100 protein-coding genes and 5 pseudogenes (1 of these 105 running past the window's edge) are annotated in these 115,343 nt (G+C 64.2%); 63 read left to right on the forward strand and 42 right to left on the reverse strand.

The window, feature by feature from the left end; all coding sequences use genetic code 11:
* Positions 1 to 417: 417 nt before the first annotated feature.
* The 4 genes and pseudogenes from D4754_RS16895 to D4754_RS16905 all read right to left on the reverse strand — a co-directional run bounded on the left by D4754_RS16895 (position 418) and on the right by D4754_RS16905 (position 3,609).
* Positions 418 to 936, reverse strand: a complete 519-nt coding sequence (locus D4754_RS16895) for a DUF6790 family protein (RefSeq protein WP_121065965.1) — start codon at positions 934 to 936, stop codon at positions 418 to 420.
* A gap of 510 nt (positions 937 to 1,446) precedes the next feature.
* Positions 1,447 to 2,478: pseudogene (locus tag D4754_RS16900) on the reverse strand (transposase); the annotation flags it as partial.
* A 55-nt stretch (positions 2,479 to 2,533) separates the two neighbouring features.
* Positions 2,534 to 2,710, reverse strand: a complete 177-nt coding sequence (locus D4754_RS24065) for a hypothetical protein (protein ID WP_163025951.1) — start codon at positions 2,708 to 2,710, stop codon at positions 2,534 to 2,536.
* A gap of 44 nt (positions 2,711 to 2,754) precedes the next feature.
* Positions 2,755 to 3,609: an alpha/beta fold hydrolase gene (locus D4754_RS16905; protein ID WP_121065968.1), complete on the reverse strand. Its 855-nt coding sequence runs from the start codon at positions 3,607 to 3,609 to the stop codon at positions 2,755 to 2,757.
* 125 nt (positions 3,610 to 3,734) lie between these two features.
* Between D4754_RS16905 and D4754_RS16910 the strand changes: the two genes are divergently transcribed.
* Positions 3,735 to 4,643: a LysR family transcriptional regulator gene (locus D4754_RS16910; RefSeq protein ID WP_121065971.1), complete on the forward strand. Its 909-nt coding sequence runs from the start codon at positions 3,735 to 3,737 to the stop codon at positions 4,641 to 4,643.
* 47 nt (positions 4,644 to 4,690) lie between these two features.
* Here D4754_RS16910 and D4754_RS16915 read toward each other — a convergent pair whose 3' ends face one another.
* From D4754_RS16915 to D4754_RS16935, 4 genes are all read right to left on the reverse strand, one after another.
* Positions 4,691 to 5,113, reverse strand: coding sequence for a LysR substrate-binding domain-containing protein (locus D4754_RS16915; protein ID WP_121065974.1), 423 nt, complete (start codon positions 5,111 to 5,113; stop codon positions 4,691 to 4,693).
* Positions 5,114 to 5,258: 145 nt separating this feature from the next.
* Positions 5,259 to 6,440 (reverse strand): TIGR03862 family flavoprotein, encoded by a 1,182-nt coding sequence (locus D4754_RS16920; protein ID WP_121065976.1) that lies wholly within the window; start codon positions 6,438 to 6,440, stop codon positions 5,259 to 5,261.
* Positions 6,441 to 7,043: 603 nt separating this feature from the next.
* Positions 7,044 to 9,347 carry a TRAP transporter permease gene (locus tag D4754_RS16930; RefSeq protein ID WP_240453922.1) on the reverse strand — a complete coding sequence of 768 codons (2,304 nt, stop codon included), beginning with the start codon at positions 9,345 to 9,347 and terminating at the stop codon, positions 7,044 to 7,046.
* Between the two features lie 68 nt (positions 9,348 to 9,415).
* Positions 9,416 to 10,471: a TAXI family TRAP transporter solute-binding subunit gene (locus D4754_RS16935; RefSeq protein ID WP_163025952.1), complete on the reverse strand. Its 1,056-nt coding sequence runs from the start codon at positions 10,469 to 10,471 to the stop codon at positions 9,416 to 9,418.
* Between the two features lie 142 nt (positions 10,472 to 10,613).
* Here D4754_RS16935 and D4754_RS16940 point away from each other — a divergent pair, with 142 nt between their 5' ends.
* From D4754_RS16940 to D4754_RS16985, 10 genes are all read left to right on the forward strand, one after another.
* Positions 10,614 to 11,138 (forward strand): MarR family winged helix-turn-helix transcriptional regulator, encoded by a 525-nt coding sequence (locus tag D4754_RS16940; protein ID WP_163025953.1) that lies wholly within the window; start codon positions 10,614 to 10,616, stop codon positions 11,136 to 11,138.
* Positions 11,135 to 12,781 carry a sulfatase-like hydrolase/transferase gene (locus D4754_RS16945; RefSeq protein WP_121065982.1) on the forward strand — a complete coding sequence of 549 codons (1,647 nt, stop codon included), beginning with the start codon at positions 11,135 to 11,137 and terminating at the stop codon, positions 12,779 to 12,781. Before D4754_RS16940 ends, D4754_RS16945 begins: the two co-directional genes overlap by 4 nt.
* Before the next feature lie 439 nt (positions 12,782 to 13,220).
* The gene (locus tag D4754_RS16950) at positions 13,221 to 13,610 is read left to right on the forward strand and encodes an MbcA/ParS/Xre antitoxin family protein (protein WP_121065985.1); all 390 of its coding nucleotides are present in this window, start codon (positions 13,221 to 13,223) and stop codon (positions 13,608 to 13,610) included.
* The gene (locus tag D4754_RS16955; protein WP_121065989.1) at positions 13,607 to 14,308 is read left to right on the forward strand and encodes an RES family NAD+ phosphorylase; all 702 of its coding nucleotides are present in this window, start codon (positions 13,607 to 13,609) and stop codon (positions 14,306 to 14,308) included. The genes D4754_RS16950 and D4754_RS16955 overlap by 4 nt, the downstream gene beginning before the upstream one ends.
* 592 nt (positions 14,309 to 14,900) lie before the next feature.
* Positions 14,901 to 16,586 (forward strand): glycine/sarcosine N-methyltransferase, encoded by a 1,686-nt coding sequence (locus D4754_RS16960; RefSeq protein WP_121065992.1) that lies wholly within the window; start codon positions 14,901 to 14,903, stop codon positions 16,584 to 16,586.
* Positions 16,587 to 17,163: 577 nt separating this feature from the next.
* On the forward strand, positions 17,164 to 18,741 hold the full coding sequence (locus D4754_RS16965) for an ABC transporter substrate-binding protein (RefSeq protein ID WP_121065995.1): 1,578 nt from the start codon (positions 17,164 to 17,166) through the stop codon (positions 18,739 to 18,741).
* 119 nt (positions 18,742 to 18,860) lie between these two features.
* On the forward strand, positions 18,861 to 19,847 hold the full coding sequence (locus D4754_RS16970; protein WP_121065997.1) for an ABC transporter permease: 987 nt from the start codon (positions 18,861 to 18,863) through the stop codon (positions 19,845 to 19,847).
* On the forward strand, positions 19,847 to 20,788 hold the full coding sequence (locus tag D4754_RS16975) for an ABC transporter permease (protein ID WP_121066000.1): 942 nt from the start codon (positions 19,847 to 19,849) through the stop codon (positions 20,786 to 20,788). Before D4754_RS16970 ends, D4754_RS16975 begins: the two co-directional genes overlap by 1 nt.
* 13 nt (positions 20,789 to 20,801) lie before the next feature.
* Positions 20,802 to 21,788: an ABC transporter ATP-binding protein gene (locus tag D4754_RS16980; protein WP_121066003.1), complete on the forward strand. Its 987-nt coding sequence runs from the start codon at positions 20,802 to 20,804 to the stop codon at positions 21,786 to 21,788.
* Positions 21,785 to 22,750: an ABC transporter ATP-binding protein gene (locus D4754_RS16985; protein WP_121066006.1), complete on the forward strand. Its 966-nt coding sequence runs from the start codon at positions 21,785 to 21,787 to the stop codon at positions 22,748 to 22,750. Before D4754_RS16980 ends, D4754_RS16985 begins: the two co-directional genes overlap by 4 nt.
* Positions 22,751 to 22,923: 173 nt before the next feature.
* Here D4754_RS16985 and D4754_RS16990 read toward each other — a convergent pair whose 3' ends face one another.
* Positions 22,924 to 24,348, reverse strand: coding sequence for an alkaline phosphatase D family protein (locus D4754_RS16990; RefSeq protein WP_121066009.1), 1,425 nt, complete (start codon positions 24,346 to 24,348; stop codon positions 22,924 to 22,926).
* 271 nt (positions 24,349 to 24,619) lie between these two features.
* Positions 24,620 to 25,627 (reverse strand): LacI family DNA-binding transcriptional regulator, encoded by a 1,008-nt coding sequence (locus tag D4754_RS16995; protein WP_121066012.1) that lies wholly within the window; start codon positions 25,625 to 25,627, stop codon positions 24,620 to 24,622.
* Between the two features lie 234 nt (positions 25,628 to 25,861).
* Here D4754_RS16995 and D4754_RS17000 point away from each other — a divergent pair, with 234 nt between their 5' ends.
* The 13 genes from D4754_RS17000 (at position 25,862) to D4754_RS17060 (ending at position 39,728) form a co-directional block, all read left to right on the forward strand.
* Complete coding sequence (locus D4754_RS17000; RefSeq protein WP_121066015.1) at positions 25,862 to 27,466, forward strand: extracellular solute-binding protein; 1,605 nt, start codon at positions 25,862 to 25,864, stop codon at positions 27,464 to 27,466.
* Positions 27,467 to 27,526: 60 nt separating this feature from the next.
* The gene (locus D4754_RS17005) at positions 27,527 to 28,387 is read left to right on the forward strand and encodes a carbohydrate ABC transporter permease (RefSeq protein WP_121066018.1); all 861 of its coding nucleotides are present in this window, start codon (positions 27,527 to 27,529) and stop codon (positions 28,385 to 28,387) included.
* A complete protein-coding gene (locus D4754_RS17010; RefSeq protein WP_121066021.1) occupies positions 28,384 to 29,319 on the forward strand; it encodes a carbohydrate ABC transporter permease in 936 nt (311 codons plus the stop codon). The genes D4754_RS17005 and D4754_RS17010 overlap by 4 nt, the downstream gene beginning before the upstream one ends.
* Positions 29,316 to 30,377 carry an ABC transporter ATP-binding protein gene (locus D4754_RS17015; RefSeq protein WP_121066024.1) on the forward strand — a complete coding sequence of 354 codons (1,062 nt, stop codon included), beginning with the start codon at positions 29,316 to 29,318 and terminating at the stop codon, positions 30,375 to 30,377. Before D4754_RS17010 ends, D4754_RS17015 begins: the two co-directional genes overlap by 4 nt.
* Complete coding sequence (locus tag D4754_RS17020) at positions 30,377 to 31,414, forward strand: ABC transporter ATP-binding protein (RefSeq protein ID WP_121066027.1); 1,038 nt, start codon at positions 30,377 to 30,379, stop codon at positions 31,412 to 31,414. Before D4754_RS17015 ends, D4754_RS17020 begins: the two co-directional genes overlap by 1 nt.
* The gene (locus tag D4754_RS17025) at positions 31,411 to 32,496 is read left to right on the forward strand and encodes a Gfo/Idh/MocA family protein (RefSeq protein ID WP_121066030.1); all 1,086 of its coding nucleotides are present in this window, start codon (positions 31,411 to 31,413) and stop codon (positions 32,494 to 32,496) included. The genes D4754_RS17020 and D4754_RS17025 overlap by 4 nt, the downstream gene beginning before the upstream one ends.
* Before the next feature lie 16 nt (positions 32,497 to 32,512).
* The gene (locus D4754_RS17030; RefSeq protein ID WP_121066033.1) at positions 32,513 to 33,427 is read left to right on the forward strand and encodes a sugar phosphate isomerase/epimerase family protein; all 915 of its coding nucleotides are present in this window, start codon (positions 32,513 to 32,515) and stop codon (positions 33,425 to 33,427) included.
* A 101-nt stretch (positions 33,428 to 33,528) separates the two neighbouring features.
* The gene (locus D4754_RS17035; protein WP_121066036.1) at positions 33,529 to 34,707 is read left to right on the forward strand and encodes an aldose 1-epimerase family protein; all 1,179 of its coding nucleotides are present in this window, start codon (positions 33,529 to 33,531) and stop codon (positions 34,705 to 34,707) included.
* Positions 34,704 to 35,489 carry an SDR family NAD(P)-dependent oxidoreductase gene (locus tag D4754_RS17040; RefSeq protein WP_121066039.1) on the forward strand — a complete coding sequence of 262 codons (786 nt, stop codon included), beginning with the start codon at positions 34,704 to 34,706 and terminating at the stop codon, positions 35,487 to 35,489. The genes D4754_RS17035 and D4754_RS17040 overlap by 4 nt, the downstream gene beginning before the upstream one ends.
* Positions 35,490 to 35,503: 14 nt before the next feature.
* Entirely contained in the window at positions 35,504 to 36,694 is a 1,191-nt protein-coding gene (locus D4754_RS17045) for a CaiB/BaiF CoA transferase family protein (protein WP_121066042.1), read from the forward strand.
* A complete protein-coding gene (locus D4754_RS17050) occupies positions 36,694 to 37,806 on the forward strand; it encodes an extracellular solute-binding protein (RefSeq protein ID WP_121066045.1) in 1,113 nt (370 codons plus the stop codon). Before D4754_RS17045 ends, D4754_RS17050 begins: the two co-directional genes overlap by 1 nt.
* The gene (locus D4754_RS17055) at positions 37,803 to 38,570 is read left to right on the forward strand and encodes an enoyl-CoA hydratase/isomerase family protein (protein ID WP_121066048.1); all 768 of its coding nucleotides are present in this window, start codon (positions 37,803 to 37,805) and stop codon (positions 38,568 to 38,570) included. Before D4754_RS17050 ends, D4754_RS17055 begins: the two co-directional genes overlap by 4 nt.
* Positions 38,571 to 38,591: 21 nt before the next feature.
* The gene (locus D4754_RS17060) at positions 38,592 to 39,728 is read left to right on the forward strand and encodes a fumarylacetoacetate hydrolase family protein (protein WP_121066051.1); all 1,137 of its coding nucleotides are present in this window, start codon (positions 38,592 to 38,594) and stop codon (positions 39,726 to 39,728) included.
* A gap of 137 nt (positions 39,729 to 39,865) precedes the next feature.
* Here D4754_RS17060 and D4754_RS17065 read toward each other — a convergent pair whose 3' ends face one another.
* From D4754_RS17065 to D4754_RS17075, 3 genes are all read right to left on the reverse strand, one after another.
* Positions 39,866 to 41,161: an O-antigen ligase domain-containing protein gene (locus D4754_RS17065; RefSeq protein WP_121066054.1), complete on the reverse strand. Its 1,296-nt coding sequence runs from the start codon at positions 41,159 to 41,161 to the stop codon at positions 39,866 to 39,868.
* A complete protein-coding gene (locus tag D4754_RS17070) occupies positions 41,158 to 42,630 on the reverse strand; it encodes a GumC domain-containing protein (protein ID WP_240453923.1) in 1,473 nt (490 codons plus the stop codon). The genes D4754_RS17065 and D4754_RS17070 overlap by 4 nt, the downstream gene beginning before the upstream one ends.
* A 110-nt stretch (positions 42,631 to 42,740) precedes the next feature.
* On the reverse strand, positions 42,741 to 43,352 hold the full coding sequence (locus D4754_RS17075; protein WP_121066060.1) for a response regulator transcription factor: 612 nt from the start codon (positions 43,350 to 43,352) through the stop codon (positions 42,741 to 42,743).
* A gap of 383 nt (positions 43,353 to 43,735) precedes the next feature.
* On the opposite strand from D4754_RS17075, the gene D4754_RS17080 reads away from it, so the two are divergent.
* The 3 genes from D4754_RS17080 (at position 43,736) to D4754_RS17090 (ending at position 48,371) form a co-directional block, all read left to right on the forward strand.
* On the forward strand, positions 43,736 to 45,151 hold the full coding sequence (locus D4754_RS17080) for a sugar transferase (protein ID WP_121066063.1): 1,416 nt from the start codon (positions 43,736 to 43,738) through the stop codon (positions 45,149 to 45,151).
* A gap of 121 nt (positions 45,152 to 45,272) precedes the next feature.
* A complete protein-coding gene (locus D4754_RS17085; RefSeq protein WP_121066066.1) occupies positions 45,273 to 45,776 on the forward strand; it encodes a putative pterin-binding protein in 504 nt (167 codons plus the stop codon).
* 36 nt (positions 45,777 to 45,812) lie between these two features.
* Complete coding sequence (locus tag D4754_RS17090) at positions 45,813 to 48,371, forward strand: hybrid sensor histidine kinase/response regulator (RefSeq protein ID WP_121066069.1); 2,559 nt, start codon at positions 45,813 to 45,815, stop codon at positions 48,369 to 48,371.
* A 24-nt stretch (positions 48,372 to 48,395) separates the two neighbouring features.
* Here D4754_RS17090 and D4754_RS17095 read toward each other — a convergent pair whose 3' ends face one another.
* Positions 48,396 to 49,616, reverse strand: coding sequence for a polysaccharide biosynthesis/export family protein (locus D4754_RS17095; protein WP_121066072.1), 1,221 nt, complete (start codon positions 49,614 to 49,616; stop codon positions 48,396 to 48,398).
* A 212-nt stretch (positions 49,617 to 49,828) separates the two neighbouring features.
* Between D4754_RS17095 and D4754_RS17100 the strand changes: the two genes are divergently transcribed.
* The 4 genes from D4754_RS17100 to D4754_RS17115 are packed head-to-tail and all read left to right on the forward strand — an operon-like array spanning position 49,829 to position 53,993.
* Positions 49,829 to 51,067 (forward strand): oligosaccharide flippase family protein, encoded by a 1,239-nt coding sequence (locus D4754_RS17100; RefSeq protein ID WP_121066075.1) that lies wholly within the window; start codon positions 49,829 to 49,831, stop codon positions 51,065 to 51,067.
* A 1-nt stretch (position 51,068) separates the two neighbouring features.
* Entirely contained in the window at positions 51,069 to 51,986 is a 918-nt protein-coding gene (locus tag D4754_RS17105; RefSeq protein WP_121066078.1) for a glycosyltransferase family 2 protein, read from the forward strand.
* 12 nt (positions 51,987 to 51,998) lie between these two features.
* Positions 51,999 to 52,976, forward strand: coding sequence for a glycosyltransferase family 2 protein (locus tag D4754_RS17110; RefSeq protein WP_121066081.1), 978 nt, complete (start codon positions 51,999 to 52,001; stop codon positions 52,974 to 52,976).
* Positions 52,977 to 52,997: 21 nt separating this feature from the next.
* Positions 52,998 to 53,993 carry a glycosyltransferase gene (locus D4754_RS17115; RefSeq protein ID WP_121066084.1) on the forward strand — a complete coding sequence of 332 codons (996 nt, stop codon included), beginning with the start codon at positions 52,998 to 53,000 and terminating at the stop codon, positions 53,991 to 53,993.
* Between the two features lie 352 nt (positions 53,994 to 54,345).
* On the opposite strand, the gene D4754_RS17120 is transcribed toward D4754_RS17115, so the two are convergent.
* From D4754_RS17120 to D4754_RS17145, 6 genes are read right to left on the reverse strand one after another with little or no spacing between them, the layout of a single operon-like run.
* Positions 54,346 to 56,145, reverse strand: coding sequence for an AMP-dependent synthetase/ligase (locus D4754_RS17120; protein WP_121066087.1), 1,800 nt, complete (start codon positions 56,143 to 56,145; stop codon positions 54,346 to 54,348).
* Positions 56,145 to 56,951: an ABC transporter ATP-binding protein gene (locus D4754_RS17125; protein ID WP_121066090.1), complete on the reverse strand. Its 807-nt coding sequence runs from the start codon at positions 56,949 to 56,951 to the stop codon at positions 56,145 to 56,147. Before D4754_RS17125 ends, D4754_RS17120 begins: the two co-directional genes overlap by 1 nt.
* Positions 56,952 to 56,957: 6 nt before the next feature.
* Positions 56,958 to 58,130, reverse strand: a complete 1,173-nt coding sequence (locus tag D4754_RS17130; RefSeq protein ID WP_121066093.1) for an ABC transporter substrate-binding protein — start codon at positions 58,128 to 58,130, stop codon at positions 56,958 to 56,960.
* A gap of 29 nt (positions 58,131 to 58,159) precedes the next feature.
* Positions 58,160 to 59,203, reverse strand: coding sequence for a branched-chain amino acid ABC transporter permease (locus D4754_RS17135; RefSeq protein WP_121066096.1), 1,044 nt, complete (start codon positions 59,201 to 59,203; stop codon positions 58,160 to 58,162).
* Positions 59,204 to 60,088, reverse strand: a complete 885-nt coding sequence (locus D4754_RS17140) for a branched-chain amino acid ABC transporter permease (RefSeq protein WP_121066099.1) — start codon at positions 60,086 to 60,088, stop codon at positions 59,204 to 59,206.
* Positions 60,085 to 60,927, reverse strand: a complete 843-nt coding sequence (locus D4754_RS17145) for an ABC transporter ATP-binding protein (protein ID WP_205589654.1) — start codon at positions 60,925 to 60,927, stop codon at positions 60,085 to 60,087. Before D4754_RS17145 ends, D4754_RS17140 begins: the two co-directional genes overlap by 4 nt.
* Positions 60,928 to 61,178: 251 nt before the next feature.
* Here D4754_RS17145 and D4754_RS17150 point away from each other — a divergent pair, with 251 nt between their 5' ends.
* Positions 61,179 to 61,802 (forward strand): TetR/AcrR family transcriptional regulator, encoded by a 624-nt coding sequence (locus D4754_RS17150; RefSeq protein WP_121066105.1) that lies wholly within the window; start codon positions 61,179 to 61,181, stop codon positions 61,800 to 61,802.
* Positions 61,803 to 62,281: 479 nt separating this feature from the next.
* Here the strand turns inward: D4754_RS17150 and D4754_RS17155 are convergent, their stop codons facing one another.
* The 4 genes from D4754_RS17155 to mtnK are packed head-to-tail and all read right to left on the reverse strand — an operon-like array spanning position 62,282 to position 66,288.
* Positions 62,282 to 62,938, reverse strand: coding sequence for a class II aldolase/adducin family protein (locus D4754_RS17155; protein WP_121066108.1), 657 nt, complete (start codon positions 62,936 to 62,938; stop codon positions 62,282 to 62,284).
* The gene (locus tag D4754_RS17160) at positions 62,935 to 63,924 is read right to left on the reverse strand and encodes a sugar-binding transcriptional regulator (protein WP_121066111.1); all 990 of its coding nucleotides are present in this window, start codon (positions 63,922 to 63,924) and stop codon (positions 62,935 to 62,937) included. Before D4754_RS17160 ends, D4754_RS17155 begins: the two co-directional genes overlap by 4 nt.
* Positions 63,925 to 63,928: 4 nt before the next feature.
* Complete coding sequence (mtnA, locus tag D4754_RS17165; RefSeq protein WP_121066114.1) at positions 63,929 to 65,032, reverse strand: S-methyl-5-thioribose-1-phosphate isomerase; 1,104 nt, start codon at positions 65,030 to 65,032, stop codon at positions 63,929 to 63,931.
* On the reverse strand, positions 65,029 to 66,288 hold the full coding sequence (gene mtnK / locus D4754_RS17170) for an S-methyl-5-thioribose kinase (protein WP_121066117.1): 1,260 nt from the start codon (positions 66,286 to 66,288) through the stop codon (positions 65,029 to 65,031). The genes mtnA and mtnK overlap by 4 nt, the downstream gene beginning before the upstream one ends.
* Positions 66,289 to 66,418: 130 nt before the next feature.
* Between mtnK and D4754_RS17175 the strand changes: the two genes are divergently transcribed.
* The 9 genes and pseudogenes from D4754_RS17175 to D4754_RS24415 form a co-directional block, all read left to right on the forward strand.
* Entirely contained in the window at positions 66,419 to 67,972 is a 1,554-nt protein-coding gene (locus D4754_RS17175; RefSeq protein ID WP_121066120.1) for a sugar ABC transporter ATP-binding protein, read from the forward strand.
* Complete coding sequence (locus tag D4754_RS17180) at positions 67,965 to 68,978, forward strand: ABC transporter permease (protein WP_121066123.1); 1,014 nt, start codon at positions 67,965 to 67,967, stop codon at positions 68,976 to 68,978. The genes D4754_RS17175 and D4754_RS17180 overlap by 8 nt, the downstream gene beginning before the upstream one ends.
* A gap of 30 nt (positions 68,979 to 69,008) precedes the next feature.
* A complete protein-coding gene (locus D4754_RS17185; protein WP_121066126.1) occupies positions 69,009 to 70,049 on the forward strand; it encodes a substrate-binding domain-containing protein in 1,041 nt (346 codons plus the stop codon).
* 263 nt (positions 70,050 to 70,312) lie between these two features.
* Positions 70,313 to 71,239: a transketolase gene (locus tag D4754_RS17190; protein ID WP_121066129.1), complete on the forward strand. Its 927-nt coding sequence runs from the start codon at positions 70,313 to 70,315 to the stop codon at positions 71,237 to 71,239.
* A 12-nt stretch (positions 71,240 to 71,251) separates the two neighbouring features.
* Entirely contained in the window at positions 71,252 to 72,256 is a 1,005-nt protein-coding gene (locus tag D4754_RS17195; RefSeq protein WP_121066132.1) for a transketolase family protein, read from the forward strand.
* On the forward strand, positions 72,256 to 73,383 hold the full coding sequence (locus tag D4754_RS17200) for a RuBisCO large subunit C-terminal-like domain-containing protein (RefSeq protein WP_121066135.1): 1,128 nt from the start codon (positions 72,256 to 72,258) through the stop codon (positions 73,381 to 73,383). Before D4754_RS17195 ends, D4754_RS17200 begins: the two co-directional genes overlap by 1 nt.
* 222 nt (positions 73,384 to 73,605) lie before the next feature.
* Positions 73,606 to 74,016: pseudogene (locus tag D4754_RS17205) on the forward strand (transposase family protein); the annotation flags it as partial.
* Between the two features lie 263 nt (positions 74,017 to 74,279).
* Entirely contained in the window at positions 74,280 to 74,726 is a 447-nt protein-coding gene (locus tag D4754_RS24070; RefSeq protein ID WP_163025950.1) for a hypothetical protein, read from the forward strand.
* A 79-nt stretch (positions 74,727 to 74,805) separates the two neighbouring features.
* Positions 74,806 to 74,960 (forward strand): annotated as a pseudogene (locus D4754_RS24415) (IS256 family transposase); the annotation flags it as partial.
* Positions 74,961 to 75,038: 78 nt separating this feature from the next.
* On the opposite strand, the gene D4754_RS17215 reads toward D4754_RS24415, so the two are convergent.
* Positions 75,039 to 75,446, reverse strand: coding sequence for a helix-turn-helix domain-containing protein (locus D4754_RS17215; RefSeq protein WP_121066137.1), 408 nt, complete (start codon positions 75,444 to 75,446; stop codon positions 75,039 to 75,041).
* A gap of 68 nt (positions 75,447 to 75,514) precedes the next feature.
* On the opposite strand from D4754_RS17215, the gene D4754_RS17220 reads away from it, so the two are divergent.
* On the forward strand, positions 75,515 to 76,933 hold the full coding sequence (locus D4754_RS17220; protein ID WP_240453924.1) for an MFS transporter: 1,419 nt from the start codon (positions 75,515 to 75,517) through the stop codon (positions 76,931 to 76,933).
* A gap of 18 nt (positions 76,934 to 76,951) precedes the next feature.
* Here the strand turns inward: D4754_RS17220 and D4754_RS17225 are convergent, their stop codons facing one another.
* On the reverse strand, positions 76,952 to 77,992 hold the full coding sequence (locus D4754_RS17225; protein ID WP_240453925.1) for a GlxA family transcriptional regulator: 1,041 nt from the start codon (positions 77,990 to 77,992) through the stop codon (positions 76,952 to 76,954).
* Between D4754_RS17225 and D4754_RS17230 the strand changes: the two genes are divergently transcribed.
* Both D4754_RS17230 and D4754_RS17235 read left to right on the forward strand, forming a co-directional pair.
* A complete protein-coding gene (locus D4754_RS17230; RefSeq protein ID WP_121066143.1) occupies positions 77,991 to 78,656 on the forward strand; it encodes a DJ-1/PfpI family protein in 666 nt (221 codons plus the stop codon). The two genes, D4754_RS17225 and D4754_RS17230, sit on opposite strands and share 2 nt — an antisense overlap.
* Positions 78,657 to 78,710: 54 nt before the next feature.
* Positions 78,711 to 79,085 (forward strand): RidA family protein, encoded by a 375-nt coding sequence (locus D4754_RS17235; RefSeq protein WP_121066146.1) that lies wholly within the window; start codon positions 78,711 to 78,713, stop codon positions 79,083 to 79,085.
* Between the two features lie 326 nt (positions 79,086 to 79,411).
* On the opposite strand, the gene D4754_RS17240 is transcribed toward D4754_RS17235, so the two are convergent.
* Positions 79,412 to 80,598, reverse strand: a protein-coding gene (locus D4754_RS17240) for an IS3 family transposase (RefSeq protein WP_420837219.1) whose coding sequence is annotated in 2 segments (ribosomal slippage) — positions 79,412 to 80,340 and positions 80,340 to 80,598 — 1,188 coding nt in all. Because the reading frame shifts where the segments join, the coding sequence is not laid out codon by codon here.
* Between the two features lie 329 nt (positions 80,599 to 80,927).
* Between D4754_RS17240 and D4754_RS24420 the strand changes: the two genes are divergently transcribed.
* From D4754_RS24420 to D4754_RS17280, 8 genes are all read left to right on the forward strand, one after another.
* Positions 80,928 to 81,113, forward strand: coding sequence for a TRAP transporter large permease subunit (locus D4754_RS24420; RefSeq protein WP_240453926.1), 186 nt, complete (start codon positions 80,928 to 80,930; stop codon positions 81,111 to 81,113).
* 263 nt (positions 81,114 to 81,376) lie between these two features.
* Positions 81,377 to 82,027, forward strand: coding sequence for a TetR/AcrR family transcriptional regulator (locus tag D4754_RS17250; protein WP_121066152.1), 651 nt, complete (start codon positions 81,377 to 81,379; stop codon positions 82,025 to 82,027).
* Between the two features lie 257 nt (positions 82,028 to 82,284).
* Positions 82,285 to 83,346: a BMP family ABC transporter substrate-binding protein gene (locus tag D4754_RS17255; protein ID WP_163025954.1), complete on the forward strand. Its 1,062-nt coding sequence runs from the start codon at positions 82,285 to 82,287 to the stop codon at positions 83,344 to 83,346.
* On the forward strand, positions 83,346 to 84,143 hold the full coding sequence (locus D4754_RS17260; protein WP_205589656.1) for a cysteine hydrolase family protein: 798 nt from the start codon (positions 83,346 to 83,348) through the stop codon (positions 84,141 to 84,143). The genes D4754_RS17255 and D4754_RS17260 overlap by 1 nt, the downstream gene beginning before the upstream one ends.
* Positions 84,140 to 84,619 (forward strand): RidA family protein, encoded by a 480-nt coding sequence (locus tag D4754_RS17265; RefSeq protein ID WP_240453927.1) that lies wholly within the window; start codon positions 84,140 to 84,142, stop codon positions 84,617 to 84,619. The genes D4754_RS17260 and D4754_RS17265 overlap by 4 nt, the downstream gene beginning before the upstream one ends.
* A 1-nt stretch (position 84,620) precedes the next feature.
* Positions 84,621 to 86,144: an ABC transporter ATP-binding protein gene (locus D4754_RS17270; RefSeq protein ID WP_163025955.1), complete on the forward strand. Its 1,524-nt coding sequence runs from the start codon at positions 84,621 to 84,623 to the stop codon at positions 86,142 to 86,144.
* A complete protein-coding gene (locus D4754_RS17275) occupies positions 86,141 to 87,175 on the forward strand; it encodes an ABC transporter permease (RefSeq protein WP_121066161.1) in 1,035 nt (344 codons plus the stop codon). The genes D4754_RS17270 and D4754_RS17275 overlap by 4 nt, the downstream gene beginning before the upstream one ends.
* A complete protein-coding gene (locus tag D4754_RS17280; protein WP_121066164.1) occupies positions 87,172 to 88,092 on the forward strand; it encodes an ABC transporter permease in 921 nt (306 codons plus the stop codon). Before D4754_RS17275 ends, D4754_RS17280 begins: the two co-directional genes overlap by 4 nt.
* Before the next feature lie 444 nt (positions 88,093 to 88,536).
* On the opposite strand, the pseudogene tnpC reads toward D4754_RS17280, so the two are convergent.
* The 14 genes and pseudogenes from tnpC to D4754_RS17355 all read right to left on the reverse strand — a co-directional run.
* Positions 88,537 to 89,205: pseudogene (tnpC, locus tag D4754_RS17290) on the reverse strand (IS66 family transposase); the annotation flags it as partial.
* Between the two features lie 81 nt (positions 89,206 to 89,286).
* Positions 89,287 to 89,443 (reverse strand): annotated as a pseudogene (locus tag D4754_RS17295) (IS6-like element ISPmar1 family transposase); the annotation flags it as partial.
* Positions 89,444 to 89,515: 72 nt separating this feature from the next.
* Positions 89,516 to 89,824 (reverse strand): non-heme iron oxygenase ferredoxin subunit, encoded by a 309-nt coding sequence (locus tag D4754_RS17300; protein ID WP_205589657.1) that lies wholly within the window; start codon positions 89,822 to 89,824, stop codon positions 89,516 to 89,518.
* Position 89,825: 1 nt separating this feature from the next.
* Complete coding sequence (locus tag D4754_RS17305) at positions 89,826 to 91,277, reverse strand: gamma-glutamyltransferase family protein (RefSeq protein WP_476727332.1); 1,452 nt, start codon at positions 91,275 to 91,277, stop codon at positions 89,826 to 89,828.
* Between the two features lie 128 nt (positions 91,278 to 91,405).
* Entirely contained in the window at positions 91,406 to 91,771 is a 366-nt protein-coding gene (locus D4754_RS17310; RefSeq protein WP_121066173.1) for an antibiotic biosynthesis monooxygenase family protein, read from the reverse strand.
* Positions 91,772 to 91,800: 29 nt separating this feature from the next.
* Complete coding sequence (locus D4754_RS17315; protein ID WP_121066175.1) at positions 91,801 to 92,646, reverse strand: ABC transporter permease; 846 nt, start codon at positions 92,644 to 92,646, stop codon at positions 91,801 to 91,803.
* Between the two features lie 4 nt (positions 92,647 to 92,650).
* Positions 92,651 to 93,442, reverse strand: coding sequence for an ABC transporter ATP-binding protein (locus tag D4754_RS17320; protein WP_121066178.1), 792 nt, complete (start codon positions 93,440 to 93,442; stop codon positions 92,651 to 92,653).
* A 12-nt stretch (positions 93,443 to 93,454) separates the two neighbouring features.
* Entirely contained in the window at positions 93,455 to 94,489 is a 1,035-nt protein-coding gene (locus D4754_RS17325) for an ABC transporter substrate-binding protein (RefSeq protein WP_121066181.1), read from the reverse strand.
* 84 nt (positions 94,490 to 94,573) lie between these two features.
* Positions 94,574 to 95,101 carry an aromatic-ring-hydroxylating dioxygenase subunit beta gene (locus D4754_RS17330; RefSeq protein ID WP_163025956.1) on the reverse strand — a complete coding sequence of 176 codons (528 nt, stop codon included), beginning with the start codon at positions 95,099 to 95,101 and terminating at the stop codon, positions 94,574 to 94,576.
* On the reverse strand, positions 95,098 to 96,375 hold the full coding sequence (locus D4754_RS17335; RefSeq protein ID WP_121066185.1) for an aromatic ring-hydroxylating oxygenase subunit alpha: 1,278 nt from the start codon (positions 96,373 to 96,375) through the stop codon (positions 95,098 to 95,100). Before D4754_RS17335 ends, D4754_RS17330 begins: the two co-directional genes overlap by 4 nt.
* Positions 96,376 to 96,752: 377 nt before the next feature.
* Complete coding sequence (locus D4754_RS17340) at positions 96,753 to 97,760, reverse strand: NADPH:quinone oxidoreductase family protein (protein WP_121066188.1); 1,008 nt, start codon at positions 97,758 to 97,760, stop codon at positions 96,753 to 96,755.
* Entirely contained in the window at positions 97,757 to 98,164 is a 408-nt protein-coding gene (locus D4754_RS17345; RefSeq protein WP_121066191.1) for a PaaI family thioesterase, read from the reverse strand. Before D4754_RS17345 ends, D4754_RS17340 begins: the two co-directional genes overlap by 4 nt.
* Entirely contained in the window at positions 98,164 to 99,813 is a 1,650-nt protein-coding gene (locus D4754_RS17350) for a class I adenylate-forming enzyme family protein (protein WP_121066420.1), read from the reverse strand. Before D4754_RS17350 ends, D4754_RS17345 begins: the two co-directional genes overlap by 1 nt.
* A 188-nt stretch (positions 99,814 to 100,001) precedes the next feature.
* Positions 100,002 to 101,255, reverse strand: a complete 1,254-nt coding sequence (locus D4754_RS17355) for an amidase (RefSeq protein ID WP_121066194.1) — start codon at positions 101,253 to 101,255, stop codon at positions 100,002 to 100,004.
* A gap of 150 nt (positions 101,256 to 101,405) precedes the next feature.
* Here D4754_RS17355 and D4754_RS17360 point away from each other — a divergent pair, with 150 nt between their 5' ends.
* The 11 genes from D4754_RS17360 (at position 101,406) to D4754_RS17410 (ending at position 114,673) form a co-directional block, all read left to right on the forward strand.
* Positions 101,406 to 102,311, forward strand: coding sequence for a helix-turn-helix domain-containing protein (locus D4754_RS17360; RefSeq protein ID WP_121066197.1), 906 nt, complete (start codon positions 101,406 to 101,408; stop codon positions 102,309 to 102,311).
* Between the two features lie 261 nt (positions 102,312 to 102,572).
* Positions 102,573 to 103,562 (forward strand): TAXI family TRAP transporter solute-binding subunit, encoded by a 990-nt coding sequence (locus D4754_RS17365; protein WP_163025957.1) that lies wholly within the window; start codon positions 102,573 to 102,575, stop codon positions 103,560 to 103,562.
* A gap of 76 nt (positions 103,563 to 103,638) precedes the next feature.
* The gene (locus tag D4754_RS17370; RefSeq protein WP_121066204.1) at positions 103,639 to 105,579 is read left to right on the forward strand and encodes a TRAP transporter permease; all 1,941 of its coding nucleotides are present in this window, start codon (positions 103,639 to 103,641) and stop codon (positions 105,577 to 105,579) included.
* A 2-nt stretch (positions 105,580 to 105,581) separates the two neighbouring features.
* On the forward strand, positions 105,582 to 107,918 hold the full coding sequence (locus D4754_RS17375) for a xanthine dehydrogenase family protein molybdopterin-binding subunit (protein ID WP_121066206.1): 2,337 nt from the start codon (positions 105,582 to 105,584) through the stop codon (positions 107,916 to 107,918).
* A complete protein-coding gene (locus D4754_RS17380) occupies positions 107,915 to 110,251 on the forward strand; it encodes a xanthine dehydrogenase family protein molybdopterin-binding subunit (RefSeq protein ID WP_121066209.1) in 2,337 nt (778 codons plus the stop codon). The genes D4754_RS17375 and D4754_RS17380 overlap by 4 nt, the downstream gene beginning before the upstream one ends.
* Entirely contained in the window at positions 110,248 to 110,976 is a 729-nt protein-coding gene (locus D4754_RS17385) for a class II aldolase/adducin family protein (protein WP_121066212.1), read from the forward strand. Before D4754_RS17380 ends, D4754_RS17385 begins: the two co-directional genes overlap by 4 nt.
* Positions 110,973 to 111,851: an FAD binding domain-containing protein gene (locus D4754_RS17390; RefSeq protein WP_121066215.1), complete on the forward strand. Its 879-nt coding sequence runs from the start codon at positions 110,973 to 110,975 to the stop codon at positions 111,849 to 111,851. Before D4754_RS17385 ends, D4754_RS17390 begins: the two co-directional genes overlap by 4 nt.
* Before the next feature lie 8 nt (positions 111,852 to 111,859).
* A complete protein-coding gene (locus D4754_RS17395; protein WP_121066218.1) occupies positions 111,860 to 112,357 on the forward strand; it encodes a (2Fe-2S)-binding protein in 498 nt (165 codons plus the stop codon).
* Positions 112,354 to 113,250 carry a polysaccharide deacetylase family protein gene (locus D4754_RS17400; RefSeq protein ID WP_121066221.1) on the forward strand — a complete coding sequence of 299 codons (897 nt, stop codon included), beginning with the start codon at positions 112,354 to 112,356 and terminating at the stop codon, positions 113,248 to 113,250. The genes D4754_RS17395 and D4754_RS17400 overlap by 4 nt, the downstream gene beginning before the upstream one ends.
* A complete protein-coding gene (locus tag D4754_RS17405; protein ID WP_121066224.1) occupies positions 113,247 to 113,936 on the forward strand; it encodes an isochorismatase family protein in 690 nt (229 codons plus the stop codon). Before D4754_RS17400 ends, D4754_RS17405 begins: the two co-directional genes overlap by 4 nt.
* Positions 113,933 to 114,673 (forward strand): isochorismatase family protein, encoded by a 741-nt coding sequence (locus D4754_RS17410; RefSeq protein ID WP_121066226.1) that lies wholly within the window; start codon positions 113,933 to 113,935, stop codon positions 114,671 to 114,673. Before D4754_RS17405 ends, D4754_RS17410 begins: the two co-directional genes overlap by 4 nt.
* Positions 114,674 to 114,707: 34 nt before the next feature.
* Here the strand turns inward: D4754_RS17410 and tcuB are convergent, their stop codons facing one another.
* Positions 114,708 to 115,343 carry the 3' portion of a tricarballylate utilization 4Fe-4S protein TcuB gene (gene tcuB, locus D4754_RS17415; RefSeq protein ID WP_121066229.1) on the reverse strand. Its footprint extends 474 nt past the window's final position, so 636 of the gene's 1,110 nt are visible here — the last part of the coding sequence; its start codon lies off the right edge, out of view; the stop codon is at positions 114,708 to 114,710.

The following is a 115,343-nucleotide window of genomic DNA, read 5'->3' on the forward strand; positions in this document are numbered from 1 at the left end:
CAGGACCGCAGCGACACATCCAAGCCAACATAATGTTCCATTCGAAGTCTCCCTTGCTCACAGATTTCCTGTGATCCTATCGGGAGCTCGACCTCAGTGCAGGGTCAGCCCAATTACGCATGCTAAGGGCGAAGATTAGGGCGCGAAGCGCGGTCGCGTTGATCGCTATGAATCGGTTGCCCTGTTTGCCGTAGCACCTCATGAGAACATTGGCTGGTTTTAGGGGCTAATTGAGAACCCCGCCCCCGTTCATCAACCGACGTTGCTTGCGTTGCAGCGTTGGGCCGTCGCTTCGATAAGCCGTCAAAACCGGCATGTACCGAAAATCGTATCAATTACCTGAGAAAAATCTGAAGACACTTCGAAAATGCAAATCTTTTCAAAGCTGAATGGTCCAAAGGGCTCTGCGTGTTTACGTCAGGTGGTCGAATTCGGGCGCTTCTGATCTCTGGTCAGCCAGAGCAGCGCAAAGCCTACTACCGGCAACAATATGTCTGACCAGAAAATCGTTCCGGCGTTGCCGGGGGCAAAGTTATGCGACTTGACCATGTCGATGGCGTGCCCGACAGCCGCACCCCACAGGAAGAACGACGGCCCGAGGACTGCGGCGAGGCGCACCGTCCAGCCGCTGCGGAAGGCCAGAAACCCCACGGCCGCAAACCCGAGGCTGGCATAGCCTACCTCGGCCTGGAAAGGGCTGTCGGCCCATCCGATGAACGACGCCGTGAATTTGCCGAAGAAGACATGCATGACGAAGTTGTAGATGTACGAAACGCCGATCGAGAAGAACAGGAACCACGCCAGAAGCGCATCGTACACGTCTTGTTTCGATCTTGGTGTGCCGCGCAACCCAAGGGAAATCCAAGCGGCGACAAGGCCCACAACGAACAGGACCGCTGTGAAGTTGGAAAGTACAAAGCCGATTGCCGCGCCCAAAGCCGGACCTCCAGTAAGAATCTATCGCCCATGAAAGCACGTGCGCTGGGTTTGTGGCAACGCGAAGGTAGAGCAATTCTCTGACGGTGTGTCTGTGCGGTTTCAGGCAAATAGCGACTTAGATCATTCGAGCGCGAACCTGCTTACCCTAGACGTCCAGTGCCGTTGTTCCTAGTCAAGTCGACTTTGCGATTGGCAGTCTTGCTATCCCGTTCGGCTTAAATCCAATCATGTATCGACCGCCACTATCACGTCCAAACGGCAGGCACGGCGTGCCTCAAGGTCAGCTATACTGCTCGCCTCGAACCTTCGCACATAGCGCAGCGAACGACAGCTTCCTGCGCACAGCGGTCATCTGTGTGGAGTGCAGCGAAGGTCGGCTTTCCGCCGATGTTGTTGAAAAAGTCGTCCGAAATCGTCGCTTTTGAGGCTCGCCGCCGCGGAGCAATGCAATTGCGTTCGGGCGATTGCCCGTCGACCCGCCTCTAGGCGGTAATCTTGCCATTCAGCTCATGCTGCGGCCTCCTGTTTGATACTTCGCGGGCGTAGCTTCGCGAGTTTTCGTAGGTTCTGGGCGATGGCGGCGAGCAGGAATTCGTCCTTGGCGCCGTTTGGTCCACGGAGCCGCAGCCGTGTCAGACCAAGGATGCGCTTGAGGTGCGCGAAGAGCATCTCGACCTTCTTCCGCTTGTCGCGCGACACCTTGTAGGCCTTGGTCTTGCGGCACTCTCTGGCGAACTCGCGCGCCTCTTCATGGGGTTCACGCGTGACATATCGGGCATCGGCTTTAGGGCAGCAGATCTCCTTGGATGGGCAGGCTTGGCAGATAGCCTTCAAGCAGCGGTATTTCTTTCGCCCACCAGTATCCTGACCCCGGTTCGGATCGGAATAGTTGCGTCTGAACTGTTTGAGGGCATGGCCTTCAGGGCAGATATACTGACCATTCTTATCATCCCATTCGAAGTCCGAGCGGGAGAATGTGCCATCTGTCCGCACAGATTTGTCGATCACCGGAATGAAGGGAATGATGCTGCGCTTCTCGACCAGCCAGCCCAGGTTCTCGGCATTGCCGTAGGCTGTGTCGGCGGCGAGCCAATCCGGCTTGATGCCAAAGCGTTTTTCGGTTCTGTCCAACATCGTGCGTGCAGCTCCGACTTCGGCCTGGCGGATGGCCCGCGTCGCCTCAACGTCCATGATCACGGAACTCTTGGTGTCGATCAGGTAGTTGGTGGCATAGGCAAAATAGGGTCGGCTTTCCTCGGCTCGGGTCCATTGTGCGGCCGGATCAGACTTGGCGACGAACTTGGGCTGCACAGGCGACGCCGCGCCAAAAGCGGCGTCATCCAATGTCTCCAGGTATTCCCGCGCCGCTCTATTCCCAGCTTCTCGCGCGGCCTCGGGGCTCCAATCTTCCGCTGCGATAGACCGGATCTTGTTGGCATCAGCCGAGATCAGGCTCGCATCTACCGCGAAGCCTTCGCCCGACACCAGATCCTCTTTAAGGCAACGTTCAACGGTTGTCTCAAACACCTGCCGCAGAAGACCAGGCAGCCGACCTTCGCTGCAAGTGCACCAATTTCAGGTCTGGTGAACCGTTCTATAAACGGTGGTTATTGATCTGTCGCTGTTCGGAAAGAGCTAGGCCAGCGACCGCCGTCGAAGAGATCCTTCGTCCGAAGGAAGTAAATTCGGGTTGCCAAGGCCCCGAACGTAACTTCTGTAAAATGCCTCTTTGACTTTCTGCCTTTTCGATAATGCGCACGACATTGGTCATGCCATCTTGCATATAGCGTTTCCAGAATGCCCTGATAATGACGCCTAGAATGGGCCGGGCCAATGCGCCGGTTGGTCTGAACCCATAAGCCCCTCGATGAAGGCGATGATCCGCGGGGCGACCAGATCGGCCATCTCGGTATGCGGGTAGTGCCCCGCGCCGTCTACGATCATGGTTTCTGCATGGAGCTTGCCGGCCAGCATGCGCGTCTCTTCGACGGCATTCTTGAAGTCCGGATCCTTGGTGCCCATCACGATCAGTGCAGGCACAACGGTTTTGTCCAGAATGGCTGCCGTATCGGCCTTGGACAGCGCAAGCATTGCCCGCAGCGCATCCATGCGACCTGGCTCGCGCAGGTTCCGGGTGATTGCGGCTTTAACCTCGGCGTGATCCGCGGGTTTCCTGCTGGGGAACAGGCTGTCCCAATACATGGTCCAGAAGCCGACGCGCCAGGGACCGGCGAAACCGATCTTGAGGGAGAGCTTCTGCACGAGGGACGCGTGCAGATCGCGCACGATCGGCCCGAGCAGCACCACGCCTCGAACGTGCTCCGGCGCGTCCTGCGCCGCCCAGACAGCCGAACCGGCAGCGAAGGAATTGCCGAGGATCGTCGCAGGACCAGCGCCGAGTTGCTTGAGCACGGCAACGGCATCCCGTCCGACGGCGCGGGCGGAGAAGTCGCTCCACCGCGCCGAGGTCTCGCCGAACCCGCGAGCGTCCATGGTGATGACGCGGTAGCCGGCCTGCTGCAGAGCTGGGCGGATGAACCGGTATTCAGACCTCAGGTCGCCCATGCCGGGGATGGCAAGGATGGCGGGACCGTTGCCGCCTGTGTCCTCGAAAGCAATACGGCCGCCGTCGGCTGAAATGAACTGGGTCTGGGTGCTGGGAATACGCATGGGACTGGCTTTCTCTCTTGCTTGCTTCCGGCGGCCTTGCCGCTGTCTGCGTTGTTGACCCTCTCAAGGTAGCTGACGTATTTTCGAATAATAATTGGCCAAATGAGGATAGCCTCGTTCCAAAAATGAATACCCTCGACTGGACGTTGCTGCGGTCATTCCTCGCCGTCGTGGAAGGCGGCTCGCTTTCGGCAGCTGCCAAGAGCATGGGAGCGACCCAGCCGACATTGAGCCGCCACATCCGCGAGCTCGAAACCGCACTTGGCGTCATTCTGTTCACCCGTTCCGCTCAGGGGCTGGACCCGACAGCGGCAGCGCTGGGACTGGTCCACGACGCACGCACCATGGGCGCTGCAGCGGAGGCGCTGAACCTCAAGGCGCGGGGGCGACAGCAGCACCTTTTTGGCACCGTCAGGATTACCGCTTCCGTTATCGTCGCCAACCTCATGCTACCTCCCATTCTCGCTGCTCTGCGCCAGGCAGAGCCGAGCATCCAGATCGAGATCGTTGCCTCGGATGCCAACCAGAACCTGCTGCGCCGCGACGCGGATATTGCGATCCGGATGGCTGATCCGACACAGAACGCCCTCATTGCCCGCAAGCTCGGAGACTCACCAATGGGTCTTTTTGCGACCCGTGCCTACTTTGATCGGCGTGGTCGTATCGCCGCGAAAGACGATTTGAAGAACCACGATCTCATAGGTTTCGATCGCAGCGACTTGCTGATCAGAGGCTTCGCGACTTACGATATAGCCCTTGCGCGCGAGGAGTTTTCCATGCGGACCGACGATGCCATGCTTACCTGGAACCTCCTCCTGTCAGGCGCTGGTATCGGAATTGCGCAGGTCATACTGGCGGAACGCCAGAGCGATCTCGAGCAGGTCGACGCGGGAATCGACTTCGGCGCCCTGCCAGTTTGGCTGGTCATGAGCGAAGAGGTGCGTAGCAACGCCCGCATCCGCCGTGTTGCCGACTTCCTGTCGTCGGCTCTGAATGACCTTTTGAAAGCCGCCACTGCTCGGCCCATCCGATAACATCGTTGCCACCATAGTTCATCCGCCGGATCATATTGATGTGGAGTTCATCGAATAGACATCACCCATTTTTTGAAAATTTTTAGCTCCTTGCAGTTCTGATCACCTTCGCGGCAAACAAAATACATGCCGCTGTCCAGCGGGTTCAGGACGTCGTCAAGGCGGACCAGCCTGCCCGCCTCGATGTCTTTGGCGACCAACAATTGGCGTGCCAGGGCGACGCCCTGCCGATCAACTGCGGCTTTCTGTAAGGTCGCGCTTTCCGAAAACTTGATCTTTTTCCGGTGCGTGATCTCCTCGGTCGGCAGACCAGCCATCTTTGCCCATTTGTCCCAACCCTGATGATAGTCATGGTGAAGCAGGGGCAGACGGGCGATATCCTGGGCGCCAGGCGTGAGCGACAGCAACTGGGAGACCGGCATGCGCGTCTCGCCCCGGACGACCTGTACGGACGTGAAAACGCTCAGCATCGGATTGACGCTCTGACCGCCAGCTCGAGAAGGCGCTTGGCGTGGTGACGGAGACGGGCCTGAGCCCGCAACCGGCCGGCCTGAGCCCGCAACCGGCCGGTGTGAGGCCCAGCCGCGGGGCTTGGCGGCGGAGAAGGCCGCCCCCCTATGCCGGTTGAACCCGGGTGGCCGCGGCGCGCCCTGCCCAGCGGCCGGTGGCGAGGCAGGCCGTCAGCAGGTAGCCGCCCGTGGGGGCCTCCCAGTCGATCATCTCTCCGGCCAGATAGGTGCCGGGGCGGTCGCGCAGCATGAGGTCCGGCGTCAGGCGGTCGAAGGGCATCCCTCCGGCGGTGGAGATCGCCCGGGCCATGTCCATCGGTCCCGCCAGGGGCAGCGGGAGGGCCTTGACCCGTGCGGCCAGGCTTTCGGGATCCGTGGGCAGCGGGCGGGCCAGTTCGTTCAGCAGCGCGCGCTTCACCGGGTCCAGCTTCAGCGCCTTGCGCAGCCGGTTGGACAGGCTTTCCCCCCTGCGCCCCGCGGCCAGCCGGGCGGCGATGTCGGGCGCCTCAAGGTCGGGCGCAAGATCCAGGCTCAGCGCCGCGCCCCCGCGCAGGGCGCGGGAAAGGGTGTAGACCGCCCCGCCCTCGATCCCGTCACGGGTGAGGACGAACTCGCCGCGGGTTTCTTGTTGGGTTTCTCGGTGGGCGGCGCGCAGGGCCACGGCCTTCACCGGTGCGCCGAAATGCGGTTCCATGTGGGCGGACCATGCATGCCGGAAGCCGCAATTGGAGGGCGCGAAGGGCGTCACCGGCGCCAGCGCCTCGGCCCAGGCCCCGTCGGAGCCCAGCCGTGGCCAGCTGGCCCCGCCAAGGGCCAGCACGGTGACATCCGGCGTGATCTCCCGCCGGCCGTCCGGCGTGGCAAAGCGGGATCCGGTCGTGGTAAACCCGTCCCACCGCCAGCGGGTATGCAGCACGGCACCCTGCCCGGAGAGCCGGCCCAGCCACGCGCGCAGCAGCGGAGAGGCCTTCATCCCCACCGGAAAGACCCGGCCCGTGGATCCGGTGAAGAGCGTCTCGCCCAACCCGCGCGCCCAGTCCTGCACCGCCTCCGGCCCGAACGCCTCAAGCGCGGGGCGCAGCTGCAGGGCTGCGTCCTCATAGGCCTGCAGGAAGGTCTCGAACGCCTCTGCCTTCGTCAGGTTCAGCCCTGATTTCCCGGCCATCAGGAGCTTGCGCCCCATGGTCGGCATCTGGTCCGCCACGGTGACCGACAACCCTGCCTCGCAGAGGACCTCTGCCGCCATCAGCCCTGCCGGGCCGCCGCCTATGACCAATGCCGTTGCCATCGCCGTTCCGCTGTCCTGTCGTCACCCCATGGAAGAGGATCCCGCCTGTCCGCTTTGCCCGGGTCCGATCCCGCCGGACGTGCCGGCGGTGCTGTTCCACCGGATCTGCCATAAGGAAGTCCACGCCATTTTGACAGAGGTGGAACAGGCCCTGCCCGCCCTTCCCCGGGCTGGCAAGGTTCTTCCCCGGGTGGCAAGGTGCCAGACACCCGTGCGGGTTCGGTTTCCATCTCGGAAAAAACGTGGTCCACTTGATCTTTTCGGGCCGGATTGTTTGCTGATCCGACATGGATGACCCAGGCGGAACGACACTGTTGCAGGGTACCCCGTACCACCGATGCCCGCCCCAGCCCATCAAGCTCAACTGCGGGAGATCTGACGCAGTGTCCGGTTGCCAAACCTCGTTCACGTTTTCAATGATCGCGCCGTCGTCGGTTTCGAATGCATCGCGGGTATCGGGCTCAGGCCTGTTGTCCCCGGAAATCGGTCGGCCAGTCGGCGAAAGGGTTCAGGATCGTGCCGTTGACCTTCGAACCGATGACCGGCCCACCGGGGCCCATTTCGCGTATCGGGCCAGGCTCCACTTCAAGGCGGAAGGCGCATTCAGACCGTGGCGGGTTCGTCCTGTCTCCGGGACAGGACGACGTGCAGACCGATCAGCGACAGCCCGGCGACGATGCCGACCCACATGACGGGATCGGTCTTCCACATGATGAGAACCGCAAGGATCAGCCTGCAGACGATTTCCCAGGCGCGCATCGGGCCCCGATCATACCGCGCCAGGGCCGAGGCCACGAGGTACAGCGCAAGGATCAGCCGTAGTGACAGAAGCCCAAGGGCTGTCAGTTCAACCTCGCCGCTGTAACCTTCGATCAGCGCCTTCGCGCCCGAGTCGTCGGTGATGGTCACTGCCTCGGGGATCAGCAGAAGCTCGGGGTACCAGGCGAAGATGAAGGGGATCGTGAACATGACGATGCCCACCCGCACGGCGGCGATGCCGGTGCGCATCGGTTCGGCGCCGGTGATCGACGCGGCGGCGAAGGCGGCCACCGCGACCGGCGGCGTGATCGCCGAGGCAACCGCGAAGTAGAAGACGAACATATGCGCGGTAAAGAAGCTGACGCCAAGGTTCGCCAGCAGCGGCCCCAGCAGTAGTGCCACGTTCACATAGGCCGGGACCGTCGGCATCCCCATGCCCAGCAGGATCGCGCAGAGCATGGCGCAGGTGAGCGCCAGCATCAGGTAGACCCCGCCGACGATCTGCACCTGATAGCCGAAGATCCGCAGCACCTGCGCCCTTTCCAGCCACGAGGTCACGGCGCGCGTCAGTTCCCCGGTCAGCCCGCTTTCGTTCAGGAAGGCCGAGATGATCGACACCGCGAACAGCAGCAGGAAAAGCCGCGAGATCAGCAGACCGCCATCGGCCAGAGAGACGAGGATCTTCGACGGCTTCGCCCGGGTTTCGGGATCCAACAACAACAGCGGGATCAGCACCGCGACCGCCCACCACCCGGCCGACACCGCGTCGCCGGTCGAATTTGTGATCGTGCGGACCACCCCGTCGGGCAGGACAAATGCGATCAGCCCGCCGTCGATGCCGTCCTTGTTGCCCAGAAGCAGGAACAGGATCGTCAGGATCGGCACGATGATGATGATCAGGTTGTACCAGTCCTGCCGAACCATGATCAGGTCTTCGGGGACCTCGCGCATGGCCTCGACCTTCTCGCGCCGGGCCTGGAACATCACGGCCAGGAAGATCGAGAAGAAGAAGAACATGGCGGGCAGGAAGGCCGCCGTGATGACCTTGGTGTAGGGCACCGCCGTCAGCGCGACGAGAACGAAGGCCGCGACCCCCATGACCGGCGGCATGATCTGGCCCCCCGACGAGGCCGCTGCCTCGACCCCGCCCGCGAACTGGGGCGAAAACCCGTTGCGCCGCATCATCGGGATCGTCAGCCGCCCGGTGGACAGCACGTTGGTCACCGGCCCGCCGGTGATGGTGCCGAACATGGCAGAGGACACGATGGCCGCATGCGCAGGCCCGCCGCGCAGGTTGCGCGTGGCCCGCACCGCCAGCTTGATCAGCGATGTGCCGCCCGCCGAAGTGCCGAAGAGCGCGCCAAGCACCACGTAGGGAAAGACCTGGTTCACGACGATGTCCATGAACCGGCCCATGAAGCCATCGGGCGTCACGAAGACATTCGTCGCCTTCTGGATCGCCGCGGCGGTCGGATCGCCGCCCTCGGCGCCCAGCTTTGTCAGCAGGAAGTTGTTGTCGGACAGATCGAACACCCAGATCAGCGCCGTGCCGACGGTGTAAGTCACGACTATGCTGGCCACCGCCACAAGCGGCAGGCCCCAGATGCGGATGTTGTACAGGAAGAACAGCGTGATGATCGTGAACAAAAGCGGCAGGATCCAGATCCCGAAGCGCGCCTGGCAGGCGGGGACCTCGGCCTCGAACGAGATGCCTGGGATGACACCCGCCGAACGCTCGGCCGCGTCCTGCATCAGGCGCGCACGCTCGCCGGTGATCTGGTCGATCAGGCAGATGGAATCGATCTCGACCAGAAAGCCGAAGGCGGCAAGAAAGGCCGCCAGAACCAGGCCGACATCCAGTACAAGTCCGAACCAGGCCAGGTGCGGCTTGTCCAGCTTCCACGCCCGGTAGACGCTGGCATCCAGTGCCACGATCACCATCATCAGCAGAAAGACAGGGGGATAGAAGTACTCGGGCGGGAAATTCGACACCCGGAAGAAGGGCTGCCCGGTGACATTCCGGGCCCAGTCCTGCAGGCCGGGGATTTCCGGCATGGTGTTGGCCATTCCGACGAAGACCAGCACCAGCGCCAGAAGCATCGCGATGCGCCGGCCAAGCGGCAAGATGACGGGTGTCCCAGATGTCATTGCGCACATGTCTCCAAGGGAGAGGCCGCTCAACCGGCCCCTCCTGGTTGTTCAGGCTGGTTCGGGCGTTACGGACGCAGGCAATCGGCGACCGTATGGCCGGCCTCTTCGAAGGCGCGGATCGCGCCGGCGTGCATCTTGATCTCCACCGCCCCGCAGGCGCCTTGGGTAACGCCGTCAATATCCCCGAAACTGAGCCGCGAGAACGGACCGCGCGGCGACCCCTCGATGAACCGGCTTTCCCCGTCCAGGTAGGCCTTGGTGATCCGGTAGGCCAGATCCTCGTCCATCGACGCATTGACGATCTGCCCGAAGGCCGTCGCGAAGGAGTCGAAGGTCTCGTCGTCGGTCACGACGGTGATGTCGTTGCCGGCATAAGCATTGCGGAAATCCTCGACCGGTAGCGAATAGGGCGCGTGGCCGGGGGCCGCGACGATCTGCTGGCCCAGCGTGCTGACCAGAAGATCGGATGGCACATCGTGCATCGTGATCCCGCCCGCTGCCGCGATGGCGATCTGGCGCCCCGATGGCAGACCCTCGGGCGCGGTCCAGGCATCGGCGCCGCCGCCTGTGATGGTCGATACGGTATCGGGCCAGGGGGTCTGGATTCCTTCATAGCCCTCGCCGTCCTTGAGCCCCGACAAAAGCTGCACCATGGACCGGCCCGAGGTCAGCGCGGCGCCGCGCGGCGGGCCGTTCCAGATCCGCAGACCGTCCAGTGCGCGGATGTCCTCGACAGGATTGTTGTTGTAGTACGCGAAGATCTGCGCGGCCCCTGAATTCCAGAAGATCACCCGCAGGTTTTCAGCCAGTCTCGCGCCTTCCTCGGCGCCGACGCCGCTGTAGGGGCCAATGCCCCGCGACAACAGGAACGGCAGGATCAGCGGTGCGGGCGCCATGTCGAGCTGGCCCTCGGCGACGGCCTGAACCGAATTGGTCAGCGTCGCGCCTTCGGTGATCTGAAGCGTCGCAACACCCGCGCTGTCAAGGATCGCGGCCAGAGTGGTGTCGATGTAATGCGGGGTCGAACCCGGCGTGGTGGTTTCCGCCGTCAGGGTCACTTGGGCAGTCGCCGCCAGGGGCGCGATTGCAAGCGCTGCCCCGGCTATCACGGTCTTGATCATGGTGTCCTCCCTTGAAACTGCGCCCTCCTCCAAAGGCACGCAGGCCCGGTTTCCCTGGGCCCGAGACGAAAGCTTGCAGAATATATATGACTTGTCACGCAAAAACTTTTTCTCCATGTTCCGGGAAACGGGAGGACAGGCCATGACCGAACAGGTGACCATCGACGCCGATCAGGTGCGCGCCCGAATGGAGCGCGAGGGCCTGAACATCTTTGCACGCCTGCCCGCCGTCTATGCCGCGTCGCGGACCCAGAGCCGCAAGTTCCTCGATCTTGCCGGGGGTCTTTCGGTCGTCGAATGGCGGACTCTGTGGGATCTTGTCGAAGCGGGGCCGATGACCATCCGCGATCTTGCGGCGATCCAGCGGGCGGATCATTCCCTGCTCAGCCGCGCCTTGCCGGACATGCGCGAAAAGGGCTTCGTCGCAATGCAGCGCAGCAGCCGTGACGCGCGGCAGACCATCGTCCAGATCACGCCAAAGGGGCGTGCCGCCTACGACCGGGCCGCCCCTGTCATGGCACACCGCCGCGCCGCCCTGAGGGACGTCTTCACGGAAGAGGAAATCCGCGACTTCGCCGGGTATCTCGACCGGTTGGAACAATTCCTGCGTATTCCGGTCGAGCAACTTGTTACGGACGATATTGCCGGGAAGGACGCCGCGAAATGACCAAACGCCCCAACGTTTTATGGATCATGGCCGACCAGCTTCGGTTCGATTACCTCAGCTGCTACGGTCACCCGCACCTGCACACGCCCCATATCGACGCGCTGGCCGCCCGTGGTGTCAGGTTCACCAACGCCTATGTCCAGTCGCCCGTCTGCGGTCCGTCGCGGATGTCGGCCTATACCGGGCGCTACGTGCGCAGCCACGGCTCGACCTGGAACGGCATGCCCCTACGCGTGGGGGAGCCGACGCTGGGCGACCACCTGCGCGAGGTCGGCGCGCGCGCCGTGCTGGTGGGCAAGACCCACATGACCGCTGACGCCGAGGGCATGGCCTGGCTAGGCATCGATCCGCAAAGCGAGATCGGCGTGCGCGTGTCGGAATGCGGCTTCGAGCCATTTGATCGAGACGATGGCCTGCACCCCGACAGCCACCGCCAGAACTGGTCCGCCTATGACGACTATCTCGTCTCGCATGGCTATGCTTCGGACAACCCATGGGAAGATTTCGCCAATTCCGGTGTCGGCGACGATGGCGAATTGCTGTCGGCGTGGTTGCTGAAAAATTCCCGCCTGCCCGCGAACGTGCCCGAGGAACATTCGGAAACCGCCTACATGACCGACCGGGCGATCGCCTTCATGCAGGACGCCCAGGCGGATGGCCGGCCCTGGATGTGCCACCTGAGCTACATCAAGCCGCACTGGCCCTATATCGTCCCGGCCCCCTATCACGACATGTATGACGAACGGCACATCGTGGCCCCGATCCGGTCCAAGACGGAACACGAGACCGACCACCCGTTGATGCAGGCCTACCTGAAGGCCCGCGTCTGCCAGAGCTTCGCGCGCGACGAAGTCCGCGAGCACGTGATCCCGGCCTATATGGGCCTCATCAAGCAACTCGACGACAATCTCGGCCGCCTTTTCGCCTGGATGGAGGACAGCGGGCTCAGCGACAACACCATCATCGCGTTCACGTCCGACCACGGCGATTACATGGGCGATCACTGGATGGGCGACAAGGATTTCTACCACGAGATGGCGGTCAAGGTCCCGCTCATCATCGCTGATCCGCGTCCCGAGGCCGGGGCGACGCGCGGGCTTGTCTCGGACGCGCTGGTCGAAATGATCGACCTTGCGCCGACCTTCATGAACGCGCTTGGCTGCACCGCCAAGCCGCATGTCATTGAAGGCCGCGACCTTACGCCGATCCTGCACGGCACGGACGGGTTTTCGCGCCGCTACGTCATCAGCCAGCATGACTATCACTGGTCCGACATGGCGCGCCTGCTGGACCAGCCACAGGAAGACGCACATACCACGATGATCTTCGACGGCCGGTGGAAATACATCCGGTGCGAAGGATTCCGGCCGGTTCTTTTCGATCTGGAAGCCGATCCCCATGAACTGACCGATCTGGGCGCATCGGAGGACGAAGATCACCGTCGCGTCCGTGCGCGGATGGAAAGCGCCCTGCTCGACTGGGCGACCCGCCATCATACACGCATCACGGCAACCCCGATGGTGCTGGCACGACAGAAGAAGGCCGCAGAAGGCGGGATCCTGATCGGCTTCTGGGATGAGGATGAGTATCGGGACGCAACCGGCGTTGCTTTTGACAGTCTGACGCCAGTTGGGCGGGGTTAGTCGATCCGTCGACGCGGATCGGACGCCACGTGGTTGCCCAGGCCGGTTGCCGTCTTGCCAACCCTTCCACACCGCTCGTCCGTTTGAATTTCGTGGGTCCGGCGAATGGTCTTTCCGACGGATCGATCGCGCGTGTTGGAGCCAATCGAAGGAATGCCACCTCCGTCCCGGACTGCGGATCTCGGGATGCCGCACTATGCTGCACGGTGTCATCAAAGCTTGGCTTGCGAAACGGCGCGAGCCAGGCACGACCACGTGGATGTCCGGATGGTGGCCATCGCGGAACCTCAGCTGTGCAATACGCTCGTCATGCCCATTTTCGCACCCTTGCCCGTAGCGCCGGCATTTTCATCTGTCAATTCAGCCCTCCGCGCGGATCGTCCATATGGCCTTTACTTTTGAGCCATATGGACTACCTTAGGCACTAAGGAGACCCTCAATGCAAGTCGCTGCCAAGACCCGCGAACCCGCGCATGTCAACGCCGTTGCGCTCAAAGCCTATGGGCGCATTGCCGAATCCTGGGCGCTCAGCCTGAAGGAAGCGGCTGGCCTTGCCGACATGTCCGAAAGCACATGGAAGCGTGCCAGAAAGCCGGGTTTCGCAGGAGAACTGACCAAGGATCAACTCCTGCGTCTGAGTGCGGTGATCGGCATCTACAAGTCGCTGGAACTCTATTTCTCCGATCCTCTTGCAAGAACGTGGTTCACCCGGCCAAACGCGGGGCCCTTGTTCGGAGGTCACCGTCCTGTCGAAACGGCGATCGAGGGTGGCTTGCCCCAGATCCTCGCCATTCGGACCTATCTTGACGCCCTGCGTGGCGGGGCATGAAGCAGACCGAGATTTCCGATCGCGGCCTTGTTCGCCTCCTGCCCGCCACCTACCACAAACCGCCTGCGCTGCGCGGCCTCGTGGACAATGATGAAGAGTCGGAGATCCTTGCGGAGGTCGAAGGCCTGACAAGCGGCCGCCTTGTGGCCGAGCGCGGCCGCAACCCGCATCTGGATCCACGGGAGCTTGCGTGGCAGCGCCGCAACCGCGATCTGCGCATTTACGGCGACAGTCACGTCAATGCTGCCTTCACCTATACCCGAACGGGGGGAAACCGCTTCAATACCGAGGAACGGGGCGCCTGGTACTGCGCATGGGACGTCATGATTTCCGTGAGCGAGGTGGCCTGGCACCGAACCCGGGAGCTCGGCTTCACGGGCTGTTTCGAGGACCGCGCCCGTTACGTGGAATTGCTGGCCGATTTCATCGGGGTTTTCGACGACATCACGGATGAACCGGGCCATCCCGCGCTGCATGCAGATCCGGATGTCGGATATCCCGAAGGTCAGAGCTTCGCCCAGCATCTTCGCCGGACGGGATCGAGAGGTTTGATCTACCCCTCGGTTCGGGCCCCGGCACCCGGGGGAAGTTGTCTGGTGTGTTTCGAGCCGCGCGCCATCCAGAACGTCCGCCCGGGGGCGTCGTGGGATCTCGTTTGGGACGGGACACCACATTATTCGGTATTTGCTATCGCCTGAGCCGAAATACGAACCATCCGGATAGCCCTGTCTGCGCTCACCCGCACGGGGATCCGGCCAATCCGCACGCGGTAGATGGTGCGCCCCCAACGTCGGCATCCATGGGCGCCAAGGTTGAGTGCGCAACCATTTCCGGGATCGCCGCAAGCCGCCATTCGTCGACCGCATGGACGGGCCGCGGCGGAAATCGACCGTTTTCCGGTGTGCGGCAGGCAGGTTTCTTCTTGTTCGAACACGCGGGGGCTTAAGCCTTGCTGGCAAGGCGTTCGTTGCACCGCAGCGGGCCTGCGATGGTCGTCGCTATGTGAAGCTCTGGTGAAAAGGTCGGTCAAGGGACTTGAAGTGTCGCATTCGCCTCCTGTACCAATGCGCCAATATCAAAGAGGGCGAGGCCGACGCGCCGCGCGAGGTTGGCGAACGCCCCTAAAGCTATCGGGCTCAGGTGGTGTTTCCGCGTGCCCACGACGTCTGCCCGACAAGCTGCACAAATCGAAAACTGCGATGAGGTCACGGGACAGCTGTCCACCGTGATGGCAACGACACGCATTCACGCGATCGTTCGGCCTTGTCAAACACAAACGGGAGAACGCTCATGAGCGACAACAGTGCGCAGAATGCCGAACTGACGATGACCGATCAGGTCTACAGTGAGGACCCGCTGGCCGACCGTCGGACGGACCATTACCGCAATGAATACGTCAAGACCTTCGTCGACAAGTGGGACGAGCTGATCGACTGGCGCGGCAGGGCCGACGGCGAAGGCCAGTTCTTCATCGACATCCTGCGCGCCCGGGGCAAGGAACGCGTGCTCGACGTGGCCTGCGGCACCGGGTTCCATTCCGTCCGCCTGACGGAAGAAGGCTTCGACGTCACCGCGTGCGACGGCTCGGCCACGATGGTTGCGAAGGCCTTCGAGAACGGCCGCAAGCGCGGGCTGATCCTGAAGACCGCGCAGGCCGACTGGCGCTGGCTCAACCGCGACATCGCCGGCAAGTACGACGCCATCGTCTGCCTCGGGAACTCCTTTACCCACCTCTACGAGGAAACCGACCGCCGCCGCGCGCTTGCAGAGTTCTATGCAGCTCTGAAACATGACGGTTTGCTGATCCTCGACCAGCGGAACTACGACGCGATGCTGGATCACGGCTTCACGTCGAAGCACAAGTACTACTATTGCGGCGACCAGGTCAGTGCCGAGCCCGACCATATCGACGACGGGCTGGTGCGGATGAAGTACAGCTTTGCCGACGGCTCGGACTACACGCTGAACCTCTGCCCGATCCGGAAGAACTACATGCGGCGCCTGCTGAGCGAGGCCGGGTTCGAACGCGTGCGCACCTATGGCGACTTCCAGGACACCTATGCCGAGGACGATCCCGACTTCTTCATCCACGTCGCCGAGAAATCGTCGCTGCATCTCGTTCGCTGGGGCAATGTCGGCGAGGACGGCCGCCAGGATATCCGCGACATCACGGAGGATTACTACGACAGCGACGACGCCGACACGTTCTATTCCACCATCTGGGGCGGCGAGGATCTGCATATCGGCCGCTATGGAGACACATCCGACATCCGCACGGCATCGGACCTGTCCATCGACCGGATGATCGAGCGCCTGCCCCGCCTGACGGCGGAGTCGCGTGTGATCGACCTTGGCGCAGGCTATGGTGGCGCGATGCGCACGCTCGTCCGCAAGACCGGCGCGCGGGCCGTGTGCCTGAACCTGTCCGAGACGCAGAACGAATACAATCTGGGCAAGATCCGCGGCGCCCGGTTGACGGGTCAGATCGATGTGCGCCACGGCGTGTTCGAGGACGTCCCCGAAGCGGAGGGAAGCGCCGACGTGGTCTGGAGCCAGGATGCGTTCCTTCATTCCGACGAACGCGACAAGGTGCTGGCCGAGGCATGGCGCCTGCTGAAGCCGGGCGGTCACCTGATCTTCACGGATCCGATGCAGGCCGACGATGTCGAAAGCGGCATGCTGCAACCCGTCTATGACCGGCTGCAACTCAACAGCCTGGGCAGCCCGGGCTTCTACCGCCGCACTGCCGAGGCGCTGGGGTTCGAGACGCTGGAGCAGGAAGACGCGGTGGCCGACCTGCGCACGCATTACGACCGCGTGCGCGAGGAGCTGCTGGCCAATTACGACCGGCTGCGCGATGCGGGTGTTTCGGCCGCCTATCTCGACAAGATGGCGACCGGGCTTGAAAACTGGGTGAAGGCCGCCGATGCCGGGCACCTGGCCTATGGAATCCAGCATTTCCGCAAACCGGCCTGAGGTTACGCGCGCCGCGGTACCGGCTGCCCGGTCCGCGGCGCTTCCCGGCCGGTCGGGAGCCGATCCGACGCGGTCAGGACATGATCTGCAGGCGCGCCGGCCGGGGTTGACCCGGTCGGCGCGCCTGTTCTTGCGTGTCCGCGCCCTCCCCGAACCGCTACCAGCCGCCAGTTTCCGCGGTGTTCTGAATGGCACCGCACAGGTCCTGACATCTTGCCAGTCCCGGTTCGGAGCATTGCCTGTTTCAACCGTTTCAGCGGGACATTGCCCCGGGCAGCTGAGATCACCGGGCATCGCCAACTTGGTTGCACCCACCTTCGCGGCCATGGTGAGCAACCTCAGGCGTTTCTAAGTATCTGACACTTATAGGTATTGTCACCAGATCGGCGGAGCGAAGCGCAGGTCTGACATGTTCTTGCCAGGCCACCAGGCGGCACCGGGTAACGCCGGATGTCGCCACGGCACCTAATCCCTGTGGTCCGGTCATGCGGGCGTTCCCTTGAAGCGGAAGCCGCCATCGCTAATATCTACCCTATAAACGGGCGATGAACGTCCGACTTCAACCAGGGAGATTCTCATGAAAATCACAGGTTTTCTTGCCGCCGCGCTATTGTCGAGCACCGCTCTCGGCGCTTCGGCCGAAACCATCCGCTGGGCGCGTGCGGGGGATTCGCTGACCCTCGACCCCCATGCACAGAACGAAGGACCGACCCACGCGCTGTCGCACCAGATCTATGAACCGCTGATCATCCGCGACACGACCGGCGCGTTCGAGCCGGCGCTGGCCACCGACTGGGCCCCCAGCGAAGAGGATCCCAACGTCTGGGTCTTCAACCTGCGCGACGGCGTGACCTTCCATGACGGTGCCGAATTCACCGCAGAAGACGTCGTGTTCTCGTTCGAGCGGGCAATGTCCGAGGAATCGGACATGAAGGAGCTTCTGAACTCGATCACCGAGATCCGCGCGGTGGACGATCACACGGTCGAGTTCGTCACCGACGGCCCGAACCCAATCCTGCCGTCGAACATGACCAACCTGTTCATCATGGACAAGGGCTGGGCCGAAGCGAACGACGCGGTCGGCGTGCAGGACTATGAAGGTGGCGAACAGACCTTCGCCTCGACCAATGCCAACGGCACCGGCCCCTTCGTGCTGCAAAGCCGCGAGCCGGACGTGCGCACCGTCCTGACCCGGAACGACGATTACTGGGGCACCTCGGACTTCCCGATGGACGTGTCTGAAATCGTCTATACCCCGATCCAGAACGCCGCGACCCGCGTTGCGGCCCTGTTGTCGGGTGAAGTCGACTTCATCCAGGACGTGCCGGTACAGGATCTGGGCCGCGTGGGCGAGACGGACGGCCTTGCCGTCAAAAGCACACCGCAGAACCGTACCATCTTCTTCGGCCTGAACCTTGGCGCGGACGATCTGGCGAATGACGATGTCGAAGGCGAGAACCCGCTGGCCAACAAGAAGGTCCGTCAGGCGATGAACATGGCGATCAACCGCGACGCCATCAAGAAAGTCGTCATGCGCGACCAGAGCGAGCCGGCCGGCATGATCGCACCGCCCTTCGTCAACGGCTGGACCGAGGAAATGGACAATTCGGTCTCCACCGATGTTGAACAGGCGAAGGCGCTGATGGAAGAGGCGGGCTATGGCGACGGCTTCTCGATCCAGCTTGATTGCCCGAACGACCGCTACATCAACGACGAGGCGATCTGCCAGGCCGCCGTGGGCATGCTCGCCCAGATCGGCATCACGGTGAACCTCGACGCGAAGCCCAAGGCGCAGCACTTCCCGCTGATCTCGAACGAAGAGACGGACTTCTTCATGCTGGGCTGGGGTGTTCCGACCTACGATTCGGAATACGTGTTCAACTTCCTCGTCCACACCAAGGGCGACGACCGCGGCAGCTGGAACGCGCTTGGATATTCGAACCCGGAGCTTGACGAGAAGATCCAGAGCCTCGCCTCCGAGACCGACCTTGAGGTGCGCGACCAGACCATCGCGGATATCTGGAGCGTCGTGCAGGACGATGTGCTCTATATCCCGGTCCACCACCAGGTTCTGAACTGGGGCATGACGGATGCGGTCGGCACCGAGGTCGATCCGGAAGATTCGCCGAAGTTCAAGTACTTCGAGATGAACTGACCGGCGGCCCCCGGCCGCTGTGCCGGGGGCGTTTCGAACCTTACGCAGCCCGCCGCCCGATCCCGCGCGGCGGGCAACGCACATAGGGCCAAGGCCCCAGGTTTGCCCATCGAGGTCAGATGCTCGCATATATCATCCGGCGCGTCGCACAGTCGCTCCTTGTCCTGCTGGTCACGGGCTTCGTCGCCTTTTCGATGTTCAGCTTCGTCGGTGACCCGATCGACAACATGCTGGGACAGGAACGGACCCAGGCCGATATCGACCGGCTGCGCGGCCAGCTCGGGCTCGATCAGCCCTTTGTCGTGCAGTACTACCGGTTCCTTGAACAGGCAGTGCAGGGCAATTTCGGGCTAAGCTACCGCCAGGGCCGCCCGGTGTCCGATATCCTGATGGAACGTCTGCCCGCGACACTGGAACTGGCCTTCGTGTCGGGCTTCCTGGCGCTGGCCGGCGGCATCGGGCTGGGCATCTTCACCGCGATCCGAAAACGGGGGGTCAGCGCCAACGCGATCATGACCGTATCGTTGATCGGGGTGTCCCTGCCGACCTTCCTCATCGGCATCGTTCTGATTTACGTCTTCTCGGTCGAGATGGGCCTCCTCCCTTCGTTCGGGCGGGGGGAGGTCGTGCGGATCGGCGGCTGGACCACCGGGTTCCTGACGGAATCCGGGTTGAAGGCCCTGATCCTGCCGGCGATCACGCTGGGGCTTTACCAGATGACCCTGATCATGCGGCTGGTGCGGACGGAAATGCTGGAAGTGCTGCGGATGGATTACATCCGCTTCGCCCGCGCCCGCGGCATCCGCGAACGGTCGGTCAACTTCCGCCATGCGCTGAAGAACACGCTTGTTCCGGTCATCACGATCACCGGGTTGCAGCTGGGGTCGATCATCGCCTTCGCGATTATTACCGAAACCGTTTTCCAGTGGCCGGGCGTGGGCCTTTTGTTCATCAATGCGATCCAGTTCGTCGACATCCCGGTCATGGCCGCCTACCTGATGATGATTTCGGTCATGTTCGTGGGCATCAACCTGATCGTCGACCTGCTCTACTTTGCCATCGATCCGCGGTTGCGCGTCGATCGCACAGCCGCCGGAGGACATTGATGGCGCAGAACGAGATTCCGCGCGCCCCGTCACGCTTCGCCCGCGCGCGCAACAGCGACCTGTACTATTCCTTCACACGGACGCCGGTGGCCATTGTCTCGGCCGCCGTGGTGATCGTGCTGGTGCTCGCCGCGCTTCTTGCGCCCTTGATCGCGCCGCACAATCCGTTCGATCCCGGGACGCTGAACCTGATGAACGGCTTCACCCCGCCGGGTGAGGCAAACGCCTTCACCGGCGATTACTTCCTCTTGGGCACCGACGATCAGGGGCGCGATGTCTTTTCCACGATGCTGTACGGCATGCGGATCTCGCTTTTCGTGGGCTTCTCTGCCGTGATGCTGGCGATGGTGGTCGGCGTGGTGCTGGGCCTTCTTGCCGGCTATCTGGGCGGCTGGGTGGAAAGCACGATCATGCGGATCGCGGATATCCAGCTGACCTTCCCCGCGATCCTTGTCGCCATGCTCATCTTCGGCATCGCCAAGGGCATCACGCCGCCTGCCTACCGCGACCAGATGGCGATCTGGGTGCTGATCCTTGCCATCGGCCTGTCCGACTGGGTGCAGTTCGCCCGCGTGGTGCGCGGCGCCACGCTGGTGGAAAAGAACCGCGAATACGTGCAGGCGGCGCGGCTGGTCGGGCGGGCGAAGTTCTCGATCATGATCCGGCACATCCTGCCCAACGTGCTGAACCCGGTGCTGGTGATCGCCACGATCAGCCTCGCGCTGGCGATCATTGCCGAGGCGACGCTCAGCTTCCTGGGCGTGGGCGCGCCGCCCACCCGGCCGTCCCTTGGGACGCTGATCCGCATCGGGCAGGAATTCATGTTCTCGGGCGAATGGTGGATCCTTCTGTTCCCGGCGGGAACGCTGCTGGCGCTTGCCCTGTCGATCAACCTGCTGGGCGACTGGCTGCGCGACGCGCTGAACCCGAAGCTGCGCTGATGGAGCGTTCCCGATGAGCACGCCCGTTCTTTCCCTTCGCGATCTCGTAGTCGAGATCCCAACCCGCACCGGCGTCCTGCGGCCCGTCAACGGCGTCAGCTTCGACATCGCCGCGGGCGAGATCCTGGGCGTCGTGGGCGAAAGCGGCGCGGGCAAGTCGATGACCGGAAACGCCGTCATCGGCCTGCTGGACCGCCCCGCGCGCATCGTTTCGGGCGAGGTCCGGCTGCTGGACCAGCCGATCCAGAGCCTGCGCGGAGAGGCGCTGCGGCGCCTGCGGGGCAAGCGGATGGGGATGATCTTCCAGGACCCGCTGACCTCGCTCAACCCGCTTCTGACGATCGGTGATCAACTGACTGAAACGATCCGCGAACACTTGGACGTGGGCCAATCCGAGGCCCGCGAACGCGCCATTGCGGCCCTGGACGAGGTCGGCATTCCCGCCGCTCGCCAGCGCATCGGCAGCTACCCGCACGAATTTTCGGGCGGGATGCGGCAGCGTGTGGTGATCGCCCTCGCGCTTTGCGCCGAGCCGGAGCTGGTGATCGCGGACGAACCGACCACCGCGCTGGATGTCAGCGTTCAGGCGCAGATCATCGCGCTTCTGAAACGGCTCTGCCGTGACCGCGGCGTGGCGGTGATGCTGGTCACCCACGACATGGGCGTGATCGCCGAGGCCGCCGACCGCATCGCGGTGATGTATGCCGGAGGCGTCGTCGAACTGGGCCCGGTGCGCGAGGTCATCACCCGCCCGTTCCATCCCTATACCGGCGGGCTCATGGCCTCGACCCCCGGGGCCAGCAAGGGGATGCGTCGGCTCCGGCAGATCCCCGGCTCCATGCCGCGGCTGGATGCGCTGCCCGATGGCTGCCCTTTCCACCCGCGCTGCGAACGCGCCGAAGCCGCCTGCCGCGAGAACCCCGGCCCCTCGCTTGCCGCCTGCGACGGCCGCGCCGCGTGCTGGTTTCCGCTGACCGAACCGAAAGAGGCCGTGTCATGAGCGCCCTGATCCGTGTCGAGGACCTGACTCGCGTCTTCGACGTGTCGAAACCCTGGCTGAACCGCGTGTTGGAACGCGAACCCCGCGCGCTGCTGACGGCGGTGTCCGAGGTCAGCTTCGGGATCGAGGAGAACTCGGTCTACGCGCTGGTCGGCGAAAGCGGATCGGGCAAGTCGACCATCGGCAAGATCATCGCGGGCCTCCTGTCGCCCAGCCGCGGCCGGGTGGTGGTGGACGGTGTCGATCTGGATCGCGAGACCGACAAGGCAAAGATCGCCGCGGTCCGGTCGGACATCCAGATGATCTTTCAGGATCCCTATGCCTCGCTGAACCCGCGCTGGAAGGTGCGCACCATCATCGCGGAACCGGTCACGGTGCGCGGCGGGGATGCAACCGGCCTGCCCGAACGCCTGCTGGAGCAGGTGGGCCTTGCGGCCCGCGACGCCGACAAGTACCCGCACGAATTTTCGGGCGGGCAGCGCCAGCGGATCGGCATCGCGCGCGCCCTTGCCTCGGGCCCGCGGATCATCGTCTGCGACGAACCGACCTCGGCGCTCGACGTATCGGTCCAAAGCCAGGTGCTGAACCTGATGAGCGACCTGCGCGAGGAGCTGGGGCTGACCTATCTGTTCATCAGCCACGACCTGACCGTTGTGCAGCACATGGCCGACAAGATCGGTGTGCTGTACCTTGGCACGCTGGTGGAAGAAGCGCCGCGCGACCGCCTGTTCGAAGATCCCAAACACCCCTACACGCAGATGATCTTCGAGGCCGCGCCGCGGATGGATGCCTTCGGCCGCGAAGCCGAACCGCCCAAGGGCGAGATCCCCGATGCCATCAACCCGCCGCCCGGCTGCCCCTTCCATCCCCGCTGTCCCATCGCTGTGGACCGGTGCAGCCAGGAACGCCCCCGCCTGCGCGAGATCGGCACAACCCGCGTGGCCTGCCATCTTGCAGAGTGACGCGACAGCGCCCAAATGCCTTGCCCTGTGACCTTTGCCCGGCCGGTCCGGACGAGTGCACATGACCTGACCGATCCTCGCGCACGGGGCCGGAACCCATTTGGGTAGCCAAGAGGCACGTTCACCACGAAATCAGGGCGTCAGGTGAAGCATACGCCTGGCCAGTCGGATCGTCAGAGTGCGAGGGCCGGTGTTGTGCCGGAGGCTTCCAGCTCCCACCGGGCGAGCCAGGTGTCATCCTGCCGTTCGAGAACCAGATAGTTTCGCTCGGCCACGTAACGGCTCGGCTGTCCGGGCAGCCGGGCCGTGCGGATCGGATGCTCCGGCAGCGGGTCTTCCCCCAGCCAGGACAAGGCCCCGAGAAAACGCGCCCAGGCCTTCGGCGGCGCCCGGTGTGCGATCCCCGAGGCGACCAGCTGATGCAGGTGCAGTCCGCCGCCCAGATCCATGACCGCCCGCGTCGCCAGGTGGATCTCGCCCGAGATTGCCGTCACGTCGTGATGTTGCCTTCGAACCATGTCGCGCACGAGACGCAGCATGCGCCGCCATTCGTCGCGATGCGCGCGGCTTTGCCATTGGTCCCGCAGGTCGTCCTCGTACTTCTGCATGCGCGGGACCGCGATCATTCCGGCTTCCAGCAGCGACAGGCGCGGTCCGAGCAACGGGACGCTGGACAGGAGCAGAGTCCGGCCCCGAACCTCCCGGGCCGCCTCGGCTTCCATCATGGCCCAGCCCCCCGGGCCCATGATGTTGCGCCGCGTGCGCTCCGAGCGCAGATCGGGGGCGAAGATGCGCAGGCCCTCAGTTTCGATGGACCAGCCCAGATGCGTGCCCGACGGGTCGGCAAAGCGCGTCGGAAGATCACCGTCCGTCGTCGCCTGCTGAAAGATCAGGAACGCGTCTCGTGCGGCGGAAAAGAGGGTCTGTCCGACCGGCGAATAGGTGCTCGACCGCCGCAGCGATCCCCAGCCGTCACAGATATCGTGATCGTCCCACTGCATCAGCGAGGGCACCCGCGCAGCGATCCAGGCAAATTGCGGCGCCGCATAAAGCATGGCGTAGCGCTCGAAGAATTTCTCGCGCAGATGATGCCTCAGATCGGCCAGCGCAGCGCGCGACGGGTCCCGTGGCAAAACGTCGGGCCAGCCTTCACTCAGTTCATGTCCGAGCGTGGCCTCGTCGGCATAGACTTGGTCACCGCCGTGGAGCAACAGCGCGAAAGGCCGCCTGAGATGGTCCTCGCGCAATCGTTCCCACATGGCGTTCCGTTCCGAATCCGCGCGGTCGAGATCGCCGATCTCCTCGCCGTTACATGACACGTAGGCAATACGGAAATCGCCCGCGAGATCCCCCGCGACAGCGTAGGTTTCGCCGTTCCAAACGTATTCCGAAGCTCGGTCCGCCGGCACGGAAAACCGGGCGCGCCAGACCGACGCCTCGTCAAAAACGGCGATCTGTTCGGGGGTTACGGTGGCCTTGCCTGCTTCGACCGGCGGCGGCGTGACATTCCGTTCGGTAATGAAGAGTGCAGAGAGGCGCATCTCTCTTGCGCGGACATCGTCAAGGACAAGGATGGGGCCGATGATCTGAGTGCGCATCCGTGTAAGCTATTGCCGCCGTGACAATAGCTCAAGCACACCGCCGGATTTCACGCGCAACTGTTCATGCACGTTGCTGACGTCATGGCCGCTTGGAGCTTGGTCCACAGTTTCAAAACGCTCGGCGATCCCTCCTCGGATCTATCGGGAAGTTCGGAACTTCAGAGCCCGACAGATTCATTCCGTACCAATATCGGCAGAGCAGAGTTTGTTGTCAGCCGCACAGGCCGCGGGCGTGCGTGCGATGCGTCTTGAGGCAGGTCGCATCGGGTTACTGGCTGGGAATGTTCTCGCGGAAGACCACCTGAAGCCGTGGCGGGTAGTCGGGTTCGCTCGATCCCTTCACGGCCGACACCAGCAGCTTCACGATCTCGCGCGCCTGCACGCGGGGGTTCTGGTCAATGACCGCGTCCATCGTGCGGTCCAGCAGCAGCATCCGCGTGGCTTCTGTCAGGTCGTGACCCACGAAGACGACGTCTCGTTCCAGCCGCCTTTCCCGCAGTGCGCGGGCGATACCCTGGTTGCCCGAGCCCACGTTGTAGATCGCCGAGATCCTGTCACTGTCCAGCAGCCGCAGGGTTTCGGAATAGGCGCGATCACGGTCGTCGCTGACCTCAGTCAGGCCGGAAATCGTCAGGTCGGGATACTCCTCGGCCAGTATCGACCGGAAGCCCATCTCGCGCTCTTCGTGGCCACGATAAGCTTGGCTGCCGATGAAGACGGCCACGTGGGCGCGGATGTCGCGCGGCAGGAAGCGACCCACGAGCAACCCGGCCAGCCGGCCCGCCGCGCGGTTGTCGACGCCGACATAGCCCACTTTCGTGACCGACGGCAGATCCGACAGCAGGGTGCTGATCTTCACGCCCGACCGTGAAAGCGCATTGACCGCCTCGCGCACCTCGGGGTGATCCAGCGACACCAGCCCAACCGCATCCGTCTTGCCGCGCAGCGCCATCAGCCGGGCGGACAGGCCCGACGGGTCGAAGCCTTCGATCTGGTGAAGCGTCAGGTCGACATTGCCGCGCGATTGCGCCTCTTCCATCAGGTTGCGGCGCATGAGCTGCATGAAGCTGTTGGACCCGGCCGGCAGCACGAAATCCATCCTGACCTTCTTCATGTCGTCGCTTTCGGCCGGGCCGAAATAGCCCAGCCGCGTTGCGATCTGCATCACGATATCCCGCGTCCGCGGGCGCACGCCTTCACGGTCGTTCAGAACCCGATCGACCGTCGCGGGCGACACGCCAGCCTCGCGCGCGATCTGGGCCACGGTGGTGCGCATGGCTCGAATACCTCCTTCGGGATGCCGGACCGATTCCATCAGAGCGGGTCGGCAAACCTCATCATTCCCGTCATTTTCCGTTAGAGATCGAAGCAGGGCAATCGAAAATCACGCTGGAATGCCGGGAATGAGGCGAAATGAGGTTAAATGATGATTGTTTGGCCATCATGAATGGCAAATGGTCTGCCCATCGCCGTTGCGTTGAGGAGCGCTGGCGGGAAAAGGGAGGATACCATGACCAAGGAACCGCAATTCTCGCGGCGCCGTTTCCTGAGCACGGCGACGCAAACCACCGCGCTTGTCGCACTTCCGCTGTATCTGCGCCCCGACCGGGTGCGGGCGGCAGACGGGCTGGCAGACGGCATGATCGGCGGACCTACCGGCTTTGCCGGGGCGGAACGCTATCAATACGGGCCTGATACGCCGGAAGGCCGGGCCATCGAAGGCATCCGGGCGCTGAAGGCCGCGGGCAAGGCGCCCGACAGCATCGTGCTGGGCCTGTCGGATGGATCGATCGGACAGCTGACGCAGCCGTTCCCTGAAGGCGCACCGTCGATCAAGGAGCTGTGGGAGCAGGAGACCGGCGTCACGCTGGATATCGTGGGCGTGCCCAACGGGCAGGAATTCACCAAGGTGATGCAGGACGTTTCGACCAAGTCGGGCGGCTTCGACATCTACGCGGTGGAATGGAACCGCCTGGGCGATCTGGCCGAAACCGGCGGGATCGTGAACCTTGACGATTACGTCGCCACCTACAAGCCGGAATGGGACGATCCCGAACGCGGCTACGTGAATGGCGAACAGGGCGTTTCGCTGCTGAACGGCTATCGCGGATCGATCTACGGTGTGTCGCTGGATGGCGATTTCCAGATCTGGAACCACCGCACCGACCTGTTCGAAAACCCCGAAGAACAGAAGGCCTTTGCCGACCAGCACGGGTACGAGCTGGGGATGCCGATCACATGGGCCCAGCACGACGATATCGCGACCTTCTTCCATCGTCCCGACGAAGGGCTGCTGGGCTGTACCGATCTGCGCAACCAGGGCTGGGGCTATACCAACTGGTACCAGCGCTATGTCTCGATGGCCAATCCCGACATGTTCCTGTTCGACGATGACGGCACGCCGCTGATCAACTCGGACGCGGGGTTTCAGGCGACGAAGGAATATGTCGACAGCCTGTCCTACCATTCCAAGGACGCGATTTCGTGGGGCTGGCCCGAGCAGTACGGCAACTTTGCCAATGCGGGCGCGGCGATGACCTGCGCGTTCTCGAATCTGCCCAAGTTCCTCGACAACCCGCTGAACACGGGATCGAAGGTCACCGGCCGGGTCGGATCGCACCTGCCGCCGGGGCGGCAGTTCGGCGACGATCTGGTGCGGCGCACGGTGTTGTGGCTGAACCTGTCGGGCAGTGTCTCGTCGCAGTCGGAACACCCGGAAGCGGCCTATCTTCTGCTGCAATGGCTGGGCTCCAGCCGGATCTATTCGTGGATGACGGCCAACCCGGGCGGCTATTTCGACCCGTTCCAGCTGGCCAATTTCGCCGATCCGCTGGTTCGTCAGACCTACCACGCCTACCACATGGACGTGGTCCGCGAGAGCGTGAAGCGCACGGTGCCGACGATCAACTATCCCGGCGCCACCGCGTTTCACAACGCGCTGGACGAAAGCCTGATGGCGGCGCTGACCGGTTCGATGACCCCGGAAGAGGCGATGGCCAATACCGAACGGCAATGGAAACGGATCGCCCGGCGCGTGGGCGAAGACAAGCTGACCTCGGCCATCAAGGCCAACAAGGCAGCCTGGCCGACCATCACCGATTCCCCTCTCGGCTGATCCTCCCCGACCTGGCCGGGCGGCTTCGCGCTGCCCGGCCCCTTTGACGGACCCTTTCGCATGCAACGTTCCCTTTCGTTCGAGATCTTCCGCTACACGGCCATCGCGCTGTTTCTGGCGCTGTCTCTGATCCCGACGCTCTGGATGGTGTCGATGGCGTTCAAGCCGATTGCCGAATGGCAGGCTTCGGGCGCAGATCTGACCTGGTGGCCCGAAAACCCGACGCTGGACAATTTCCGGTTCATCTTCGGGCAAAGCGCGTCCGAGTTGATCGTGGCTCTTGAACGCACCGCCGGACGTCCGATCCTGGCGTCGCTGCTTTCGGCCACCTTCGGCACCCTCATCGCGATGTTCGCCGGCACCTCGGCCGCCTATGGCCTGTCGCGTTTCGGTGCGGGGGGGAACCTGCCTCTGGCGCTGGTGCAGCTGCGGCTGTTTCCGCCGATGGCCGTGATGATCCCGGTAATGATCATGTGGGCCTTTCTGGGAATGATCGACAGCTGGTGGGGTCTTGCCCTGATCTACGGCATTGTCACGCTACCCTTCGCCTTCTGGCTGATGAAGACCTTCTTCGACGACATGCCGCGCGAGATCGAGGACGCGGCCCTTGTCGAAGGCTGTTCGCGCTGGCGCGTGTTCCTGCGGATCACGCTACCGATGATGCGCCCGGCACTCGCGTCCTCCGCTCTCTTCATCTTCATCCTGAACTGGTCGGACTACCTGATCGCACTTCTGCTCACGACCCGGGACTGGGTCACGATCCCTGTCTACATGGCGTCACTGTCGTCCTCGATGACGGGCCAACTGTACGGTGCCAAGGCCGCCCTTGGCCTGATCGCGGCCGTCCCGCCGGTGATCATGGGCATCGCCATCCAGAAGCAGCTTGTCCGCGGCCTGACGTTCGGAGCGCTGAAGGAATGACCGATTTGACCTCCTCCCTCCCGACCGAGACCGCCCCCGAGGATCAGGGCAAGTCCGAATCCGCCCGCCTTGGTTTCTGGCTAACGCTGCCGACGCAGCTTCTGGTCCTGTTCATCGCGCTGTTCCCGATCCTGATGCAGCTTTACATCTCGCTGACGGACTGGTCGCCGCTGGACGGAATCCCGTGGTACCGCGCCTACGAGCTGTGGATCGGGCTGTTGAACTATATCGACCTGTGGAACGACCCACGGTTCTGGGGCGCCATGTGGCGGACCTGTATCGTGATGGCGATCTGCGTGCCCGCGCAGTTCCTGCTTGGGCTCGGCCTTGCGATCCTGTTCGTGGATGAATTCCCGGGGAAACGGGTGCTCTATTCCACCGCGCTGCTGCCGATGATGGTGGTGCCCGCGGTCGCCGGATACATGTTCTTCATGCTCTTCCAGTCGGGCGGGCCGGTGAACAACATCCTGTCGTTCTTCGCAGGTTCCCCCGTCACCATTGCGTGGCTGTCCGATCCGAACCTTGCGCTGTTTGCGGTGATCCTGTCGGACATCTGGCAGTGGACGCCCCTGATGTTCCTGATCCTTCTGGCCGGCATGGTGTCGGTCCCGCAGGACCAGCAGATGGCGGCCGTGCTTCTGGGGGCAAGCTGGTGGCGGCGGTTCCGCACCATCGTGCTGCCGCGGATGAAGACGATCATCATCATCGCCATCGCCATCCGCGTGATCGAGAACTTTAAGGTCTTCGACAACTTCTACATCATGACCGGCGGCGGGCCGGGCGTGGCGACCGAGACCATCTCCATCCACATCTACAAGGTCACCCAGCAGGACCTGATCTGGGGCTACGTCGCCGCGATGGCGCTGGCGATCCTGATCGTGCTGTCCGTCGTGTCTGGCCTGGCCATCTCCCGCATGAGGAAAGCATCATGACCGAGATCGTGCTGGACAATCTGGGAAAGAGCTTCGGCGATTTCACCGCGCTGAAGGACATGAACCTGACCATCGCGCAGGGCGAATTCGTGGCGCTGCTGGGCCCGTCGGGCTGCGGCAAGTCGACGACGATGAACATGATCGCCGGGATGCTGGAGCCGTCGGAAGGCCAGATCCGCTTTGACGGCAAGCCCATGAACGGCATGCCGATGGCGCGGCGGGGCGTGGGCTTCGTGTTCCAGAATTATGCCATCTTCACCCACATGACCGTGCGCGAAAACCTGGCCTACGGATTGAAGGCGCAGGGCGTGTCACGCGCCGAAACCCAGCGCCGGGTGGGAGAGATCGCGCAGCTTCTCCAACTGACCGACCTTCTGGACCGGCGTGCGGCGGGGCTTTCCGTCAACATACTGCAACGGCTGGCCATCGGCCGGTCGGCGGTGGTCGAACCGTCGATCTTCCTGCTTGATGAGCCCCTGTCGAACGTCGATGCCGCCTTCCGCGCAGTAATGCGTCAGGAGCTGAAATCGCTTCAGCGGCAGTTCAAACAGACCATGGTCTACGTCACCCACGACCAGCTGGAAGCCATGACGATGGCCGACCGCATCGCGGTGATGGACCACGGCAAGCTGTTGCAGGTCGGCACCCCGATCGAGGTCTACAACCACCCCGCCGATACCTTCGTCGCCCGCTTCATCGGCGCGCCGGGTATGAACCTTCTGGACGGTCGGATCACCGGCGGCGACAGCGGCCCTGTCGTCGATCTGGGCGCCGCGGGCCATTCCGGCCCCGTGACGGCGCCCGGCACCGGCCCGGTGATCTTCGGTTTCCGGCCGGAAGAAGTGCACCCGGACCCGAACGGCCCGATCCAGATGGCGATCACCATGGTCGAACGCATCGGTGCGCGGATCATCCTCCACCTTGCGGAAGGCCCGCATGTCGCCAAAGCCGTGCTGGATGCCGAAACGCAGGTTCCGGACCAGGGAGGGATGATCCGCTTCTCGGTCCCCGCCGCATCGGTCCGGCTGTTCGATGCCCAAACGGAAAGGGCGCTCTGATGGCCTCGATTTCCTTTCGCAACGTGACGAAGCGCTTCGGCGACACGCTGGCCGTCGATGACGTGAGTTTCGATATCCGCGACAACGCTTTCTTCTGCCTTTTCGGCCCGCCGCTTTCGGGCAAGTCGACGATCCTGAAGCTGATCCTTGGCCTTGAACAGCCCGACGCGGGCGAAATCCTGATCGACGGTCGCCCGGTAACCCACATAGGCCCCGCCAAACGCAACGTGGCGATGGTCTTCCAGAACCTGGCGCTGTTCCCGCACATGTCGGCGCTCGACAATGTGCGTTTCCCGCTGGTCGAACGCCGGATGCCCAAGGCAGAGATCGCGGCGAAGGTCTCGGCCGTGTCGGAAAAGCTTCATATCGGCCATATCCTGCACAAGCCGCCGGCCCAGCTTTCCGGCGGTGAACGGCAGCGCGTGGCCATCGCCCGCGCGCTGGTGCGCGATCCGGCGGCGTACCTGATGGACGATCCGATCTCGGCTTTGGACGCGCGGCTGCGTGAACAGACGCGGGTGGAACTCCGCCGTATCCAGCAGGAGCTGGGCAAGACGCTCGTCTACGTGACCCATGACCAGGAGGAGGCAATGTCGGTTGCCGATGGCATGGCCGTGCTGCGCGACGGGCGGATCTGCCAGACCGGCACGCCGGAGGAGCTCTATCGCAGCCCGAATTCGACCTATGTCGGCGGAATGCTGGGCGCGCCCGCGATGAACGTGGTGCCGATCACGATGGCATCCCGGCTGAGCGTCGACGCGGCTCCCCGTGGGGCCGACCAGCTTGGCGTGCGGCCCGAAAACCTGCGCGTGGGCGTGGGTGAGGCCGGAACGATCGCTGACGTTGAGCCGATGGGAGCTTTCACAACGCTGACCGTTCAGGCGGGGGACACGACCCTGCGCGCAACGCTGCGCGGGCAACCGAAATACACGGTCGGGCAGCCTGTGGGCTTGTCGGTCGATCCCGGTCGGGCGCATTTTTTCGACGAGGGCGGCGCGGCGCTGGAAAGCGCCCGCCGAGAGGAGGAGAGAACATGAAGGACTTCATCGCGAAGCCTGACCCGGACGTCCGGGTCAGGGACTACCGTATTGGCTGCATCGGCGCCGGCATGATCATGGCCGAATGCCACCTAGCCGCCTATGCCGAGGCAGGCTTTCCCGTGGTGGCCATCGCCTCGCGCACCAGGGTCAACGCGGCTGCGGTGGCTGAACGCTGGTCGATCGCCAAGGTCCACGACACGCCCGATGCGCTGATCGCGGACCCCGAGGTCGAGATCGTGGACATCGCCTATCCGCCCGACCAGCAACCCGACATCATCCGCCAGGCGCTCGCCGCGCCGCATATCAAGGCCGTGCTGGCGCAGAAGCCGCTGGCCCTGTCGCTGGAAGACGCCCGCGCGCTGCGGGACGAGGCGAAGGCCGCCGGCAAGGCGCTGAGTGTCAACCAGAACATGCGCTACGACCAGTCGATGCAGGTGCTGAAGCAGCTGCTGGACGCGGGCGTTCTGGGCGATCCGGTCTTTGCCCAGATCGACATGCACGCGATCCCGCACTGGCAGGGGTTCCTTGAAGGCTATGACCGGCTGACGCTGTCGAACATGTCGGTCCATCACCTCGATGCGCTGCGGTTCCTGTTTGGCGACCCGGAGGAGGTCACCAGCCTGACCCGCACCGACCCGCGCACGGAATTCAAGCACGAGGACGGCATCGTGGTCACCACGCTGCGCTTCCCGTCCGGCCTGATGGCGCTGAGCCTTGAGGACGTGTGGTCCGGCCCGCGGGAAGACGGCTACGAGGACGATCAGCACATCACATGGCGTGTCGAAGGCACCCGTGGCGTGGCCCGCGGCACCATCGGCTGGCCGACAGGCGCGGCATCGACGCTGGAATATGCCTCGGCCGACACGACGGGCGGCAAATGGGTCAGCCCGGAATGGGACACGATGTGGTTCCCGCATGCCTTCATCGGCGTGATGGAGCAGCTCCAGCACGCGCTTCACACCGGTACGGAACCGGTTCTGAACGTGGCCGACAACGTGCGCACGATGGCGCTGGTTGAGGCCGCGTACCGATCCATCGACGAGGGCCGCACGGTGCGACTCGATCTTACTGACGATTAAAGGGAGGAACCTTATCATGATGCAGACAGGAATTTTCTCGGGGTACTTCCCCTACGAGTTGAAGAAAACGGCCGAGGTGATCCGCGGCCATGGCTTCAACACGGTGCAGCTGGACCTGCACTTCAAGGACCTCGATGTCACCGACGGCCAGATCACGCCGGAAAAATGCAAGACGATCCGCGAAACCTTCCGCGATCACGACCTGCCGGTCAGCTGCATTTCGGGCTACACGAACATCATCCACCCCGATGCCGAGACACGCAAATCACGGCTGGCGCGCCTGAAGGAACTCATCGCCCATGCGCAGTACCTTGGATCGCCTTACGTGATCTCGGAAACGGGGACCTTCGATACCGAAAGCGACTGGGTGCATCACCCGAAGAACAAGACCGAAGAAGGCTGGGAAGATTGCCGCGCCGTGATCGCCGATCTGGCGCAGTTCGCCTATGACAACGGCGCCGTGTTCCTGCTGGAAACCTACGTCAACAACGTGGTGGGCTCGGTCGAGGAAACCCTGCGCATGTTCGCCGAGGTGGATCATCCGGGACTGGGCCTGCTGATGGATCCCACGAACTATTTCGAAGCCCACAACATCGACGACATGGACAAGATCCTGAACCAGGTCTTCGATGCGCTGTCCGACAAGATCTATATCGGCCACGCCAAGGACGTGAAGCGGTCGGGAGACGACAAGTCGGAGAAGCATTCCGATATCGGCGATGACAGCGCCGCCGAAAGCCACACCTTCCGCGGCGTGGGCGAGATCGAACTCCCCGCCCCGGGGTTGGGAGAGTTGAACTACGATCTCTACTTCAAGCGGCTGGCCCAGAAGCACCCGAATATCCCGATGATCATCGAGCATCTGGACGAAAGCGACGTGCCGCGCGCCAAGGCCTTCATCGACGGAAAGCTGCGCGCACACGGGCTCTGACGCCTCGGGGCCGGGCCGCGTTCCCCCGCGCGGCCCAGCCACACCAAAGCGACGATAATGAAAGGTGCCGCAGCACAGGCGTGCCGGCAAACGGAGAAGCCATGGTCAAGCTATACGGAAAAGAGCTGTCCCGGCACGAGGCCGCCGCGCTGAGCGGATCGCTGGGCCATGCCGCGGGCGTGCGGCTGATGGAGCTGTCGGACGGGCTGGAACGCGGCATCCGGATGCTGGAATTCCGCACCGGATCGGGCCTGCGCTTCACGGTGCTGGTGGACCGCGCGATGGACATCGCCGATTGCGAACATGCCGGCCGCGCCATCGGCTGGCATTCCCCCGCGGGCTTCCGCCATCCGGGCCTGCACGAATATGAAGGCGAAGGCGGGCTGGGCTGGCTGCGATCGTTTTCCGGCCTGATGGTTACCTGCGGGCTGGACCATACGCTGTTCATGTACGACGCGCCGACCGAAAGCTATGTCTACGGCCCGCGCGCGGTGGCCAGGCAGTCGCTGCACGGGCGGGTCGGCACGATCCCTGCGCGGCTGTCGGGCTATGGCACGCGGTGGGAGGGCGACCGCGCGTTCCTGTGGGCCGAAGGTGTCGTGACACAGGCCGCGGTCTTCGGCGAACACCTGGAACTGACCCGCCGGATCGAGGTCGAGGTCGGCTCGGACGAGATCCGGATGACCGACGAGGTCACCAATCGCGGCTTCTACAAGACGCCGCACATGTATTGCTACCATATCAACGTGGGCCATCCCGTGCTGGAAGACGGCGCGCGCTACATCGCCCCGATCCGCGACGTGGTCTGGGCCGCGCACGCCGACAGCTATGATGGGCAGGGCGTCGGCTATCGGGCGCTCCCCGGCCCGCAGACGGATTTTCACGAACAGGTCTGGCAGCACGAGATGGGTACGGATGCCGAAGGCGAAGTCCCCGTTGCGCTGGTCAATGATCGGTTGGGGCTGGGGCTGATGGCCACCACGCGGAAGGATCAGTTTCCCTGCCTTTACGAATGGCAGAACCTGCAGGCCGGCCAGTACGCGCTGGGGATCGAACCATCGACGCATCACGTGCTGGGCAATGGAGCCGCGCGGGATCGGGGCGAGATGATCTGGCTGACCCACGGCCAGTCCCGCCGCTACGACACGCGTTTCACGATCCTGCCAGATGCCGATGCCATCGCCGATGCCGAAACCCGGATCGCCGCCATCGCCCGCCAGCCGGAGGAGGATTACCCCGCGCCCTCCGGCCAGTTCGTTCCCATCGGAGGCCGCTCATGAACCGACATCTGCCCGATATCGGCACCAAGGCGGCCACGCTGGCCGGGCGCCGCGTACTTTACACCGGTGCCGCCGGGGGGCTGGGCCATCGCACGACGCTCGACATGCTGGAAGCGGGGGCCGAGGTCTTTGCGCTGGACCGGGACCACACCAAGAACCTCTCGCTGCTGGAAGACACGCCCGAGGATCTGGCTTCCCTGCTTCACCTGCTGGAGATGGACCTGGCGGATACCAAGGCGCTCGAGGCGAAGCTTGCCGAGATCACGGCCGACAAACCTCTGGATGTCGTCATCAACAACGCCGCCATCTACCCGTCGAAACCGTTCGAGGAGTTCTCGCTGGACGAACACCGGGCGGTTCATGCCGTGAATGTCGAAGCGGCGCTGATCTGCACCAAGGCAGCCCTGCCCGGGATGCGGGCGCAGGGCTGGGGGCGGGTGATCAACATCACCTCGATCACGCTGACCGGCGGATGGGAAAATCTTGCCCCCTACGTCCAGTCCAAGGGCGCGCTGATGGGCCTGACGCGGGCCTGGGCGCGGGAATTCGGCAAATGGGGGATCACGGTGAACGCCATCGCGCCCGGTGCCTTCCCGACGGATGCCGAAAAGATCCACCCCGATCCCGAAGGCTATACCCGCTTCGTGCTGGACCACCAGGCGCTGAAGCGCCGGGGCGATCCGCAGGACATCGCCGCCGCCATCCTGTTCCTTGCTTCGGACGGGGCGGGGTTCATCACCGGACAATCGCTGGCCGTCGATGGCGGCTGGAACATGAACTGAAGGACCTGATCTCCATGAGCATCCTCAAGGGCTATACCGTGCTCGATTGCTCCATCGCCATGGCCGGCCCGTTCGCGGCGCAGCGGCTGGGCGATCTGGGCGCCGACGTGATCAAGATCGAACCCGTCACCGGCGAATGGCAGCGCCATGAATCCGCGGGCGGCGCGAAGGGCAACAAGATCAACGTGTCGTTCCTGTCGCTGAACCGCAACAAGCGGTCCGTCGCGGTGGATCTGAAATCCCCCGGCGGGCAGGAGGTGATCCGCAAGCTGGTGGCGAAGGCCGACGTCTTCATCCAGAACTATCGCGCCGGTGTCGCCGGACGGCTGGGCGTGGATTACGAAACGCTGTCAGCGATCAATCCCGGCCTGATCTACGTGTCCATGTCGGGCTACGGTGAAACCGGCCCCCACGCCCAGTGGCCCGGACAGGATCTGCTGCTTCAGGCGATGTCGGGCGCCATGCTGTCATCTGGTCGTGAAGGCGAGCCTCCGCAGGCCGCGGGGCAGTACCTTGTAGATGCCGTCACCGCCTATTCCGCTTTCGAAGGCGCACTGGCGGCCCTTCTTCACCGGGAACGCACGGGCGAAGGCCAGAAGGTCGAGGTCAACATGCTCGACGCGATCACCACGATCCAGATGCAGGAACTGTCGGTCTTCACCGTGGGCAACATCCCCCAGAGGCGGTCGGCGGAACCGCACGCGCACAGCTATATCCGGTCTCCCTACGGCACCTTCGCCACGACGGACGGGTTCATCGCCATCGCCATGCCGGATTTCCCGGGGCTTGCGAAAGCATTGGACGAGCCGCGCCTTGCCGGGCTCGACAAGGACGTGGCGGGCTGGCAGCAGCGGGACGATACCTTCGCACTGGTCCGCGAGGCGGTGGGCAAGTTTTCTTCCGCCGATGCGCTGGCGCGGCTGGGGGCCGAAGGCGTGTGGTCCGGGCCGGTCTATGGCTATGCCGACCTGCTGGCCGATCCGCAGATCGCCCATAACGGTACCTTCGTCGAATACGACCACCCGACCGAAGGCCATGTAAAGACACCCGGTTTCCCGATCCGGTTCTCGCGCACACCGTCGCAAGTCCGCCGCGGCGCGCCTTTGGTGGGCGAACATACCGACGAGATCCTGAAGGAGGCCGGGTTCACCGACGACGATCTTGCCGCGATGGCAGGCTCCGGCGCCATCGGGCGGGGGCAGTGATGCGGTACCACGGCCTCACCTGGGACCATCCGCGCGGCTATAACGCTCTGGCCGCCGCACAGGCCGATGGCGGGCCGGTGGACTGGTCCGTCCAGCCGCTGGAAGGGTTCGAAAGCGCCCCGATTGCCGAGCTGTGCGCGAACTATGACCTTGTCGTGCTGGATCACCCCCATCTGGGCGAGGCGCTGGCCACCGGCTGCCTGACCCCGCTGGAAGACGTGTTCCCCGCGGGCGCGCTGGCCCGGATCGCCGGTGGCGCCATCGGCCCGGCCTATTCCAGCTACGCGATGGACGGGCATCAATGGGCCCTGCCGCTGGACGCCGCGACACAGGTCATGGCCCTGCGCCCGGACCTGACCGACCACCGCCCGACCACATGGGCGGACGTCATCGCCGCCTCGGCCGATGGCACTGTTGCCCTGTCATTGGCCGGCCCGCATGCGGCCCTGTCCTTCCTGTCGGTATGCGCCTCCATCGACGCCACGCTCGACATGCGCGACAGCGGCTGGCCGGACGAGGCAACCTCCATAGAGGCCACCGAGATCCTGATCGCGCTCCATGCAAGCAGCCCCGCGCAGGTCCGCGACCTGAACCCGATCGGGTTGCTGGAGCATATGAGCCGCAACGACGACGTCGCACTGATCCCGCTGATCTATGGCTATGTGAACTATGCCGCGCCGGATCGTGCGCACCCGATCCTGTTCCGGAATGCGCCGTCCGGCGTGCGGCCCGGCTCGATCCTGGGCGGCACGGGCATCGCGATTTCAGCGAAAGCGCAGGTCAGTGACACCCTGCGCGAACACCTGCTGTGGCTGATGTCGCCCGAAGTGCAGGCCGGGTTCATCCCCGACCATGACGGCCAGCCGGGCCTCAGGTCCGCGTGGGCGGACCCGATGGTCAACGCTGCATGGGGGGATTTCTACACCAACACCGACGCCACGCTGGAGGCCGCGACCATCCGACCCCGCCACGATGGCTATATCGCCTTCCAGTCCCGCGCCTCGGTCGCGCTGCGCGACGCACTGGCCGGTGGGCTGTCCGCCCGGACCATCGCCCGCATGCTGATCGACATGCACGGCCAAAGCCTGCCCAACCACAAGGCCCTGACATGACTGCTCCGCTCACGCTGTCCATCGAAGACCGCATCGCCACGATCACCTACAACCGGCCCGCCAAGCTGAACGCGATGACGCCGGAAATGGCCGACCTGATGATCGACGCTGTCGAAACCTGCAACGGGTCTGACGAGGTCCGCGCCGTGATCCTGACGGGCACCGGCAAGGCGTTCTGCGCAGGGTCCGATATTGCGGAACTCGACGGCTATGCCACAGCCTGGGATTTCCGCAACCGGCGGGAATATTGCGACGCATTGCGAGGGCTGTTGAAACCCTCCATCGCCGCGATCAACGGGTATGCCTTCGGCGGCGGGCTGGAAATGGCCCTGTCCTGCGATATCCGCATCGCCGCCGACACGGTGAAGCTCGCCGCGCCCGAGATCAAGCTGGGCTGGATCGGCGGCGGCGGGATGACAGCGCTGCTTGCGCATTCCATCGGGCCGTCGAACGCCGCGCTGATGGTGATGACGGGCGATCCGGTGACGGCGGACAAGGCGCTGACATGGGGGCTGGTGTCCGACGTAACCGCACCCGACGCGCTGATCCCCCGCGCGCGGGAGATCGCGGGGGCCATCGCGGCGCGCGCGCCCATCGCGGCAGAAACGGCGCGTGCAAATCTGAAGGCAGCCTATAACATGCCGCTCGAATCCGCCGTGGCCTACGAGCGCGATCTTCAGACGGTTTGTTTCGCCACCGAAGATGCCGCCGAAGGCCGCGCCGCTTTCGCCGCCAAACGCATGCCCGCCTTCCGGCGGCGCTGACCAGTGACAAGGACCGACAGAATGAACTTTGGCAATGCCGGTGTGCCCCTGGGCCGCGCCTGGAATCCCGCCGCGAACGGCCCTTCGGTCGTCACCCTGCGGGACGGGCGCGTGATCGACATCACCTCGAAAACCGCGCCGACCGTGCGTGATATCTGCGAAATGGATGAGCCCGCGGCCTATGTTTCAGGCGCGGAGGGCACCGACCTTGGCGCCGTGGACGATATCGCCGCGGCTCCCGTAGGCGACCTTTCGGCCATCCACATCCTTGCCCCCTGCGACCTGCAGGCGGTCAAGGCCTGCGGCGTGACCTTTGCCAATTCCATCGTCGAACGCGTGATCGAGGAGCGCGCAGCGGGCGACCCCAAACTGGCGGAAGACATCCGCACGCGCGTCGGTGCCGCCATCGGCGACAGCCTGCGCAACCTGCGCCCGGGCTCGCCCGAGGCGGCAGAGGCCAAGGCCGCGCTGATCGCCGAAGGGCTGTGGAGCCAGTACCTCGAAGTCGGCATCGGCCCGGATGCCGAGGTGTTTTCCAAGGCGCAGACGCTGTCTTCGGTCGGGACCGGCGCCGATATCGGGCTGCACCCGAAATCGATCTGGAACAACCCGGAGCCCGAGATCGTGCTGGCCGTTTCCTCGGCAGGCCGGATCGTCGGGGCGACATTGGGCAACGACGTGAACCTGCGCGATTTCGAAGGCCGCTCGGCGCTGCTGCTGCCGCTGGCCAAGGACAACAATGCCTCCTGCGCCATCGGGCCGATGATCCACCTGTTCGACGGGTCGTTCACGCTCGACGACGTGCGCAAGGCGGAGCTGGACCTGACGGTGACGGGCCCCGAAGGCTTCACCCTGAAAGGCCAGTCGTCGATGGCGGAGATCAGCCGCGATCCGCTGGACATCGTGGCGCAGGTCGTGGGCACGCATCACCAGTACCCGGACGGGCTTGTCCTGTTTCTTGGCACGCTTTTCGCGCCCACGCAGGATCGCGACGTGCCCGGCGAGGGCTTCACCCACAAGCTGGGCGACGTGGTGGAGATCTCGGCCCCCGGACTGGGCACGCTGCGCAACACCGTAAAGCTGTCGACGGAATGCGCACCCTGGACCTTCGGCGCCAGCCACCTGATGCGCAACCTCGCGGCGCGGGACCTGATCTGAGCGCAGGGCACACCGTCCCTTTACAGCCCCGCAGCCACGGCGGGCGCCGGCCGAACAGACCGGAGTTTCCGATCAGGGCGCTTCGGATCGGGGGATCGGGATGGCGCGCACCTCGCCTTGGTTCCTGCAAATGGATGTCATGCGGGTTGTACGACGGCACCTTCAAGCATCTCGGTCTTCAATTCCGAGGCGTGGATTCCCAGGATGATCAGGCCGGGCCAGAGCATGTAGGCCTCGATCTCGAGGTTCTCGCCGAAGGACAGGAGCACGATGGTCATCATGATCGACAGCGGCAGCCGCCCCCGCGGGCCGCGGGCTGCGTCCATCAGGGCCAGCGCCGTCTGCCAGACCAGCGGGACCAGCAGCGCCAGCATCCCCACCAGCCCTTTCACGAACAAGAGCCCCCACCACGTGTGATGGCTCCCGATGGGCATGTACTCAACGATGTGCGCCCCGGGCTGAACTGTGCCGTGACCGAACCAGAAGGCCTCGTTCTGCCAGCGTTCCCCCGCGATCCGCTGCAGCGTTTCGCGCACGCGGGTACTGTCGGCGCGCGCACCCTTGAAGGCAGCCACGCCATCCTGCAGAGCCTGCAGCACGACCGTGCCTGCCACCGCCAGCAATGCCGTGAACCCGGCCAGAACCGACCACGCCCAGCCCCTCAGGATCAGCGGCAGCAGCCGCGGGCCCACCGTGCAGGCGACCAGCCCCACCAGACCCATCCGGGATTTCGACAGCAGGATCATGGCGACACCGGCCGCGATCCCGATGCTCCGCCAGCGGATGTTCTTCTCCTCCAGCGCAAAGCAGACCTGAAGCACACCCAGAAGAGCGGCGAACGGCGACCACGGCGCATAGAACTGCCACCGCGGCGTCCAGCTCCCCGGATCCCAGGTGAAGAAGAAAACCGAGAAATACTCCGGCCCCGGCCCGCCGATGGCCTTCAGGGGCGAGGTGAAGATCTTTTCCGGGAGCCCGGCATAGGGCGCGATAAACAGGATCGGCAGCAGCGCCAGTGTCCAGAGACCGACGATACACTGCCCGCGGATCAGGATCTCTCGCCGGATCGGCAACACGGCGCCCGCCAGCGGGAAAAGCGCGAGCAGCGCCCAGCCCTTGGCCCAGCCGATCGACGATTTGATGGTCTGCTTCAGCCCCAGGCCCCAGTCGATATGTCCGACCCAGAGCGCCACCAGCATCACGAACATGCCAAGGAACCAGATCACGACGACATCCGGCACCGGCCCCCGTGCCCGCAGATCCTGCCGGACCGCCGGGCCAAGATACAGAACCAGCGCAGCCAGTCCGCCCAGGAGCCAGGCCAGCACCGGGCCCACGACGTAGAGCGCACCGACGAAGTAGAAAGGCCATGTCCAACCGAGCGCCTTGAAGACCATGCGCTCGGCTGGATTCTGCGGAACAATGTCGGTCATTCTGCGGCCATCGCCATCGGAGCGGCTCCCGAGGGTTCAGCCAGAAGTCGCGAGATCAGCGGTCGACGCAGCCAGCCCAGCAAGAGGCCCATCAACAGGAACACCGTCGCGGCGCCACCCGCCGCCACCGCCAGCTTGCGCCGTGGCGAGCTCGGCTCGAAGGGCAGCGACGGATCTTCCAGCACCTGCACCAGCGGGTAGGACGCGAAAAGATCGTTTTTCGATGTCTGCGTCCGCGCCATGGCCGACGCAAAGACGGCCTCGGCCACCGAGAAATCGCGCTGCAGGTCTTCCAGCCGAGCGGCGGGTTCGATCAAGCCCAACTTCCGCACCTCTGCACTTTCAAGTCGGCGGGTCAGCGCAGCATGTTCGGCCTTCAGTCCCGCGCGCTCGGCATCGAGCGTTACAAGATCCGACAACAGCCCGGCGCGGCTGCCGACATGGGACAAGTCGAGCGCGGCGAGCGTCGTGGCGTCAAGATCGGTGATCGCGGCGGCGCGGGCCATCGCCTGCGCCAAGGCGGCGTCGTACCCTTGGCGGGCCGTGCGCACCTTGGGATGGTTCTCGCCGAATTGACCCCGGTATTCGGCCAGGGCGCTGGCCTGCTCCGACATCGCCTGGGTCAGCGTGGTGAAGACGGTATCGGCATGGAGCCGCAGCGCCGCCGCCGCGAGCCGTGCGTCGGTGTTCAATGCACCTTGCAGCGCCTCGACTGCCTCGGTCTTCTCGTCCAGCTTCGCGCCCAGATCGCGAACACGTTGGGCCAGCACCTCGGTTTCGGCCACCAGCGCCTGATATTGTTCGGCCGAGATCAGCCCGGTTTCCCGTTGCAGGCGCGAGATCTCGTCCCGCGTGGCCAGAACCGACTGGCGGTATTGCTCGATCGCGTCGCGCCCGCCATCCTCACGGAGCGTGATCTCGTCCGTCCGCAGCGCCTCGATCTCGGCAAAGAAGGCGCCCAGCAGGGCGTCGCCGCGGGCCTTGGCATCTTCAGGGGAATTGCCCGTGACCGAGACATGGATCAGGCCGGTCTGGTCGACGAGTTCCACACGCGCCTGCCCGAAATCCTGCGCCCGCATGTCCATCGTCCCGGCGGCCGCCCGAACGATGCGGTCGGCGCCCAGCAGGCGCTTGTAGGTTTCGGTCGGGCTGACCGAGCTGCTGGTGAAGGGCGAATTGGCATAGGACGACGCCTGCCCGATCCGGTCGAGGTTGACCGATGCCGACGCGCCCGATCCCGGCAGGATCAGCGACATCGACGAGGTGAAGCGCAGCGGTGCCATCTCCAGGTAGCTGGTGATTGGCGCCCAGATGCAGGCCGCACCGATGGCGAAGAGGCCGATATAGCGTGGCAGACGCCCGGCATCGTTCGGGCGGCCGCCACGCAGAAGGCGCAAGAAGGACAGCTCGCGAAACGGCAGGCGGACCAGCGACGGAACAGGCACGGATTTCAGCGTGGGACGGGTCATGGGCAAAACTCCTTGCCCGTGGAATTAACCCATCGTTTACCACGTTGCGCGCCCGCGAGGGGATGGCTACCGGGCGCCTTGGGGTGGCGTGACCTATCCCCAAGGATAGGTCAGAACAGCCCTTCGTCCCGCGCGATCATGGCGGCCTGGGTGCGGTTCGTGGCCCCTATCTTGCGATAAAGCGTCTTCATGTGCAGCTTCACCGTGGGCTCGCGGATATCCAGATCGCGGGCGATTTCCTTGTTCGACTTGCCCTCGGTCAGCCCCTTCAGCACGTCGCGTTCGCGCTGGGACAGTTTCGCTGCGAGGGGATGCATTTCCTCCGGCTCCGGCGCGCGCATAAATTCCATCGGTGCGTATTGTTCGCCCATCGCCATGAAGCGGACGGCATTAACCAGTGATTTCGCCGACAGCGTCTTGGGCAGGAAGCCGGCGGCGCCGGCGGCCAGCGCTTCCTCGGCCACGTCGCGGGTCGCGGTGCCCGAGATTATGGCGACGCGGTGGCTACCCTCCAATTCGAGACACTGCGTCAGGCCTTTCAGCCCGTCCATCCCCGGCATCGAGAAATCAAGCAGAACCAAGTCGAAATCGTTCTCTTCGACCAGCGCCTTCGCGCCTGCCAGATCGGCGGCGGTCTCGGTCTCGATACCGCCTTCGTTCTGCAGGTACATTACCAGCATTTCTCGCAGCAGATCGTGATCGTCGGCGATCAGGATACGCATCTTTGTTGCCTCCCGGGGACCATCGCGCTTGGGCCATCCAAAGCTCTACCAAAGGTAGAGTCGTGCGTCATGGCACGTTCCAGATTCTTCATTTTCGCCATTTCCGGTATGTTCCACCGTCCGGGCGCGCGCCGCCCTGGAAAACCGGCACGACATTAATCATTAACAACACAAAACCACAGGGCGAATAAGGTTAACCTGCTATCCGTAAGGATAGATGGTTTACCGCCAGTGTCCAGCACCTGCCCAAGCGGGTGAGGTTGCGTATCCAGCTGTTTGGAAAGTGTCTTCCGTCGCGCCATCGGCCTCGCCCCACGCGTCGTTGAAGCAAGGCGGCCCGATCCCGCAAGTCTCCGGAAACACAACCCTAACCGGACACTTCCATGACCTACCTCGCCCCTATTCACCCCGTCTCCACCCCGGTCTTGCCTGCAAACCTGGTTAACCGGACCCCTGAAACCGACGCGCCCCTGACCCATGTCGAGCTCTTCGGCCTGCCCGTTGTCAGCGCTTCGACCCCGCATGTCGTTAACCAACTTCTGATGCCCGGACGGAACAGCCGTGTGGCGTTCCTGAATGCACACTGCGCCAACGTGATGGCGCGCGACACAACCTATGCGGATTCACTCCAGACGGCCGACATGATCCTGCCGGACGGAATCGGGGTCGAACTTGCCGCCCGGATGCGGGGAAAGTCGATTGCCGAGAACCTGAACGGCACCGATTTCACCCCTGCCCTGCTGCAGGCCGCCGCCGATCGGGGACTAAGCGTGTTCCTGTTCGGCGGCCAGCCGGGCGTTGCCGATGAAGCCGCCACCGCGCTCTGCCACAGGATCCCCGGGCTGCGCATCGCCGGCACCCGCAACGGGTTCGACGGCGCGGCCAACAGCTCGGCCGCGATTGCCGCAATCAATGCCTCGCGCGCGGATATCGTGCTGGTTGCCATGGGTGTGCCGCGTCAGGACGTATGGCTGGCCAAGAATGCCCGGCTGCTGGACGCCCGCATCACGCTGGGCGTCGGCGCGCTGTTCGATTTCCTGGCAGGCCGCGTGCAGCGGGCACCCGGGATCGTGCGGCGGGCAAAATGCGAATGGATCTGGCGCCTGGCGATGGAGCCGCGCCGGATGGCCGGGCGCTATCTTGTCGGCAACTTTACCTTCCTTGCCCGCGCCGCGAAGGATGCCATCATCCGCGCCGACAGGGTAAATGCCACGCGCCGCGCGCTGGATATCACGATTGCGGGCAGCGCACTTCTGGCGCTGGCGCCGGTGCTGCCGGTCGTTTTCGCGGCCATCAAGCTTGACAGCCGCGGCCCGGTTTTCTTCCGTCAGGACCGGATCGGGAAGGACGGCAAGACCTTCTCCATGTTCAAGTTCCGTACAATGCGGACCGACATGGCCGATCCCCGCGCCGCAGTTATGCACCAGAAAGTGGCTCAGGGCGTTCGCCTTAAATCCCGTACCGATCCACGGATCACGCGCGTGGGACAGATCCTGCGCCGCTGGTCCATCGACGAGCTGCCGCAGATTGTGAACGTACTCCGCGGAGAAATGTCGATCGTCGGCCCCCGCCCCGTGCTGCCGCAGGAATATGCCGCCTTCCCGAAACGAGCGATGGGTCGCTTTGCCGTGAAACCGGGCCTGACGGGCATCTGGCAGGTCTCGGGGCGTGCGGATATCGGCTTTGACAAGATGATCGAAATGGATCTGGCCTATGCCGCATCCCGGACCGCCCTGCTCGACCTGCTCCTGATCTTCATGACCTTCAAAGCCGTGGTCGCCGGACGGGGTGCCTACTGAGCCCATGTCGCTGGCCTGCCAAACCTATCCGAACGGATAGGTCGGCTGGTCGGATGCTCCCATGACTGTACCCAAGACGGCGTGCGATATTCTCCACGCCCCCCGAACGGAGACCGCTGACATGACCCGCACTTTGCCTGCCCTGACCCTCGCCGCACTTCTTCTCGGCACAGCTGCATTTGCCGATCTGCCTGAACCGACGGGCGATGTGCTGCTGACCGTCGATGGCGACATTACCGAGACGAATGTCGGCGACACCGCCCAGTTCGACCGTGCCATGATGGAAGCGATGGACCCTGTGACCATCACCACCACCACGATCTGGACGGATGGCGAACAGACCTTCACCGGCGTGCCGCTGTCCACCCTGATGGCCGCCGTCGGTGCAGGGGGGGATGTGATCAGCGCAACCGCCGTCAACGATTACGCCGTGGAAATCCCGCGCACGGACTGGGTAGATGACGGCCCCATCGTCGCCTACCTCAACAACGGCGAACCGATGTCGCTCAGGGACAAGGGGCCGCTCTGGATGATTTACCCCTTCGATTCCAGAACCGAGTACCAGTCCGAGGTCATCTATTCCCGCTCGATCTGGCAACTGGACCGGATTACCGTAAGAGACTAACCTCGGCAGCCGTACGTCCGCGCAGAGGAGGCGTCGGTGAGCTCGCTTCAGAACATGCGCCAGACGGGTCCGAGCTGGCGACGCACCTCATTCGCTGTAGCGCTGCTGGTGTTCTGCATGGGAACGGTGGCCAGCATGGGCTGGCTCGTCCTGCGCGAGATCGACGATATCAACACTGCCAATTCCGACAACCTGCAATGGGTTCTTGCCCAGGCGGATGTCGAATTCCTGCGCTTCAAGGTCGCCCTGCTTGAAGCGCAGGACGATCGCGAGAAGCTCGATGCCGTGCGCCGCCGGTTCGACATCTTCTACAGCCGCATGTCGACGCTCGAAAGAGGCGTGGCCTTTCGCACGCTGCGGGACAACCCCGATTTCGATCAACCACGCGCAGAGATACGCGACTTCCTCGACCAAAGTGTCCCGCTGATAGACGGCGACGACGCGACGCTGCAAGCCGCCCTGACCCGACTGCTCGGTACCGCCGTCACACTGGAAGATGCGATCCGCAAGCTGTCGCTCGCCGGGTTGACCAGCTTTGCCGAAATCTCGGACGAACGGCGCGAGAACCTGATCCAGACGCTGTTCCTGATGGCTGCCGTTCTGATGCTGCTTTTGGGCGGGCTGTCGCTTCTGGCACTTTCATTTTACAGGCTGTACCGCGTATCGCGGCGCCAGGCCGAAGACGTGGCCCGTACCGGATCGCGGATGCGCACCATCGTCGAGACCACTGTCGATGCGATCCTCGTCTGCGACGGATCAGGCAAGGTGATCGACCTGAACGGCTCGGCCGAGAAAATGTTCGGCTATTCCCGCGCGGAGGCCATCGGCCGATCAGCGATCACGATGGTTCACCCGCCGGATGTGGCAGAGTCACTGCGGGAAAAACAGCTGAAATACATCGGAGAGAAACGCCGGCCCGACCCCCACGAACGGCGGTTCGAAACCGAGGCCATCACCAGGAACGGCCGCCGCTTCGCCGCCGAGATATCGCTCGACCGGGCCGACGACACGGGGGAGCGGGTCTTCGTCGTCTTCGTGCGCGACATCTCGCGCCGGAAGGCGGCCGAGGACGAATTGCTCGACGCGCGCGACAAGGCGCTGGCCGGGGAAACCGCCAAGGCCGAATTCCTGGCCGTGATGAGCCACGAGATGCGCACGCCGCTGAACGGGCTGTTGGGCACGATGCAGCTGATGCGCGATCATTCCCTGACGGAACGGCAGTCCGACCTGCTGGACCAGATGCAGAATTCAGGCCATCTGCTGCTTGGGCTGGTCAACGACGTGCTCGACCTGTCCAAGTACGAGGCGGGCAAGCTGGTGCCCGAACAGCGCCCGTTCGAGATCCCCCGCCTGCTGGACGGTATCTGCGAAACCATCGGGACGCTGGCATCGAACAACGGCAACACGCTGAGCTGGACCAGCACCGGCGCCCCAAGCGATATCGTGATGGGCGACAGCCGTCGGCTGCGGCAGGTGCTGCTGAACCTCGTCGGGAATGCAGTGAAGTTCACCCGCGGCGGCGAGATCACGATCGAGGCCGAAGAACTGCCCGGCCCCGGTCACATCACCGAATTTCGGGTCGTTGATACCGGCATCGGCATCGCTCCCGCCCATCTCGGCCGAATCTTCAACGATTTCGAGACACTCGATTCCTCGTATTCCCGGCAGGCGGGCGGCACCGGGCTGGGCCTTGGTATCGCCCGCCGCCTGACCGACCTGATGGGCGGAGAGATCGGGGTCGAGAGCGAAGAGGGCGAAGGCAGCCTGTTCTGGGTGCGTGTCTCGCTTCCCCCCGCCGACGAAATGCCCGAGGTGCAGCAGCCCTTCGGGGATATGACCGGCGACACAGGTCCGGTTCCGTCGCTTTCGGTCCTGCTGGTCGAGGACAACGAGATCAACCGGTTCGTCGCGCGCGAGATGCTGGAAGCCGAAGGCCACAAGGTGACAGAGGCGGTGAACGGCCGCGCCGGGGTGGAATGGGCCGAGGCACAGGCGTTCGACCTGATCCTGATGGATATCTCGATGCCCGTGATGGACGGGCAAGCCGCCGCACGGGCGATCCACATGGGCGGCGGCGCCTCGGCCAAAAGCCCGATCATCGCCGTAACCGCCCATGCCCTGCCCGAGGAAATCGCGCGGTTCAAAGAGGCGGGAATGGATCACACCATTTCGAAACCCATTGACCGGGCCGAACTGATGGGACTTGTGCGCGCCGTCGCCTCGGGTGATCCGCTGGTGCCGTCCGGGCCCCGCGGTGGACCCCGGCCTGTCCTTGTGGACAAAGACCAGCTGGGTACGATGCGCGAGATGCTGAAAGCCGAAGACTTGGATCGCCTGGCTTCGAAGTTTCTGGCCGAAACCGACGCGGTGGTCACCGATCTGTCGGCGGCGTCCCCCGGCGATCCAGATCTTGCAGCCCGCGCCCATACCTCTGCCGGTTCCTGCGCTACTTTCGGGTTGACCGCGATGCACAGGGCCCTGGGCGATATCGAAGCCGCGGCGAAACGGGAAAACCTTTCGGAAGAAGCGTTGAAAGCACTGGCCCCGCTCTGGAAACAGAGCCGCGGTGCGTTGCAGGACTGGCTGGGAACCTGATCCTGCGGCCGAGGCGTCAGCCTGTCAGTCCAGTAGCGTGATCACTCCGAACAGGCCAAGAACCTTGCCCAGCTCGATGACGTTGGTCACGCCGCTGTCGTAGCACGCAATGGCATCGCCCGGCAGCAGGTAGGGATCGTAATCGTCCCGGTCAGCGCGTTTGCGCAGCTTTTCGATCGGGCGTTCGATGACGGCCGATACCTCGGTCACCGGGTTGCGCGAAAAGAGCGCGGCGGACCTGTCGGCGCTGGTCGCCCGTGCTCCGCCGACACAGTTGGCATCGATCACGGCCTGGATATAGCGCGTGCCATAGGGCACCTCTCGCACGGTCTGGCCGATGGCCGACGGCGCATTCCCGGCAGCAGGCTGGGTCAGGTTCGACAGGTAGAGCGAAATCCCGGGCGGGCTGACCGGGCTGGGCTTCATCAGATCGTCCTGGAAGCACTGGCGCGACGGCACGAAGACCTCGTCGCCTGTCAGCAGCATGACATCATCGAAGGGGCGGCCGTCCACGGCACCCCGCAGGTCGACGATGTAGTTATTGCCACCCCGCGTGATCCGTACCGCCGACAGGTCGGCATCGGGGCGAACCCCTCCGGCGCTGCGCAGCGCCACCGAGATGTTCCGCCCCTCGGTCGAAGCACCCAGCGCGGCCTGCCGGCGCTGGTCGACCTGGTCGCCCTGAACACCGCCGATATCGACGGGCCGTTCCTCGAAGACCGCGCCGTTCACGGCCACCCGGGCCGGGGCGAAGTCGATCAACAGAAGCGAGATTTCGGGCTCGGCATCGTAGAAGCCGCCCGACACGAGCGCCTGCCGGATATCCGCGGCCACCTGCGCCGCCGACCTTCCCTGCGCCGGGATCGGTGCCAGGTAGGGAAGTTTCAGCATGCCATCGCGCGACACGACGAATTCACCGGTGAAAGTCTCGTCCTCTGGCAGCCGAAGATCCAGAAGGTCGCCCCGCGACAGGAGCTCGCCGCGCAGGGCTTGCGGCAGATAGCGGCCCAGCTTGGATCCGGCCCCTGAACTGCCCGCATAGGGCCGGCACTTCGAGGCATTCATCCGTTCGGAAACAAGAACCGCGTTCGGGTCGGCAGGTTCGACGAGGTCGCGGTACTGGGCCTGGTAGGCATCGCCCCGCGACACCGGCTCAAGGTTGGGCGGCGTGCGCCCCCCGCCACAGGCCGAAAGTGCCAGAATGGCGATGCCGCTCACCGCGTGCGTCAGTCTGTGTCGGGCCATGGGTCGGGATGCTCGTTAGAATTGTATCTGATCCTAACCCCTTGAACCGCCAGACGTCCATCTTCCTCGAGGGATCGAAGAACTATCCGTTCGGATAGGGCTGGCAAACCATTGCGCCGCCCGGCTCTCCCGGCGGGCGCGGGACTGAATCTGGGGAGGAATGGTATCCGGCTGGTGGCCGTTGAAAGGCCACAGCACACGGATAACCCGCCATGATCGCCGCACCCCGCCTCGGACCCTTTGCACGCCACCTGATGGCCTATTGCCTGTCGGAAGTGGCGGCCAAGGCATCGCGTCTGCTGGTGGTGGTCGCGGTCGCCCGCACCATGGATGCCGCCGCCATCGGCGTTGCCGCGGCAGCGCTGGCGGCCGCCGACATCCTGAAGGCATTGACCGAGAACGGCGTGGGCCAACGGATCATCGCCGCCCGCGAAGAGGATCTGGCCGCCACGACCCGCACCGCCTCGCGCATCTTCTGGGCATGGTGCCTTGGCCTCTTTGGCCTGCAGATGATCGTTGGCGCGGTGGTCTGGCAAATCTCGGGCGATGTGTTCCTGTTCCTGCTGATCGCATTCCTGGCGGGCGAATACCTCTTCATGCCCGCGGGTCTTGTCCAATGCGCGCTGGCCATGCGCGACGGCAAACTGCAACAGACCGCCGCCATTGCCGCCGGCCAGGTTGTCGGTGCGAACGCCCTTTCGGCCGCACTGGCGCTCCTGTTCCCCGGCCCGCTGGCCCTGATCCTGCCCCGCCTGATGGCCGCGCCCATCTGGCTGGTCGCCATGCGCCGCCTCCATCCCTGGAGCCCCGACCGAACCGTCCAGCCGGCGCCAGTGAAGCCGTTCCTGCGCTACGGCTGGGCCGTGCTGGGGGTCGAAGTGGTGAAAGCCGCACGCCTTCAGGCCGACAAGCTGGTCATCGGCGCGCTGATGGGAGCCGAGGTGCTGGGGCTCTACTTCCTGGCCTTCAATGCCGGGTTGGGGCTGGCCAATTCCTTCGCCCAGGCCTTTTCGGTCGCGCTCTTTCCGCATCTCTGCACCGCGACCGACCGCGATGCAGCACTCAGAAACGCCCTTGGCCTGTCGACCGCCGTCATCTCTGCCGCCGTCATCCTTCAGGCGCTGGCCGCGCCCTATTACGTGCCGGTTCTCTTCGGCGCCGGGTGGGACGGGATTGCCGATGTCGTCTCGATCCTCTGCCTTGCGGCGATCCCCGGCGTGATCTGGTCGGCCGCTGCGCAGTACCTGCGCGCGCAGGATCGTCCGCAGGTCGAGTTCGCCGTCACCGCCGCCATCACCTTCGCCCTGATCGCCAATACCGCCCTCCTGGCGCCCTACGGCCTGACCGCCGTCGCCTGGGGCTACCTCGCCATCGCCACGATCACCCAACTGGCCGCCGCGCTTCCCGCGCTTGCGCCCGCCTTCCGCAAACTCCAGCCCAAGGCCATCTGACATGCCGCTCTTCTCGATCATCGTCCCCTGCTACAACGCCGCCGCAACGCTGGAATGCACGCTGGCCAGCCTCACCGCCCAGACCTGCACCGACTGGGAAATGCTGTGCATCGACGACGGCTCCACCGACGCGACGCCGGACATCTTGGCCGCTGCGGCCGAGGCCGATCCCCGCATCCGCGTGCTGGAGAACATTGGCAAGGGCCCCAGCCACGCCCGTAACCGCGCACTGGCCGAAGCGACCGGCGAATTCCTGGCCTTCTGCGATGCCGACGATCTCTGGGCGCCGCGGAAGCTGACCCGGATGGCCGATGCGCTGCTCAGCAATCAGACGCTCGACGGGATCTATGCGCGTGTCGCCTTCTTCGACGGGGTACACTCGAAACGCATCTCCTGCCCTCCGACGACCGATCTCACGATCCCGATGCTGCTGGGCGAAAACCCGGTCTGCACCATGTCGAACCTCACCATCCGACGAGAAGCGTTCCTGGAAACGGGCGGGTTCGACACGCGGATGGTGCATAACGAGGATCTGGAATGGCTGATCCGCACCGTGGGTCATGGGTTCCGCCTGCGCAGCGTCGATGACTGCCTGGTCCAGTACCGGACCAGCACCACCGGCCTGTCGTCGAACCTTGCCGCGATGCGCAAGGGCCGCGAACAGGCGCTGCAAACCGCCGCCCGCTACGGCTTCCATACCGACGCGCGCAGCGAAGCCATCCATCTGCGCTACCTCGCCCGACGCGCGCTGCGGGTCGGCGCCCCGGGGACCGAGGCCCTGCGCCTCGCGCTCTCCGGTCTGGCCGCCAGCCCGCGCGGCTTCTTTTCCAACATGCGCCGGGGCGGACTGACCGTTCTGGGCGCCGTCCTTGCCCCCGTGATGCCCGCGTTTTTGCGGCGCTCGCTCTTCGCCGGCTGAAGGAACTCCAAGATGCCCAAGGCAACCATCGTCGTCCCCGCCTACAACGTCGCCACCACGCTGGCCGACACGTTGCAGAGTCTCCTCGCGCAGACCTGCCCCGATTTCGAGATCCTCGTAATCGACGACGGCTCGACCGACCGTACGGTCGCAGTGGCGCGCGCGTTTGGAAATCCGCGGATCCGGATCGTGCAGCAGCCGAACCGCGGCCTCGCCGGAGCACGAAACACCGGGATCGCCCATGCCCGCGGCGACTTCATCGGCTTCTGCGATGCCGACGACCTGTGGCGCCCCACGAAGCTGGCCGCGCATGTCGCGCATCTGGAAGCAAACCCGCAGGTCGGGCTGTCCTATTCCGGTTCCGAACTGATCGACGCCGAGGGCCGCCCCACCGGGCTGGCCCAGCGGCCCCGGCTGAAGGGTGTAACGGCGGCGCATATCTTCCGGCGCAACCCGGTCGGCAACGGCTCGGCACCGGTTTTCCGGCGCGCGGCGCTCGACGACATTGCCTACCGGCCCGCGGGCGAGACCCAGCGCGATTGGTGTTTCGACGAGACCTTCCGGCAGTCGGAAGACATCGAATGCTGGTTGCGCCTTGCACTGACCACCGACTGGGCCGTCGAAGGCATCCCCGGCCTGCTGACCCGCTACCGCGTCGTACCGTCCGGCCTGTCGGCCGCGACCGAAAAGCAGCTCGCGGCATGGGAACGGCTGGTCACCAAGCTGACGCCCGTGGCCCCCGCCTTCATGGCCCGCCATGCAGGCGCTGCACGGGCCTACCAGCTGCGCTATCTCGCCCGCCGCGCCGTGACCTCTGGCAACGGACCCGAAGGACTGGCCCGCATCCGCGCCGCCTTTGGCGCATCTTCCCGCCCGCTGTGGGAAGAACCGGTCAAGACCCTCACCACCGTCGCTGCCTGCGCCGTGCTCGCGGCGTTCGGCCCCGGCACCATCGCCTCACTCCGCCGCCTCGCCGCGCGCGGCGCCTGACGTCCAGAAAGGATTTCTCCCATGCTTCGTATTGCTCACCTGATCGACGACACCCAGCCCGGCGGCGTGACCCGTTATCTCGACTTCCTGAAGTCCGACCCGGCCATGGCCCGGATCGCCCGACACGAGATCGTCCCCGTCCCCCGCACCCGGCCCTCCTCGGTCCGGGTCGAGGCCGATGTCATCGTCTCGCACCTGACGATCACCTGGCGGGGGCTGCCGGGGCTGATGTTGTTGCGCGCCCAAAACCCCGGCACGCCGCTGATCCACATCGAACATAGCTATACCGCGGGGTTCGTGGCCGCGAATGTCTCGGCCAGGGCGCGGTTTTTCACCCTGCTGAGAAGCGCCTACGCCCTCTTCGATCATGTCGTCGCCGTGAGCGACGCACAGGCCGCGTGGCTGGACGCCCGTGGGCTGGTCACCCCCCATGCGCTCCACGTGATCAGGCCCTGCGTCGACCTTGCGCCATTCCGGTCCCTCCCCCTGCCCGCGCTGAAGGCCCGCACCTTCGCGGCCATCGGGCGCTTCGACACTCAGAAAGGCTTCGACATCGCGGTCCGCGCCTTCCGCGAACTTCCCGGCGATGATCTGCGGCTTCACCTGATCGGTGACGGACCGGAACTGGCCAGCCTGAAAGCATTGGCCGAAGGGGATACCCGGATCTCGTTCCCGGGTTTCGCCACCGACCCGGCCGAGGCGCTGGCCACCTGCGATGCCATTATGATGCCGTCGCGTTGGGAAGCCTACGGGCTTGTCGCTCTGGAAGCCATGGCTGCAAGGCGGCCCGTTCTGGCGGCGTCGATCGACGGGCTTCAGGATCACATCGCCGAAGGCGCGATCAGAGTTCCCGACGTGACGCTGGCCAGCTGGTGCGACGCGCTGGCCACTGCCACAAACGGTCTTGTCTGCGCCAATCCCCGGGCAGATGCAGAATCGCAGACCTCCAGCGCCTGGGAGGCTCTGATCGACGGGCTTGGCCTTCGGGAACCAACGGCGGTGCGTCTGGCGGCTTAGTGCCCAATAGAGGGAAAGCGCAGGTCTCGCTGCGAATGCAGGCCGTGGCAAAGCACCAACGTCAGGGCACCGCAATAGCTGTTCCGGGCGGTCCTGTCGCAAACTTCTGCGCTGGTCAGAGGCCGGCGATCATCTATGCGGTCTACCCGACAACAGATGCCGGGAAAGCGCATTTGGCACGGACCGCTCCTTCTAATGGTCAAGTTTTTAGGGGCGGGCGAACTAAGCCAAGCGTTGAGCAAAGACACGTCGCAGAAGCGGCAACTTCACAGTCTTGAGCCTGGCCAACGCCGCCGTGCGATCCTTGACCAGCCCCGCCTTTACAGCAGTCCTCTTCGACCTGTCAGTTTCCTTACCCGTATAGCGCCTCGATCTGGCTCGCGTACTTCTCGGCAATGGACGCGCGGCGGACCTTCATCGTGGCGGTGACCTCGCCATCGTCGTGGTCGAGTTCCTTTGTCAGCATGTGGAACTTCCGGATCTGCGCGACCGAGGCCAGCGTTGCATTGGCCCGTGCGATCTCGGCTTCGATCATCTCGCGCACGGACGGGTTTTCCGAAAGATTGCGGAAGTTGGTGTAGGCGATGCCCTGTTCTTCGGCCCATTTGGCGGTGGTGTCGAAATCCACCTGGATCAGGGCCGACACGAACTTCCGTTTCTCGCCGATGACGATGCATTCTTTGATGAAGGGGCTCGATTTCATCGTGTTCTCGATCTCGGACGGGGACAGGTTCTTGCCGCCTGCCGTGATCATGATGTCCTTCAGACGATCGACGATGTGATACTGCCCGTCTTCAACCCGGGCCACGTCGCCGGTGTGCAGCCAGCCGTCGCGGATCGTGTTTTCGGTCGCCGCGTCGTTCTTGTAGTAGCCCGAAAAGACGAGGTCCGAGCGGATCATCAGCTCGTCCGCTTCGCCCAGCCGGACCTCGGCATTCACGACCGGTTTGCCGACAGACCCGGGGTTCTGCAGATCGGGCGTCTGGGCCAGGATCACGCCGCTGGTTTCGGTTGCGCCGTAGGCTTCCAGCAGCGGCACACCAATGGCGCGGAAATAGGTGACGATCATGGGCGAAATCGGCGCCGCACCGGTCATGGCGACGCGCGCCTTGCGCAGACCCACGAAGTTCTGAAGCGACCGGAAAACAAGCCAGTACCAGATCCGGAAGGCCAGCTTCTGACCCGCGCTGCGTTTGGCCGGGGGCACGTTGGCGAACCCGTCGCAAGCCTTCAGTGCGCGGTCATACAGCGCCTTTCGATAGCCGCCTGCCTCCAACATGCCGATATGGATCGAGGCCTGCAGTTTTTCCCAGATCCGGGGCACACCAAGAAAAACGGTGGGGGCCACTTCGCGCAGGTCCTCCTGCACCGTCCGCAGGCTTTCGCCGAAATTCACCTGCGCGCCCGTATAGCTGGGGCCAAATACGGTGAAGGCCTGTTCGGCCACGTGGCAGAGCGGCAGGTAGGACAGGTAGCGATCCGCGGCGGTCAGGCCGAAATGGCTTTCAAAGGCCACCGCCTGCGCACGGATGTTGCGATAGCTGAGCATCGCGCCCTTGGGTTTCCCGGTCGACCCGGAGGTGTAGATCATCAGGCCAATATCGTCGGCGGTCTGCGTCTTCAGCACCTCTTCCGTGAGGCCCGGATTGGTCTGCCGATCCGCGTGGCCGTCGGCTTCGAGCTGGGCGAAGCTGGTCACCTGGCCGGGTGGGTAGGCGCGCATGCCCTTGGTTTCCATGACCACGATGGCGGTCAGCTTGGGTAGCCCGTCGCGGATCTCGAGGATCTTGTCGACCTGCTCCTGATCTTCGCAGATCACGATGGAGCTGTCGGAATGTTCCAGCACATAGCCTACTTCGGAGGCCGGGCTGGTGGGGTACACACCGACCGTGACTGCACCGGACAGTCCCGCGCCCATCTGGGACAGAAGCCATTCGATCCGGTTCTCCGACAGGACAGCGACATGGCCGTTTGCGGGCAGGCCCATCAGGCGCAGACCATGGGCCACGTCGCGGGCGCGATCATAATAGGCGGCCCACGTCGTGGGCTGCCAGATGCCGAAATCCTTCTGGCGGATGGCGATGTCACCCGGTCGGGTTTCGGCCTGCTCGCGCAGCATGGCGGGCAGGGTCAGGTCGGGGAGGTCGGTCATCAGCTAAGCCACCTCTTGCGGCGCTTGTAGTGCTTGATCTCGCGGAAGGAACGTTGCCCGCTTCCCCCGTGACCAAGGTAGAATTCACGGACGTCATCGTCGGCCATCAGCCGTTCGGTGGGGCCGTCCAGCTGGATTCGGCCGTTTTCCATGATGTAGCCGTATTGCGAAATCGCCAGCGCTACGGCGGCGTTCTGTTCGACCAGCAGCATGGACACCCCGGTTTCCCGGTTGATATGCGCAATGATGGTGAAGATCTCTTCGACCAGCAGGGGCGACAGGCCCAGCGACGGTTCATCGAGCAGGATCAGCGACGGTTTCGCGACCAGCGCGCGCCCGATGGCCAGCATCTGCTGTTCGCCGCCCGAAAGGTAGCCCGCGCGGGAGTTGCGGCGTTCCTTCAGGCGGGGAAAATAGGTGTAGACCTGTTCGAAATCCGCGGTCTCGCCGCTGCGACCCGACAGGGCATAGGTGGCGGCGACAAGGTTTTCCTCGACCGTCAGGTCATCGAACACGCGGCGCCCTTCCATCACGTGGAAAAGCCCGTTTCGGACAAGCTGGTGCGGGGACGTGCCCGCGGTGTCAGTGCCGTTGAACCGGATGCGGCCGGCGGTCAGCTCTCCGTTTTCCAGCGCCAGCAGGCCCGAGATCGCCTTCAGCGTCGAAGACTTCCCGGCCCCGTTGGAGCCCAGAAGGGCCACGACCTGGCCCTTCGGTACGTTCAGGGACAGACCGCGGAGGGCCTGGATGGACCCTTTGTAGGTCAGCTCGATATTCTCGATCTCAAGGATCGCCTCCGCGGTCATCTGGCTTTACTCCACGCTGATCCAGTCGGAGACTGGGAGCATTTTGCCCTCCGACGCCGAGAACTGGTACACGCGGCCCACGGGGACCGAGTTGCCGGGAACCGAGATCGGCAGACCCATGATGCCGCCCGTGTCGAAATCCTCGATGGAATTCAGCGCAGCTTTGAGGTTGGCACCCGTCATCTCTTCGCCCGCGTCCAGAACGCGCTTGGCGCTTTCGACCATGAGCATCGCCGACAGGAAGCCCTGCATGTAGCCGGTGGAGACGTATTCCGGCTGCATTTCACGGATCTTGGCGAGCATCGGCGCATCGCCGTCTTCGTCGTAGTAGTAGCGGTAGGGCATCACGCCCATGTAACCATCGGCCGCTTCACCGACCCCGGCCCAGAGCGAGCTGTCCATCGACCAGAAGGTGCCCATGAACTTGGTGTCGAGGCCAAGTTCCTTCGCCTGGCTGATGAATTCCGGCTGAGGCGCCAGAACATAACCGTGGAAGATCGCGTAGTCGGGACGCGCGCGGCGCAGCTTGAGTACCTCGGTGGACACATCGACAGCGCCCGGCGGCGTGATGATTTCCAGCACGACATCAAGGCCCAGTTCCTCGGCCTTCGCCTTGGCGGGTTTGATGGGATCGCGGCCGAATTCGGTGTCCGAGTTGATCAGCGCGATGCTGGCACCCGGCGTTTCCTGCGCGATATATTCCAGCAGGATATCGAGCATTTCCGAATAATCGGGACCCGGGATGAAGGTATAGGGATAGGCTTCCGGATCGTTCAGTTCCGATGCGAAGGACGCCCCGCCCATGATCATGTCGCCGCTGCGCGCCAGTTCGGGCGCGATGGTCTTCGCGAACCCGGTGGAGTCACCGTAGTACAGGTGAATGTCTTCCTGGCTGGTCAGCTTGTTGAAGACGGCAACGGACTGGTCGACCTTGTAGCCGGTGTCTTCATAGGCAAGACGGACAGTGTAGCCGTCGATCCCGCCGGCTTCGTTCACCATCGAGATATAGTCCTGCATCCCCTTTTCGACGGCGAGCCCGGCAAAGGCAAAGACGCCGGTCATGGGCAGCGAGCCCCCGATGACGATCTCCTTGTCCTGTGCCTGCACGGCGCCAATACCAAGCCCGAGGCTGGCAGCCCCGGCCAGAAGGCCCATGGTCATGCGTCTGGTCGTGTTCATTAAAGTTCCTCCCATTTACGAACGTTGATTCATGTTCTGAACGGCCACAGCCGAAAGAACCGGCGGATCCGCTGGATAATTTCGGCCAAGCCCTGCGGTTCGAAGATCAGGAAGCCGACGATCAGCGCGCCGAAGACAACCGTCCGCACCGGCGACAGTAGCGCCCCGGCGTTGGGGACAAGCGGGCTGATCCATTCGACCCCGTAGCGCAGCAGTTCCGGCGCCAGCGTCATGAAGACGGCGCCAAGGATGCCACCCAGGATCGTGCCCATGCCGCCGACGATGATCGCGGCCAGCAGGAAGATCGAGGTCAGGAGCGGAAAGCTTTCCGGCGTCACGACGCGGAAGAAATAGGCCCACAGCCCGCCCGCCATCCCGGCATAGAAGGACGCGATGGAAAAGCTCATCAGCTTGTAGCGCAGAAGCGGAATGCCCAGCACCTCGGCTGAAATATCGCGGTCGCGGATTGCGATGAAGGCCCGCCCGATCCGCGTGCGGAACAGGTTCGCGGCCCCCAGTACCATCAGTACCGTGACCGGCATGATGACCCAGTAAAGCGAGAAATAGGTGGTCAGCTCTGCCCCGAAGATGGTCAGCGGCGGGATGTTGATGCCCGTGGCGCCGCCGGTGATCCCGTCGAAATGGACGAAGCAGAAATGCAGGATGAAGGACGCGGCGATCGTCGCGATGGCCAGGTACAGCCCCTTCACCTTCAGGCTGGGCAGACCGACAAGGATCCCAAGCGCCGCCGCGACCAGCCCGGCGGCGATCAGGTTGACCCAGAAGGGCGTGCCAAGGTTGGTTTCAAGCCACGCGACCGTATAGGCGCCCACCGCCATGAAGGCGGCGTGGCCCAGCGACACCAGCCCGGTGAACCCGGTCAGGATGTTCAACCCGGTCGCGGCCGCCACGTTGATCGCCACAAGGCAGGTCAGGTACAGCCAGTAGTCGTTCACCACGAAGGGCAGCGCGACAAGGGAAGCCGCGAAGATCGCCAGCCAGACCCGCTGCGGCTGTGTCGTCAGCAGGGATTCGTCGGCACGATAAGTCTCTTTTGCGGTCCCGATGATCATTTACAGCCTCTCGATCTCATGCGTGCCGAAAAGGCCGAAGGGACGGATCACGATGGCCACGATCAGAAGGCCGAAGGTCACGACGCTGGAGTATTCGCCGCCCAGATATGTTCCGGCCCAGGACTGGATCAGCCCCAGCGCCAGCCCGCCGATCAAGGCGCCCAGAATGCTGTCGAGCCCGCCGATGATCACCACCACCAGCGCTGACAGGCCGAAAACGCCCATCGTGGTCGAAATGCCCCCGATCGCGCCCAGCAACACGCCGGCCCCCGCGGCAGTGGCGCAGCCCACGATCCACGCCACCGAAAAGACGCCCGGCACGTTGATCCCGCAGGAATAGGCCGCGGCCTGATCCGTCGCCGTGGCGCGCAGCGCGACGCCGCCGCGCCAGAACCGGAAGAGCGCAAGGAAGATGCCCATGGCCACGGCGGCCACGACGAAGGTCACCGCGATCTTGCGCGAGACATAGGCCTCGCCCAAAAACAGCGGCTTGGTCGATATGAAGGCCGGCAGGGTCCTCGGATCGGCGCCCCACATCAGTTCGGTCAGCCCCACAAGGATCGACCCCAGTCCGACCGTCACCATGAAGACGGAAATCGGGTTTTCCCCCAGCATCGGCCGGATCAATCCGCGCTCGACAATGCCGCCCACGATACCGCCGCCGATGATGGCCAGCGGCAGCGCCAGCCAGGGAGAGAAATTCCACCCAGCGGCGAAGGCAAAGAACAGGTAGCCGCCCAGCATCAGCACTTCGCTGACGGCCAGGTTCACGACCCGCGTGGCCTTGTAGATCAGCACATAGGCCAGCGCGGTCAGCGCCAGCAGCGCACCCGACCCCAGCCCGGCAAGCGAGACTTCGATGAAGAACAGGAAATCGGGATTCATGCGGCCCTCTCGGCTGCAAGGCGTTTCATCAGCGCGGCCGGATCGCCGCTGCCCAGGTAGGCCTCGGCCACGTGGGGATCGGCCTGCACCTCGGCCGGTAGGCCTTGCGCGATGACCTTGCCGAAATTCAGCACCGACACGTGATCCGAGATATCCATCACCAGCCCCATGTCGTGTTCGACCATCAGGATGGAGATGCCCCATTCCTCCTTCACGTCGAGGATGAATCGGGCCATGTCCTCGGTCTCTTCGCGGTTCATGCCGGCGACGGGTTCGTCCAGCAGCAGGATCCGCGGCCGCATCGCAAGCGCACGGGCCAGTTCAACCCGTTTCTGGAGGCCATAGGACAGGACCGAAACCGGCATGTTGCGGATATGGTCGATTTCAAGGAAGTCGATGATCCGCTCTTCGACCTCCCGGCGAAGCTCTTCCTCTTCCCGGGCGGCGCGACCGGCATAGACGAAGGCCTGCAGAAGATTTGTCTTCATGTGTCCGTGGCGGCCCAGCTTGATGTTGTCGAGAACGGTCATCCCCCGGAACAGCGCAATGTTCTGGAACGACCGCGCCATGCCCAGCACCGCGCGCTTGGGCGGGCGCAGGCCGGTGACGTCCTGACCATCCAGCAGAACGCGGCCGCTGCTGGGGCGATAGAACCCCGAGATGCAGTTGAAGACCGATGTCTTGCCCGCACCGTTCGGCCCGATCAGCGCGGTGATCTGCCCCGCCTTCGCGGTGAAGGAGACGCTCTGCAGCGCCTTGATGCCGCCAAAGGACAGCGTGACGTCTTCGACCGTCAGTTCGGCCGGCGTCAGATCGGCACCGTTCATGTCATTTGCCATGGCTGCAGCGCCTCCCCGTGCTGCCTGCCGCACGACCCGCGCGGCATTCCCCCCTACTCTCCGAAAGAAAGGGTACCCATAAGTAACTATCTTTCGCAACGGCAAAATACCGACCCCGAGTGTCCGTCAAAGTTGCCGTTAGGGAAGCAGCCTCCCAAGGTTGAAGTCGGTCGGCGTACCTGACGGATTTGACGAGGAGTTACCCATCGGTATACATCTTACGCATCAGAACCAAGAAGGCCGAGAAGCCGATGCCCGACCCTGCCCTGTCAACGTCACCCTGGGGATCGCGCGCAGATCGCGCGGCCGAGCGCGATGCAAAGCGAAAGGCCGTTCTGACGACGGCGGTGCGCTTTTTCAATTCAAAGGGCTTTGCAGCGACGTCGCTGGATGACGTGGCCAAAGCGTTGCAGGTCACGAAGCCCACGATCTATCACTATTTCTCCAGCAAGGACGAAATTCTGTTCGAATGCGTTCGCCTTGGGCTGGAAGCGATCCGCGATGCCGCCGAACAGGTCCGCGCGCGGGGCGGTTCGGGCCGCGAGCGGCTGGAGGCCCTGATGCTGGAATACGCGCTGGTGATGACGCGCGATTTCGGGATCTGCGTGACGCGCACGTCCGACGACCAGCTTGGGGACGACAGCCGCGTGAGGTTCCGCGCATTGAAGCGCGAGATCGATCTGATCCTGCGGGATGTGATCACCGACGGGATGGAGGACGGAACGCTTGCACAGGGCGATCCACGGGTCGTGTGTTTCACGATTTCCGGGGCACTCAACTGGATCGCTCGCTGGTACCGGCCCAACGGCCCGATGACCGCCCAGGACGTGGCACGCAGCACTGTCGCGACCCTTATGGCGGGCCTGGCATCGTAGGATGCGACTTTGGGTCCTGAGACTGATCGAGGTGGTCTTGGAGTCTCGACCACTTTGCCGCCGGGCGCAGCACCTGAACGCCGGCGAGTTCCACCGAAAGGTTTTCGATCGGCGTCCGTGGTCAAGGCAAGAGTAATGCGGCGCCGAAGGTCCGCGAAAAAGCGTACAGTGAACTTTCGGGGGGGAGACAGCCATGTCGCGCAAAGCAATCCATAAAGCTCATATCATTTCCGTCGATCCCGAACTGGGCGTCATCCCGCGGGGCGATTCCCTGATCGAGGGACACTGGCGCAGTACTTCGCCAGGGTGCGCAGCGTGACGGGCGATATCTATTTGCCGGACGACATGAGGATCGCCAACCAACCGGGCGGATGCGGGGATCACGACGCTTTACGGCTGGCCGCAAAACAACAGCTCTCCCGAGCACGCGTCCGCCGCTGTCAAAGGCTGATGGCGACAACCTGACAAAGTCCCTGAGCCTACTTCCCCGGTCCGTAGTTGGAGAAGGCGGCGATCACCTCCTCGATCTGTGCGTCGCTCAGTATGACGGGTTCGCCCGCGGTACGGGACAGGAGATCCACGCGTGCGAGGTTCTCCAGTTCTTCCATCCGCCAGAGCGCCCGGTCGAGGCTTTCACCTACCACCGTTGCACCGTGGTTCGTCATCAGGCAGCCGTGCCGGTTGCGCATTGCTTCGGCCACGTGTTCGGCCAGTTCGGAACTGCCGAACATAGCGTAAGGCGTGATCGGCACGTCGTTGCCGCCGAAGGCCGCGATCATGTAGTGGCAGGCCGGGATCGGTCGGCCCTGCATGGCCACGGCCGTGGCATGGGCCGGATGAGCGTGGACTGTCGCCGACATGTCGGGCCGTGCCGCCAACAGGCGCTGGTGAAAGCGCCACTCGGTCGAAGGTCGCAGATCGCCTCCCATATCGGGTTCGCCCTCGGGCGGCAGGCGGATGATCATTTCGGGTGTCATCCGGTCGTAGGGAACGCCTGAGGGGGTGATCAGGATCGCGTCCGGCACCCGGACGGAAATGTTGCCCGAGGTCCCCTGGTTGATGCCGCGGTCATTCATCCAGCGGCAGGCATCAATAATGGCTTGCCGGGTCTCCGTCGTGTCGGTGTAGCGGGTCATGTGTCGTCGTCCAGAAGTTCAGCCGCGATGTCGGAGCTGGTGGCGAGATGGGTGGCAAAACCGCCCCGCAGGGCCGCACGGGTGGCGGCGACGCGGTCGATTCCGGCGGCGACCAGCAGCCCCATGGGTTTGGCCGCCATCTGGTCGAGCGTCACGCCGATCATCCGGTCCTCGATGCCCGAGGGCATGGGCTGCCCCTGTGTGTCAATGAGCTGGCCGCAGATCACGCCGGTGGCGCCGCGGTCACGCAGACCGGCGAGCTCGGCATCGCTCAACAGGCCGGTGCGGGCGATATGGCTGTCGGGGCCGCAGGTCCCGGCAGCAAAGACCACCTTGTTGCACTCGGCCACGGCCTGAAGCTGTTCAGCCACCACCGGCTCGGCCTTCAGACGGGTGCAAAGGTCACGGTCATTGAGCAGGAGCGGCACATGCAGGTTGATGCAGAGCGCGTCGAGCCGGCGGGCGAGGTTCGAAGAACACGCTTCCGCCGCGAAACCAAGGCTGGCGGGCCGTGAGCCAAGTAGCTGCACAACCGTCAGGTCCCCCACGGACGTGCGCGGCACGGCCTCGGCCAGCCGGTAAATCGTCTCTCCCCAGGCGACGCCCAGACGGTCGCCGCGCTCCAGCAGTTGCGGCAGCCAGTCGGCGGCGGCGCGGATCACCCGGCCGATCCCGCGCTCGGTGTCGCCTGCGGGCACCACGAGCGTCTCGGTCAGCCCGAAACGGTCCCTCAGCCGGGTTGCTAGGGCGCTCAGCCGAAAGACCTCCGTGTCGAGCGAGATCCGCACGTAGTCACGGCGCCGCGCCTCGGCGAGGTAATTCACCACCGAGGCGCGGCTGACGCCCAGTCGCTGCGCGATCTCGTTCTGGTTCAGCCCCTCGTGGTAATAGCACCAGGCGGCCTCCACGATGGCCTCGTCCTGCCGGGCACTGCGACCGTCGAGGTCCGGGACCGTCCTTCCCCGCGAGGTGGAGATCGGGCTCATTCCCCTATTCCGCGGCCAGCACCATGTCGGGGAAGAGCCCGGCCAATCCTTCCGGCGTGGCAGCGCAGACCCCGCGTTCGGTGATCAGGCCGGTGACCAGGCGGTTGGGCGTCACGTCGAAAGCCGGGTTGCCGCCGGGCGATCCTTCGGGCGACACACGGACCCACGCGAAATCGCCGTCCTCGCCGATACCCTGTACATGGGTGGTCTCGTGGGCGTTGCGCTCTTCGATCGGGATCTCGGCAACCCCGTCGTCAACGGTCCAGTCGATGGTGGGCGACGGCAGCGCGACGTAGAAAGGCACGCCGTTGTCATGCGCCGCCAGCGCCTTGAGGTAGGTGCCGATCTTGTTGCAGACGTCGCCGCGGCGGGTGGTGCGGTCGGTTCCGACGATCACCATATCCACCTGGCCGTGCTGCATAAGGTGGCCACCGGCATTGTCCACGATGTAGGTATGCGGGATGCCGTGGCTGCCAAGCTCCCACGATGTCAGCGCGCCCTGGTTGCGGGGACGCGTTTCATCCACCCAGACGTGCAGTGGGATGCCTTCGTCATGGGCGTGGTACATGGGGCTGGTGGCGGTGCCGAAATCCACGGTGGCAAGCCACCCGGCGTTGCAATGCGTGAGGATACGCACCGGCTCGCCCGATGGTTTCTTCGCCGCGATCTCGCGGATGATCTCCAGCCCGTTCCTGCCGATGGCGCGGTTGATCTCCACGTCCTCGTCAGCGATTTCGTGCGCCATCTGCAGCGCCTTCGCGGCCCGGTCGCCTTCTGGCACACCGCGCAGCGCGTTGCGGCAGCGGTCCAGCGCCCAGCGAAGGTTGATCGCCGTCGGACGGGTTTCGTGCAGGTAGTCCCACGTCTTGTCGAGGTTGGCGTCCGAAGCATCTTCGGCCATTGCGAAAGCCACGCCGTAGGCCGCCGTCGCCCCGATCAGCGGCGCGCCACGCACCCGCATCTCGACGATGGCGGTGGCATAATCTTCCAGCGTGTCGAGCTGCTGGATCCGGAAATCATGCGGCAGCCAGCGCTGGTCGATGATCTGTACCGCGCCTTTGGCCTCGTCCCACCAGAGCGAGCGATAGGGGGTTCCGTTGACCTTCATAGCATGTCCTTTCCGTTGTAGGCCCGGGCCATGTCGCAAAGCGCGGCCGTGTCGGCGATCGTCTCGGCATTCAGGATCAGATCCCGCCCCATCATCAGGTTGCGCGCCTCCAGCGGCGCACGCAGGGCGGCATCCTCGATCTCTTCGAAATCGGCGTTGTGGGCCAGCGACAGGCAGCGGCGGTGCATTTCTATCCCGCAAATCGCCATGGCGTCTTCCCAAATGTTGCGCAGCACCGCGTCGCGTGCCTCATCCGAAGGCTGGCCCTGATCTTCGAACAGCGCGGCCGGGTACAGCATCCCGGTACGCTCCTCGCGCCAAAGCCGGGCGAACTCCGCCTCGAAGGTGGCGAATGTCCCGACGATAACCTCCAATAGCCACTCCTGATAGCTTTCAAGGTCGCCGCCGCGATGGGCAGGCTGACTGAAATAGGCCATCAGGTAATTCGCGGTCAGCATCCCGATATCGAACCCCATGGGGCCGTATTGCACGAACTCCGGGTCGATGATCTTGGTTTCACTCCCCGTCGCCATGATCGAGCCGGAATGCAGATCGCCGTGCAGCAACGTCTCGGTGTTGGAGGCGAATTTCATCAGCATCCGCTGGACCTTCGCCTTCATCCTTGTATCGCCGCGCAAGGTGGCAATGACCGGTGCAAGGCCCGCTGTGTGGTTGTTCATCTCGGCGTCGAAATAAGGGTCGGTGAAGACCAGCGCCTCGGTGATCGCCGGGATCTCCACGTTGCCGGAAAAGAGCCCGACATCGGCCTTCTTGCGCGCACTCGCCATGCTCAGCTCGGAGCCGCGGAAGGCCGTGCGCGCGCAGAACAGGCCCAATCGTTCGGCCAGGCCGTCGACCTTCTCCCCGGAAATGAGCTTGCGCCGCAGGATCGTGTGCGGGCTGAGAAACTCCATGATGATCAGGGCCTGCGCCTCGTCAAAGTGGTAGATCTCGGGCACAGAACCGGGGTCGCGTTCGGCCTGACGGGTAAGCGCGTGGTACTCGTAGAACGCACGGTAGAGCGGCAGGGGCCAGCTGTCGCCGACGAGCCGGACATAGGGCAGCGCCTGCTTGACGATCGCGGCGCCGTTCGGGCCTTCCACGATGAAGACAAGGTTCAGGTTGCCGTCGCCGACCTCGCGCACTTGCCACTGCGACGGATCGGGTCCGACATGCTCCTCCAGCCGCCCGACTCCGGCCAGCCTGTCGCCAAGGGTTTCCGCGCTGAGAGCGTCGTATCCGTCCTCTGTTGCCATGGAAAGATTCCTCCTATTTCGGGAAGCATTCCACCGGATTAGGCAATAGTCAATGCATTTGACATTCGTCATGTGCGGCGAAATAAAGGGCCACGTCTCGAAGGGGGAAAGAGACGTAAGGGGAGCATACATGACAGAAATTGCCTGCAAGATCCGTGGCTTGGAAAAGTCCTTTGGACAGAATCACGTGCTTCGCGGGATCGACCTGGATCTCGCCCCCGGGCAGGTGACGGTTCTCATGGGGGCCAACGGTGCAGGCAAGTCCACGCTGGTCAAAGTGCTTTGCGGTTACCACCGCAAGGACGCTGGCAGCCTTGAACTGGCGGGCAAGCCCTACGAGCCCGCAGACGCGGCTGACGCGATTTCCAGTGGTGTGGTGACCGTTCACCAATCGATCGACGACGGGGTGATCCCGGATCTCGACGTTGCCACGAACCTGACGCTCGACCGGCTGACCCAGCCCGGCGCGGGGCTTTTCGTGCACGACCGCAAGTTGCGCGAAGCGGCGCGCCATGTGGCCGAAGGCATGGGGCTGACCATGGACGTGCGCACCCGGGTGGGCGACCTCGACGTGGCGGACCGGCAGATGATCGCCATCGCCCGGGCCATGGCCCGGGCACCGCGGATCCTTGTGCTGGACGAACCGACCTCGTCACTCTCTGCGACCGAAGCGGCGCGGTTGTTCCAGCTTATCGACCGGCTGCGCGCCCAGGGGGTCGCGATACTCTACATCTCGCACCGCATGTCGGACATTCGCCGCGTGGCGGACAAGATCGTCTGCATGCGCGACGGTGCCATTTCCGGTCTCTTCGCCGAAGCGCCGCTGGACTACGAGGGCGCGGTTTCGGCCATGCTGGGGCACCAGATGACCGACGTCGACATCGACCCGCAGGCAGGCACCGCCCCTGTGCTCGAAATCGAGGGGCTTCGCCTGACCGAAGACGGCCCGACGGTCGACTTCACCGCGCGCGCCGGCGAGGTCGTCGCGGTGACCGGCCTTCTGGGCAGTGGCAAGACCCGGCTGGCAGAAATCATCTTTGGCCTCGCATCCCCACCCGCGGGAACGATGCGGATCGACGGCGATGCCTACGCGCCCCGTCATGCCGGTGAGGCGGTGGCGCGGGGTGTCTTCATGTCGCCCAAGGACCGCCGGGCGAACGCGGTGATCCCGGATTTCGACATTGCCGACAACATGACACTGCCCTTCCTTGGCGCCTTCAGCCGGCTGTCATTCCTTTCGGGTCGGCGCCAGCGGCAGGCGTCGGACGACATGATCGGCCGCATCGGCGTGGTCTGTCAGGGTGGAACGGATTCCATCCTCACCCTTTCGGGGGGCAATCAGCAGAAGGTGATGATCGGCCGCTGGCTGATCGAGCCCAGCCGGGTGCTGCTGCTCGACGAGCCATTCCAGGGCGTGGACATCGGCGCCCGGCGCGACATCGGGCAGCACATCCGGGAGACGGCCAATGGCCGCGCCACTGTGGTTTTCGTGTCGGAGATCGACGAGGCCTTGGAGATCGCCGACCGCATCGTGGTTCTGAACGAAGGTGCCGTGGCGGGCGAACACATCAGTGGGAAAATCGACCTCGGCCAGCTTGTGGCGCAGGTATCGGGGCAGGTCGCCGGCACAGCCGCGGGCAAGCCGGGCGCGACTGTCGGGGCAGAAGGACAAGACCATGGGTAACGAGCGTTTCCTCAATTTCGCGATCAAGTACGGCTTCCTGATCTTGCTGGTGGGGCTGGTGATCTTCTTCAGCCTCTCGACCAACGGCTTCGGCTCGGCACGATCGGCGGTCTTTATCCTGCAATCGGTGGCGATCACCGGCATCCTTGCGCTTGGCGTGACCTGCACGCTGGTGGTGGACGGCTTCGATCTCTCCATCGGCTCGGTTGCCACCTCGTCGCTGATGCTGTCGTCCTACGCCATGGTGGTGCTGGAGCTTTCGGCAGGCAGCGCGATCCTGCTGTGCCTGCTGATGGGCGCCGTCGTGGGGCTGGTGAACGGGCTCCTGATCGTCAAGTTCAAGGTGCCCGACCTTCTGGCGACACTGGGCATGATGTTCCTGCTGATCGGCCTGCAACGCATTCCGACCCAGGGCAATTCGGTGGCCACCGGCATGGCGCTGCCCGACGGCAGCACGGCAGAGGGCACGTTCTCGCCCGCCTTCCTGTGGCTGGGTCGGCATCGGATGGACTTCTTTCTTGAAAACCTGCTGCCGGTGCCGGTGGTGATCTTCCTGCTGATCGCCGTCGGGATCTGGCTTTTCCTCGGCTTCACCCGGCATGGCCGGCTGATGTACGCGATCGGGTCGAACGAGAGGGCTGCCGCGCTTGTCGGCACGCCCGTCAACCTTTTCAAGATCGTGGCTTACATGATCTCGGGGGTCATGGCCTCGGTCGGGGGAATGCTGTTGGCCGCGCGGCTGGGACGTGGCGACATCGCCTCGGGCACCAACCTGCTGCTCGACAGCGTCGCGGCGGCACTTATCGGGTTCGCGGTGCTGGGCGCGGCGCGTCCCAACGCCTTCGGAACCGCCATTGGCGCGCTCTTCGTGGGCATCCTGCTTCAGGGCCTCACGATGATGAACGCGCCCTACTACACGCAGGATTTCGTCAAGGGCGCCGTGCTCGTCATCGCGCTTGTCTTCACCTTCTACCTGTCCTCGCGCCGCGGGGCGGGTGGGAAATGACTCAATCGGGGAATCAAGGGAGGATACCCAATGCTGAGACGTAACCTACTGAAACTGGCCGGGGTGGCCACGCTGGCCATCAGTGCCGTGCCTGCCATGGCGCAGGACGCGCCTGCGCCCTTCGACAATCCGGGCGAGGTCAAGATCGCGCTGGTGCGCTATCTGTCCACCGGCGACTTCTTCCAGTCGTACCTGTCGGGCGTGGAAAATCAGGCCGAAGCTCTCGGCGTCGATCTGCGGATACTCGACAGCCGGCAGGACGCCGCCCTGCAGGCCGACATGGTGGACCAGGCCATCGCGCTTGGTGTGGACGGGATCATCATCCAGCATGGCCTGACCGAATCCATGAAGCCCGCGGCACAGCGTGCGGTGGATGCGGGCATCAAGGTCGTGGCCTTTGACGTGAACGTGGAAAACGACGCGATCCCGCAGGTCGAGCAGTCGGACTACATGCTTGGCAAGCTCGCCCTCGATCAGGCCATCCAGGACCACGGGACCGATTTCACCGCGGGCTACGTGTATGTCCCCGGCATCGCGCCGCTCGACCGTCGCGACGTGGCCTGGAAAGAGGTGAAGGAAGCCCACCCCGGCATCACCGAAGCCGCACAGTTCGGCACGCTCGACAATCCGATCGCCAACTCGGTGGCCAACCAGGCACGTTCCGTTCTGCAGGCGAACCCGATGATCAGCGTGATGTTCGCGCCCTATGACGAATTTGCCAAGGGCGTGAAGATTGCCGTGGACGAGGCGGGCCTGACCCAGGACGTCGACATTTATTCGGCCGACATCTCCACCGCCGACATCGCAGCCATGCGCGAGCCGGATTCGGCGTGGGTCGCCACCGTCGCAACCAATCCCGCCGTGGTGGGCGAGGTCTCGGTCCGTACCCTGGCGCTGCTTCTGGCGGGCGAGGATCCGGGCCAGAACGTTGTGGTGCCGCCGACGCTAATCACCCAGGACTTCCTGAACGAGAACAACGTCAAGAACATGGGCGAACTCGGCTCCAAGATGCCGCAGTTCCAGCATGCCGACGTGGCCGTGGCCGACTGGATCAAGCTGCCCGCACGGTAAGACCACTCTTCCGGTCCGCCCCTCCGGGCGGGCCGGCCCCACCCCGAAAGGAAAGCCAATGCTGAAGGGTATCGACGGACGGATCGGACCAGCCCTTTTGCATTGTCTTGCGCGCATGCGCCCTGGCGACGAATGCGTCATCGCCGACGCGAAGGGTCATCTTCCGACCCAGCCCACAGAAATCCGGCGGGCCATCCCGTCCGAACCAGACCCAAGTGCAATGCGCCCGGCAGGACCCGCCGGGCCAGGAACGGAGTATCGCAATGCGCAATGAAAAGACGACCGAGGAGGTCGCGCTCGGCATCCGGCGGCGCGTGTTCGAACACGCAATGCGCAACAATGGCGGCTACCTCAGCCAGGCCTGTTCAGCGGCCGAGCAGCTTGCCTGGCTCTACCACGAGGAGTTGAACCTGGGCGCACCCACGCTGCCCCCGGTGCCGGAACCGTTCGGTGGCGTGCCTTCTGCCGATAACGCCGATTACCACACCGGCGCGGGTTACAACGGACCCTTCTCGCCGGAATATGACCGGCTTTTCATCGCGCCGGCGCATTACGCGCTGGTGGCCTATGCCACGCTGATCGAGACCGGTCGCATGGCGCCCGAGGGGCTGGAGATGTTCAACAAGGACGGTTCCTCGGTCGAGATGATCGGCGCAGAGCATTCGCCGGGCATGGAGGTGCACAACGGCACGCTGGGCATCGGTCTGTCCACCGGGGCGGGGCTGGCCTATGGCCGCAAGCGCCGGGGCGAGCCGGGCCGAACCTGGGTGTTCATGTCCGATGGCGAGGTGCAGGAAGGCCAGACATGGGAAGCGGTGCAAGCCTGCGCCTTCCATGGCATCGACAATCTTTACGCGATCATGGACGTCAACGACCAGCAATGCGACGGCGCCATGTCGAGCGTGATGGAAGTGGGCGACATCGCGACCAAGTTCTCCAATTTCGGCGCAACATGCGTGGAGGTGGACGGGCATGACCTGACGGCCATCCGTGACGCTTCGAAGGAAGCGCACGAAGGCCGGCCGCTGATCATCCTCGCCCGGACCTCGCCGTTCCACACGATGTCGATCCTCGAAGAACGCTTCCCGCGCCTGCATTACGTGCGCTTCAAGTCCGAAGACGAACGCGCCCGCTTCAACACTTCGATCGCCGCCGACCTCGGTGTCGATCCCATCGATTACGCCCATTAAGGAGTCAGCGACATGGTTGATATGGTGTCACGCCCCTATGCCACGGCGTTCGAGAAATTCGCCGGCGGCAATCCCGATATCCTGTGCCTCTCGGCCGACCTCACGTCGTCCTGCGAGATCGACGGCTTCCGCGACCGGTACCCGGATCAGTTCGTCTCCATGGGCATGGCTGAACAGAACATGCTGAGCTTTGCCGGCGGTCTGGGTCTGGCCGGCTTCCGGCCCTTCATCCACACCTTCGGGGTCTTCATGTATCGTCGGCCATACGATCAGCTCATGGCCTCCATCGCCTACCCGCGGCGCAAGGTCCGGCTGATGGGGTTCCTGCCGGGCGTGACCACTCCCGGCGGCATGACCCACCAGTCGATCGAGGACATCTCCGTGATGCGCTCGATCCCCAACATGTCGATCCTGGAAACCGGGGATGCGACCGAGGTGGAGAGCATCTGCGAGGCGGCCGACAGTATCGACGGCCCGGTCTGGTGCCGGGTGCTGCGCGGCTCGGTCCCGCGGCTTTTCGATACGCCGATCAAGGTGGGCGAGATGCGGGTCCTGTCCGAAGGCACCGACATCCTTGTCGTGACCTCAGGCATCTCCACGGAAGAAGCGCTTCGCGCCCGGTCCGCGCTGGCCCAGGCCGGCCTTTCGATCCGGCACATCCACCTGCATACGATCAAGCCTTTCGATCACAAGCAGCTTCTGGACCACATTGGATCGGTGAAGCACGGCGTCGTCACGCTCGAAAACCATGTGACCGAGGGCGGCATCGGAAGCCTCGTGGCCGAGACGATGGCGGATGCCGGAATTGGCAAGCGGCTCATTCGGCTGGGTCTCAAGGACACCTACGCCCATGGCGGGTCGCGGCCCTACCTGATGCGCTACTACGGTCTGGACGCGCTGGCACTGGTGCGCGGCATCGAGAGGCTGATGGAACAGGAGTTCGGTATCTCCGAGGACGATCTGGACGCAACGCGGGTCGATGACGTGCATTCGCTGGTCAAGGCAGAGGCGCTCTGATGAACCGGTTCGAGGTCACCTATAGAATCTTCGCCGATGACCAGTCCGATGCGGAGGCCCGTGCCGCCGGCATCGCGCTGGAGAACACGGTGGAGATCCCGCGCGACGTGGTTCCCGCGGGCTACGTGGAAGACGTGGTTCTGGGCCGGGTCGAGGACGTGGTGCCCGAAGGCGAGGGAACGTGGCTTGGCCGCGTCAGCTATCACATCGACGCGGTGGGGCGTGAGTTGCCGCAGTTGCTCAACGTCGTGCTGGGCAACGCCTCGATCCTGCGCGGGGTGAAGGCGTTGGGGCTGACCCCGAATGCCGACGTGCTGGAACGCTTTCCCGGCGCGCAATACGGCGTGTCGGGGCTGCGCGAGCTGACGGGGCGCGCCTCTGGCGGGTACGTATGCCCGGTGATCAAGCCACAGGGATCGTCTGCCGAGACGCTGGCGCGGCTTTGCTATCTCACCGCGCGGGCGGGCGCCGACATCGTGAAGGAAGACCACGGTCTCGCCAATCAGGACGCGGCCCCCTTCCGCGAGCGGGTGACGCACTGTGCCGAGGCCGTGGGCGGGGCCAATGCCGAACGGGCCGACGGAGGGGACCCGACGCGGGCGCTCTACTTCGCCAGCATCGGCGGCCATGGCGACCAGGTGCGCGAACTGGCCATGCACGCGCAGGAGGCGGGCGCCCATGGCGTGCTGCTGATCCCCGGGCTCTTCGGCTTCGATGCCATGAACCGTCTGGCGCAGGACGCGGACTTCACCCTGCCGATCATGGCGCATCCCAGTCACCTTGGCCCCTACGTGCTCTCGCCCGAGATGGGCTATTCACATGGGATGCTCTTCGGCACCCTGATGCGGCTGGCGGGGGCTGACATCTCCGTGTTTCCGAACCACGGCGGGCGCTTCGGGTTCTCGGTCGCAGAATGTACGGAAATCGTTGCGGCCTGCCGTGGCGAAGGCCCGGGGCGCGCGATCCTGCCCAGCCCCGGAGGCGGCATGAGCCTCGACCGACTGCCCGACATGATGCGGCTGTACGGCGAAGATTGCGTGTACCTGCTGGGCGGCAGCCTGCTGCGCTACGGCGACCGGATTGGCGATGCCATCCACGAGATGCGAGCGGCACTGAACGGGGCGTGACGGGTCCGCCAGCATCCTCACCGAGGGCACCGGTACGGGAAGGCGACGATCGTTGAAGGAACAGGGAAAGTCGCCCTTCGTGCAGACCGGGATTAAGGACCTGATCTCCCCCGACTTCTACGCATCTAAATATCGTCGTCCGTCTTGGAGCGATTTAGTTCATAGGTGTTTGATCCCACGGTTTGATGGTGTGATCCTTTCGAAGGAATGGAAGGAAGCATTATAGGGCAAGTTCGTCATGGCTGCGCCACGACCACGCACGCCGTCAGATCTGCAATACAGCGATCGCAAGCTTCGCTCTCGCAGCTGAGCGGTGAGTTGGGGATCAATCCCAAGACGGTCGCTAAGTGGCACAAGCGGGCAACGGTCGAGGACCTGAAGGCCGGTCCGAGGGAGCCGCGCTCGACAGTTCTGACTGAGGCGGAGGAGGCGATGATCGTCGCGTTCCGGCGTCACACGCTGCTGCCGCTGGACGATTGCCTCTATGCGCTGCAGCCCACAATCCCGCATCTAACGAGGTCAACCCTGCACCCGTGCCTTCAGCGGCATGGCATCTCGCGCCTGCCGGACATCGAGAGGGACAAGCAGAAGCGGCAGAAGTTCAAGCGCTACCCGATCGGGTTCTTCCACATCCACTGCCCGGCAGGCGATTTGCGTAGCAAATCTGCCGGGCAGCGGTCGAGCGGATAAACCGCACGATCAAAGACGCGACCGTCAAGCGCTACCACTACGAAAGACACGATCAGCTGCGGAACACTGAGGGGCCACGCAGCCCTGGGCAGACCGTGTTCCGTACACATGATTTCGAGATTTATTATGATAAGGAGCGAAATGTAACGAAGTTGTCTGGGAACGCCGAATTCGACTTCGAGAACAGGAACTGTTTCGTGTTCTGCATGACGGCCCCGCAAAAAAGATTCCGTAATACATTCGAGGGCGACCAATTGGTTTGGTATATTCGCCGAGAGAGCGCGGATGAGTTCTCCAATACATTAGGGCGCGAACTTTCATCCGACCCCAGAATTCTTCAAGCTGTTTTTCCTTTTTTTGGAAACAATGGTTCGGGCGGGAAGGTTGGGGTTCGCGCGAATCACGATATTGTTCGGTATTTGCCTAGGACACACTCCTTTGACCCGCAAACGCTGTTTAGCCTTTCGAAGATCTTAGAAAACAGATCGGCCTTTGTGAAACCTATCGGTGCACCTTGGTTTTTCGAAAGGCAGGAAGAATATCGATTCCTGCTTGATGTCCACATGGTAGGTTTGAAAGCGAATCCTAGTATACCGGAGTTCTGGGATTTGCCCTTCGAGCCATTTTCAAGATTTGTTGAGTTTATCGATTAAAGTTTTTGCCTTTGGCGTTAATTTCGAAAACCGAAGGCGCTTTTCCAAAGTACAACCTTGTCTTGCAGGTTGAGTGCCGGAAACCGCAAAGCTGATGGTCTTCACTCTGGTCAGGGCCGCTTCGAAGAAGTGGCAAAAGCTCAACGGGGGAACCATTTGCCCCGTATCATCGAAGGTGTCACATTCACCGACGGCATCGCCCAAGATGATGCCAATGAAAGCCGCACAGCCTAATCAATCCGCGTCACCCAGTTTCCGCCAATAGCTCAATCGTGGGTCGCGTCGACCGCTATGCAACTCGTCTAGCCGCTCTTACTTTTTCCGGGCGTCGGCGCGTGACGCAAATTGCATGAGGCGATTGAACTTAGGGCATTCCATGTGGTTGCTTGCCGGGCAATCCGCCACGTGCCGCAGGGCATCGCGCAAACGGATCAGACCCCGGATCTGCTCATCAAGCGCATCGGCTCGTAGGTGCAGTTCGGTACGAGGCAATCGCGGCAAGCCGTCCTTTCCGAACATGCCCTTGATATCATCAAGCGAAAATCCGGCCATTTTGCCCAATGAGATCAACGCGAGCTGCATCACCACTGGCCTGTCAAACTGACGCCGCAAACCGTGTCTTGCGACCGACTGAATCAGGCCGATTTCTTCGTAATAGCGCAATGTTGACGGAGGGACGCCACTTTGTTTCGACAGCACGCCTATATCAAGCAATTTCATGGTTGACCTAAAGTTGACTTGAAGTGGCAGAGTACTCGTTCACCGCTTTTATGACAAGAGGCGCCTCCGTGACCGAGCTGATCCACACCCGAACTCCAAGCCCGATCCTTATTACCCTTGCCGCCGCGACGCTGACGGCTTCGCTGGGCACCAGCATCGCATCCGTCCTGCTTCCCGTGCTGGCGCGGACCTTTTCCGCCACGGTGTCCGACGTTCAATGGGTCGTGCTGGCCTATCTCATGTCGGTGACCCTAACTATTGTCTCGGTCGGACGGCTCGGTGACCTGCTGGGGCATCGTCGCGTGCTGATATACGGGCTGATCATCTTTGTTGCTGCATCCGTCTTATGCGCCATGGCACCCAGCCTTTGGCTGTTGGTGACTGGCCGGGTTCTGCAAGGGCTTGGTGGTGCGATCCTGATCGCGCTGCCCATGTCGCTTGCTCGGGATCTCGTGCCGAGTGAGCGACTCGGCACGGCGATGGGTCTGCTTGGGACAACCTCGGCCGTGGGGACAGCGTTGGGGCCATCGCTTGGTGGTCTGCTTCTGACATGGGGCGAATGGCCGATGGCATTCTGGCTGCTGGCAGGATTTGGCGGCGCCACATTGGGTCTTGCTCTCATCGCCATCACCCAAAAACCCGAACGTCGGAATGTATCATACAGAGAGATGGATTTTCCCGGCACGATTGTCTTGATGGTCGTGCTTCTTGCCTATTCGCTTGCCACCAGCGGCGGGGCCGCCGGAATTCCCATGTCGCCCCTGTTATTGATTTCTGTGGCAGCTCTCGCGGTCCTGTTGTTTGCTGGCGTCGAAACCCGTGCGCCATTTCCTTTGGTGCCCATATCCTTGCTTCAAGACCGAAGAACCTGCCTTGGATTCGTCATGAACGTCGCTGTCGGAACGTTCATGATGTCCACGCTTGTTGTGGGCCCGTTCTTCCTGGCCTTCTCTCTGGGTCTGACCGAAGCGCTTACCGGAATGGTCATGGCTGTCGGACCGGTGGTCGCCGCGTTTTCGGGTGTTCCCGCGGGGCGCCTGACCGACCGGCTGGGCGCAAAGCGGGTCATGGTGATCGGGCTGGTGCAGAGCATGATTGGCCTTCTGTGTCTGGCCTATCTGCCGCGGGCTTTCGGGGTGGGCGGCTATGTCGCCGCACTTGTCGTGCTCACACCGGCCTTTCAGCTTTTCCTCGCCGCCAACAATACGGCGGCTCTGCTCGACGCTACGGACGAGAACCGCGGGCGGCTGTCCGGCCTTTTGGGGCTTTCCCGAAACCTTGGCCTGATGACCGGAGCTTCCGCCATGTCGACTCTGTTCGTCACCGTCCTTGGAACCGGCGATACCACGCAAGCATCGGCAGGCGAGATTGCCAATGCCTTTTCCATCACCTTTACCGCTGCGGCCTTGCTGGCGCTGACGACACTGGGCATGGCCATCTACAGTCAGGCTACGCCCGCACGAATGGCCTCGGATCCTGATCCGTGATAGCGAGCATCAATTGAATCAGCTACCGTGAAATCGCGTGCGCCAGTCCTTGGGCCCGACGCCCAGATGGCGGAGAAAGACGCGGCGCATCGTTTCCGAAGACCCAAAGCCACAGATGCGGGACGCGGATTCCACCGACGCGCCGCCTTCCAGCCGCGATTTGGCGTGTTCAAGCCGGATGAGTTCAACTCCGGTGGCCGGCGTCAGACCCGTGCGGGCCCGATAGTGACGTGCAAAGGAACGCAGACTCATTCCAGCCCGTTCAGCCAGGGTTTCAAGGTTCAGAGGGCGGCTGAGATTGTCGGCGATCCAGGCGTGCAGATCGGAAAAACTGTCGTCTCTTTGCTGCAATGCAAGTGGCGCACTGAACTGGGATTGCCCGCCCGGACGCTTGAGAAACACCACCAACTCCCGGGCCACGGCCAGGGCAAGTTTCCGCCCGTGGTCCTCTTCGACCATCGCCAGTGCAAGGTCGATTCCGGCGGTCACGCCGGCGGAAGTCCAGTAATGGCCATCGCGGACGAATATCGGGTCACGCTCAAGCTTCACGGCGGGGAACCGCGCCACGAATTCATCATATCGGTTCCAGTGGGTCGCGGCCCGGCGACCGTCAAGCAGCCCTGCTTCGGCCAACAGGAAAGCGCCGCTGCACACGGATGCCATGCGCCGCACACGGGCCGCGCGATCCGCAATCCATTCGATCGTCGCCGGGCGCGCAAGAACAGCATTCACGCCCCTCCCCCCGGCAACAATGGCGGTGTCAGGGGCACCGGACGTGACGGACATCGGGCGGCATTTCAAAACCATACCCGCGCTGCACATCACCTCTGGGTCTTCGGCGACAAGTGCAATTTCGTAAAGCCGCTTCGATCTGCCGGCATTGATGTCGTTGGCCGAGGCAAACACCTGAGCCGGGCCGGTCGCGTCAAGCATCTGGCAGTCCGGGAAGATCAGGATTTCGACATGATGCGCCATTCTTGGCAGAATCCGAGGGGTATTTGGCATTCGCGCCAGATCTTTTCCTGCCATTGTGTGCGTGTCAAGATAGGAGGTCACCATGACATACCGGTTTGGACTCTTGAGCTTTCCAAATGTTCAGCAACTCGATCTTACGGGCCCCTACGAGGTCTTTGCCTCTGCGAGGGACTGTGAGGTGCATTTGGTTTGGAAAGACCGCGCACCGATCCGTTCGGCCACGGGCCTTTGGCTGACGCCTGACACTTGCTTTTCAGATGCGCCGGACTTTGACGTGATCTGTGTGCCCGGAGGTGCCGGTGTAAATGTCCTGCTGAATGACACCGAAACGCTGGATTTCCTGCGCAGGGCGGCTGCATCGGCCCGCTTCGTGACATCGGTCTGCACCGGCTCGCTGTTGCTTGGCCAGGCGGGCTTGCTGAAGGGCAGAAAAGCCACGACGCATTGGAATGCTCTGGATTTCCTTGACGGTATGGGCGCCCTTCCCGTCAAGGAACGCGTGGTGCGTGACGGCAATCTGATAACGGCGGGCGGGGTGACTTCGGGAATCGATTTCGGGCTTTCGGTGGTCGCCGAGTTGATCGGGCAGGACGAAGCCGAGACCGTGCAATTGATGCTGGAATATGCACCGGCCCCCCCGTTCGACGCAGGCACACCGGAAACCGCGAGGCCGGCCATAGTTTCCGAGGCCAAGCGCAGAGTATCAAAGTCCCGACACGAACGACAGATGGCGCTGAATGGCCAATAAAGAATCAAACCGAAAATACTCTGCCCCGGAAGATCCACGAAAGGACGCATTCTGATGCGAAAAAACATATCCTCCGGATACGAATACGAAGATGAGTTCGGCTATTCCCGCGCGGTCCGAGCGGGAAATTTCGTGTTTGTTTCCGGCACAACGGCACGCCAGCCCCATTTGAAAGGCGATGCATATGTTCAGGCACAAGCCGCGCTGGAGACTATATCGCAGGCACTCCAGAAAGCCGATGCTTCGCTTCAGGATGTGGTCAAGACGGTAATCTACGTGCGCGACATGGCCGATGCGCCACTGATCGCGCGCGCGCATTCTGAAAGTTTCGACACATTTCGCCCCGTCAGTACCCTTGTAGAAGTTTCCCGCCTCACGCCAGAAGAGGCCCGGGTCGAAATTGAGGTGACAGCGATCATTCAGGAATAGAGATCACTCACTCCCGCAAAAGGGAGATACGGGTTTCCCTGCACCCGACGGCCCAATCAATGCGACTGTTTCGCCTTGCCTGACGTACAGATCGAGACCGTCGAAGATGGTCTGGTTGCCAAAGGACAGGCCAAGCCCACGTATGTCAATCATGCGCAAGCTCCGGTTGCAGGTCGGATGGCACACGCCCCTCGGCCATCGCATTCAGAGCCGCTTCGCCGGCCATCCTGACAAAAACAATCTCGTCAAACTTCGGAGCCTTTCCATAATATTTCGGGGCTGCCGTCAGGGTGTATCTGCCCCGGGCCAGCTCTGAGCCCCGACGCTCACCCAACTGAAACCGGAGCCGGCGGGTGACTTTTGCCCGCTTGCGCGGAGGGAGCAATGGGCGATTGGCGGAACGTCTCCATTCCGTCGAGCCGATCGCCCATTGCGGTAAGTTGGGTGGCATAGGCCGCGGGAGTCTGGTAGCCGAGCGCCGAATGGGGCCGGGTTGCGTTGTATTCGGCCACCCAGCGGGCGACGACCTCGCGGGCGTGGTCGAGACCGAAGAACAGCGTCTCGTTCAAGAGCTCATCGCGCATCTTCGAATTGAAGGCCTCGCAGATCCCGTTCTGCATCGGCTTGCCGGGCGCGATGAAGTGCCAGGGCACACCTGTCTCTTCGCTCCAGGCCAGCATCGCGTTCGAGGTGAACTCGGTCCCATGGTCGCTGACGATCAGGCCGGGCTTGCCGCGCCGGGCGATGAGGGCTGTCATCTCCCGCGCAACGCGCCGGCCCGAGATCGAGGTGTCGACCACGGCGGCGAGGCATTCCTTGGTGACGTCGTCGATCACATTGAAGATCCGGAAACGGCGCCCTTGGGCGAACTGGTCGTGGACGAAATCGACCGACCAGCGCGCGTTCGGCGCGGCGACCGTCAGGAGCGGCGCCCTTGTGCCCGTCGCCTTCTTCCGTCCCCGCCGCTTGCGCACGGACAGCCCTTCCTCGCGGTAGAGCCGCTGGGTCTTCTTGCGGTTCACGACATGGCCCTCCCGCCTCAGCAGCACGTGCAGCCGCCGGTAGCCGAACCGGCGTCGTTCTAACGCGAGCTCCCGCAGGCGCTCGCGCAGATCGTGATCGTCTGGACGTCGGCTGCGGTAGCGGATCGAGGTCCGGTCCGCGCCGATCACGGCACACGCCCGCCGCGCGCTCATCTCGTGGCACTCTACGAGGATCGCGACGGCTTCGCGCCTGGCGGCGGGCGTCACCACTTTCGCGACAGGAGATCCTTCAGCGCGGCCTGGTCGAGCAGCGACTCCGCGAGGAGCCGCTTGAGCCGGGCGTTCTCATCCTCGAGCGCCTTCAGCCGCTTGGCATCGGACACTTCCATGCCCCCGAACTTTGCCTTCCAGGCGTAGAACGTGGCACTGCCGATGCCGTGCCGACGGCAGAACTCCGCCGTCTTCGCACCGGCATCCTGCTCTCGCAGAATGCCGATGATCTGCTCCTCGGTGAACTTCGATCTCTTCATGGTCCGGTCCTCTCATGGGGCCGGACTCCAGTATCAGATGGAGGAGTTATCAGGGGGCAGAGCAGGCACCTTCTACATCCTATGGACGGCTCTCCCTTTGCAAGCGTTTCGAGGCCGTCATCGAGCGTGACGGGTGCTGACATCTATCCGGCGTCGCCGGTCGATGGGCGCGCCCAAATGGGTAATCCGCGAAGCATGGCCCTAAAAAATGGTCGGCCTCATGGGCCTGGTTCTGTCGCAAACTTCCCTTGCTGTCAGGAAGAGGTAACCCCGAGCGCTATTTACGCCGCTAAGCTGGCGTAGGCCGCGAACGGGCAGCCTTCGCGCAGTTGCCCTGGATCCTGACTGCCAACCAGTTGGCGCCGAAATTCGCAGGCACCCTGCTGGCCTTCACCCACAGCCCGGGAGTGATCCTGCTGATCGTCATGGCGGTGGTGCTGTTGGTGGGCGGTTTCATGGAAACCATCGCCGCGGTCACCATCCTGTCGCCGACGTGCCTTTCGAACGCTGCGTGATCGCCACCGCACCGTTCCTGGTGCCGCTGCTGGGGGTCCTGCTGCTTCTGACCTTCGTACCCGCCCTTTCCATGTGGCTGCCGACGGCGATCTACCGATAGCCCGGTGGAAAGACGAGTAGGGCAGCCACAGAGCCCCATAAACTGTTACGTCAGGATGATCCCGCGTGGCGTACGAAAGCAGCGCATGACGCTCCGGGGTTCTCATTGCCCGCGCGAATGACTAATCCTGAAGGCCAGTAATCGACCCGAAGGACCGTCGCGTTGCGCAAGAAGAAGATCGGACCGCCGACAGGACCAAGGGCCAAGAACACGGCCGAAACGAAGGAGCGTATCCTTCAATCGGCGATCGCCCATTTCGCGCGCGGTGGGCTAAACGGGGCGCGCACCGATGCAATCTCGCGCGATGCCGATGTCGGCAACCGGATGATCTATCACTATTTCGGCGACAAGGAGGGGCTGTACATCGCGGCGCTTGACCATGTTCTGGGGGGGTTGCGGTCGGAGGAACTGAAACTCGATCTCAGCGTGACACCACCGCTCGACGGTCTGCTGACGATGTTCGATTTCACATCCGGCCACTTCGAACGGCATCCCGAACTGGTGCGGCTATTGTCCGCCGAAAACCTGATGGGGGCCAGCTATCTGAAGCGGTCCGAAGCGACGCCCCTTGTCGCGTCGCCCGTTGTCGGCCAGATCCGGGGCCTGCTGGCGCGAGGGGAAGAGGACGGATCGGTGCGCCCCGGTCTGGACGCGCTGCATGTCTACGTACTGATGGTAGCGCTCAGCTATTTCCACCTATCCAACGCGCCTTCCCTGTCGGCGATCTGGAATCAGGACCTGACAGACGACACGTGGAGAGCCGAACACCGCCGCCTTGCACGCCAGATGCTGGGCAGTTTTTTGCGCCCCTAGCGTCCTTACAGTGCCGCCACCGCAGCCTGCCAGCGCATTCCCTGACTAAATTTTGGTCGATTCAAGGGCGCCCCCGATTTCTGCCCCGGTCGGTTTTCGGTCCGATGTGCAAAACTTCCCAATAAAAACAATTAGTTGAGGCTTCGCGCCCGAACACGGGCCCGCAGCGCGTGCTGAAATTTGTGTTGCTTGGACGGAAGCGTCTATCGCTACTAGTAATGAATCAATTACTAAAAGAACATCACAGGGAACGCTTCATGAAACTGCACACTCTCTCTGCCGTCGCGCTTGTGACGGGCACCGCGGCCTTCGCCGAACCGGACATGGACAAGGTCGGGTTCATCTATGTCGGCCCGACAGCCGATTACGGATACAACATGTCCATGGATCTTGGGCGGGCCGATGTCGAAACGGCCTTTCCCGACGTGGAGACACAGGTTTTCGAGGCCATCCCCGAAACGGCCGAAGTCAGCCGGGTGATGGAGCGGATGATCCGGTCGGACACGGGCATCATCTTCGCGACGAGCTATGGCTATCTCGATTACGCCATCGAACTGGGCGAGAAGTATCCAGATGTAAAGTTTCTGCATGCGGGCGGGCTCAAGACCTCGGACAATGTCGGCACCTACTGGGCCGACAGCGACGACGGCATGTACCTTGCCGGCATGGTCGCGGGCCACATGACCGAGACCGACAAGCTGGGTTTCATCGGTGCTTTCCAGATCCCGCAGCTTTTCCGATCAATCAACGCCTTCACCCTTGGCGCCCAGTCGGTGAACCCGGATGTCACCATGACGGTCGTCTGGACCGGCGGCTGGTGGGAGCCGCAGAAGGAAGCCGACGCCGTGACCGCCTTTGCCAACCAGGGCATCGACGTGATCGCCGAACAGGTGGACAGCCCGATCACCATCGCGGAAACGGCGCAGAAGACGGGCACCATGGTTGTGGGCAAGGATGTCGATATCTCGGACCGCGCGGGCGATGTCTGGCTGACCGGCGTGTCGTGGAACTGGGGCCCGATGATGGTCGATCAGGTCAAGGCGATCCAGGATGGCACGTGGGAGCCGTCCCACGTGCGCGGCGATCTGAAAAGCGGGCACGCCGTGCTTGATCCCTTCGGCCCGAAGGTCCCGCAGGACGTGATCGACGAGGTGTTGGCCGCCAAGGAAAAGATCCTGTCCGGAGAGATGGACATCTGGGCAGGGCCGATCGTCGCCCAGTCGGGCAAGACGATCGTGCCCGAAGGGGAAGTCATGGACATGGAAACCATCGAATCAATGGGCTTCATGGTCGACGGCGTGACGGGGTCGGCAAGCTGATGGCCGAACCGAAGATCAACGCCGCCGCGCCCCATGCGATGGGCGCGGCACCGTCCACCGCATGGCAGGTGACGCCCGACCATGTCGACATGACCCGCCCCGCCCGGCCCGTCAGGCCGGTAACGCTTGCGGCAGAGCCTCAAACCATCACCGTCGATGCGTCGAAGACCGCGCTGCTGATCGTCGACATGCAGAACGACTTCTGCACCGAAGGCGGTTGGATGCATTCGCGCGGCATCGACGTCACGCCGAACAGGGCGCCCGTCGACCCCCTGAAGGCGCTTGTTTCGGCCTTCCGGGGCGCAGACATGCCGGTGGTCTGGGTCAACTGGGGGGTCCGAAAGGATCTGCTGAACATCCACCCCTCGCTCCGCCATGCGCACAACCCGACCGGGCTGGAAACCGATCTGGGGCAGCCCGTACCCGGCACACGGTCCGAGATCATCGCGAAGGGCAGCTGGGGCGCGGAAGTGGTGGACGAGATCAATCCCGGCGATGCCGATTACCAGATCACCAAGCACCGCTTCAGCGCCTTCTGGGATTGCGAGACCGATGCCGTGCTTCGCAACCTGGGCATCACGACGCTGCTGATCGGCGGGGTCAATATGGACCAGTGCGTGATGACCACGCTGGAAGACGCATCGTTCCTTGGCTACGACACGATCCTGATAGAAGACGCGACCGCGACGACCTCGCCCGAATATTGCGTTCAGTCGGTTCTCTACAATGTGAAGCTGCTGTTCGGGTTCGTCACCCGGTCGCAAGCCATTCTGGACGGGCTGGCGTCAGGAACATGACGATCGTGACAGAAACCCCCGAAGACCGCCTGTCGCAACTGTTGATCGAACTGCCCCAGGTTCCGCAGCCGACCGGCAGTTTCCAGCCGTTCCGGCGCCATGGCGACATGATCTACCTTGCCGGCCAGACCTGCGAATGGAACGGGCGGATGGTCTATTCTGGCAAGATTGGGCGCGATTTCGATCTGGAAACCGGACAGAAGGCCGCCCGGATCTGCGGACTGAACCTGATCGCCGCCCTGCGCCTTGCCTTGGGCGGGTCGCTGGACGGGGCGGTGGCCTGCATCCGGCTGGGCGGCTTCGTTAACGCAGATCCGGAGTTTCCGTTCGTGCCCAAGGTGATCAACGGCGCCTCGGAACTGATGACCGAAATCTTCGGCCCCGACATCGGCCCGCATGCACGCACGGCCGTGGGCGTGGCGACCCTTCCCCTGAACGCGGCGGTCGAAGTCGATGCAATATTCGCCGTCAGATAACATGGCAGGCACAGCCGCCATCGTGCCGATGGTATCGTTCCGCGGCGTGGTCAAGCGCTTCGGCGCGCTGACCGCCTGCGACGACGTCAGCTTCGACGTGGCCGCAGGCGAGGTCGTGGCCCTTCTGGGGGAAAACGGGGCGGGCAAATCGACCCTGATGAAAACGCTCTACGGAATCCACCCGCCGGACGCGGGGCAAGTGCTGGTGGAAGGCCACCCGGTCGCCTTCACGCGCCCGGCAGAAGCGATGGCCGCCGGTATCGGGATGGTCTTCCAGACCTTTTCCCTTCTGCCCGCCCTGACGGTACGCGACAACCTTGCCATGGCCTGGCCCGGCACGCCCTGGTTCCTTGGGCCGCAGGGCCGGAACGCCCGCGGGGCCCTGACGCGCCTGGCGCAGTTGGCACCGGGCATCGACCCGGATGCGCGGCTTGGCACGCTGTCCACCGGGGAACAGCAGCTGGTCGAACTGACCAAGGTGCTTAACCTCTCCGCGCGGCTGGTGATCCTTGATGAACCGACCTCTGTCCTCACCCCGGCCGAGGCGGAACGGCTCTACGGCCTGATCCGCGACCTTGCCGCGGATGGAGTGGCCGTGGTCCTGATCACCCACAAGCTCGCCGATGTCGAAGCCTGCGCCGACCGGGTTGTCGTGATGCGCCGCGGAAGGATCGCGGGCACCGGCACCGCCAGTGCCATGACGCGGGCCGCGATCGTGGCAATGATGATGGGCGACACCGGTGTCAGGGGCGGCGACCCCCGCGGCCTGCCCCCCCGGCCCGACCTGCCCGCGCGGCCCTATCCGCAATTGCTGCTCCGCGATGTCACGACAGGCACGGCGCCGGCGGATGCGAAGGGCATCACCCTGACCGTGAACCGGGGAGAGATCCTCGGCATCGCCGGGGTCACCGGAAATGGGCAGACGGCGCTGGCCGAAGCCGTCGTCGGCATCCGCGAACTCACCGCGGGCGAGGTTCTGCTGGACGGCAAAACGATCAGCCGCCGACGCCTTGAACCCCGCCAGCCGCTGGCCATCGGCTACGTGCCGGAAAATCCGCGCGAAAACGGCATCGTGCCGGGGCTGAGCCTTGCCGCCAACCTTGCCCTGCGCGGTATTGCCCGCCCCCGCCAGCACACAATGCACCCTGAACAGGTCACGCAATGCCTGACCGACTATGACGTTCGCCCGCCCGATCCCGGCCGGGCGGCCGGCACGCTATCGGGCGGAAACGTCCAGAAGCTTGTTATCGCCCGCGAAACCGGAGAGCAGCGCGATGCCCTTCTGATGGTCTTTCCAACCATGGGCCTCGACATCACGGCCACCGCCTCTGTTTACCACCGGATGGTCGATGCGGCGCGTGCCGGCGCGGCGGTACTGTGGATTTCCGAGGAACTGGATGACCTTCTGGAGCTCGCGCACCGGATCGCCGTGATCCGGGACGGCCGCATTTCTTCGGGACTGCCCGTAACGCCACAAGTCACACGGGCGGAGATCGGGGCACTGATGACCGGAGGGCAGCCATGACACCCACGTCCTCCGGCCGAACCCTGCCCTTTGCGGCAATTGCGCTGGCCACGGCAGCCGTCTTCCTGCTGGCCGCCGCCACGTTCTTCATTGCCATCGGACAAGCCCCGCTCCGAGCCATGATCGACCTTGTCCTGTTCGCCACCGGCGATGCCTTCAGCCGCGTGGAATCGCTCCTGAAGGCCGCGCCGATCCTGCTGTGTGCGATCGCGGCGGCGATCCCCGGGCGGCTTGGCCTGATATCGGTCGGGGCCGAGGGCCAATTGCATCTCGGTGCGATCTTCGGCACCGCGCTTGTCCTCGCGATGCCGCAGGCGCCCGCCATCATCCTGCTGCCAGCCACATTGCTCGCCGCAGCCGTTGGCGGGGCCCTTTGGGGCGGCGTGCCCGGCTGGCTGCGGGGGAGGCTGTCGGTCAACGAAACCATCACGACGCTGGTCATGAACTACCTTGGCATCCTCATGGTGAACGGGTTGGTCTTCGGGCCATGGCGCGACCCCGCCAACCTTGGCTGGCCCGCAACCGCCAGCTTTCCCGATGCGGCCCGATTGCCGGTCCTGCCCGGCACCGGCCTGCATCTGGGGCTTTTTCTTGGCGTACTCCTTGCCCTTGGCTGCGCGTTCGCCTTCTCGCGCGGGATCCGGGCGGAGAGGGTCCGCGTGCTGGCCATGAACCGCAAGGTCGGCGAAACCTACGGGCTGAACTTCCCGCGCTTCGCGGTGATCCTGATGGCCACGGGCGGCGCGGCCGCCGGACTTGCCGGCATTTGCGAGGCGATTGCCGTTCAGGGCCGTCTGCAGCCCGGGCTGTCGCTTGGCTACGGGCTGACCGGGTTCCTTGTCGCGTGGCTTTGCGGGCACCGGTTCCTTTTGATCCTGCCGGTCTCGATCCTTGTCGGCGGGCTGCTGGCGGCCGGAGATTCCCTGCAGCTTTTCCACAAGATCCCCGCCTCGAGCGCGACAATCCTGCAGGGGCTTTTGTTCGTCACGGTCCTTGCCGTTCCCGGTGTTCTGAACAGGCGCGCATCATGACCGAACTTGCGATTGTGTTCTTCGTCTGGGGCTTTGCCTCGCTCGCCAATGCGACGCCACTGATCCTTGTGACGCTTGGTGAAACGCTGGGCCAGCGGACAGGCATCATCAACCTTGGCTGCGAAGGCGGCATGCTGGGCGGCGCCTGCGCCGGGTTCGGCGCGGCGATGGCAACGGGCAATCCGTGGCTCGGGATGATCGCGGGCGCGGCCACGGGCATCTTGTTCGCCGCATTGCACGCCGCGCTGGTTCTGGGGGCCCGCGCGAACCAGCTGGCGTCTGGCATCGCCGTCTGGATGCTAGCGCTGGGGCTCACCTCCTATATCGGGCGCGCCTTCGTGGGCGGCCGGGTCGAGGCGCTGCCATCGCTGGCGGGCACATGGGTCTCCTCACTGCCCCTGGTTGGCCGCGGGCTGGAACAACTGAGCGTTGCGGCCCCGATAGCGATCCTTCTCGTCTTGCTGGCTGTTTGGTGGCTGGAACGGACACGCACCGGCCTGTCGTGGCGCGTGGCTGGCGAATCCGCCCTGATCGCATCGGAAAACGGAATGTCCCCGACGCGGGCGCGGCTGAGCGCGGTACTGGTTGGCGGATGCCTTGCCGGTCTGGGCGGCGCGGTCCTGTCGGTGGACTACACCCAGACCTGGGCCAACGAGATCACCAAGGGCCGCGGCCTGATCGCCGTTGGCCTTGTCATCGTCGCCCGCTGGAACCCGCGTCTTGTCCTGCCGGTCTGCCTGTTGTTCGGCCTTGCCGAAACCGCGGCTGTGCGCCTGCCCGCGATGGGGGTAGAGATGTCGTCCTACCTTCTGTCGGGTCTTCCCTATGCCGTGGTCCTGGCGGCGCTAGTCGCAAACCACCTCGCCTTCGCACCCGCAGCCGCGATGCCCGCGGACCTGAAGAAAGTGTTTGACTGAGATCCACCGCATCAATGGCGCGGGACGGTTTCGGAACGCCTGGGTGCCTTACAGTGACCAAGTATCGTTCGCGAAAAAATTCGCTTGCCGACGGTTGCCGCCGCGAAATTCGGCCGAGCATAACCAATGCAACAGTCCCGCAGGGGTAAGCATCCGGCGTAGGCCGCGGGGAGATCAGCGCCCGTGCTAGGATCCATTTCGCCGAGCTCTCGCAGGTTTTCGATGCCGAACGGAGTGATGCGATGACGCTATCATCGCCGGGGCCGTAGACCCAGATCACGCCATCTTCGGTTTCCATATCGATGGCGTGATCGAAGATCCGGTCGACGGTTTCGCCCAGCTCGGCTGCAACGCGGTCGATGGTCTTGACGGAATACACCTTGTTGAGCTGCATGGTTATGCCGCCTCAGCGAGGGGCCGGCACTTCCAGTTCCAGGGCAGAAGTTACGACACGCGCGAGACGGGCATGTCGGGCAGCCGGGCGAGGACATCGGCCAGCCAAGCCTACGGATCGATGTCGTTCATTTTGGCAGTGACGACAAGGGCGTACATGGCTTCGGCCCGCTCACCGCCGCGCTCGGAGCCGGCAAAGAGCCATGACTTCCGGCCCAGGGCCACGCCGCGCAGGGCGCGTTCGGCCGCATTGTTCGTCAGACAGATGCGCCCGTCATCAAGGAATGCGGTAAAGGCCTGCCACCGGCCCTCTTTCTCGAACATGTAAGTGATCGCCTTGGCCACCTTGTTGTGTCTGGACAGTTTCGCGCGCTCTTCCTGCAGCCAGTCATGGAGATTATCGACTAGGGGACGGGAGAGTTCCTGACGGGCGGCGAGCCGGGCATCGGCATCCAGCCCATTGATCTCGCGCTCGATGTCGAAGATGGCGTCGATCCGTTTCACCGCTTCCAGGGCGATCGGCGAGATCTGATGGGCGGGCTTGCCCTTGCGCACGTTGCCTGCGATGTCGGCCAGTTCGAAGAACTTCCGGCGCGCATGTGCCCAGCACAGCGCGCTGGTCACGGGCCCCGGATCGCTATCAGCGCGGTAAAGATCGTTGTATCCGCCATAGGCGTCGGCCTGCAGCACGCCTGGCTCCGTCGCAAATTTTCTCGTCGGTCACGGTCGAAGCACATCAGGCTCGGTCCAGGCGGCAAGGCTTGCATAGATTGCGAAGGGGCAGGCGTCGCCCAACTGGCCTTTCCTGATCCACCGGTTCAACGTGGTATGGTCGACATGCACCCGCGTTCAGCCAGGATTTCCTCGAGGTCGCGGTACGACACGGCGTATCTGACGTAGAAGAACCCGGCATGTAGGATGACATCCTTGGAAAATGCGCGCCTTTGAACGACACCATCGACGGGCCTCGAGAACTGTCACAGCGATCTTAGGGTATCATGCCGAAGTTTGCGACAGAACCGCACGCCTGTCAGGCCTCGACCGTGGTCGGGACTTCCACAAGGAGCCGATCGTTTTCCACCTTTACCGCGAAGGTCTTCAGCGGTCGCTTGGCGATACGCGACCGCGCTTCGCCCGTGGGCACGTGGAACAGGGCCTGGTGGAGAGGGCATTCGATACAGTCGTCTTCCAGGTAGCCGTCCGACAGCAGGGCGAAGGCGTGGGTACAGACATTGGACGTCGCATAGAACGTATCCTCGATCCGATAGAGCGCGATCAACTCCTCGCCGATCGTCACGCCCAGGACCTCGCCCTCGCCCACCGCTGCCGTTTCGGTCACGTCATGCCATGCCATCNTCGTCCAGCCGCCAGAGCATCTGGGCCGAGCCAAAATCCATGTAGCCCGGCACCGGCGCCGCGATCCGGTGGCCCCGTTCGGCCAGACCCGCGACGACATGCGGTTGAATGCCGGCTTCGAGGTTGATCTCCATCCCCGCCACATGCCGGTGGCGCGGGGTATCGATGGCGGTCTGGGGTTCTCCGCCCGCCGCCAGCAGACGCAGCGCCAGCGCGACCTGCACCTGCGGCTGCATGTTCCCGCCCGACACGCCGATGGCCGCCTGCGGCTGACCGCCCGACGTGATCAGCGACGGCATCAGCGTATGAAGCGGACGCCGGCGCGCCGCCAGCCGGTTCGGGTGGCCGGGGTCAAGCGTGAAGCCGCCCAGCCGGTTGTGAAAACTGATGCCAGTGCCGGGCACGACGACACCCGAGCCGAAGCCCACGAAATTCGATTGCAGGAAAGACACCATCCGCCCGTCGCGGTCGGCCGCGGTAATCGCCACCGTCCCGCCCTGCCCGGGCAGGCCGGGCGTCGACAGTGCCGCCCGGCGCTGGATCTTGGCCGCCCGCCGTGCCGCATGATCCAGGTCCCGCAGGGCTTCGAGCGTCAGGGCCTGTCCGTCGGGGTCACCAAGTGCGGCGGCAATATCGGCCGAAGCGCACTTGAAGGCCTCGATCTGAAGATGCCGGCCTTCGACGCCGTCAGGGTTGCTCCAGGGCGCCTCGAAATGGCCAAGGATGGCCAGGGTAAGCTCGATCACCAGCGCCTGCGCGTTGGGCGGCGCGACGTGCAGATCTGCCCACGAGGCGCCCGGCGGTGACGACGATAGCGCGGGCATCCATTCGGAACGATGCGCCGCCAGATCCTCGCGGGACAGCAGGCCGCCGAACCGGGCCGCGTGCTCCGCCATCTCATCGGCCAAGGGTCCGTCATAGAAGGTACGGCCCCGGGTGCTGGCGATCGCTTCAAGACTGGCGGCAAGGTCGGGCTGGCGGAAGATCATGCCGGGCTGCGGTACGGCACCTTGGGGTAGGTAGGCCTGCGCGAAACCGGGCTGGTCTTTCAGGCCATCGACCTGGATCTGCCAGCGGCCGCGCACACCGGGGGCCAGCGGCGCGCCGTCGCGGGCCCAGTCGATGGCCGGTTCGAAGAGCGTCTCGAACGGCAGGGTGCCGAAGCGGTCCGACAGGTCCACCCAGGCCGCGACAAGGCCAGGGGTGGAGACGCTGGCCCATCCGCGCGCCGGCAGGCGGTCAAGCGCGGCGATGCGGTCATCGGTCCAGGCCATGGGCGCCCGGCCCGAGCCGTTCAGCACCACCGGCGCTTGCCCGGGTTCGGCAACCATGGCAAAGGCATCGCCACCCAGCCCGGTCGAGACCGGTTCCAGCACCACCAGCGCAATGCCGGCGGCCAGGGCCGCATCCACCGCGTTGCCGCCCGCGCGCAGCATCGCAAGCCCCGCCTGCGCGGCGAGGGGATGCGATGTCGCGACCGCTTCGCGGCCGATGGCGGGCGCCCGGGCTGCGGGTTTCCGGCTGTCCCAGCGGACCTCTTTCACGTCAGGCGCTCCGGTCCGGATCAGGCTTTGTCGAGGATTTCCTGGGGCGTGCTGACCACGACCTCGACATAGAGCGGCTTCATCGACGCGGGGCCATCCGCCAGCAGCGGCGCATAATCGGGCTTCAGCTCGGCGATCAGTGGCAGGATTTCCTTGTGCTCGGCGATGCTTTTCCATTCGCCGATCAGGAAGAACCGGTTCGGATCGTCCGCTGCCCGGCAAAGCACGCCGTCGCGCACCTGCGCGGGGGATTTGTGCATCGGGTTGTCGTCGGAATAATCGAACTTCTCGAAGCGCTTGATGAACTCTCCGCCCATCCCGTCCTTAACCTTGAAGTCGAAGATGTGAAGAATGTTGCCCTTGTCGGCAAGCGGGGTCATGGCCATGGGATCGGTCCTTTCGGGTTGGGGTTGGGTCAGGCCTTGGCGTCGCTGCGCACGGGATCCGCGGCAGCAGGTTGGGCCGGTTTCTGTGGAGGCTTCGACGGCGTCGGGCGGGCCGATCCGCGGCGGCTTTCATGCCAGGGGATCAGCTTCGATTCCGCGTATTCCATCGCGTAGTAAAGCCCGGTGCCAATGGCAGAGAGCACGATGATCGAGGCATAGACCCGGTCCACCCGGAACGCGCCTTGCGAGGACAGGATCACGAAGCCAAGCCCGTTTTGCGCGGCCACGAACTCACCCACGATGGCGCCAACAAGCGCCAGCGAGATGGCGACCTTCATGCCCGCCAGGATCGACGGCATCGCATTGGGCAGGCGCAGCTTGATCAGCACCTTGAGTTCCGACCCGCGCATCGCGCGGCCGAGATCGATCAGGTCGGGATGCAGCGAGCGCAGCCCCAGCACCGTGTCGATGACAATGGCAAAGATCGAGATCAGCACCCCCATCGCGATTTTCGACGCGTTGCCCGTTCCCATCCAGATGACGAAAAGCGGCGCCAGTGCCACCTTGGGGACGTTGTTGAGCGTCACCAGCAGGGTATAAAGCGTCCTTTCAAGGAACTTCGAATAGACGATACCGATGGCCATCCCGATGCCCACGACGACGGAGATCACGAAGGCGATCAGCGTGTTGCCCAGCGTGTGCCCGCCGTGGCGCAGGTAAAGTTCGAAATTGCCGAACAGTTCGGACAGGACCATGGGCACCGGCGGCAGGATGATCGGCTTCACGTCGAAGATCATCACCCCGGCCTGCCAGATGGCGAAGATGCCGACGATGGTCCAGATCTGCATGGGGATGTAGCTGAGCGGGTTCTTCATCGGATCAGGGCCTCCGGCTGCTGTGGCCGTCGAGCACGGCTCGCAGATGGCGGGCGATGCTGCCGAATTCGGGCTCTTCCCGGATTTCCAGCGGGCGGGGCCGCGGGAAGGGAATATCGGTGATATCGACGATGCGGCCCGGCTTGTCCGAGATCACGACAACGCGGTCGGACAGGTAGACGGCTTCGTTGATCGAATGGGTCACGAAGACGGCCGTCTTTTCGGGATCGGGCCAAAGCGCCTGCAGTTCAACGTTCAGATCGTCCCGCGTCAGCGCGTCGAGCGCGCCGAAGGGTTCATCCATCAACAGCAGTTGCGGATCGTCGATCATCGCCCGGCAAATGGCCGCGCGCTGGCGCATGCCGCCCGACAGCTCCCAAGGGTTGCGGTCCTCGAACCCGTTCAGGCCGAAGGTCGCCAGAAGCTCCTTCGCGCGGTCGCGCGACGCGCGGGTCCGCCGACCCTTGAATTCGAGGGGAAGCAGGACGTTTTCGATGATGGTCCGCCAGTTCACCAGCGCGTCGCGCTGGAACACGAAGCCCAGCCCGTCAAGTCCGCGCCCAGGCAGCCAGATGCTGCCGTGGGTCGGGTCTTCCAGCCCCGCGATCATCCGCAGAAGCGTGGTCTTTCCGCAGCCCGAGGGCCCTAGAAGGCTGATGAATTCGCCCTTGCGGACATCGAGGTTCACAAGATCGAGCGCCGTCACCGCCCCTTCGCCCGTGCCATAGGTCTTGCCGGCGCCGTCAATTTCGATGGCATAGCTGGTCTGGGCAGGGGCGGTGATGGTATCGCTCATGGATCTGCCGTCTTACTTGGAAACGATGCCGCGACCGTAGTCGGCGTCGTTGTAGTCGGTGCTGATGTAATCGGCGGGATCGGTCCCGGCCGTGATGATGTCGGCGGCCTTCATTTCTTCCAGAACGGTGCCCCATTCATCGGCCGACATGGTGCCCGGGAAGGCGCCGCCACCCGCGTAGTAGGGTTTGTTCAGCTGGAATTCCGCGACCAGCCGTTCGACCGAAGTCGGCGCATCGGGGCGCTGTTTCATCACCGCTTCGGCGGCTTCCTGTTCGTGGCCGTCCAGGATGTATTCCCATGCTGCCGACACGACCGAGGTGAAGCGTTTGATCGCGTCGCCCTTTTCATCCAGCGATTCCGTGTTGGCGATGATGCCGAAGGCCGGCAGGTTCAGCCCGTGATCGGCGAACAGGAAGTAATCGGACTCTCGCTGTTCCTCGACATGGGGCATGTCGCCAGGAACCGTGGTGATGAAGGCATCGGCGTTGCCGGTGGCATAGCTGGAAATCTTGGCCGAGGCTTCGACGCCCACCAGATCGATCTCGGACGGGTCGATGCCATTCATCTTGAAGAAGGGTTCGATGAAGGGCGTCTCGAACGAGCCCGGCGTGTAGATCACTGTCTTGCCCTTAAGGTCTTCCAACGTCTCGATGCCGGAATCCTTGGAATAGATGATCCCCAGCGGGCTTTTCGCCATGTACGAGGCCAGCGCCACCACGTCGAGCCCGGCGGCATTGCCGACAGCGGCCGACGACAGCGCGGCATGACCAAGGTCGAACTGGCCAGTGCCCACGAGGCTGACCGTGGTGGTCGAGCCGTTGCCGTCCTCGATATCGACATCAAGGCCCGCATCTTCGAACCAGCCCTTTTCAACGGCCAGGTGCAGCGGAAGGTGAGCCACGAAGGCAGTCCATTCCAGCCGCATCGTCAGCTCGTCCATGTCCTGGGCTGCGGCGGGGATCGCGGCCAACGGCAGCAGGGCCGTCAGCCCCGCCAACAGGGTCCTGCGGCCGAACCGGCCGGAAAGGAAGGAATGTCTGGTCATTTCACGTCTCCTTGTTGGCCAGTCCGGGTATGCCCGTTCTGGTCGTATTTTATTGTTGGTCTTTCAGTCGGTTGCAGGCCCCGCTTACGGCGGGAACACCACGCAGATCGGCACGCAGACCGTGTCGTAGAGCGCGCACCTTTCCTTCAGCAGAAGCCGGTCGCCTTCGATCACGAAGCGGTCGTGATAAGTGCCGACCTGAAGAATCTCGGTCGGTTCATCCACCAGGGTTTCGAAGATGGAATAGTTGGACCGGGCGGTGACAATATCGCCCTCGCGCCCCAGCACCCGCGTGTTCGAGATCTGGTGCTTGGTGTATCGCGGCGCGAACATCTCGGTGTACTCGATCGCGTAGGCCCGGTCCTTCAGCATGCCCTTGCCCGCGCAGTACATCAGCGACAGCGGCAGACCCGCTTCGGCATTGTCCCGCGCCAACAGCTTGTAGACCGCATCTTCGGTGAAGAACCCGGGCCAGTCGGCAATGCGGCCTTCGTCCAGCGCCTCGGCATAGAGACAGTTGAACTCCTCGACCAGGAAACTCAGCTTCCGCCGGTCGTCCAGCGACAGGGTCGCAGGTTCGGCGATCTGCGGTTCGATCTCGTCGACGTTCACAGACCCATCTCCTTTCGGTACCACGAATACATGCCGCGCAACGCACGGTCGGTGATCACGGTATCGGACGGTTCGTCATCGCGGCCCAGCGGGATCACGCCATCGCGCCCGGCGCCGCGCTGCGCGCCGTCGGCCACGAATTTGATCACCTCGTTGTCGTCGATGCCGATAAACCCGCCGGGGCCGAAGATATTATTCTGCTTCAGCCGGTGTTCCAGCATTTCCGGATCGTCGTCGGCATAGCCGAAGCTGCACCAGATCAGCATGAACTTGTTCGGCCCCATTGGCACGATCTGGCGGGCCGAAAAGATGTTGGTCTGCCGGATCAGGACAAGGTTCGGCCAGACGGTCATCGCGTTGGATGTCCACTGGCTGTCGGATTCCTTGACGTAATTCAGCACCGACGGATCGGCCAGTTGCATCGCGGAATGGAACGATCCGATCTCGGCCGTCGTCTCGTCCGCGTCGGGGCGGCCTTCGGGCCGGCGGTTGCAGGTGGTGCTGTGCCGGCCCGTATCGTCTGTCATCACGAAGGTTTCGTTCGACGCCACGAACAGACCGAATGTGGTCAGGTAAGTGTGTAGCAGCGTCGCGTGATAGGTGTCCTTCAGGTTCTCCTGGTAGAGCTTCCAGTTGCCTTCAAGGATGTTCCGGTGCACGCCCAGCAGCTTCAGCGGACGCCCGTCGAACACGGTGTCGAACTGTTCGACCATCATCGGGCCAAGGTAGTCTTCGAACGGCTCCATGTCGTCCTGCGACGATACGAAGATCGCGCCGTTGCGGGTGGTGACATTCAGGCGGCGCAACGAATTCGCCTCCATGTCGAAGTCCTTGGGCATGCCCCCCTTTCCCTTCACACCCCGGCGGAACGGGACCGAGATCAAGGCGCCGTCAAGGCCATAGGTCCACTGGTGATAGGGACAGATGAAGGTTTCGGTCTTGCCGCGGTAGGTCTTGCAGAACTCGGCCCCGCGGTGGGCGCAGCGGTTCTCGAACGCGTGGATCTCGCCCTCCTCGTCGCGGGTGACGATGATGGGCATGGATCCAAGGTAGGACCGGATATAGCTGCCCGGCTCCGGCACTTCGACCTCAAGGCCACAGTAATTCCAGGTGTGGCCTTGGAAGATGCGCTGCTGCTCAAGCTCGGCGATGTATTCGTCTGTGTAGATCCACTCGGGCACCAGTGTCGGATCGTCGGGCCAGGAATATGCCTTCAGCCGCTCAGCATCGGGCGCCTCCTTGGAGTGATCCGGGAATTGGGTCATGTTGCCCATGTCTAACCTCCGCGTCGGGGCGACCTGCCTCAGGCAGTAAGCCGCCCGTACGTTCTGGGGTCAGCGTGCCCGCCGACAGGCGACCCTGTCAAAACAATCTGTACTATTTTTGAAACAATGCGCCAAACCACCCTTAAATGGGTAATTTATGTGCATTTAATGGGACGAATTCCACCACAGGCTGCATCCAATAGTGGCCTGACCCCATTAGCTGAAGGCAAATCAGGTTTTATGCAAAGAGCGTTGTTCTAGATTCGCCATCTCTGCAGCTCAACCGAGGAGCTACAGATTTTCTGGCGCAAATCCCGAAAACGAAACAGCGCGCCGGAAAAGGCGCGCCGCGGTCGGCATTCCAGAAGGATCGAAGGAGTCAGCCCTCAACCTTGCGGCGGCACCAGCAAAGCCCGGCCATTCACCTTTCGGTTCAGCAGATCGTCCAGTGCCTGTGCCCATTGGTCCAGCGGATAATGCTGGCGCGCACCGGCCGTGATCTTGCCCTCACCGGCCAGCGACAGGATCTCGGCAAAGGCCCCCTGCATCAGTTCCGGCATCCGCTTGCGGTAGTCGGAAACCTGGATTCCCGACACTTCCATGTTCTTCAGCAGCAGATAATTCGCCTTGATCTCGGGGATACGCCCCGCCGCAAAGCCGATGACAACAACGCGCCCGCGCCATGCAACCGCCCGAAGTGCGGCGTCGAAGATATCGCCCCCGATCGGGTCGATCACGATATCCGCGCCCTTCCCGTCCGTCTGCGCCCGGACCTGTTCGCGCACGCTGTTGCGCAGGTCGGGTTGCGACAGGTCCACGATCCCGTCCGCACCGGCAGCGCGGACCTCGGCCTCGCGCGCGGGCGATGAGACCGCCGCGATAACCTTGGCCCCGCGCGCATGGGCCAGCTGGATCGCGGCGTTGCCCACGGCGCCCGTCGCGCCCAGAACCAATACGGTCTCACCCGGCGCAAACCGTCCTCGCTCGAACAGCGACACCCACGCGGTATCGAAGGCAAGCGACAGGACCGCCGCATCCTCGCACGAGACATTGCCAGGCAGCTTGTAGGTGTTCACGACCGGCACGATGGCCTGCCCCGCATAGCCGCCGCTTTCCGCCATCGACAGCACCCGGTCGCCTTCTTCAAACCCGGTCACGTCCGGGCCGACGGCAACAACCGTCCCCGTGGGGCCCTTGCCCGGGGTAAAGGGGCGTTCAGGCAGGAACTGGTATTTGCCGGTGAAAACAAGCGTGTCGACGAAATTCGCGGGAACGAAGGCGACATCGATCAAAAGCTCTCCCGCGCCCGGTTCGGGCAGGGTTATCTCGCGAAAGTTCGCCGCGTCGATAGGGCCGAAATCGTCGATGACGACAGCCTTGGTGGTGGTGTTCATGCCGATCCTCCCGGGTTGTTGAAACTGCCCCGCGCCAGAGCGACAAGGCGCTCGCCTGCGTGGATCTCCACGTCCACCCGGACGACGGATCGGCCCAGGCGGCGGAGCATGGCCGTGGCCGTCAGTTCGACCGCCGGCGCGGCGCGCAGATAATCGACCGACAACGCGATGGTGGGCGCAGGCTGACCCAGCGACACAGCCGCCACGGCGTGGCCCGCGATATCCGCAAGGCTCGCCAGTATACCGCCATGCACGAATTCGGGATCCGTCCCGCCGACCAGCTCGGGCCGGAACGGCAGCGCGATCTGCACCTGCCCGTCTTCCGCCGACAGCGCGCGCAGGCCAAGCCAGGCGTTGAAAGGCGGTCGGGTCAGTTCCTCTTCCAGCCGGGGGATGAGAGACATCACGCCGTCTCAGTGAACCGGACCGGCATGGGCGTCAGCCGTCCGGCATCGATATCGGGAAGCAGGGCGCGTTTCAGCATCTTTCCAGACGCCGACAGAGGGATCTCGTCCACTTCAAGATAGTATTCCGGCATGTCGTACTTCGACAGTCCCGCCTCAAACAGGTGATGCAGCACCGACTGCGGATCCAGCGCGCCGTTCTTGGGCATGACCACAAGACACACCTTCTCGCCCAGCCGTTCGTCGCGCACGCCAAGGGCCGCAACGCGTTCGACTCCGGGATGGCGCATTGTCAGTTGTTCGATCCGCGCGGGGTGAATGTTATGCCCCCCGCGGATGATGATCTCTTTCAACCGGCCGGTCAGCGTAAGGTAGCCGTCGGCATCCATGCGCCCCAGGTCGCCGGTCATGAACCAGCCATCCGCGTTGAAGGCCCGTTCGGTCGCCGCCTGATCGTCAAAGTAACCCATCATCAGGCTGGCCCCGCGGCCGCCGACATGGCCGATTTCGCCCGCAGGGAGAACGCGGTTCGGATCGTCGATGGCAAATACTTTCACTTCATAGCCGGGGCAGGACCGGCCCGATGTGCCCACCACGCGGTCCGGCGTATCGCCCGGGCGCGTGTAGTGATGCGAGCAAGCCTCTGTCATACCATAGCCCGATTGCGGCGTGATACCCTGACCGATCAGGCGTTCGACCACCCAGGCCGGCACCGCGGCGCCGGAAATCCGGAAGCCCCGGAGGTCGGGCAGCGCCGGTTTCGGGCCGCCGTCGGCTTCGATTTCTGCCAGCAGATCCATCGCATGGGCCGGGACACCGAACAGGAACGTCGCCTTCAGATCCCGCAGCCTGTTCAGCAGCGGCCTGCCGCGGGGCAAGTCGTGGATCACCAGCTCTCCGCCCGTCAGAAGCGTCAGCACCAGCGCCCCGAAGCCCAGGTTGTGGCTGAGCGGACCCAGCGAATACGTCACGCTGGTCGCATCGAACCCCCAGTCGCCGGCCAGCGCACGGGCATTGGCCAGCAGCGTGTTCGACGAGTGCATGACGCCCTTTGGCTCGCCCGTGGTACCGGAGGTGAAGGCGAGGTAGACGATATCGGTTCCATCGCGGTTTGCTGTGACCTTTTCGGAGCCCAGATCCAGCGCGACCCCAATGTCTTCGGCCGTGCGGGGCGCGGCGCGGGACAGGACGCAGGTATAGGCCAGGTCGGCCGCTTCGGCAGCCCCTGTCAGGATGTCGTGACGATCCGCATCGGCGCCGAACCCGGCTTCGACGATCAGGGCGCGCGCGCGCATGCGGCCTAGCAGTGCGCAGATCTCGCCCACGGTATGATTGCGGTGAAGCGATGGGCACAGGACGAATCCCCCCGCCGCGCAGGCCGACAGAAGGACAGACACTTCGGCGCGGCTGCTGACCCATGCCGCAACCCGGTCGCCCGGCTTCAGGCCCGCTGTCGCCAGCCGCGCGGCCATGCGGGCGGACAGATCGGCCAGCGCGCCGTAGGTCAGCGCAATCCCGTGGTCGAGGATAGCGACGCGGTCCGGTTGCTGCGCCGCATGGCGACAGACGCAATCGTAGATCGTGTCGTCAGACCAGAAACCCGCCCTAGTAAAGTGCTCGACCATGTCGGGCGACAGTCGGGTGAGCATGTTCTGGGGGGAAAGAGGCTGGTCTTCTGCCATCTGGTCCTCTGTTTCAGGATCGGGATAGACCCGAATTTAGTTCCATTTCTGGTACTCTAGCACCGGAACCGTTTCAATAACAAAATCTCTCTTTGGAAAATTCCGTTTCCTGTACGGTTTCAACGCCTAAAAAGTCAGCGTCACCTTGGGCCTGGTCAGCCCCTCAGACGCTCCAGATGGCGCGCGGCATCCAGAAGTCGCACATCCGCCCAGGGCCGCGCGACCAGTTGCACGCCGATCGGCAAACCTGCAATTCCGGCTCCGAAAGGCACGGTCACTGCGGGACAGCGCAGGGTGCTCCATAACTCCTGAAGACGCGGGTCGCCGGTGCTGGCCAGGCCTTCGGGTGCGACGCCCGGCGTGACGGCCGTCAGAAGAACGTCGCTGCCGCCGAACAGTTCGCCAATCCGGGATCGGGCGGTGTCCAGGGCCGCAGCAGAGGTGGAATAGGCAGCGCCGTCCACGTTCTGCCCCCGCGCGAAAACCTCTTGCGATTCGGGGCGCGCGCCGTCGATCACGACGGCCCAGCTTTCCATGTTTCCAGCCCTTTCAAAGGCGTTGACCAGTCTGCGGTGGGCGGTCAGGTCCTCGAACCCCGGCGGCAGGTTGCGCTCCACGACAACGATACCGGCCCGCGCGAACGCGGTGGCCGCGGCTTCAACGATGGCGGCCGCCTCGTCGGACACGGTGTCCCACAAGTGGGTCCGGCAAAGCCCGATCGACAACGGCGCATCGGGCGCCACGGGCGATGGGAGATGCATCATCGCGGCGTGGATCTCGGCCAGGTCATCCGCGGAACGTGCGATGGCGCCGACCGCGTCGAAGCCGTGCGCCGCGGGGAGCATCCCCGACACGGGCCAGGCGCCGTGAGTCGGCTTGAACCCGGCGACACCACAGAACGCCGCCGGACGCAGGACGGACCCGCCTGTCTGCGTGCCAAGCGCAAAGGTGGCCATGCCTGCCGCCACCGCTGCCGCCGATCCACTGGAGGAGCCCCCGGGCGTGCGCCCAGAATCCATAGGGTGACAGGTCGCCGGCGCGGCCGTTCCAGCGAACTCCGCCGTGGCGGTCTTGCCCAGAACGATGGCCCCTGCCCGGCGTAACCGCGCGACAGAGCCCGCATCAAACGGCGGCACATGCCCGGAATACAGCGCACTGCCGTGTTCGGTCGGCATGTTTGCGGTGTCCAGAACGTCCTTCACGCCGAAGGGAATCCCGGCCAACCGGCCTTGCGCTCCCGCCGCGGCTTCTTTCAGCGCGGAATCCGCCGCCACATGTACAAAGGCCCCAATCGCGCCATCCCGGACGGCGATCCGGTCCAAATGCGCCTCGATCACGGCCGGAATGGTCAGACGCCCGGTGGCGATTTCGGTCCGAAGGGTGGCGATGTCGGCTTGGGTCGGGTCCATGGATGGCCTCGGGAATGTTCCGTTTCTGGCACGGTTTCCGGCATTTGATCCGCACGCAAGCGAAATGCAACACGCCGTCGGTTCCGAATTGCCCACGACGCGCGGTTTTGGTTCAGTCTGGGCAACGACACAATGTGAACGGGGTCAGCGGTGAGCGTCCAGTACGAAGAAATCGGCAAACGGTTGCGGGCGTTCCGCCTTGGCTCGGGCATGAGCGCGGAAGAAGTGGCACGGCGGATCGGCATCTCGCGCACCGCGGTCTATCGGTTCGAGAAGGGCGAGGTCGTCAAGATCGAGGCGCTAACCGGGTTGGCAGACCTGCTGAATGTCTCGCTGGCGACACTGCTGGGGGTCGAGATCGAATACATCCCGTCGGCCGTCACGTACTTCGAACGACTGCGGCAGCTGGAGGCCGAGGCGAACCAGATCATCGTGCTGGCGGGGCCGATTTCCTTCCTGCTGGCATCGGATGACTTTCACGAAGCCCTTGAACGGTTGTTGAAAGAAAGCGTGCCCGAAGGGGCAGATCATCGGGACCGGACCCTGGCAGATATCGACCGGATCGTCGAAATCCTTCATGAAAGAAAGCGCAATTACCTGGCACGACGGCCTACCGTGGTAAACTTGATGTCGGCCCACGACATCGTGCGCCTGCTGCGGTCGGGCTTCGTGGGCCAACCCTTTGTGCCCCCTGATGACCTTGAAGAACGCCGCGCCCGCGCCCGGCGCGAAGTGATCCATTTCATCGACCTGATCGAAAGCGAACCGATCGGCATCCAGGTTGGCCTGATCACCGGTACCCTCCCCCACACCAGCTTTCAGATCTTCCGCAAGGGCGATTCCAAGACGCTGTCGATCAGCCCATTCCGGCTGGGGGAACAGCCCAACATCCGGCTGGGGGTGGCTACGATCACCAACACGTCCGAAGCGATCTTGCTGCACGAAGGTATCGTGGACCAGATGTGGCGCGAGGCCCTGAAAGGGCGGGAAGCCGCGAATTATCTGCGCGGATTGCTGGAAGCCGTAGACCGCGAGAACGGTCACCTTGGGGGGTGAGAGCTGAATCCAGGGCCTCCATTCTGCACGAATTTTAGGCAAATTCGCTTACGCATAGGGCGGCGAGACCCCCATGCGCGCCACGGTTGTGGCCCACAAAAGTAAATTCGTACCATTTTTGAGATTTCTCTGGGCGATAGCCCAATCCTGTGCTTCGCTTGAGGAGAGACATGGATCGTTCATGTCCCACTCCGCCATTCGGAGCCATCGCCCCTGTCGTCATTTCGGTCGGGGCCAATGACACTCAGACAGGGTTGGAATATGAAGTTCTCAGCAATTGCCACTACCACCGCGCTTTGCCTTGGTGCCGCGGTCTCGACGCCGGTATCGGCGCAGGAAATCAACGAATCCGTCTGCGGCGCCAGCCCAGGCGGGCTCTGGTCGCTGGTCGGCGCGGGGCTAGATGCCGCCGTGAAGGAAGAGCGTCCCGGCTCCACCATCACCTACCAGACGTCATCCGGCGGTCTGGCCAACGTGGTGCAGGTCCAGAAGGGCACCTGCGCGCTTGGCATGGCCAATGACGGCGACCTGGCTTTCGCCAGCGCCGGGACGGAACCGTTCAAGGAACCGGTCGAGGGCCTGCGCGCCATTGCCGTCCTGTATGACTGGGCGCCGGTCTGGTGGATCGCCCGCCGCGACTTTGCGGAAAAGTACGGGCTGGAAGACCTGAACGACCTCGTCGAAGCCAAGCCGCCGGTGCGTCTGGTGTTCAACCGCCGCGGCCTTCTGACCTCGGCCATCACCGAATCCACGCTGGAGGCGCTTGGCGTCAGCCTTGAGGATGTCGAATCCTGGGGCGGCTCGGTCCAGTTTCAAGCGTCGGGCGAACAGACAGGCCTGATGCGCGACGGCCGGGTCGATCTGCTGGCCAACACTTTGTTCGAAGGACATTCGTCGCTGGCGCAGATGTCGGAAGCGACCGATCTGAAACTGCTGGCGGTGCCCGACGATGCGGCCGCCGCCGTGATCGAGAAGTACAAGCTGAAGCCCTGGACCATCGCAGCCGATGCCAACCCCGGCGGCGACGGTGATGTCCAGACGGTGACGACCTCGATCATCCTCTTTGCAACCGAAGACATGGACGACGACGCGGCCTATGCCGTGACCAAGGCGATGCTCGACCATCCGGGTTCGATGGCGGCCGTCAGCTCGGCCATGTCGCGGTTCACGCCGGAGGGCATGATCGCTCAGGATGTCGTTCCGTTCCATGAAGGCGCACTGCGCGCCTACAAGGAAGCCGGGCTCATGTAGCCGGGCCGGTCCCTGCGTGGCTCCTCCCCCCGCGCGGGGACCATCCCTTTCCTTCCAGCGCTGTCAGACGAATTGAATGACCCAGACCAGCTCCACCCGACTGTCCAGATTGCTTGCCGCGAGTTTCGGCACCGGGCCGCGCCGCACGCTGGACGGATGGCTCGGGCTTGCCGTCAAGGTCTTCGCGATCCTGACGGCGGTCTACACCGTCTATGCCGCGACGATGTCGACATGGGACGTGCTGGCCCGGACCATCGTCTTTTTGTGTCTGATGCTGACACTGCTGTTCGTCGTCGTGGGATCCGGCCCCAATGCGCGGGCCGACAGGCCCAGCGTGGTCGATTACATCCTGTCCGGCTTCGCGCTGTGCTGCCTTGTCTTCTTCACAATCGAGATGGACGCCATCGCCCAACGGATCACGCTGTTCGATCCGATGCCGCCCAGCTACTGGATCTTCGGCTACGGTCTGTTGTTCCTGTCGGTCGAGGCCGCCCGCCGAACGGTCGGCCCGGGTCTGACGACGCTGGTGCTGGTCTTCATGGTCTACAACCTGTGGGGCCATCATTTCGAAGGTCCCCTGCGGCACGGCCTGATCACCTACGAACATTTCCTTGATGTCACCATGTTCACCACCGACGGCGTCTTCGGCGCGCCGGTTCAGGTGACGGCGACCTATGCGTTCCTGTTCGTGATGTTCGGCACGCTGCTGGAAAAGGCCGGCGGCGGTGCGTTCTTCTTCGACATCGCGGCTGCGCTGACGGGGCGTCAGACGGGCGGACCGGCCAAGGTGTCGGTCGTCAGTTCGGGCCTCTTCGGCATGCTTTCGGGAAGCCCCACGGCAGATGTGGTCACCACCGGATCGGTCACCATCCCGGTGATGAAACGTCTGGGCTATTCCCCCACGCTGGCCGGCGCGGTCGAGGTCGCGGCATCGACCGGCGGGTCGATCCTGCCGCCGGTGATGGGCGCCGCCGTCTTCATTATGGCCGAGTTCACGGGCATCCCCTACATCTCGATCGTTTTCGCCGCGACGGCCTCCGCGCTTTTGTACTACGCGACCGTGTTCCTTCAGGTCGACCTGCGGTCGCGGAAGGAAGGCGTGGGCACACTGGACCCGGACACGCTGCCCCGCGCCGGCGCGACACTGCTGAAGGGCTGGACATTCCTTCTGCCGCTCGGCGTGCTGACCGCAGCGCTGGTCATGCATTACAGCCCGACCTACGTGGCGCTTTACGGCACGGCGGCACTGCTGGTCACTTGGCTCCTGCGCTGGCGCACCTTCTCGGTCCGGTCACTGCTGGACGGGATCGCGCAGACGACGCTTTCCATGGTGGCCGTGACCGGTGCCTGTGCCGCGGCCGGACTGGTGATCGGCGGAATCACGATGACCGGGCTGTCCGGCAAGGTGGCCGAGCTTCTGGTGCTGATCGCAGGTTCCAACGCGCTGCTGACGCTGATCTTTGCCGCGATGATGACGATCCTGCTGGGCATGGGCATGCCCACGCCGGCCGCCTATGCGCTGGCGGCGGCGCTGGTCGCACCGACGCTTGTCGCCGACTACGGCTATTCGCTGATGCAGGCGCACATGTTCCTGCTGTATTTCGCCGTCCTGTCGGCCATGACGCCGCCCGTGGCGGTGGCGGCCTACGCGGCGGCTGGTATCGCCGGGGCGAACCCGATCTCCATCGCCGGACAGGCGTGCAAGCTGGCCGTTGCCGCCTTCGTCATGCCCTTCGCCTTCATGTACGCGCCGGGGCTTCTGCTTGAATCCTCGCTGGGCGGCATCGTGCTGGATATCGCGCGGTCCCTGGTCATGGTCGTCGCCCTCGCCGTCGCCGCCGAAGGGTATTGGCGCCGGACGATACCGCTGGCCGGGCGCCTTGCACTGGCTCCGGGCGCGGTTGCCATGATCTCGCCCCAGCCGCTGATCGTGCTGGGCGGAATGGCCCTGCTGGGGATCGGCACGTATATGTCATGGAACACCCCGGCACATGCCGCGGTCACGGCCAAGGACTGATCATGACCGACGCCACCCTGCCGAACGCCCGCCGCTCTGCCTGGATCGGGCAAAGCGTCACCCGCCTCGAAGACCGGCCCCTCGTGGCCGGGCTGGGCCGGTTCGTGGCGGACATGGACCGCCCCCGCCAACTGCATGCCCGGATCGTTCGATCGCCCCATGCGACGGGTCGGATCACCGATATCGACTGTGCCGAAGCCGACGCCATGCCCGGCGTCACCGTCTGGACCGCCGAACGGCTGGGCGAGGTTCCGCGCATTCCCTTCCGCGCGACGAAGATCAGCGGGCTGGAACCCTACGTCCAACCGGTGCTGGCCGTTGAACGCGTCCGCTATGTTGGCGAACCCGTGGCCATTGTCTTCGCCGAAGATCCCTACGTCGCCGAAGACGCCGCCGAAACGATCTTTGTCGATGTCGAGGATGACAATCCCCCGATCCTGGACGCCCGCGCGGCGCCGGGCACGTTCCTGCCGGGTATCAGCACCGAACCCGTCGTGGTCGAAAAGGGCTATGGCGATGTCGAAGCCGCCTTTGCCGCCGCGGCCCATGTCGTTGAGCTGGACCTGGCGACGGGCCGTCATTCCGGCATCCCGATGGAGCCGCGCGGCGCGCTGGCGGAATGGGATGCGGGGCGCGGGCATCTGGATCTGTGGGGCGCCACCAAGCGGCCCCACTGGAACCGCGACCGGCTGGCCGAGATGTTCGGGCTGTCGCCCACCTGCATCGACCTGCACGAACCCCATGTCGGCGGCGGCTTCGGCATTCGTGGTGAGCTTTACCCCGAAGACGTGCTTGTCTGCATGGGCGCAATGCGGCTGCGCCGCCCGGTGAAGTGGGTCGAGGACCGGCGCGAGCACATGATGGCCGCGAACCATTCCCGCGAACAGCAGCACCTGATCCGCGCCGCCGTCGATGCCGATGGCCATATCCTCGCCATCGACGAAACCCTGCACCACGATCAGGGCGCCTATGTCCGGACCCATGGCGCGCGCGTGGCCGACATGTCCATCGGCCTGCTGCTGGGCCCCTACCGCGTGCCCGCCTATGCCGCCCGCGCCCATTTCCGGCTGACAGCCAAGACGCCCGCCGCCACCTACCGCGCGCCGGGACGCTTCGAAGGCTCTTTCGTGCGGGAACGACTGATGGACGCGATTGCCCAACGGCTGGCGATGGACCCGCTGGAACTGCGCCGCCGCAATTTCATCGGCACGTCCGAGATGCCCTATCAGCGCGGCCTGACCGCGCTGGAATCCGAGGTGGTGCTGGACAGCGGCGATTACGACGGTCTGCTGACCAAGGCGCAGGACTTTTGCGGCTGGAACGACATGCAGGCCGAGGCCGCCGCCCGCCGCGCCGCCGGGGAAGCCGTGGGCATCGGGCTGGGCTTCTTCGTCGAGAAGAGCGGGCTGGGGCCGTCGGAACTTGTCCGCGTCACCATCGCCACGGACGGCGAGATCGAGATCGTCACCGGCGCAGCGTCACTGGGGCAAGGCATGGAAACCGCCATCGCCCAGATCGCCGCCGACACGTTGGGCGCCGACTATACCGCCTGCCGCGTGATCCACGGCCAGACCGACCGGATCACCCATGGCTGGGGCGCCCATGCCAGCCGTGTCACGGTGATGACCGGCGAGGCAACCCGCCGCGCCGCCACCGAACTGCACGACCGCGCCCGCGACATGGCTGCCGAGCTTCTGGACGCCCTGCCGACCGACGTGATCCTCGACGGTGGCCGGGCCACGAACACGGCCACCGGCGATCACGTCACCTTGGGCCAGATCGCCGCGGCGCTCGACCCCGTCTCGCCCAGGCGCGGCGACCGGCAGCCCGGCCTCAGCGCCGAGGCGTGGTTTCACAACACCCACATGAACTATCCCTACGGCGCCCATATCGCCATGGTGGCCGTCGATACGGAAACCGGGCGGACGACGGTCGAACGCTATGCGATCAGCTACGATGTGGGCCGGGCGGTGAACCCGGCGATGATCGAAGGCCAGATCTTGGGCGGTCTGGCACAGGGCCTTGGCGGCGCGCTGCTGGAGGAATTCCGCTATGACCAAGACGGACAGCCCTTGTCGGTGACCTTCGCCGATTACCTGATGCCCAGCTCGGCTGAAATGCCCGAGGTCGCGATCCAGATCCTTGAAGACGCGCCCTCGCCCCTGAACCCGCTGGGCCTGAAGGGCTCGGGCGAGGCCGGGGTGACCGCCGCGGGCGCCGCCATTGCCGCGGCCATCGATGACGCGCTGCAACGACCCGGGCTGGTGACACGCCTGCCTGTCACGCCGCAATACCTGCATGCCCGGCTGGCCCAATTCGATGCCGGAGGCGACGCATGAGCCTTGTCGGAACCTCTGTCCCCCGGCAGGAAGATCGCCCGTTTGTCACCGGGCGGGGCCGCTACCTGGACGACATCGCCACCCCCGGCGGCCTGCACGCCGCCTTCTACCGCAGCCCCTACGCCCATGCCGGGATCGGCGCCATCGACCTGTCGGACGCATTGGCCCTGCCCGGCGTGGTCGCGATCTACACTGCAAAGGACATGGCGCAGTTGCTTCCAGGCGGCGACCGGCTTTCGACGGGGTTGCCCTCGTCCTCCATCGCGTTCCCGCTCGACCGTCCGATCCTGCCGGCGGATGAAACCGTCTTCGTGGGCGAACCGCTGGTTCTGGTCGTGGCCCACAGCCGGGCCGAGGCAGAGGATGCGGTCGAGGCCATCGACATGGACCTTGACCCATTGGACGTGGCGCCCGATCTGGCGTCGGCCGTGGCCTATGATGCCGTACCCGCCCACCGCGACAGGCCGCACAACCGACTGGCGCAGTTCGATTTCGATTACGGCGATCACGCCGCCGCCTTCGCGGATGCCGCCCATGTCGTGCTGGGACGGTTCGAGATCGACCGTGGCGGTGCCCATTCGCTGGAAGGCCGCGGCGTGCTGGCTGCGCCGGACTTGATCGACGGGCGATTGTCGGTCTGGTCGTCGACCCAGACGCCCCATGCTCTGAAGAAACACCTCTGCCGCCTCCTGGACATGGCCGAGGACGCCGTCTCTGTCACCGCCCCCGATCTGGGCGGCGGGTTCGGCCCGAAGCTGGTCACCTATCCCGAAGAGATTGCCATCGCCGCCGCCGCCCGCGCACTGGGTCGCCCCGTGCGCTGGGTCGAGGACCGGCGAGAGCATTTCCTGTCGGCCTGTCAGGAACGCGCACAGCTTTGGGATACGGAAATGGCGCTGGATGCGGACGGCCGGATCCTCGGTCTCCGCGGCACGCTACTGCACGATCACGGCGCATGGACTGCCCGGGGGCTGAACGTGCCCTATGCCTCGGGCATGATGCTGCCGCTGATGTACGAGGTGCCGTCCTACCATCTGGACATCACGGTCGCCGTCACCAATCGCGTGCCGGTCACGCCCGTCCGTGGCGCCGGTCAGCCGCAGGCGACCTACGTGATGGAACGCCTTCTGGACGCTGCCGCCAGGGCCACCGGGCTGACGCGTGACGAAATCCGACGGCGCAATCTGGTTGGCCCTGAACGGATGCCCTGCCCGCGGCCCCTGCTGCTGCGGTCCGGTCTGCCGGTCGTCCTAGACAGCGGCGATTATCCGGCCACGCAACAATCCGCGCTCGACGCCTGCGACTGGGCCGGGTTCGACGCCCGCCGTGCCGCGGCGCGGGCAGATGGTAAGCGGCTGGGGATCGGGCTTGCGAACTATGTCGAAGGCACAGGCCGCGGCCCGTACGAGACGGTCACCGTCCGCGTCGCGCGCGACGGGCGGATCAAGGTGAACACCGGCGCGGCCGCCATGGGTCAGGGCGTGGGCACCGTCCTGTCGCAGATCGTGGCGAGCCATCTGGGCTCCGACCCCGCGCGCGTCGACCTGACGCTGGGCGATACCGCGGAACCATATGGCTTCGGCGGCTTCAACAGCCGACAGACGGTGGTCGCCGGTGCCTCGGCCGAAGCCGCGGCGCAGGTGGTGCGAAAGAAGGTGCTGACCGTCGCCGCACATCTGCTCGGCCTCCCCGAAGACAGCCTCGAGATCGACGGCGACCGCGTCACCGTCGCGGGCAGCAATTCGGGCCGGTCCCTGACACTGGCCGAGATCGCGGGCGCCGCCGAAGGGCTGCCGGGCTACCAGCTTCCCGGTATCGACTCGCCCGGCCTGATGGCGACCGAACGCGTGGTGATCGACGGCATGGCCTTCGCCAATGGCTGCCTCGTGGCCGAGGTCGAGGTCGACGCGGAAACCGGCCTTGTCCGCGTTTTGCGGCTGGAGCTGGCGCACGATTGTGGGCAGATGGTGAACCCGGTGATGGTGGACGGCCAGATCATGGGTGGGCTGGCGCACGGTCTGGGCAATGCGCTGTGCGAAAAGATGGTCTTCGACAGCGAAAACCAGCCCCTTACCGGAACCTTTGCCGATTACCTGATGGTCACCTCGGCCGAAATGCCGCCCGTGGGCGTCAGCCATTCGGAAACACCCAGCCCCCTGAATGCCCTGGGCCTGAAGGGCGTGGGCGAAAGCGGCGTCATACCTACCGCCGCGGCCATCGCCAGCGCAGTCGAGGATGCCCTGTCCGACCTGGGCGTGACGATCTCCACCGCCCCCCTGACCCCGGCCGCCCTGCGCGCCGCCATCGTCGCGGCGAAGGAGGCCAGAACATGACCGCCCCGCCCCGTCCCGAGGCCCTGTTGGCCGACATGGTCACCGCCACCCACATCCTTATCGCGGAAGGCGTGCTGGACGTTTTCGGCCACATCGCCGTGCGCGACCCGGACCGCGCGGATGTCTTCTGGCACCCCCGCGCCGTCGCTCCGGCCCGGCTGTGCGCGGAGGATATCCTGCCCTTCAGTTTCGACGGTCAGCCGCTGGTCGCGGCCGATACGCCGCTCTATTCCGAACGGGTGCTGCATTGCGCGCTGCTGGCGGACCCGTCGAAAGGGGCAAGCCTGCACTACCATGCCGCGTCGCTGATGCCCTATTGCATGGGCGGGCGGGCGCTGGTCGCAATCAGCCAGACAGGCGCTTGGATTGGCGAACAGGTGCCGCTGTGGGACAGCCGCACGGCCTTTGGCGACACGCCGATGCTGGTGACCGATCATGCGCAGGCCCAAGACATCGCCACCGCGTTGGGCCCGGGCCACCTAGCCCTGATGCGCGGGCATGGTGCCGTGGTGACGGGCCATGACCTACGCGATCTGACCTTCCGCGCGATCCACGCCGCGCGCGAGGCCGACACCCTGACGAAAGCCGCCGCCCTTGGCCCGGTCACACCCCTGTCGCCGGGCGAGATCGCGCTGGCAGGCTCGTTTTCCCCCGCTGCGGTCGCTCGCGGTTGGGATCACTGGACGGCGCTGCACACCGGCGGCGCGGAAGGACCCGAGACATGAAACCAGCACCCTTCGCCTACTACCGCCCCGCAACGCTGGAGGACGCCGCCGCGCGTCTGGCCGACGGCGCGGACGAAGGCGCGATGATCCTGGCCGGCGGGCAGAGCCTTGTCCCGATGATGGCGCTGCGCGTGGCTTATCCGTCGGAGCTTATTGACCTGAACACGGTACCCGGCCTCGATACCCCGCGGGTGGAGGGCAACACTCTGGTCATTCCCGCCTTGGTCCGCCACGCTACGTTCCACACGCCCGACCCCGCGTTCGGGCCGACGGGCGACCTGATGGCCAGCGTCGTACGCCACATCGCGCATCACCCGATCCGCCAGCGCGGCACCTTCTGCGGCAGCCTTGCCCATGCGGACCCATCGTCGGAATGGGCGCTGACCGCCACAACCCTGGGCGCCGAGCTGGAGCTTTTGTCGGTCCGTGGCACGCGCCGGATTCCCATCGCCGACTGGATCGACGGTGCCATGTCCACCACCCGCGAACCGGACGAGATCCTGACCGCCGCGCATCTGCCGTTGATTCCTCCAGGCAGCCTCTCCGGTTTCTACGAAGTGTCGCGGCGCGCCGGGGATTTCGCGCTTGGCATGGCGCTTGTTGTGCTGGGGATGGACGGTGACCGGATCGGAGAGGCCAGCATCGGGCTGGGCGGAATAGAAGAGATCCCCCGCCGCATCCCTGAAGCCGAAGCCGCCTTGCAGGGCCAACCCGCCACGCCCGAAAGCTTCGCCACAGCCGCGCAGGCGGCCATGGACGCGGTCGACCCGATGTCGGATGCAACCACGCCCGCCAGCTATCGCCGCGATCTGGCCGGCACCGTGATCCGCCGCGCCCTGGCCCAGGCCGCAACCCGCCTGCCCGCGCCCGTTTAGGAGACGACATGACCGACAAAACCGCGATCACCCTGACCGTCAACGGCAGCGACCATCACATCGCCTGCGCCCCCCGCAAGACACTGGCCGATGCGCTGCGCGAGGATTGCGGGCTGACAGGCACGCATCTAGGCTGCGAACACGGCGTCTGCGGTGCCTGCACCATCACCGTGAATGATGCGCCCGTCCGGTCCTGCCTGATGTTCGCCGTGCAGGCAGAAGGCGGCGACATCCGCACCGTCGAAGGGCTGGCCAAGGGCGATGACCTGTCGCCCTTGCAGCAGTTCTTCATCGACGAACACGCCCTGCAATGCGGCTACTGCACGCCCGGTTTCCTGATGCTGATCGAAGGCACCCTGCGCCAGACCCCCGACATCAGCGAAGACGAACTGGACGAGATCCTGTCGTCGAACCTTTGCCGCTGCACCGGTTATCGCAACATCCTCCGCGCCGCCCGGCGCGCGCTGGACCACGCCCGCACCACGACACCGGAGCCCGCCGCATGAGCCTTCTGAAACTCCGCGATCACGGCCGCTACGACTATTCGCCCCTGCCAGACCGGCCCGATTTCACCTGGCCCGATGGCAAGCGGCTTGCCGTGTCGATCTGCAACAATATCGAGGTGTTCAGCTTCTGCGACGGCATGGGCAGCGACAGCGCGCAGGTGGGGGCGCCGCAGACCAGCCGGAACTATGCCTGGCGCGATTACGGCAACCGGGTGGGCCAGTGGTACCTGTTCGACCTGCTGGACGAGATGGCGATGCCTGCCTCGCACAACTTCAACTCGCTCCTCTTCGATACCTGCCCGCAGATCGCCGACCGGATGATCGCCCGCGGTGACGAATTCGTGGGCCATGGCCGCACCAATGGCGAGCGGCAGGATTCGTTGCCGCCGGGCGGGGAGAAGGTGCTGATCGAGGAAGCCTATGCGGCGATCACCGCCTATACCGGCACCTCGCCCGCCGGCTGGTTGGGGCCCTACCTTGCCCAGACGCACGAAACGCTCGACTTGCTGCGCGAAACGGGCTTTTCCTATGTTCTGGACTGGCCCGCCGACGATCAGCCATTCTGGATGCGCACGCGGACCTCGCCCATCCTGTCGGTTCCATATTCGATCGAGGTGAACGACAGCCCGGTCATGATCTTTCGACAGCAGGGCTCGGAATCGTTCGAACGGATGATGATCGACCAGTTCGACGAGATGCTGCTGCAAAGCGCCAGGTATCCGCTGTGCTACACCATCGTGCTGCACCCGTTCGTCATCGGCCATCCCTACCGCCTGCGCGCGCTGCGCCGGGCGCTGACCCATATCGCATCGCACCGTGACGATATCTGGGTCACCACGCCCGGAGGGGTCGCGCAGCATTACGCCGGGATCTTCCCGCCCGAAGCCGCATGACGAAGCCCTGGGATGCCTTCATCACCGACCGCGACCGCAAGGTCTTTGCCGACGCAGGCTACGGCGTACGCGGCCGCTTCCCGGACCGGCCGGCGCTGTTGCTGATCGATTTCATCGTCGCCAATGCCGACCTGCCGGGTTTCGACACCGCGCTGGAACAGGCCGCGACATTGGCCCAAACCGTCCGCGCGGCCGGCCTTCCCGTGATCCATCTGGCAGGCGCAGCCCGGCCCGACGGATGGGACCGGCCCGGCACGGACGGTCAGGCCACCATTGCCGACCCCGTGGCCGAGACGGACCTGATCACCCCGCCCCAGCCCACGGACATCGTCGTCCGCCGACAGGCACCGTCCGGGTTCTTCGACACCGACCTGATGGGTTTGCTGAACCTTCTGGGCGCCGATGGCGTGGTGCTGGCCGGTGGCCAGACGGCTGGCGCCCTGCGCGCCACCTGCATCGATGCCTTTTCGCTGAACCTGCGCGTCACCATCGCCGCCGATGCCTGTTTCGACGCGTTCGAGGCCAGCCATGCGCTGGCGCTCTGCGATCTGGACGCGAAGTACGCCGATCCGCTGGAAACTTTCGAGATCGCCTCGTGGCTGGCCAGCCTGCCCGCCGGTCTTTTCGCTCTGCCGAACGGGGCGCCCGACAGGCGCCTGCCCCTCATGCCCGGAGCGACCTCATGATCTGGGATCCGTACCTGTCGAAAGCGGACCGCGCGCGGGTCGAAAGAACCGGCCTGATCGGTCCCGAAGGCCTGGGGTCGAAACCGGCGCTGATGATCATCGACGTTTCTTGGGGCTTTGCAGGGGACCAGCCCGGCGAAGACATCTTCGACGCGATCCGCCGCTGGCCCAATGCCTGCGGGGCGGAGAGCTGGGAGGCGATCGACCGGATCGCGGAACTCGCCACGACCGCCCGCAGTCTTGGCGTGCCGGTGATCTACTCGACCGGCCGCGCGCGCGCCGATGCATGGGACATCGGATCTTGGGCCTGGAAGAACAACCGGACGGCGGAACAGATCCCGGCCACGCCGCACAACCTGGATGCCAACCAGATCGTGGCACCTCTGACGCCGCACATGCAGGACATCACCGTTTACAAGCGCAAGCCGTCGGCCTTCTTCGGTGCGCCGACCGCCACCCATCTGCGCCGCCTTGGCTGCGACAGCGTGCTGATGACGGGCACCACCACATCGGGCTGCGTCCGGGCCAGCGCCGTGGATGCGGTATCGCACGGTTTCAAGGTTGCGGCGGTTGCGGATGGCTGTTTCGACCGGTCGCAATCGAGCCATGCCATCGCCCTGTTCGATATCGCGATGCGCTATGGCTCTGTCATCGACACAGTGCAGGCGGTTTCCCATCTGAGGGAACTTCCGGACCCGTCCAGCGCCACGCTGCCAGAGTCGTCTTCAAGCCTCTGACGTCGGGTTTCCACTCCTTCCGGATCGACACCTATCAGCCGGTGCGCCCGGCCTTGGCGCCCGCATCATTTACGAGCGCCGTAAAGCGATAGAAGCCGTGCGCCATCTTGGAATAGGGCGTAAGCAGGAAGAACGTCAGCACCGCCCCAAGATGCACTGCCAGCAGCGGGCCGGTCAGCGCAGTACCGCGCGCCGCGTAAAGCAGCAGACCGGATAGGCCGACAAAGCCCAGAAGCCAGATGAAGGCAGCCGATCCGCCCTCCCGTCCTGTGGCGCCAAGCGCGGGGTCGGCCTTGCGCTTCAGCATCACCATGCCGACGCAGCCCAGCACCAGCAGCAGCCCGCCCGGCACGCCCAGCAGTTTCGGCAGCGTCCAGAAGTCGTAAGGGGCCGGGCTGCCGAAGACATAATGCAGGACGGTGCCCGAACCGGTCGATGCGAAACACAGAAGGAACCCCCACATGATCGCCTGGTGCACGTGGCGGCGGCCGCTGGTGTAGCGTTCTTCCTTCTCGAAGTTGCAGCCCTGCCCCTGCCCGCCGTCGAGGTTCTTCATCCGTCCGGCCGAAAGGGCCGCCGCGCGCAGGTCGGCCAGCCGGACCGCGCCGCCGCCGACTTCGCGCCAGTAGGTGCGCAGTGACATGGCGATGGACACCAGCGGAAACAGGAA

Origin of the sequence: Chachezhania antarctica, assembly GCF_003646465.1 — a bacterium.
Classification (GTDB): Bacteria; Pseudomonadota; Alphaproteobacteria; order Rhodobacterales; family Rhodobacteraceae; genus Chachezhania; species Chachezhania antarctica.

Coding starts and splice junctions, on each gene's coding strand:
- D4754_RS24065 (WP_163025951.1), bottom strand. CDS start 2,710: ATGACCAATGTCGTGCGCATTATCGAAAAGGCAGAAAGTCAAAGAGGC.
- D4754_RS16905 (WP_121065968.1), bottom strand. CDS start 3,609: ATGCGTATTCCCAGCACCCAGACCCAGTTCATTTCAGCCGACGGCGGC.
- D4754_RS16910 (WP_121065971.1), top strand. CDS start 3,735: ATGAATACCCTCGACTGGACGTTGCTGCGGTCATTCCTCGCCGTCGTG.
- D4754_RS16915 (WP_121065974.1), bottom strand. CDS start 5,113: ATGCTGAGCGTTTTCACGTCCGTACAGGTCGTCCGGGGCGAGACGCGC.
- D4754_RS16920 (WP_121065976.1), bottom strand. CDS start 6,440: ATGGCAACGGCATTGGTCATAGGCGGCGGCCCGGCAGGGCTGATGGCG.
- D4754_RS16930 (WP_240453922.1), bottom strand. CDS start 9,347: ATGACATCTGGGACACCCGTCATCTTGCCGCTTGGCCGGCGCATCGCG.
- D4754_RS16935 (WP_163025952.1), bottom strand. CDS start 10,471: ATGATCAAGACCGTGATAGCCGGGGCAGCGCTTGCAATCGCGCCCCTG.
- D4754_RS16940 (WP_163025953.1), top strand. CDS start 10,614: ATGACCGAACAGGTGACCATCGACGCCGATCAGGTGCGCGCCCGAATG.
- D4754_RS16945 (WP_121065982.1), top strand. CDS start 11,135: ATGACCAAACGCCCCAACGTTTTATGGATCATGGCCGACCAGCTTCGG.
- D4754_RS16950 (WP_121065985.1), top strand. CDS start 13,221: ATGCAAGTCGCTGCCAAGACCCGCGAACCCGCGCATGTCAACGCCGTT.
- D4754_RS16955 (WP_121065989.1), top strand. CDS start 13,607: ATGAAGCAGACCGAGATTTCCGATCGCGGCCTTGTTCGCCTCCTGCCC.
- D4754_RS16960 (WP_121065992.1), top strand. CDS start 14,901: ATGAGCGACAACAGTGCGCAGAATGCCGAACTGACGATGACCGATCAG.
- D4754_RS16965 (WP_121065995.1), top strand. CDS start 17,164: ATGAAAATCACAGGTTTTCTTGCCGCCGCGCTATTGTCGAGCACCGCT.
- D4754_RS16970 (WP_121065997.1), top strand. CDS start 18,861: ATGCTCGCATATATCATCCGGCGCGTCGCACAGTCGCTCCTTGTCCTG.
- D4754_RS16975 (WP_121066000.1), top strand. CDS start 19,847: ATGGCGCAGAACGAGATTCCGCGCGCCCCGTCACGCTTCGCCCGCGCG.
- D4754_RS16980 (WP_121066003.1), top strand. CDS start 20,802: ATGAGCACGCCCGTTCTTTCCCTTCGCGATCTCGTAGTCGAGATCCCA.
- D4754_RS16985 (WP_121066006.1), top strand. CDS start 21,785: ATGAGCGCCCTGATCCGTGTCGAGGACCTGACTCGCGTCTTCGACGTG.
- D4754_RS16990 (WP_121066009.1), bottom strand. CDS start 24,348: ATGCGCACTCAGATCATCGGCCCCATCCTTGTCCTTGACGATGTCCGC.
- D4754_RS16995 (WP_121066012.1), bottom strand. CDS start 25,627: ATGCGCACCACCGTGGCCCAGATCGCGCGCGAGGCTGGCGTGTCGCCC.
- D4754_RS17000 (WP_121066015.1), top strand. CDS start 25,862: ATGACCAAGGAACCGCAATTCTCGCGGCGCCGTTTCCTGAGCACGGCG.
- D4754_RS17005 (WP_121066018.1), top strand. CDS start 27,527: ATGCAACGTTCCCTTTCGTTCGAGATCTTCCGCTACACGGCCATCGCG.
- D4754_RS17010 (WP_121066021.1), top strand. CDS start 28,384: ATGACCGATTTGACCTCCTCCCTCCCGACCGAGACCGCCCCCGAGGAT.
- D4754_RS17015 (WP_121066024.1), top strand. CDS start 29,316: ATGACCGAGATCGTGCTGGACAATCTGGGAAAGAGCTTCGGCGATTTC.
- D4754_RS17020 (WP_121066027.1), top strand. CDS start 30,377: ATGGCCTCGATTTCCTTTCGCAACGTGACGAAGCGCTTCGGCGACACG.
- D4754_RS17025 (WP_121066030.1), top strand. CDS start 31,411: ATGAAGGACTTCATCGCGAAGCCTGACCCGGACGTCCGGGTCAGGGAC.
- D4754_RS17030 (WP_121066033.1), top strand. CDS start 32,513: ATGATGCAGACAGGAATTTTCTCGGGGTACTTCCCCTACGAGTTGAAG.
- D4754_RS17035 (WP_121066036.1), top strand. CDS start 33,529: ATGGTCAAGCTATACGGAAAAGAGCTGTCCCGGCACGAGGCCGCCGCG.
- D4754_RS17040 (WP_121066039.1), top strand. CDS start 34,704: ATGAACCGACATCTGCCCGATATCGGCACCAAGGCGGCCACGCTGGCC.
- D4754_RS17045 (WP_121066042.1), top strand. CDS start 35,504: ATGAGCATCCTCAAGGGCTATACCGTGCTCGATTGCTCCATCGCCATG.
- D4754_RS17050 (WP_121066045.1), top strand. CDS start 36,694: ATGCGGTACCACGGCCTCACCTGGGACCATCCGCGCGGCTATAACGCT.
- D4754_RS17055 (WP_121066048.1), top strand. CDS start 37,803: ATGACTGCTCCGCTCACGCTGTCCATCGAAGACCGCATCGCCACGATC.
- D4754_RS17060 (WP_121066051.1), top strand. CDS start 38,592: ATGAACTTTGGCAATGCCGGTGTGCCCCTGGGCCGCGCCTGGAATCCC.
- D4754_RS17065 (WP_121066054.1), bottom strand. CDS start 41,161: ATGACCGACATTGTTCCGCAGAATCCAGCCGAGCGCATGGTCTTCAAG.
- D4754_RS17070 (WP_240453923.1), bottom strand. CDS start 42,630: ATGACCCGTCCCACGCTGAAATCCGTGCCTGTTCCGTCGCTGGTCCGC.
- D4754_RS17075 (WP_121066060.1), bottom strand. CDS start 43,352: ATGCGTATCCTGATCGCCGACGATCACGATCTGCTGCGAGAAATGCTG.
- D4754_RS17080 (WP_121066063.1), top strand. CDS start 43,736: ATGACCTACCTCGCCCCTATTCACCCCGTCTCCACCCCGGTCTTGCCT.
- D4754_RS17085 (WP_121066066.1), top strand. CDS start 45,273: ATGACCCGCACTTTGCCTGCCCTGACCCTCGCCGCACTTCTTCTCGGC.
- D4754_RS17095 (WP_121066072.1), bottom strand. CDS start 49,616: ATGGCCCGACACAGACTGACGCACGCGGTGAGCGGCATCGCCATTCTG.
- D4754_RS17100 (WP_121066075.1), top strand. CDS start 49,829: ATGATCGCCGCACCCCGCCTCGGACCCTTTGCACGCCACCTGATGGCC.
- D4754_RS17105 (WP_121066078.1), top strand. CDS start 51,069: ATGCCGCTCTTCTCGATCATCGTCCCCTGCTACAACGCCGCCGCAACG.
- D4754_RS17110 (WP_121066081.1), top strand. CDS start 51,999: ATGCCCAAGGCAACCATCGTCGTCCCCGCCTACAACGTCGCCACCACG.
- D4754_RS17115 (WP_121066084.1), top strand. CDS start 52,998: ATGCTTCGTATTGCTCACCTGATCGACGACACCCAGCCCGGCGGCGTG.
- D4754_RS17120 (WP_121066087.1), bottom strand. CDS start 56,145: ATGACCGACCTCCCCGACCTGACCCTGCCCGCCATGCTGCGCGAGCAG.
- D4754_RS17125 (WP_121066090.1), bottom strand. CDS start 56,951: ATGACCGCGGAGGCGATCCTTGAGATCGAGAATATCGAGCTGACCTAC.
- D4754_RS17130 (WP_121066093.1), bottom strand. CDS start 58,130: ATGAACACGACCAGACGCATGACCATGGGCCTTCTGGCCGGGGCTGCC.
- D4754_RS17135 (WP_121066096.1), bottom strand. CDS start 59,203: ATGATCATCGGGACCGCAAAAGAGACTTATCGTGCCGACGAATCCCTG.
- D4754_RS17140 (WP_121066099.1), bottom strand. CDS start 60,088: ATGAATCCCGATTTCCTGTTCTTCATCGAAGTCTCGCTTGCCGGGCTG.
- D4754_RS17145 (WP_205589654.1), bottom strand. CDS start 60,927: ATGGCAAATGACATGAACGGTGCCGATCTGACGCCGGCCGAACTGACG.
- D4754_RS17150 (WP_121066105.1), top strand. CDS start 61,179: ATGCCCGACCCTGCCCTGTCAACGTCACCCTGGGGATCGCGCGCAGAT.
- D4754_RS17155 (WP_121066108.1), bottom strand. CDS start 62,938: ATGACCCGCTACACCGACACGACGGAGACCCGGCAAGCCATTATTGAT.
- D4754_RS17160 (WP_121066111.1), bottom strand. CDS start 63,924: ATGAGCCCGATCTCCACCTCGCGGGGAAGGACGGTCCCGGACCTCGAC.
- mtnA (WP_121066114.1), bottom strand. CDS start 65,032: ATGAAGGTCAACGGAACCCCCTATCGCTCGCTCTGGTGGGACGAGGCC.
- mtnK (WP_121066117.1), bottom strand. CDS start 66,288: ATGGCAACAGAGGACGGATACGACGCTCTCAGCGCGGAAACCCTTGGC.
- D4754_RS17175 (WP_121066120.1), top strand. CDS start 66,419: ATGACAGAAATTGCCTGCAAGATCCGTGGCTTGGAAAAGTCCTTTGGA.
- D4754_RS17180 (WP_121066123.1), top strand. CDS start 67,965: ATGGGTAACGAGCGTTTCCTCAATTTCGCGATCAAGTACGGCTTCCTG.
- D4754_RS17185 (WP_121066126.1), top strand. CDS start 69,009: ATGCTGAGACGTAACCTACTGAAACTGGCCGGGGTGGCCACGCTGGCC.
- D4754_RS17190 (WP_121066129.1), top strand. CDS start 70,313: ATGCGCAATGAAAAGACGACCGAGGAGGTCGCGCTCGGCATCCGGCGG.
- D4754_RS17195 (WP_121066132.1), top strand. CDS start 71,252: ATGGTTGATATGGTGTCACGCCCCTATGCCACGGCGTTCGAGAAATTC.
- D4754_RS17200 (WP_121066135.1), top strand. CDS start 72,256: ATGAACCGGTTCGAGGTCACCTATAGAATCTTCGCCGATGACCAGTCC.
- D4754_RS24070 (WP_163025950.1), top strand. CDS start 74,280: ATGACGGCCCCGCAAAAAAGATTCCGTAATACATTCGAGGGCGACCAA.
- D4754_RS17215 (WP_121066137.1), bottom strand. CDS start 75,446: ATGAAATTGCTTGATATAGGCGTGCTGTCGAAACAAAGTGGCGTCCCT.
- D4754_RS17230 (WP_121066143.1), top strand. CDS start 77,991: ATGACATACCGGTTTGGACTCTTGAGCTTTCCAAATGTTCAGCAACTC.
- D4754_RS17225 (WP_240453925.1), bottom strand. CDS start 77,992: ATGGTGACCTCCTATCTTGACACGCACACAATGGCAGGAAAAGATCTG.
- D4754_RS17235 (WP_121066146.1), top strand. CDS start 78,711: ATGCGAAAAAACATATCCTCCGGATACGAATACGAAGATGAGTTCGGC.
- D4754_RS17255 (WP_163025954.1), top strand. CDS start 82,285: ATGAAACTGCACACTCTCTCTGCCGTCGCGCTTGTGACGGGCACCGCG.
- D4754_RS17260 (WP_205589656.1), top strand. CDS start 83,346: ATGGCCGAACCGAAGATCAACGCCGCCGCGCCCCATGCGATGGGCGCG.
- D4754_RS17265 (WP_240453927.1), top strand. CDS start 84,140: ATGACGATCGTGACAGAAACCCCCGAAGACCGCCTGTCGCAACTGTTG.
- D4754_RS17270 (WP_163025955.1), top strand. CDS start 84,621: ATGGCAGGCACAGCCGCCATCGTGCCGATGGTATCGTTCCGCGGCGTG.
- D4754_RS17275 (WP_121066161.1), top strand. CDS start 86,141: ATGACACCCACGTCCTCCGGCCGAACCCTGCCCTTTGCGGCAATTGCG.
- D4754_RS17280 (WP_121066164.1), top strand. CDS start 87,172: ATGACCGAACTTGCGATTGTGTTCTTCGTCTGGGGCTTTGCCTCGCTC.
- D4754_RS17310 (WP_121066173.1), bottom strand. CDS start 91,771: ATGGCCATGACCCCGCTTGCCGACAAGGGCAACATTCTTCACATCTTC.
- D4754_RS17315 (WP_121066175.1), bottom strand. CDS start 92,646: ATGAAGAACCCGCTCAGCTACATCCCCATGCAGATCTGGACCATCGTC.
- D4754_RS17320 (WP_121066178.1), bottom strand. CDS start 93,442: ATGAGCGATACCATCACCGCCCCTGCCCAGACCAGCTATGCCATCGAA.
- D4754_RS17325 (WP_121066181.1), bottom strand. CDS start 94,489: ATGACCAGACATTCCTTCCTTTCCGGCCGGTTCGGCCGCAGGACCCTG.
- D4754_RS17335 (WP_121066185.1), bottom strand. CDS start 96,375: ATGGGCAACATGACCCAATTCCCGGATCACTCCAAGGAGGCGCCCGAT.
- D4754_RS17340 (WP_121066188.1), bottom strand. CDS start 97,760: ATGAACACCACCACCAAGGCTGTCGTCATCGACGATTTCGGCCCTATC.
- D4754_RS17345 (WP_121066191.1), bottom strand. CDS start 98,164: ATGTCTCTCATCCCCCGGCTGGAAGAGGAACTGACCCGACCGCCTTTC.
- D4754_RS17350 (WP_121066420.1), bottom strand. CDS start 99,813: ATGCTCACCCGACTGTCGCCCGACATGGTCGAGCACTTTACTAGGGCG.
- D4754_RS17355 (WP_121066194.1), bottom strand. CDS start 101,255: ATGGACCCGACCCAAGCCGACATCGCCACCCTTCGGACCGAAATCGCC.
- D4754_RS17365 (WP_163025957.1), top strand. CDS start 102,573: ATGAAGTTCTCAGCAATTGCCACTACCACCGCGCTTTGCCTTGGTGCC.
- D4754_RS17370 (WP_121066204.1), top strand. CDS start 103,639: ATGACCCAGACCAGCTCCACCCGACTGTCCAGATTGCTTGCCGCGAGT.
- D4754_RS17375 (WP_121066206.1), top strand. CDS start 105,582: ATGACCGACGCCACCCTGCCGAACGCCCGCCGCTCTGCCTGGATCGGG.
- D4754_RS17380 (WP_121066209.1), top strand. CDS start 107,915: ATGAGCCTTGTCGGAACCTCTGTCCCCCGGCAGGAAGATCGCCCGTTT.
- D4754_RS17385 (WP_121066212.1), top strand. CDS start 110,248: ATGACCGCCCCGCCCCGTCCCGAGGCCCTGTTGGCCGACATGGTCACC.
- D4754_RS17390 (WP_121066215.1), top strand. CDS start 110,973: ATGAAACCAGCACCCTTCGCCTACTACCGCCCCGCAACGCTGGAGGAC.
- D4754_RS17395 (WP_121066218.1), top strand. CDS start 111,860: ATGACCGACAAAACCGCGATCACCCTGACCGTCAACGGCAGCGACCAT.
- D4754_RS17400 (WP_121066221.1), top strand. CDS start 112,354: ATGAGCCTTCTGAAACTCCGCGATCACGGCCGCTACGACTATTCGCCC.
- D4754_RS17405 (WP_121066224.1), top strand. CDS start 113,247: ATGACGAAGCCCTGGGATGCCTTCATCACCGACCGCGACCGCAAGGTC.
- D4754_RS17410 (WP_121066226.1), top strand. CDS start 113,933: ATGATCTGGGATCCGTACCTGTCGAAAGCGGACCGCGCGCGGGTCGAA.